At 68.8% G+C, this 111,863-nt stretch carries 108 protein-coding genes, 1 tRNA gene and 1 rRNA gene (1 of these 110 running past the window's edge); 66 read left to right on the forward strand and 44 right to left on the reverse strand.

Annotation, left to right across the window (positions count from 1 at the left end):
- From rrf to J2Y69_RS09870, 31 genes are all read left to right on the forward strand, one after another.
- Nucleotides 1–71 (forward strand): 5S ribosomal RNA (gene rrf, locus J2Y69_RS18115); the annotation flags it as partial.
- A gap of 147 nt (nucleotides 72–218) precedes the next feature.
- On the forward strand, nucleotides 219–1,115 hold the full coding sequence (locus J2Y69_RS09725; protein ID WP_310020075.1) for a hypothetical protein: 897 nt from the start codon (nucleotides 219–221) through the stop codon (nucleotides 1,113–1,115).
- A 47-nt stretch (nucleotides 1,116–1,162) separates the two neighbouring features.
- Nucleotides 1,163–1,900, forward strand: a complete 738-nt coding sequence (locus J2Y69_RS09730) for a hypothetical protein (RefSeq protein WP_310020077.1) — start codon at nucleotides 1,163–1,165, stop codon at nucleotides 1,898–1,900.
- Entirely contained in the window at nucleotides 1,897–2,940 is a 1,044-nt protein-coding gene (locus tag J2Y69_RS09735) for an HAD-IIA family hydrolase (protein WP_310020079.1), read from the forward strand. The genes J2Y69_RS09730 and J2Y69_RS09735 overlap by 4 nt, the downstream gene beginning before the upstream one ends.
- A 43-nt stretch (nucleotides 2,941–2,983) precedes the next feature.
- Nucleotides 2,984–3,151, forward strand: a complete 168-nt coding sequence (locus tag J2Y69_RS09740; protein WP_310020380.1) for a hypothetical protein — start codon at nucleotides 2,984–2,986, stop codon at nucleotides 3,149–3,151.
- Nucleotides 3,148–3,948 (forward strand): TlyA family RNA methyltransferase, encoded by an 801-nt coding sequence (locus J2Y69_RS09745; RefSeq protein ID WP_310020081.1) that lies wholly within the window; start codon nucleotides 3,148–3,150, stop codon nucleotides 3,946–3,948. Before J2Y69_RS09740 ends, J2Y69_RS09745 begins: the two co-directional genes overlap by 4 nt.
- Nucleotides 3,945–4,850, forward strand: coding sequence for an NAD kinase (locus tag J2Y69_RS09750; RefSeq protein ID WP_310020083.1), 906 nt, complete (start codon nucleotides 3,945–3,947; stop codon nucleotides 4,848–4,850). The genes J2Y69_RS09745 and J2Y69_RS09750 overlap by 4 nt, the downstream gene beginning before the upstream one ends.
- Nucleotides 4,847–6,529, forward strand: coding sequence for a DNA repair protein RecN (recN, locus tag J2Y69_RS09755; protein ID WP_310020367.1), 1,683 nt, complete (start codon nucleotides 4,847–4,849; stop codon nucleotides 6,527–6,529). The genes J2Y69_RS09750 and recN overlap by 4 nt, the downstream gene beginning before the upstream one ends.
- Nucleotides 6,530–6,580: 51 nt before the next feature.
- Nucleotides 6,581–7,495 carry a PfkB family carbohydrate kinase gene (locus J2Y69_RS09760; protein ID WP_310020085.1) on the forward strand — a complete coding sequence of 305 codons (915 nt, stop codon included), beginning with the start codon at nucleotides 6,581–6,583 and terminating at the stop codon, nucleotides 7,493–7,495.
- Between the two features lie 36 nt (nucleotides 7,496–7,531).
- A complete protein-coding gene (locus tag J2Y69_RS09765; RefSeq protein ID WP_310020369.1) occupies nucleotides 7,532–9,223 on the forward strand; it encodes a CTP synthase in 1,692 nt (563 codons plus the stop codon).
- Nucleotides 9,224–9,227: 4 nt separating this feature from the next.
- Nucleotides 9,228–9,839 carry an NUDIX hydrolase gene (locus J2Y69_RS09770; RefSeq protein ID WP_310020087.1) on the forward strand — a complete coding sequence of 204 codons (612 nt, stop codon included), beginning with the start codon at nucleotides 9,228–9,230 and terminating at the stop codon, nucleotides 9,837–9,839.
- A gap of 1 nt (nucleotide 9,840) precedes the next feature.
- Nucleotides 9,841–10,743, forward strand: a complete 903-nt coding sequence (gene xerD / locus J2Y69_RS09775) for a site-specific tyrosine recombinase XerD (RefSeq protein WP_310020088.1) — start codon at nucleotides 9,841–9,843, stop codon at nucleotides 10,741–10,743.
- Nucleotides 10,744–10,817: 74 nt separating this feature from the next.
- Nucleotides 10,818–11,876, forward strand: a complete 1,059-nt coding sequence (locus J2Y69_RS09780) for a hypothetical protein (RefSeq protein WP_310020091.1) — start codon at nucleotides 10,818–10,820, stop codon at nucleotides 11,874–11,876.
- 1 nt (nucleotide 11,877) lies between these two features.
- The gene (locus tag J2Y69_RS09785; protein ID WP_310020093.1) at nucleotides 11,878–13,629 is read left to right on the forward strand and encodes an efflux RND transporter periplasmic adaptor subunit; all 1,752 of its coding nucleotides are present in this window, start codon (nucleotides 11,878–11,880) and stop codon (nucleotides 13,627–13,629) included.
- Nucleotides 13,626–14,300, forward strand: coding sequence for an ABC transporter ATP-binding protein (locus J2Y69_RS09790; protein WP_310020095.1), 675 nt, complete (start codon nucleotides 13,626–13,628; stop codon nucleotides 14,298–14,300). The genes J2Y69_RS09785 and J2Y69_RS09790 overlap by 4 nt, the downstream gene beginning before the upstream one ends.
- Complete coding sequence (locus J2Y69_RS09795; RefSeq protein ID WP_310020097.1) at nucleotides 14,297–15,640, forward strand: ABC transporter permease; 1,344 nt, start codon at nucleotides 14,297–14,299, stop codon at nucleotides 15,638–15,640. The genes J2Y69_RS09790 and J2Y69_RS09795 overlap by 4 nt, the downstream gene beginning before the upstream one ends.
- Nucleotides 15,641–15,771: 131 nt before the next feature.
- Nucleotides 15,772–17,316: an amino acid permease gene (locus J2Y69_RS09800; RefSeq protein ID WP_310020099.1), complete on the forward strand. Its 1,545-nt coding sequence runs from the start codon at nucleotides 15,772–15,774 to the stop codon at nucleotides 17,314–17,316.
- Nucleotides 17,317–17,334: 18 nt separating this feature from the next.
- Entirely contained in the window at nucleotides 17,335–18,048 is a 714-nt protein-coding gene (locus J2Y69_RS09805; protein ID WP_310020100.1) for a FadR/GntR family transcriptional regulator, read from the forward strand.
- Complete coding sequence (locus J2Y69_RS09810) at nucleotides 18,045–19,442, forward strand: glutamine synthetase family protein (RefSeq protein WP_310020102.1); 1,398 nt, start codon at nucleotides 18,045–18,047, stop codon at nucleotides 19,440–19,442. The genes J2Y69_RS09805 and J2Y69_RS09810 overlap by 4 nt, the downstream gene beginning before the upstream one ends.
- Before the next feature lie 2 nt (nucleotides 19,443–19,444).
- Nucleotides 19,445–20,839, forward strand: a complete 1,395-nt coding sequence (locus J2Y69_RS09815; protein ID WP_310020104.1) for an aldehyde dehydrogenase family protein — start codon at nucleotides 19,445–19,447, stop codon at nucleotides 20,837–20,839.
- 51 nt (nucleotides 20,840–20,890) lie between these two features.
- Entirely contained in the window at nucleotides 20,891–21,670 is a 780-nt protein-coding gene (locus J2Y69_RS09820) for a 3-oxoacyl-ACP reductase (RefSeq protein ID WP_310020105.1), read from the forward strand.
- Nucleotides 21,663–22,385: a gamma-glutamyl-gamma-aminobutyrate hydrolase family protein gene (locus J2Y69_RS09825; RefSeq protein ID WP_310020108.1), complete on the forward strand. Its 723-nt coding sequence runs from the start codon at nucleotides 21,663–21,665 to the stop codon at nucleotides 22,383–22,385. Before J2Y69_RS09820 ends, J2Y69_RS09825 begins: the two co-directional genes overlap by 8 nt.
- Nucleotides 22,386–22,498: 113 nt before the next feature.
- A complete protein-coding gene (locus tag J2Y69_RS09830) occupies nucleotides 22,499–23,362 on the forward strand; it encodes a ParA family protein (RefSeq protein ID WP_310020110.1) in 864 nt (287 codons plus the stop codon).
- The gene (locus J2Y69_RS09835) at nucleotides 23,346–24,203 is read left to right on the forward strand and encodes a segregation and condensation protein A (RefSeq protein ID WP_396653075.1); all 858 of its coding nucleotides are present in this window, start codon (nucleotides 23,346–23,348) and stop codon (nucleotides 24,201–24,203) included. The genes J2Y69_RS09830 and J2Y69_RS09835 overlap by 17 nt, the downstream gene beginning before the upstream one ends.
- On the forward strand, nucleotides 24,193–24,780 hold the full coding sequence (gene scpB, locus J2Y69_RS09840) for an SMC-Scp complex subunit ScpB (RefSeq protein WP_310020112.1): 588 nt from the start codon (nucleotides 24,193–24,195) through the stop codon (nucleotides 24,778–24,780). Before J2Y69_RS09835 ends, scpB begins: the two co-directional genes overlap by 11 nt.
- Entirely contained in the window at nucleotides 24,777–25,589 is an 813-nt protein-coding gene (locus J2Y69_RS09845) for a pseudouridine synthase (protein ID WP_310020114.1), read from the forward strand. The genes scpB and J2Y69_RS09845 overlap by 4 nt, the downstream gene beginning before the upstream one ends.
- Complete coding sequence (locus J2Y69_RS09850) at nucleotides 25,586–26,707, forward strand: prephenate dehydrogenase (RefSeq protein ID WP_310020116.1); 1,122 nt, start codon at nucleotides 25,586–25,588, stop codon at nucleotides 26,705–26,707. Before J2Y69_RS09845 ends, J2Y69_RS09850 begins: the two co-directional genes overlap by 4 nt.
- Nucleotides 26,700–27,395 (forward strand): (d)CMP kinase, encoded by a 696-nt coding sequence (gene cmk, locus J2Y69_RS09855; RefSeq protein WP_310020118.1) that lies wholly within the window; start codon nucleotides 26,700–26,702, stop codon nucleotides 27,393–27,395. Before J2Y69_RS09850 ends, cmk begins: the two co-directional genes overlap by 8 nt.
- Nucleotides 27,388–28,908: a ribosome biogenesis GTPase Der gene (gene der / locus J2Y69_RS09860; RefSeq protein WP_310020120.1), complete on the forward strand. Its 1,521-nt coding sequence runs from the start codon at nucleotides 27,388–27,390 to the stop codon at nucleotides 28,906–28,908. The genes cmk and der overlap by 8 nt, the downstream gene beginning before the upstream one ends.
- A 229-nt stretch (nucleotides 28,909–29,137) precedes the next feature.
- Complete coding sequence (locus tag J2Y69_RS09865) at nucleotides 29,138–30,214, forward strand: Glu/Leu/Phe/Val dehydrogenase family protein (RefSeq protein ID WP_310020121.1); 1,077 nt, start codon at nucleotides 29,138–29,140, stop codon at nucleotides 30,212–30,214.
- Nucleotides 30,215–30,676: 462 nt separating this feature from the next.
- Nucleotides 30,677–31,684: an NUDIX domain-containing protein gene (locus J2Y69_RS09870; protein WP_310020123.1), complete on the forward strand. Its 1,008-nt coding sequence runs from the start codon at nucleotides 30,677–30,679 to the stop codon at nucleotides 31,682–31,684.
- A gap of 218 nt (nucleotides 31,685–31,902) precedes the next feature.
- Here J2Y69_RS09870 and J2Y69_RS09875 read toward each other — a convergent pair whose 3' ends face one another.
- The 4 genes from J2Y69_RS09875 to J2Y69_RS09890 all read right to left on the reverse strand — a co-directional run bounded on the left by J2Y69_RS09875 (nucleotide 31,903) and on the right by J2Y69_RS09890 (nucleotide 34,406).
- The gene (locus tag J2Y69_RS09875; RefSeq protein ID WP_310020125.1) at nucleotides 31,903–32,262 is read right to left on the reverse strand and encodes an RNA-binding S4 domain-containing protein; all 360 of its coding nucleotides are present in this window, start codon (nucleotides 32,260–32,262) and stop codon (nucleotides 31,903–31,905) included.
- A complete protein-coding gene (locus tag J2Y69_RS09880) occupies nucleotides 32,259–32,966 on the reverse strand; it encodes a lysoplasmalogenase (RefSeq protein ID WP_310020127.1) in 708 nt (235 codons plus the stop codon). The genes J2Y69_RS09875 and J2Y69_RS09880 overlap by 4 nt, the downstream gene beginning before the upstream one ends.
- A gap of 118 nt (nucleotides 32,967–33,084) precedes the next feature.
- Nucleotides 33,085–33,828 carry a pyridoxine/pyridoxamine 5'-phosphate oxidase gene (locus tag J2Y69_RS09885; protein ID WP_310020129.1) on the reverse strand — a complete coding sequence of 248 codons (744 nt, stop codon included), beginning with the start codon at nucleotides 33,826–33,828 and terminating at the stop codon, nucleotides 33,085–33,087.
- Entirely contained in the window at nucleotides 33,825–34,406 is a 582-nt protein-coding gene (locus J2Y69_RS09890) for a GNAT family N-acetyltransferase (RefSeq protein WP_310020131.1), read from the reverse strand. Before J2Y69_RS09890 ends, J2Y69_RS09885 begins: the two co-directional genes overlap by 4 nt.
- Nucleotides 34,407–34,535: 129 nt before the next feature.
- Between J2Y69_RS09890 and J2Y69_RS09895 the strand changes: the two genes are divergently transcribed.
- Nucleotides 34,536–34,612, forward strand: a tRNA-Pro gene (locus tag J2Y69_RS09895).
- Here the strand turns inward: J2Y69_RS09895 and J2Y69_RS09905 are convergent.
- A complete protein-coding gene (locus J2Y69_RS09905) occupies nucleotides 34,591–36,078 on the reverse strand; it encodes a recombinase family protein (protein ID WP_463675503.1) in 1,488 nt (495 codons plus the stop codon). The genes J2Y69_RS09895 and J2Y69_RS09905 overlap by 22 nt on opposite strands.
- Nucleotides 36,079–36,768: 690 nt before the next feature.
- Between J2Y69_RS09905 and J2Y69_RS09910 the strand changes: the two genes are divergently transcribed.
- Nucleotides 36,769–38,328 (forward strand): thymidylate synthase, encoded by a 1,560-nt coding sequence (locus J2Y69_RS09910; RefSeq protein ID WP_310020133.1) that lies wholly within the window; start codon nucleotides 36,769–36,771, stop codon nucleotides 38,326–38,328.
- Entirely contained in the window at nucleotides 38,325–39,479 is a 1,155-nt protein-coding gene (locus J2Y69_RS09915) for a nucleotide kinase domain-containing protein (protein ID WP_310020135.1), read from the forward strand. The genes J2Y69_RS09910 and J2Y69_RS09915 overlap by 4 nt, the downstream gene beginning before the upstream one ends.
- A 15-nt stretch (nucleotides 39,480–39,494) precedes the next feature.
- Here the strand turns inward: J2Y69_RS09915 and J2Y69_RS09920 are convergent, their stop codons facing one another.
- Together J2Y69_RS09920 and J2Y69_RS09925 are read right to left on the reverse strand one after the other, a co-directional pair.
- Nucleotides 39,495–40,124 (reverse strand): Nmad2 family putative nucleotide modification protein, encoded by a 630-nt coding sequence (locus J2Y69_RS09920; protein WP_310020136.1) that lies wholly within the window; start codon nucleotides 40,122–40,124, stop codon nucleotides 39,495–39,497.
- A gap of 14 nt (nucleotides 40,125–40,138) precedes the next feature.
- Entirely contained in the window at nucleotides 40,139–40,606 is a 468-nt protein-coding gene (locus tag J2Y69_RS09925; RefSeq protein ID WP_310020138.1) for a TIR domain-containing protein, read from the reverse strand.
- An 82-nt stretch (nucleotides 40,607–40,688) separates the two neighbouring features.
- Between J2Y69_RS09925 and J2Y69_RS09930 the strand changes: the two genes are divergently transcribed.
- From J2Y69_RS09930 to J2Y69_RS09940, 4 genes are all read left to right on the forward strand, one after another.
- A complete protein-coding gene (locus tag J2Y69_RS09930; RefSeq protein ID WP_310020141.1) occupies nucleotides 40,689–41,909 on the forward strand; it encodes a toll/interleukin-1 receptor domain-containing protein in 1,221 nt (406 codons plus the stop codon).
- Nucleotides 41,906–42,736, forward strand: coding sequence for a hypothetical protein (locus J2Y69_RS09935; RefSeq protein ID WP_310020144.1), 831 nt, complete (start codon nucleotides 41,906–41,908; stop codon nucleotides 42,734–42,736). The genes J2Y69_RS09930 and J2Y69_RS09935 overlap by 4 nt, the downstream gene beginning before the upstream one ends.
- Nucleotides 42,699–43,379 carry a restriction endonuclease gene (locus J2Y69_RS18065; RefSeq protein ID WP_396653077.1) on the forward strand — a complete coding sequence of 227 codons (681 nt, stop codon included), beginning with the start codon at nucleotides 42,699–42,701 and terminating at the stop codon, nucleotides 43,377–43,379. Before J2Y69_RS09935 ends, J2Y69_RS18065 begins: the two co-directional genes overlap by 38 nt.
- 257 nt (nucleotides 43,380–43,636) lie before the next feature.
- Nucleotides 43,637–44,920: a hypothetical protein gene (locus tag J2Y69_RS09940; protein ID WP_310020146.1), complete on the forward strand. Its 1,284-nt coding sequence runs from the start codon at nucleotides 43,637–43,639 to the stop codon at nucleotides 44,918–44,920.
- 664 nt (nucleotides 44,921–45,584) lie between these two features.
- Here J2Y69_RS09940 and J2Y69_RS09945 read toward each other — a convergent pair.
- Nucleotides 45,585–46,874 carry a CynX/NimT family MFS transporter gene (locus J2Y69_RS09945; protein ID WP_310020148.1) on the reverse strand — a complete coding sequence of 430 codons (1,290 nt, stop codon included), beginning with the start codon at nucleotides 46,872–46,874 and terminating at the stop codon, nucleotides 45,585–45,587.
- A gap of 53 nt (nucleotides 46,875–46,927) precedes the next feature.
- Between J2Y69_RS09945 and J2Y69_RS09950 the strand changes: the two genes are divergently transcribed.
- Nucleotides 46,928–47,812: an AraC family transcriptional regulator gene (locus J2Y69_RS09950; protein ID WP_310020149.1), complete on the forward strand. Its 885-nt coding sequence runs from the start codon at nucleotides 46,928–46,930 to the stop codon at nucleotides 47,810–47,812.
- A 100-nt stretch (nucleotides 47,813–47,912) separates the two neighbouring features.
- Here the strand turns inward: J2Y69_RS09950 and J2Y69_RS09955 are convergent, their stop codons facing one another.
- A complete protein-coding gene (locus J2Y69_RS09955; protein WP_310020151.1) occupies nucleotides 47,913–48,875 on the reverse strand; it encodes an alcohol dehydrogenase catalytic domain-containing protein in 963 nt (320 codons plus the stop codon).
- Between the two features lie 85 nt (nucleotides 48,876–48,960).
- Between J2Y69_RS09955 and J2Y69_RS09960 the strand changes: the two genes are divergently transcribed.
- Nucleotides 48,961–49,590, forward strand: coding sequence for a TetR/AcrR family transcriptional regulator (locus J2Y69_RS09960; RefSeq protein WP_310020152.1), 630 nt, complete (start codon nucleotides 48,961–48,963; stop codon nucleotides 49,588–49,590).
- Nucleotides 49,591–49,644: 54 nt separating this feature from the next.
- Here the strand turns inward: J2Y69_RS09960 and J2Y69_RS09965 are convergent, their stop codons facing one another.
- The 3 genes from J2Y69_RS09965 to J2Y69_RS09975 all read right to left on the reverse strand — a co-directional run bounded on the left by J2Y69_RS09965 (nucleotide 49,645) and on the right by J2Y69_RS09975 (nucleotide 52,320).
- Entirely contained in the window at nucleotides 49,645–50,577 is a 933-nt protein-coding gene (locus tag J2Y69_RS09965) for a zinc-binding dehydrogenase (protein ID WP_310020154.1), read from the reverse strand.
- A gap of 118 nt (nucleotides 50,578–50,695) precedes the next feature.
- Nucleotides 50,696–51,421, reverse strand: coding sequence for an ABC transporter permease (locus tag J2Y69_RS09970; RefSeq protein WP_310020156.1), 726 nt, complete (start codon nucleotides 51,419–51,421; stop codon nucleotides 50,696–50,698).
- Nucleotides 51,418–52,320, reverse strand: a complete 903-nt coding sequence (locus tag J2Y69_RS09975) for an ABC transporter ATP-binding protein (protein ID WP_310020159.1) — start codon at nucleotides 52,318–52,320, stop codon at nucleotides 51,418–51,420. Before J2Y69_RS09975 ends, J2Y69_RS09970 begins: the two co-directional genes overlap by 4 nt.
- Nucleotides 52,321–52,429: 109 nt before the next feature.
- Here J2Y69_RS09975 and J2Y69_RS09980 point away from each other — a divergent pair, with 109 nt between their 5' ends.
- From J2Y69_RS09980 to J2Y69_RS09990, 3 genes are all read left to right on the forward strand, one after another.
- Nucleotides 52,430–52,666, forward strand: a complete 237-nt coding sequence (locus tag J2Y69_RS09980; protein WP_310020161.1) for a hypothetical protein — start codon at nucleotides 52,430–52,432, stop codon at nucleotides 52,664–52,666.
- A gap of 126 nt (nucleotides 52,667–52,792) precedes the next feature.
- A complete protein-coding gene (locus J2Y69_RS09985) occupies nucleotides 52,793–53,830 on the forward strand; it encodes a sensor histidine kinase (protein WP_310020163.1) in 1,038 nt (345 codons plus the stop codon).
- Nucleotides 53,827–54,441 (forward strand): response regulator transcription factor, encoded by a 615-nt coding sequence (locus J2Y69_RS09990; RefSeq protein ID WP_310020165.1) that lies wholly within the window; start codon nucleotides 53,827–53,829, stop codon nucleotides 54,439–54,441. The genes J2Y69_RS09985 and J2Y69_RS09990 overlap by 4 nt, the downstream gene beginning before the upstream one ends.
- Nucleotides 54,442–54,513: 72 nt before the next feature.
- Here the strand turns inward: J2Y69_RS09990 and J2Y69_RS09995 are convergent, their stop codons facing one another.
- On the reverse strand, nucleotides 54,514–55,137 hold the full coding sequence (locus tag J2Y69_RS09995) for a TetR/AcrR family transcriptional regulator (protein ID WP_310020167.1): 624 nt from the start codon (nucleotides 55,135–55,137) through the stop codon (nucleotides 54,514–54,516).
- Nucleotides 55,138–55,173: 36 nt separating this feature from the next.
- Here J2Y69_RS09995 and J2Y69_RS10000 point away from each other — a divergent pair, with 36 nt between their 5' ends.
- Complete coding sequence (locus tag J2Y69_RS10000) at nucleotides 55,174–55,710, forward strand: GNAT family N-acetyltransferase (protein WP_310020169.1); 537 nt, start codon at nucleotides 55,174–55,176, stop codon at nucleotides 55,708–55,710.
- Nucleotides 55,711–55,779: 69 nt separating this feature from the next.
- A complete protein-coding gene (locus J2Y69_RS10005) occupies nucleotides 55,780–56,886 on the forward strand; it encodes a GNAT family N-acetyltransferase (RefSeq protein WP_310020171.1) in 1,107 nt (368 codons plus the stop codon).
- A 45-nt stretch (nucleotides 56,887–56,931) separates the two neighbouring features.
- On the opposite strand, the gene J2Y69_RS10010 is transcribed toward J2Y69_RS10005, so the two are convergent.
- Nucleotides 56,932–57,483 carry a TetR/AcrR family transcriptional regulator gene (locus tag J2Y69_RS10010; protein WP_310020173.1) on the reverse strand — a complete coding sequence of 184 codons (552 nt, stop codon included), beginning with the start codon at nucleotides 57,481–57,483 and terminating at the stop codon, nucleotides 56,932–56,934.
- A 2-nt stretch (nucleotides 57,484–57,485) separates the two neighbouring features.
- Nucleotides 57,486–58,001, reverse strand: a complete 516-nt coding sequence (locus J2Y69_RS10015) for an FBP domain-containing protein (RefSeq protein ID WP_310020175.1) — start codon at nucleotides 57,999–58,001, stop codon at nucleotides 57,486–57,488.
- Nucleotides 58,002–58,189: 188 nt separating this feature from the next.
- Between J2Y69_RS10015 and J2Y69_RS10020 the strand changes: the two genes are divergently transcribed.
- Complete coding sequence (locus J2Y69_RS10020; RefSeq protein WP_310020375.1) at nucleotides 58,190–58,663, forward strand: GNAT family N-acetyltransferase; 474 nt, start codon at nucleotides 58,190–58,192, stop codon at nucleotides 58,661–58,663.
- A 53-nt stretch (nucleotides 58,664–58,716) separates the two neighbouring features.
- On the opposite strand, the gene srmL is transcribed toward J2Y69_RS10020, so the two are convergent.
- The 3 genes from srmL to J2Y69_RS10035 all read right to left on the reverse strand — a co-directional run bounded on the left by srmL (nucleotide 58,717) and on the right by J2Y69_RS10035 (nucleotide 61,400).
- Nucleotides 58,717–59,835, reverse strand: coding sequence for a PheS-related mystery ligase SrmL (srmL, locus tag J2Y69_RS10025; RefSeq protein ID WP_310020177.1), 1,119 nt, complete (start codon nucleotides 59,833–59,835; stop codon nucleotides 58,717–58,719).
- A gap of 255 nt (nucleotides 59,836–60,090) precedes the next feature.
- Nucleotides 60,091–60,765 carry a class I SAM-dependent methyltransferase gene (locus J2Y69_RS10030; protein WP_310020178.1) on the reverse strand — a complete coding sequence of 225 codons (675 nt, stop codon included), beginning with the start codon at nucleotides 60,763–60,765 and terminating at the stop codon, nucleotides 60,091–60,093.
- Nucleotides 60,762–61,400, reverse strand: coding sequence for a TetR/AcrR family transcriptional regulator (locus tag J2Y69_RS10035; RefSeq protein WP_310020180.1), 639 nt, complete (start codon nucleotides 61,398–61,400; stop codon nucleotides 60,762–60,764). The genes J2Y69_RS10030 and J2Y69_RS10035 overlap by 4 nt, the downstream gene beginning before the upstream one ends.
- 78 nt (nucleotides 61,401–61,478) lie before the next feature.
- Here J2Y69_RS10035 and J2Y69_RS10040 point away from each other — a divergent pair, with 78 nt between their 5' ends.
- Nucleotides 61,479–62,957 carry an MDR family MFS transporter gene (locus tag J2Y69_RS10040; protein WP_310020184.1) on the forward strand — a complete coding sequence of 493 codons (1,479 nt, stop codon included), beginning with the start codon at nucleotides 61,479–61,481 and terminating at the stop codon, nucleotides 62,955–62,957.
- Nucleotides 62,954–63,586, forward strand: a complete 633-nt coding sequence (locus J2Y69_RS10045; RefSeq protein WP_310020186.1) for a DsbA family oxidoreductase — start codon at nucleotides 62,954–62,956, stop codon at nucleotides 63,584–63,586. Before J2Y69_RS10040 ends, J2Y69_RS10045 begins: the two co-directional genes overlap by 4 nt.
- A 93-nt stretch (nucleotides 63,587–63,679) precedes the next feature.
- Here the strand turns inward: J2Y69_RS10045 and J2Y69_RS10050 are convergent, their stop codons facing one another.
- The 6 genes from J2Y69_RS10050 to J2Y69_RS10075 all read right to left on the reverse strand — a co-directional run bounded on the left by J2Y69_RS10050 (nucleotide 63,680) and on the right by J2Y69_RS10075 (nucleotide 68,235).
- Nucleotides 63,680–63,841 carry a hypothetical protein gene (locus J2Y69_RS10050; RefSeq protein ID WP_310020187.1) on the reverse strand — a complete coding sequence of 54 codons (162 nt, stop codon included), beginning with the start codon at nucleotides 63,839–63,841 and terminating at the stop codon, nucleotides 63,680–63,682.
- A gap of 16 nt (nucleotides 63,842–63,857) precedes the next feature.
- On the reverse strand, nucleotides 63,858–64,616 hold the full coding sequence (locus J2Y69_RS10055; protein WP_310020189.1) for a hypothetical protein: 759 nt from the start codon (nucleotides 64,614–64,616) through the stop codon (nucleotides 63,858–63,860).
- A gap of 194 nt (nucleotides 64,617–64,810) precedes the next feature.
- Complete coding sequence (locus J2Y69_RS10060; protein ID WP_310020191.1) at nucleotides 64,811–65,215, reverse strand: hypothetical protein; 405 nt, start codon at nucleotides 65,213–65,215, stop codon at nucleotides 64,811–64,813.
- Between the two features lie 34 nt (nucleotides 65,216–65,249).
- Complete coding sequence (locus J2Y69_RS10065; RefSeq protein WP_310020193.1) at nucleotides 65,250–66,623, reverse strand: hypothetical protein; 1,374 nt, start codon at nucleotides 66,621–66,623, stop codon at nucleotides 65,250–65,252.
- Complete coding sequence (locus tag J2Y69_RS10070) at nucleotides 66,620–66,970, reverse strand: PadR family transcriptional regulator (RefSeq protein ID WP_310020195.1); 351 nt, start codon at nucleotides 66,968–66,970, stop codon at nucleotides 66,620–66,622. Before J2Y69_RS10070 ends, J2Y69_RS10065 begins: the two co-directional genes overlap by 4 nt.
- A gap of 275 nt (nucleotides 66,971–67,245) precedes the next feature.
- The gene (locus J2Y69_RS10075; protein WP_310020197.1) at nucleotides 67,246–68,235 is read right to left on the reverse strand and encodes a hypothetical protein; all 990 of its coding nucleotides are present in this window, start codon (nucleotides 68,233–68,235) and stop codon (nucleotides 67,246–67,248) included.
- A 117-nt stretch (nucleotides 68,236–68,352) separates the two neighbouring features.
- Between J2Y69_RS10075 and J2Y69_RS10080 the strand changes: the two genes are divergently transcribed.
- Entirely contained in the window at nucleotides 68,353–68,952 is a 600-nt protein-coding gene (locus tag J2Y69_RS10080) for a peptidoglycan-binding domain-containing protein (protein WP_310020199.1), read from the forward strand.
- Nucleotides 68,953–69,028: 76 nt separating this feature from the next.
- On the forward strand, nucleotides 69,029–70,345 hold the full coding sequence (locus J2Y69_RS10085) for a S8 family serine peptidase (RefSeq protein WP_310020201.1): 1,317 nt from the start codon (nucleotides 69,029–69,031) through the stop codon (nucleotides 70,343–70,345).
- Nucleotides 70,346–70,390: 45 nt separating this feature from the next.
- Here J2Y69_RS10085 and J2Y69_RS10090 read toward each other — a convergent pair whose 3' ends face one another.
- Nucleotides 70,391–71,623 (reverse strand): sensor histidine kinase, encoded by a 1,233-nt coding sequence (locus tag J2Y69_RS10090; RefSeq protein ID WP_310020203.1) that lies wholly within the window; start codon nucleotides 71,621–71,623, stop codon nucleotides 70,391–70,393.
- A gap of 260 nt (nucleotides 71,624–71,883) precedes the next feature.
- On the opposite strand from J2Y69_RS10090, the gene J2Y69_RS10095 reads away from it, so the two are divergent.
- A complete protein-coding gene (locus J2Y69_RS10095) occupies nucleotides 71,884–72,534 on the forward strand; it encodes a response regulator transcription factor (protein WP_310020205.1) in 651 nt (216 codons plus the stop codon).
- A gap of 21 nt (nucleotides 72,535–72,555) precedes the next feature.
- Here J2Y69_RS10095 and J2Y69_RS10100 read toward each other — a convergent pair whose 3' ends face one another.
- Both J2Y69_RS10100 and rhaI read right to left on the reverse strand, forming a co-directional pair.
- Nucleotides 72,556–73,929 (reverse strand): rhamnulokinase family protein, encoded by a 1,374-nt coding sequence (locus J2Y69_RS10100; RefSeq protein WP_396653081.1) that lies wholly within the window; start codon nucleotides 73,927–73,929, stop codon nucleotides 72,556–72,558.
- Nucleotides 73,930–74,036: 107 nt separating this feature from the next.
- Nucleotides 74,037–75,203 carry an L-rhamnose isomerase gene (rhaI, locus tag J2Y69_RS10105; RefSeq protein ID WP_310020207.1) on the reverse strand — a complete coding sequence of 389 codons (1,167 nt, stop codon included), beginning with the start codon at nucleotides 75,201–75,203 and terminating at the stop codon, nucleotides 74,037–74,039.
- A gap of 174 nt (nucleotides 75,204–75,377) precedes the next feature.
- Here rhaI and J2Y69_RS10110 point away from each other — a divergent pair, with 174 nt between their 5' ends.
- Entirely contained in the window at nucleotides 75,378–76,379 is a 1,002-nt protein-coding gene (locus J2Y69_RS10110) for a LacI family DNA-binding transcriptional regulator (RefSeq protein ID WP_310020209.1), read from the forward strand.
- An 89-nt stretch (nucleotides 76,380–76,468) separates the two neighbouring features.
- On the opposite strand, the gene J2Y69_RS10115 is transcribed toward J2Y69_RS10110, so the two are convergent.
- Nucleotides 76,469–76,723: a putative antibiotic biosynthesis monooxygenase gene (locus tag J2Y69_RS10115; protein ID WP_310020211.1), complete on the reverse strand. Its 255-nt coding sequence runs from the start codon at nucleotides 76,721–76,723 to the stop codon at nucleotides 76,469–76,471.
- Entirely contained in the window at nucleotides 76,720–77,679 is a 960-nt protein-coding gene (locus tag J2Y69_RS10120) for an NAD(P)/FAD-dependent oxidoreductase (protein ID WP_310020213.1), read from the reverse strand. Before J2Y69_RS10120 ends, J2Y69_RS10115 begins: the two co-directional genes overlap by 4 nt.
- 77 nt (nucleotides 77,680–77,756) lie before the next feature.
- Here J2Y69_RS10120 and J2Y69_RS10125 point away from each other — a divergent pair, with 77 nt between their 5' ends.
- A complete protein-coding gene (locus J2Y69_RS10125; RefSeq protein WP_310020214.1) occupies nucleotides 77,757–78,368 on the forward strand; it encodes a helix-turn-helix domain-containing protein in 612 nt (203 codons plus the stop codon).
- Nucleotides 78,369–78,498: 130 nt separating this feature from the next.
- Nucleotides 78,499–78,801 carry a hypothetical protein gene (locus J2Y69_RS10130; RefSeq protein ID WP_310020216.1) on the forward strand — a complete coding sequence of 101 codons (303 nt, stop codon included), beginning with the start codon at nucleotides 78,499–78,501 and terminating at the stop codon, nucleotides 78,799–78,801.
- A 138-nt stretch (nucleotides 78,802–78,939) separates the two neighbouring features.
- Here J2Y69_RS10130 and J2Y69_RS10135 read toward each other — a convergent pair whose 3' ends face one another.
- Entirely contained in the window at nucleotides 78,940–79,935 is a 996-nt protein-coding gene (locus J2Y69_RS10135) for a ketopantoate reductase family protein (protein WP_310020218.1), read from the reverse strand.
- 53 nt (nucleotides 79,936–79,988) lie between these two features.
- On the opposite strand from J2Y69_RS10135, the gene J2Y69_RS10140 reads away from it, so the two are divergent.
- Nucleotides 79,989–80,621: a TetR/AcrR family transcriptional regulator gene (locus tag J2Y69_RS10140; RefSeq protein WP_310020220.1), complete on the forward strand. Its 633-nt coding sequence runs from the start codon at nucleotides 79,989–79,991 to the stop codon at nucleotides 80,619–80,621.
- 29 nt (nucleotides 80,622–80,650) lie between these two features.
- Here the strand turns inward: J2Y69_RS10140 and J2Y69_RS10145 are convergent, their stop codons facing one another.
- The gene (locus J2Y69_RS10145; RefSeq protein ID WP_310020222.1) at nucleotides 80,651–81,886 is read right to left on the reverse strand and encodes a benzoate/H(+) symporter BenE family transporter; all 1,236 of its coding nucleotides are present in this window, start codon (nucleotides 81,884–81,886) and stop codon (nucleotides 80,651–80,653) included.
- Between the two features lie 87 nt (nucleotides 81,887–81,973).
- On the opposite strand from J2Y69_RS10145, the gene J2Y69_RS10150 reads away from it, so the two are divergent.
- Nucleotides 81,974–83,356 carry an aminotransferase-like domain-containing protein gene (locus J2Y69_RS10150; protein WP_310020224.1) on the forward strand — a complete coding sequence of 461 codons (1,383 nt, stop codon included), beginning with the start codon at nucleotides 81,974–81,976 and terminating at the stop codon, nucleotides 83,354–83,356.
- 112 nt (nucleotides 83,357–83,468) lie between these two features.
- Here J2Y69_RS10150 and J2Y69_RS10155 read toward each other — a convergent pair whose 3' ends face one another.
- From J2Y69_RS10155 to J2Y69_RS10165, 3 genes are all read right to left on the reverse strand, one after another.
- On the reverse strand, nucleotides 83,469–85,118 hold the full coding sequence (locus J2Y69_RS10155) for a SulP family inorganic anion transporter (RefSeq protein WP_310020226.1): 1,650 nt from the start codon (nucleotides 85,116–85,118) through the stop codon (nucleotides 83,469–83,471).
- Nucleotides 85,115–85,480, reverse strand: a complete 366-nt coding sequence (locus tag J2Y69_RS10160; protein ID WP_310020227.1) for an ArsR/SmtB family transcription factor — start codon at nucleotides 85,478–85,480, stop codon at nucleotides 85,115–85,117. The genes J2Y69_RS10155 and J2Y69_RS10160 overlap by 4 nt, the downstream gene beginning before the upstream one ends.
- Before the next feature lie 103 nt (nucleotides 85,481–85,583).
- Nucleotides 85,584–86,207, reverse strand: a complete 624-nt coding sequence (locus tag J2Y69_RS10165) for a TetR/AcrR family transcriptional regulator (RefSeq protein WP_310020229.1) — start codon at nucleotides 86,205–86,207, stop codon at nucleotides 85,584–85,586.
- A 173-nt stretch (nucleotides 86,208–86,380) separates the two neighbouring features.
- Here J2Y69_RS10165 and J2Y69_RS10170 point away from each other — a divergent pair, with 173 nt between their 5' ends.
- Complete coding sequence (locus J2Y69_RS10170; RefSeq protein ID WP_310020232.1) at nucleotides 86,381–87,475, forward strand: zinc-binding dehydrogenase; 1,095 nt, start codon at nucleotides 86,381–86,383, stop codon at nucleotides 87,473–87,475.
- Nucleotides 87,476–87,692: 217 nt separating this feature from the next.
- On the opposite strand, the gene J2Y69_RS10175 is transcribed toward J2Y69_RS10170, so the two are convergent.
- Nucleotides 87,693–88,193 carry a hypothetical protein gene (locus J2Y69_RS10175; protein WP_310020233.1) on the reverse strand — a complete coding sequence of 167 codons (501 nt, stop codon included), beginning with the start codon at nucleotides 88,191–88,193 and terminating at the stop codon, nucleotides 87,693–87,695.
- 317 nt (nucleotides 88,194–88,510) lie between these two features.
- Here J2Y69_RS10175 and J2Y69_RS10180 point away from each other — a divergent pair, with 317 nt between their 5' ends.
- Together J2Y69_RS10180 and J2Y69_RS10185 are read left to right on the forward strand one after the other, a co-directional pair.
- Nucleotides 88,511–89,779, forward strand: a complete 1,269-nt coding sequence (locus tag J2Y69_RS10180; protein WP_310020235.1) for a S8 family peptidase — start codon at nucleotides 88,511–88,513, stop codon at nucleotides 89,777–89,779.
- 38 nt (nucleotides 89,780–89,817) lie between these two features.
- Complete coding sequence (locus tag J2Y69_RS10185; protein WP_310020237.1) at nucleotides 89,818–90,558, forward strand: hypothetical protein; 741 nt, start codon at nucleotides 89,818–89,820, stop codon at nucleotides 90,556–90,558.
- 34 nt (nucleotides 90,559–90,592) lie between these two features.
- Here J2Y69_RS10185 and J2Y69_RS10190 read toward each other — a convergent pair whose 3' ends face one another.
- From J2Y69_RS10190 to J2Y69_RS10205, 4 genes are all read right to left on the reverse strand, one after another.
- A complete protein-coding gene (locus J2Y69_RS10190; protein WP_310020239.1) occupies nucleotides 90,593–91,669 on the reverse strand; it encodes a serine hydrolase domain-containing protein in 1,077 nt (358 codons plus the stop codon).
- A 118-nt stretch (nucleotides 91,670–91,787) separates the two neighbouring features.
- Nucleotides 91,788–92,294 carry a hypothetical protein gene (locus J2Y69_RS10195; protein WP_310020240.1) on the reverse strand — a complete coding sequence of 169 codons (507 nt, stop codon included), beginning with the start codon at nucleotides 92,292–92,294 and terminating at the stop codon, nucleotides 91,788–91,790.
- A 62-nt stretch (nucleotides 92,295–92,356) separates the two neighbouring features.
- Complete coding sequence (locus J2Y69_RS10200; protein WP_310020242.1) at nucleotides 92,357–94,462, reverse strand: MMPL family transporter; 2,106 nt, start codon at nucleotides 94,460–94,462, stop codon at nucleotides 92,357–92,359.
- A 147-nt stretch (nucleotides 94,463–94,609) separates the two neighbouring features.
- Complete coding sequence (locus J2Y69_RS10205; protein ID WP_310020244.1) at nucleotides 94,610–95,581, reverse strand: ketose-bisphosphate aldolase; 972 nt, start codon at nucleotides 95,579–95,581, stop codon at nucleotides 94,610–94,612.
- Between the two features lie 138 nt (nucleotides 95,582–95,719).
- Here J2Y69_RS10205 and J2Y69_RS10210 point away from each other — a divergent pair, with 138 nt between their 5' ends.
- From J2Y69_RS10210 to J2Y69_RS10230, 5 genes are all read left to right on the forward strand, one after another.
- Complete coding sequence (locus J2Y69_RS10210) at nucleotides 95,720–97,108, forward strand: FGGY family carbohydrate kinase (protein WP_310020247.1); 1,389 nt, start codon at nucleotides 95,720–95,722, stop codon at nucleotides 97,106–97,108.
- Between the two features lie 49 nt (nucleotides 97,109–97,157).
- The gene (locus J2Y69_RS10215; RefSeq protein WP_310020249.1) at nucleotides 97,158–98,216 is read left to right on the forward strand and encodes a LacI family DNA-binding transcriptional regulator; all 1,059 of its coding nucleotides are present in this window, start codon (nucleotides 97,158–97,160) and stop codon (nucleotides 98,214–98,216) included.
- A 117-nt stretch (nucleotides 98,217–98,333) separates the two neighbouring features.
- Nucleotides 98,334–99,374, forward strand: a complete 1,041-nt coding sequence (locus J2Y69_RS10220; RefSeq protein ID WP_310020251.1) for a substrate-binding domain-containing protein — start codon at nucleotides 98,334–98,336, stop codon at nucleotides 99,372–99,374.
- 25 nt (nucleotides 99,375–99,399) lie between these two features.
- Nucleotides 99,400–100,395 carry an ABC transporter permease gene (locus tag J2Y69_RS10225; RefSeq protein WP_310020253.1) on the forward strand — a complete coding sequence of 332 codons (996 nt, stop codon included), beginning with the start codon at nucleotides 99,400–99,402 and terminating at the stop codon, nucleotides 100,393–100,395.
- Nucleotides 100,392–101,159, forward strand: coding sequence for an ATP-binding cassette domain-containing protein (locus J2Y69_RS10230; RefSeq protein ID WP_310020255.1), 768 nt, complete (start codon nucleotides 100,392–100,394; stop codon nucleotides 101,157–101,159). Before J2Y69_RS10225 ends, J2Y69_RS10230 begins: the two co-directional genes overlap by 4 nt.
- A 102-nt stretch (nucleotides 101,160–101,261) precedes the next feature.
- Here J2Y69_RS10230 and J2Y69_RS10235 read toward each other — a convergent pair whose 3' ends face one another.
- The 5 genes from J2Y69_RS10235 to J2Y69_RS10255 form a co-directional block, all read right to left on the reverse strand.
- Nucleotides 101,262–103,511 (reverse strand): family 78 glycoside hydrolase catalytic domain, encoded by a 2,250-nt coding sequence (locus J2Y69_RS10235; protein WP_310020257.1) that lies wholly within the window; start codon nucleotides 103,509–103,511, stop codon nucleotides 101,262–101,264.
- A gap of 98 nt (nucleotides 103,512–103,609) precedes the next feature.
- On the reverse strand, nucleotides 103,610–105,670 hold the full coding sequence (locus tag J2Y69_RS10240) for a right-handed parallel beta-helix repeat-containing protein (protein ID WP_310020259.1): 2,061 nt from the start codon (nucleotides 105,668–105,670) through the stop codon (nucleotides 103,610–103,612).
- Between the two features lie 50 nt (nucleotides 105,671–105,720).
- A complete protein-coding gene (locus tag J2Y69_RS10245) occupies nucleotides 105,721–106,620 on the reverse strand; it encodes a carbohydrate ABC transporter permease (RefSeq protein WP_310020261.1) in 900 nt (299 codons plus the stop codon).
- Nucleotides 106,617–107,507, reverse strand: a complete 891-nt coding sequence (locus tag J2Y69_RS10250; protein WP_310020263.1) for a carbohydrate ABC transporter permease — start codon at nucleotides 107,505–107,507, stop codon at nucleotides 106,617–106,619. The genes J2Y69_RS10245 and J2Y69_RS10250 overlap by 4 nt, the downstream gene beginning before the upstream one ends.
- Nucleotides 107,508–107,568: 61 nt before the next feature.
- Complete coding sequence (locus J2Y69_RS10255) at nucleotides 107,569–108,948, reverse strand: ABC transporter substrate-binding protein (protein WP_310020265.1); 1,380 nt, start codon at nucleotides 108,946–108,948, stop codon at nucleotides 107,569–107,571.
- Nucleotides 108,949–109,110: 162 nt separating this feature from the next.
- Between J2Y69_RS10255 and J2Y69_RS10260 the strand changes: the two genes are divergently transcribed.
- Both J2Y69_RS10260 and J2Y69_RS10265 read left to right on the forward strand, forming a co-directional pair.
- Nucleotides 109,111–111,582 carry a glycoside hydrolase family 2 protein gene (locus J2Y69_RS10260; protein ID WP_310020268.1) on the forward strand — a complete coding sequence of 824 codons (2,472 nt, stop codon included), beginning with the start codon at nucleotides 109,111–109,113 and terminating at the stop codon, nucleotides 111,580–111,582.
- Nucleotides 111,579–111,863 carry the beginning of a GH92 family glycosyl hydrolase gene (locus J2Y69_RS10265; RefSeq protein ID WP_310020270.1) on the forward strand. It continues 2,877 nt past the right edge of the window, so the window shows 285 of its 3,162 coding nt (coding positions 1–285); the start codon lies at nucleotides 111,579–111,581; its stop codon lies beyond the right edge, outside the window. Before J2Y69_RS10260 ends, J2Y69_RS10265 begins: the two co-directional genes overlap by 4 nt.

Here is a 111,863-nt window from a genome sequence, read left to right on the forward strand (position 1 = left end):
CGGAAGCTAAGCCTCATAGCGCCGATGGTACTGCAGGGGGGACCCTGTGGGAGAGTAGGACACCGCCGGACTCCTTTTCACGGAAAGGCCACCCACTGATGGGTGGCCTTTCCGCGTTAACAGGGTCATCTGAGAGGATCTCTCCATGTCGGAAGAAGAGCAGCGCCGTAAGGACTCCCGCGAGGGTTCGGAGCGTCCGAAGCGACGGTTCGTCGACGGTGACCGGACATCGCCCGGCGCTCGCGTGCCGCGCCGCGATGATCGCGATCGTCCGCGGCAGGGTTCCGACGGGGGAGCACCTCGTCGAGATGGCCAGGATCGCACGTCTCGTGGCACCACGGGTGGCGATCGCCGCACCGGCGCGCCCTACGGCCGTTCCGGCGCGCCCCGTGGTGACGGAGAACGTCGTTCTGGCGCTTCGAACAGCGATCGTCGTTTCGGTGGGGCGGCCGGCGGCGACCGCCGTTCCGGCGGACCGCGCGACGGCGAGCGTCGCTATCAGAAGCCGGGCGATGCGCCGCGCCGGGACAGTGCACCGCGCGATGGTGCACCGCGTCGAGACAGCGCACCACGCGAAGGGGCACCGCGTGATGGTGCAGGACGTAGCGGTGCTGGCCGCGGGTCGTGGTCGAGGGACGGCGATCGTCGTCCGAGCGCACCGCGTGACGGCGACCGGCGATTCGGGCGTGATGACCGCGGAGACCGCGCGGGCGGAAGGCCCGCCGGCGAACGGCGTGAGTCGGGACAGCGTGCGTCGGGACAGGGCCGGTCTGGAGAGGGTCGGCCTGCGTTCCCGCGGGGGGATCGGCGTCCCGACGGGGCGCGGGATCCGCGCCGCGACGACCGTCCGCAGCGTCCGCAGTCCGGCGGCCGCCCCGATCGTGGTGGGCGCCCGGATCGCGGGGAGGGCTTCCGGCCCCGCCCGCAGGGTCGCTTCGGGGACCGCAGAGATGACCGCAGGGACGACCGCAGAGATGATGGGCGTCGTGGCGGCGACGGGGACCGTTCGGGTCGGCCGCGCCGGGACACCTTCGCGGCGGATCGCCCGGCGGACCCGATCCTCCCCGAGGAGATCACCCCGCGGGACCTCCATCCGTCGGCACGCAACGAGCTGAAGACGCTGAGCAAGGAGAATGCCGAGACGGTCGCCAGGCACCTCGCGATGGCGGCGAAGCTCATCGACGAGGAGCCGGCGCTCGCCCACGAGCACGCCCTCGCGGCCTCCCGCCGTGCGGGCCGTGTGGCCGTCGTCCGCGAGTCGGTGGGGATCACCGCCTACGCGGTCGGCGACTTCGCTCTGGCCCTGCGGGAGCTCCGCACCTACCGTCGCATCTCCGGCAACGACGACCAGATCGCCCTGATCGTCGACAGCGAGCGGGGGATGGGGCGTCCCGAGCGAGCCCTGGAGGAGGCGCGCGCGGTGGATCGTGCCGCGCTCCCGGTCAACGCCCGCGTCGCCCTGGCGATCGCGATGTCCGGCGCTCGACTCGACCGCGGCGAGACCGAGCTTGCGCTCGGCGAGCTGGAGATCCCGGAGCTCGATCCCGACCGCGCCTTCGAGTGGAGCCCCGCGCTGTTCGCAGCGCGTGCGGCGGTGCTCGATGACCTCGGGCGGGCCGACGAGGCCGCCTTCTGGCAGGAGCGGGCAGAGGTCGCCGCCGAGGCGCTCGGCCCCGACGCGGAGGACGACGAGATGGTGATCGAGGACGCCCAGATCGAGGACGACGAGTCCATCGATGCGGACACCGATGCCGGCCTCGAGACGCACACCGAGCCTGCACAACCTGAGCCCGCACCTGAGCCCGAGCAGGCTGAGGTTGTGCAGGCTGAAGAGTCCGCGGTGGCGGACGGCCCGACGGAGAAGGCCGAGGCCCCGGAGACGGCGGAGAAGAGAGAGTGAGCCTCTTCTCCCGAGCGCGACAGGCGGAGCCGCGGACGCCGTTGACCGATGTCGATCTGGTCCTCGCGGACCTCGACGGCGTGGTCTACGCGGGTCCGGGCCCCATCCCGCATGCGGTCGAGAGCCTCCTCGAGGTGGAGCGCACGCGGCGGCTCGGCTACATCACGAACAACGCCGCCCGCACCGACGCGACCGTGGCCGCGCACCTCACCGAGCTCGGCCTGCACGTCGCGCCAGACGAGGTGGTCACCAGCCCCCAGGCGGCCATGCGGCTCCTCGGGGGGCTCATCCCCTCGGGCTCGACCGTCCTGGTCATCGGAGGGGACGGTCTCGTCGTCGAGGCGGAGAAGGCCGGCTACCGCGTCACCCGCAGCGCCGACGATGCGCCGCAGGCGGTCGTGCAGGGCTTCGCCCCCGAGGTGGGCTGGCGAGAGCTCGCCGAGGCGGCCTTCGCGCTGAAGGTGCCCGAGGACGAGGGCGGCATCCCCTGGATCGCGACGAACACCGACTGGACGATCCCGCAGGCCCGCGGGCTCGCGCCGGGGAACGGCACGCTCGTCTCCGCCGTACACACGGCCGTCGGGCGTCTCGCGACCGTCGCGGGGAAGCCGGAGACGCCGATCTTCGAGGAGGCCGTCGCCCGCTTCGGTGCGCGTCGCCCGCTCTTCATCGGCGACCGGCTCGACACCGACATCCTGGGGGCGAACCGTGCGGGCATCGACTCCGTCCTGGTGCTCACGGGCGTCGATCGTCCGAAGCATGTGTTGGCTGCCCCCGAGGGCTCGCGTCCGACGTTCGTGGTCGGCGACCTCCGCGAGCTGCACGAGCCGTACCCGGAGATCGAGACCGCGGGCGACGTCGTCAGCGTCCGCGGGGCGTCCGTGCGCATCGACGGCCCCGACGTCGTCATCCTGTCCGAGGGGGAGCGTCCGATCGACCTGCTGCGGGCGGGAGCGGCGGCGATCTGGCGCACCGGGCGTCAGATCTACGGCTTCCGCGTCCCCGAGCGGCTCTACGCGGATCCCTTCCACCGTCCGTAGCGTGGGGCCAGGGCCCGAGGAGCCCTGGCCGTAGAGTGGACCCGTGAGCGAGGACATGCCGGAAGACCCGGCCGACGGCCTGTGGAGCCGGCTGCGACTCATCGAGGGGCAGCCGCTGGACGCACGCGCGGAGGCCTATGCGGCGCTCCGCGACGATCTCGCACGACGGCTCGAGAACGCCCCGCGCGATCCGCAGTCCGAGCGCGGATGACCGCCCGTCTCGACGCCGCACTCGCCGCGCGCGGCCTCGCCCGCTCGCGGACCCACGCGGCGACTCTCATCGCTGAGGGGGTGGTGAGCGTCAACGGCTCTCCGGTCGTGAAGCCCGCCACGCGCGTCGGCGACGAGGATCTGCTGGATGTCGCGGCGGAGGACCACTACGTCAGCCGCGGAGCGCACAAGCTCCTCGCCGCGCTGGACGGCTTCGGGATCCCCGTCGAGGGGCGGCTGGCCCTGGACATGGGCGCGTCGACGGGCGGGTTCACCCAGGTGCTGCGCGAGCGCGGAGCGCGGCGTGTTCTCGCGGTCGACGTCGGGCACGGGCAGCTGTCCCTGCGGATCGCCGCCGACCCGCAGGTCGTCGCGGTCGAGGGCTTCAACGTGCGTCACATGACGCCGCAGTCGCTGGCCGCGCAGACCGGCGAGGAGGAGGCCCCAAGCCTCGTCGTCGGCGATCTGTCCTTCATCTCCCTCGCGCTCGTCCTGCCGGCGGTCGCGGCGGTCGTCGCCCCCGATGCCGACGTCGTGCTCCTCGTGAAGCCGCAGTTCGAGGTGGGTCGCACGGCGGTCCGCGGCGGACTCGTGACGGATCCGGCGACGCGGGCCGACGCGCTCGCGCGAACCCTCTGGAGCGCCTGGGACGCGGGGCTCGGCACCAAGGGGATCCTGCCGTCGCCCGTCCTCGGCACGCACGGCAACGCCGAGTTCCTCGTCCATCTCGTGCCCGGCGGCGGGAGTGATCCGTCAGAATGGAGGAGCACGACCGACCGGATCGCAGGAGGACGATGAACGACCGCAACATCCTCGTCGTCGCACATGCGCGCAGGGAGGACACGGTGATCGCCGCACGTCGCGTGATCGCGGCGCTGCGCGAGGCTGGCGCCCGCCCCGTGCTCGCGCCCGAGGACCGGGAGGAGCTCGCCGGGGTCGATCCCGGGTTCGCCGGGGTGGACGTGCTCGGCGCGGCCCTCTCGGTCGAGGACCTCGAGCTCGCGATCGTCCTCGGCGGCGACGGGACGATCCTGCGCGCGGCCGAGCTCGTCCGCGGCGGCAGGGCGCCGGTGCTCGGGATCAACATGGGGCACGTCGGGTTCCTCGCCGAGATCGAGCGGGACGACATGGACGAGGCGGTGGCCCGGATCATCTCGCGGGACTACGAGGTCGAGGAGCGCCTGACCCTCTCCGTGCGGGTGAAGGACGCCGCGGGCGACGTCGTCTACGAGACGTGGGCGCTGAACGAGGCCACGGTGGAGAAGGCGAGCCGAGAGCGGATGATCGAGGTCGTCGTCGAGATCGACGGCCGCCCGCTGTCCACGTTCGGCTGCGACGGCATGGTCGTCTCCACGCCCACCGGCTCCACCGCGTACAACTTTTCCGCCGGGGGACCCGTCATCTGGCCCGGCGTCGAGGCGATGGCGGTGGTACCACTGTCGGCCCATGCGCTGTTCGCCCGGCCGCTGGTCGTGGCGGCGGACGCGCCCGTCGCGATCGAGCTGCTCGAACGCAACGACGGCACCGGGATCCTCTGGTGCGACGGCCGCCGCTCGCACGAGCTGCCTCGGGGTGCGCGGGTCATCGTCCGCCGCTCGTCGAGGTCGGTCCGGCTCGCCCGTCTGCATCCGAGCCCCTTCACCGACCGGCTGGTGCGCAAGTTCCAGCTCTCCGTCGAGGGATGGCGGGGCGCCCCGTGATCGAGGAGATGCGGCTGCGCGATCTGGGGGTGATCGCCGAGGCGATCCTGCCGATCGGTCCTGGATTCACCGCGATCACCGGGGAGACCGGCGCGGGCAAGACGATGGTGGTGACCGGGCTCGGCCTGCTGCTGGGCGCGCGGGCGGACTCCGGGGCGGTGAGGGCCGGCGCCGCACAGGCGTCGGTGGCCGGCGTCTGGATCGTGCCGACCAGCGGTCGCGTCGCCGACACCGTGGCGGAGGCGGGCGGCGAGCTGGAGCCCCTCGGCGACGGCAGGGGAGAGCTGTACGTCTCGCGCACGCTCAGCGCCGAAGGGCGCAGCCGTGCGAGCGTGGGCGGACGGGCGGCCCCGGCCGGGGTCCTCGCCGACCTCGCCGACGACCTCGTCGTCGTGCACGGGCAGTCCGAGCAGCTCCGCCTGAAGTCCGCGGTCGCGCAGCGGGACGCCCTGGACCGGTTCGGCGGCGCCGCGGTCTCCTCGGCGCGGACGGCCTATGCCGGGGCCTGGGACCGCTGGCGTGCGCTCGCCGCGGAGCTCGAGGACCTGACCGCCAACCGTGACCGTCGTCGATCCGAGGCCGAGCGGCTCCGGGAGGAGCTGGCGCTGATCGAGGCCACGGATCCGAAGCCCGGCGAGGACGACGCGCTCGCCGAGCGTGCGGAACGCCTCGCGAACGCCGAGGAGCTGCGACTGGCCGCCTCCGTCGCGCGGGCGGCGCTCTCGGACGAAGACGGCGAGAACGACATCTCCGCGCTCGCCGCCGAGGCGCGGCGCACGCTCGAACGCGCGGCGGACCCCGAGCTCTCGGCCCTCGCGGAGGGCATCGCCGACCTCGGCTATCGCGCCGCGGACATCGCCGGCCAGCTGTCGGCCTATCTCGCCGATCTGGACGAGTCCGGTCCGCACGAGCTCGCGGCGGTGGAGGAGCGGCGGGCGGCGCTCGGCGCGCTCGTCCGCGCCCACGGCACCCTGGACGCCGCGCTGGAGCTGTGGGAGAGCGGCTCCGCCCGCCTCGCGGACCTCGACGACGACGGAGAGCGCGTCGATCGGCTCGTCGCCGAGCGGGACGAGGCGCGGGACCGGCTCGACGAGGCGGCGACCGCCCTCACCGCGCTCCGCGTCGACGCCGCGGCACGCCTCGGGGCGGCCGTCACCGAGGAGCTGCACGCGCTGGCGATGCCGGACGCGCGCCTCGTCGTCGCGGTCGCGGAGGGCGCCGAGAGCGCCAACGGTCGGGACGACGTGGCGATCCTGCTCGCGCCACACCCCGGCGCCGAGCCGCGTGCGGTGTCCCGTGGGGCGTCCGGCGGCGAGCTGTCGCGGGTGATGCTGGCGATCGAGGTCGTCATCGCGGGCACGGATCCGGTGCCGACCTTCGTCTTCGACGAGGTGGACGCCGGGATCGGCGGTGCCGCGGCGATCGAGGTCGGTCGGCGTCTCGCCCGGCTCGCGCAGACGTCGCAGGTGATCGTGGTCACCCACCTGGCACAGGTCGCCGCCTTCGCCGGCAACCATCTCTCGGTCGTCAAGGCGAACGACGGGCAGGTCACGGCCTCCAGCGTCCGGCGGCTCGACGGCGCCGAGCGGGAGGCCGAGATGGCGCGGCTCCTCTCCGGGCTCGCCGACTCCGATGCCGCGCTCCAGCACGCGCGCGAGCTGCTGAGCCTCCCGGCCTGAATCGGCGGGAGCTGTATCGGCATGGGACGAGTGGAGAGGCGGGCAGCGCGGATGAGCGGACGGATCGGAGTGTTCGGCGAGTCGCTCGTCGACATCGTCGTGGGCGGGGAGGAGCACCCAGGGGGCTCCCCGATGAACGTCGCCGTGGGGCTCGCCCGTCTCGGCCACCCGACCGTGCTGCACTCCCGCGTCGGCTCGGACGTCCGCGGCGACCGGATCCGCGCGCACCTCGCCGAGGCCGGCGTCGAGACGGGGGAGCGGACGATGGCGGACGGAGCGTCGTGGACCGCGACCGCGACGCTCGACGACGAGGGCAGGGCGCAGTACGCGTTCGCGCTGCCCGGGGACATCGAGGTGCCCGACCTGTCGGGCCTCGCGCTCCTGCACACCGGGTCGATCGGCGCGCTCAGGGATCCCGGGTCCTCGGCGCTGCTCGCCGCCCTCCGCGCCGCGCCGGCCTCGATGCTGCGCTGCCTCGACCCGAACATCAGGGCCGAGGTGATCGGTCCCGCCGAGGCCGCCAGGGACCGCGTGCGCGAGCTTGCGCTCGAGTGCCACGTCGTCAAGCTCAGCGACGAGGACGCCGCCTGGCTCCTGCCGGGCAGGGACCCGGCCGACGCGCTCGCGCTGCTCGCCGACCTCGGAGTCCGCTTCGCCGTGATGACCATGGGGGACCAGGGCTGCCTCGCGGTCGTGGACGGACGGCGGATTGAGCGGCCGGCGATCCCGGTCGTGCTCGCGGACACGATCGGCGCGGGCGACGCCTTCATGTCCGGCCTCCTCGCGGCGCTCCTGCGCGACGGCACGGACCGGCTGCTCGCCGCGGGGGCGCCCGTTCCGGAGGCGGCGGCGATCGCTGCCCTGGACACCGCTCTCGCGAGCGCGGCGGTCGCCGTGTCCCGTGCCGGTGCGGAGCCGCCGTATCCGGCCGAGCTCGCGAGGATGCTCGAGACCCGGGGTCGGTGACGGGGACTGATCGGCCTGATAGGCTTGAAGCCCGTGATGGAGACTTCAGACGCGCGGGCATCGAACGGCACGACCAAGCACATTTTCGTGACAGGTGGTGTCGTTTCCTCGTTGGGGAAGGGGCTCACCGCCGCGAGCCTCGGGAACCTGCTCACCGCCCGCGGACTGCGTGTCGTGATGCAGAAGCTCGACCCCTATCTGAACGTCGATCCTGGGACCATGAACCCCTTCCAGCACGGTGAGGTCTTCGTCACCGACGACGGCGCCGAGACGGACCTCGACATCGGGCACTACGAGCGGTTCCTCGACATCGAGCTGAGCCAGGCCGCCAACGTCACCACCGGACAGATCTACTCGCAGGTGATCGCCAAGGAGCGCCGCGGCGAGTACCTCGGCGACACCGTCCAGGTCATCCCGCACATCACCGACGAGATCAAGCGCCGCATGCGGTTGCAGGCCGACGAGACGCCGAAGCCCGACGTGATCATCACCGAGATCGGCGGCACGGTCGGCGACATCGAGTCCCAGCCGTTCATCGAGTCCGCCCGCCAGATCCGTCACGAGCTCGGCCGCAAGAACGTCTTCTTCGTGCACGTGTCGCTCGTGCCGTTCATGGGCGCGTCGGGCGAGCAGAAGACGAAGCCGACGCAGCACTCCGTCGCGACGCTGCGCTCGATCGGCATCCAGCCCGACGCGCTCGTCCTCCGCAGCGACCGGCCGGTGACCGACGCCAACAAGCGGAAGATCGCGCTGATGTGCGACGTGGACGAGGACGCCGTCGTCAACGCGATCGACGTCCCCAGCATCTACGACATCCCCACGATGCTGAACGACCAGGGACTGGACGACTACATCGTCGACGCGCTGGGGATGGAGAAGGCGGGCGACGTCAACTGGTCGCGCTGGCAGAAGGTGCTCCAGGCGGTGCACAACCCGAAGCACGAGGTGACGATCGGGCTCGTCGGCAAGTACATCGACCTCCCCGATGCGTACCTCTCGGTGACCGAGGCGCTGAAGGCCGGCGGCTTCGCGCACGAGGTCGCGGTGAAGATCCGCTGGATCCCGTCGGACTCCTGTGAGACCCCGGAGGGCGCGGCGAAGGCGCTGGCCGACGTGGACGGCATCTGCGTTCCCGGCGGCTTCGGCATCCGCGGAATCGAGGGCAAGCTCGGCGCCCTGCGGTTCTCCCGTGAGCAGGGGATCCCCGCCCTCGGCTTGTGCCTGGGGCTGCAGTGCATGGTCATCGAGTACGCGCGCAACGTCGCCGGGATCGACGGCGCCTCCTCCAGCGAGTTCGATCCGGAGACGAGCGAGCCGGTCATCGCCACGATGGCGGAGCAGGTCGAGATCCTCGACGGCGGCGACCTCGGCGGAACCATGCGTCTCGGGCTGTACCGGGCAGCGCTCGCCGAGGGGTCGCTCGCGAGCGAGCTCTACGGCGCGACCGAGGCGTCGGAGCGTCACCGCCACCGCTACGAGGTCAACAACGCCTACCGGGGCCGGCTGGCGGATGCGGGGCTGGTGTTCTCCGGACTCAACCCCGAGCTCGACCTCGTCGAGTACGTCGAGCTGCCGCGCGACGTGCACCCGTTCTACGTCGCGACCCAGGCCCACCCCGAGCTGCGGTCGAGGCCGACCGACCCGCACCCGCTGTTCCGCGGTCTCGTCGGCGCCGCGATCGAGCGGCACCGGGCGAGCGAGCTGTTCGACGTGAGCGACGAGGACTGAGCGCATGACGGATGCGGCGGCGGGGCCCGAGAGCGCCGGGCTGCGCGATGAGCCCTTCTCGCCCGAGGTGGTCTCGAGCGAGAACGTCTACCGCGGGTACGTCTGGGGCGTGCGCGAGGATCGGATCCGCTACGGCGACGGCGAGATCGTGCGGCAGTACGTCGAGCACACCGGAGCGGTCGCCGTCGTCGCGATCGACGAGGACGACCGGGTGCTGCTGATCCAGCAGTACCGGCATCCGATCCGTCAGCGCGACTGGGAGCTCCCCGCCGGTCTGCTGGACGTGGCGGGCGAGGATCCGCTGGACGCCGCGCGACGGGAGCTCGCCGAGGAGGCGGACCTGATCGCCGCCACCTGGGAGCCGCTGGTGTCGACGTACACGACTCCGGGGGGCAACTCGGAGATCATCCACCTCTTCCTGGCGACGGATCTCGGCCCCGCGCCGCAGACGTTCTCCCGCGAGGACGAGGAGGCGGACATCCGGGTGGCCTGGGTGCCGCTCTCCGAGGCCGCGGACGCCGTGCTCGACGGACGCATGCGCAACGCGATCCTCGCGGTCGGGGTGCTCTCGGCCGAGCGGCGCCGTCGGCCGGCGGGGCGGCGCGCCGGAGCCTAGCGTGGACCTGGAGCGTGCGCTCGACGCCTACCTGCGGCATGTGACGATCGAGCGCGGCCTGGCCGCGCACACGCTCGCCGCCTATCGCCGGGACCTCGCGGCGTATGTGACATGGCTCACGGCGGACGGGATCGCCGACACCGATGCGATCGGACCGGACGCCGTAGGGCGCTTCATCGCCGATCGGGCGGGCGCCGTGCCCCCGCCCGCGGCGACGAGCCTCGCGCGGCTGCAGTCCTCCGTGCGCGGCTGGCACCGTTTCCTGGCCAGGGAGGGCATCGCGACGGAGGATCCGACCTCCCGCCTCCGCCCGCCGAAGCTCGGACGGAGACTGCCGAAGGCGCTCACGATCGATCAGGTCGAGCGCCTGCTGGCGGCACCGTCGGCGGAGGAGCCGCTGGGGATCCGGGATCGCGCGCTGCTGGAGCTCCTCTACGCCACCGGCGCCCGGGTGTCCGAGGCGACGGCGCTCGATGTCGACGACCTCGCCCATGGCGACGTGCTGCGCCTTCGGGGCAAAGGCTCGAAGGAACGCATCGTCCCCGTCGGCTCCTACGCCCGGACGGCGGTGGACGCCTACCTCACGCGGGTGCGCCCGACGCTCGCCGCGCGGGGGAAGGCCTCGGCGCGGCTGTTCCTCGGTGCGCGCGGCGCCCCGCTCTCGCGTCAGAGCGCGTGGCTGATCATCCGTTCCGCGGCGGAGCGCGCGCACCTGGACGTGGAAATCTCGCCGCACACGCTGCGGCACTCCTTCGCGACCCACCTGATGCAGGGCGGAGCCGATGTCCGTGTGGTCCAGGAGCTCCTCGGGCACGCGTCGGTGGCGACCACGCAGATCTACACGCACGTCTCGGCGGACGCGCTGCGCGACGTGTACGTCACCGCGCATCCACGGGCCCGCTGACCGGGGGATGACGCTTTCCGGCGATCTTCCGTAGTCTGAGGGGCAGGCGAAAGCCCTCGACGCAAGGAGCCACGATGCGAACCACCGGACCCCGACTGCCGATCGCGCTGACGACCCTCGTCCTCGCCGCAGGTGTTCTGACCGCCTGCGCCGGGGGTGCGGGCGGGCTCAAACCCGAGGACTCGCCCCTCGGGCAGTACCTCGCCGCAGCATCCGGAGGAGACCTGTCCGAGGAGGAGCAGAACCGGCGCTTCGAGGAGCAGAACAAGAAGCAGGAGGAGCTCGTCGCGCAGTGCATGGCGAAGGAGGGGTTCGAGTACAAGCCCTTCACCGGGAACACCGCGATCGCGGTCAGCGGGGACGGCGACTGGGACCCCGAGTCCCGTGGCTGGGTCGAGAAGTACGGCTACGGCGCCGTGAACAGCCCCTGGGCCGAGCGCCACCAGGATCCGGGGGAGGGGCCGGACGAGAGCATGAAGGACCCCAACCAGGAGTACCTCGAGACCCTCTCCGAGTCCGAGCAGGCCGCCTTCAACGAAGTCCTCCACGGCAAGATGCCCGATCCGGCTGAGATGGGGGAGGACGGCAGCTTCGAGTGGAAGTGGGAGGACGCCGGCTGTCAGGGGTGGGCGCAGCACGAGATCGGTGCCGGAGACCCGTGGCAGGCGGATGAGTTCTCAGGGCTCCGGGATCGGATGCAGAAGTTCTGGGAGGGCACGCAGGAGTCGGCACCGATGAAGGAGCTCGACGGCAAGTGGGCCTCCTGCATGGCGGATGCGGGCGAGCCCGGCTTCACGAAGCAGGGCGATGCCGCACAGACGATCTATGACGCGATGAACAAGATCTACGAGGCCGCCAATGGCAACGGATCGGTCGGCGGAGGCACGGGGGCGACGCCGCCGCCGTCGGAGGTCTCTGACCCCGCCGACGTGCCCGACCCGAGCAAGAGCCCGGAGATGAAGGAGCTCGGAGAGAAGGAGGTCGCGCTGGCGCTGAAAGACCTCGACTGCCGGGAGAAGACCGCCTACCGCGATACGCAGATCAAGAACCAGTTCGCGCTCGAAGAGGAGTTCATCGCCGCGAACAAGGCCGATCTCGAGGCCTTCAAGGCCGCGGCCGAGCAGAGCAAGTGACGTGAGCGAGGACAGGAACGCGACGAACGGCGTGCCCGCGGACGACGCTCCGGATAACGCGCTGGGCAAGGCTCCGGAGAATGCTCTGGACAATGCTCCGGAGAACGCTCCGGGCGAGGCTCTGGGCGAGGGGGCGGCGAGGCCGGACTCCTTCGAGCGGCTGATCGACGGGGCGGCGACGGAGCCGATCGAGGAGAGCGCCGGAGCCGTGCCCGCGTCCGAGGGCGCACCGGAGGACGAGGGTGCACCGGAGAGCGAGGGCGCGGACGGCGGGCCTTCCCGCGTGAGCGGCTGGGCGCGCGTCTTCCGCGGGAACAAAGGGCTGTGGATCGGCGCGGCGGCGGCGATCGTCGCCCTGGTCGGCGGACTCCTGGTCGGCACCTTCGTGCTGGCCCCCGCGGACGCCGCGGGGGACGCGCCGAAGCCGGGCCTGGTCACCGTCCCGGTCGAGTTCGGACCGCTGAGCAACGACGTGACCCTCCGGGCGGAGGTCGGCTACGCGGACGCGGTCGAGGTGACCATCGACACGAGCAGCGTGTCGGGCGCTGCCGTCGTCACCGGGCAGCTGCCCGCGGCCGGCGCCACGTTCTCGGCGCTCTCGATCGCGCTCGAGGTCACGGGGCGTCCCGTGATCGTCCTGCCCGGGGAGCTTCCCGCGTACCGCACGCTGCGGTACGGCGTCTCCGGCCCCGACGTCCTCCAGCTCAAGCAGGCCCTCGTCGCGGTCGGCATCGATGCCGGGGACGCCGCATCGAACGTGTTCGACGAGGCGACCGCGAACGGGATCGCCCAGCTCTACGCGCAGGTCGGCTACCCGGCACCGAGCCCCGCGAACGGGGCCGAGGACGCCTACCGGTCGGCGCAGGAGGGACTGCGCAGCGCCGAGAGCGCCGTCGCCTCGGCGGAGGCGCAGCTCTCCGCCGCGAACGCCGGTCCGACCGACCTCCAGGTGTGGGAGGCGGATGTCGCGATCAAGCAGGCCGAGCTCGCGGTGCAGGCCGCCCGCCAGTCGGGGCAGGGGGTGCAGGAGGCCGAGTGGGCGCTCCAGACCGCCCAGCTCCAGCGGCAGCAGCTCTTCGCCGGCCGCGACACCAGCGGTGAGCGAGGGGCGGTCGACGCGGCCTACGCGCAGGTCAACTCCGCGCGCGAGGCGCTGGAACGGGCGCGGCTGGAGGCGCTCCCGCACCTCCCCTCGAGCGAAGTGCTGTTCCTCACGGAGCTGCCACGCCGTGTCGACGAGGTGAAGGCCAAGCGGGGGACCGTCCTGCAGGGGGCGGCGATGACCGTGTCCGGGGCGACGGTCCGGCTGACCGGCAGCGCGGCGGAGGCCGACGCGCGCCTCCTCAAGGCGGGGGACGCCGGGACCTTCGAGCTGCCGGACGGCACCGCCCACAAGGCGACGATCACCGAGGCGGCGCCCGCCAAGGACGGCAAGGGGCGCTGGCAGGTGCTGTTCCAGCCGGATCCGCTGACCGCGGAGCAGGTGCAGCAGCTGCAGGGCTCCAACGTGCGCGTGCAGGTCGCGGTGGGCGCCACCGACGGCGACGTGCTCTCCGTTCCGGTCGCGGCGCTCACCGCCGGTCCCGGCGGGGAGTCCAGGGTCGAGATCGTCGAGGGCGACCCGCGCGAGGGCGAGGCCGCCAAGACCAGGATGGTGGTCGTGAAGACCGGGCTCGCCGCCCGCGGAGCCGTGGAGGTGACGCCGACCGAGGGGACCCTGGAGAAGGGCGACCTCGTGGTGGTGGGCCGGTGACCGCGCCCCTCGTCGAGCTCCGCGACGTCACGCGCTCCTTCCCCGGGCCGCCCGAGGTGCAGGCGCTCAAAGGGGTGTCGCTGACCGCCGAGGCCGGCGACTACATCTCGATCGTCGGCCCGAGCGGCTCGGGCAAGTCGACGATGCTGAACATCCTCGGCCTGCTGGACCGGCCGAGCGTCGGGGAGTACCGGCTGGCCGGCGGACTCACCGGCGACCTCAGCGAGGACGATCGGGCGGCGGTCCGCGCGCGCTTCATCGGCTTCGTCTTCCAGTCCTTCCACCTCATGCCCCGTCGCTCCGTGCTGGAGAACGTCCTCATGCCGATGCTCTACAGCGGGGTCCCCCGCGGTGAGCGGGAGAGCAGGGCGAGGGAGGCGCTCGAACGCGTCGGCCTCGGGCATCGGATCGACTTCCTCCCCGGCTCCCTCTCGGGGGGAGAGCGGCAGCGGGTGGCCGTGGCGCGCGCCGTGGTGAGCGGGCCGCGCCTCCTCCTCGCGGACGAGCCGACGGGGAACCTCGACCAGGGCACCACCGACGGGGTGATGAGGCTCTTCGAGGAGCTCAACGACGAGGGGCTCACGCTCATCGTCATCACCCACGACGTCGGGGTCGCGCGTCGCGCGCGCCGCTCGATCCGGATCCTCGACGGCAGGGTGAGCGAGCGATGACCCGCGAGCGCGAGCGCACACGGCGCCGGCTCTGGCCGTGGCGGAGGAGGCGGGCGGGAGAGGACGTCTCTGCCGAGGAGACCGTGGCCGACCCGAAGGCGGCGCTGGTCCCCGCCGTCCGCCACGCCGATCGCTTCACCTTCCAGGACCTCGTCGCCGAGGCCACGGCCGACATCGGCTCGCGGCCGGCCCGCCTGGTGATGACGATCCTCGGGACCGTGCTCGGCATCGGCTCGCTCGTGGCCACCGTGGGCTTCGCGCAGACCGCCGCCGCGCAGATCGCGAGCCAGTTCGACGGCGTCGCGGCGACCCAGGTGGTCGTCACCCCGGCACAGGCGCAGTCCGGGGCCAAGAAGGTCACGGCAGGCCGCATCCCCTGGGACGGCGTCGACCGGGTCCTGCGGCTGGCCGGCGTCGAGGACGCGGCGCTGCTCGCCTCCGTGCCGCTGGCGAAGGACGGGACGATCACCGCGGTGCCCGTGAACGACCCGGCCGCGCCGCCGGTCGCGTCCCCCGCCCTCTTCGCCTCCTCGGCGGAGCTCCTGGACGCCATGGACGGCGGAATCGCCACCGGGCGCTTCTTCGACGACGGGCACGACGAGCGCGCCGACCGCGTCGCGGTCCTCGGGGCCAAGGCCGCCGAGCGGCTCGGGATCAACCGCATCGACTCGCAGCCGTCGATCTTCGTGTCCGGCGTCGCATACGCTGTGATCGGGATCGCCGACGCGATGGATCGCCGCTCGGATCTGGGCGACGCCGTCATCATCCCGATGGGCGCGGCGCGCGCCGACTTCGCCCTCGTCGCGCCGTCGGAGCTCGCCATCCGCATCAGTGTCGGGGCAGGGCCCCAGGTGGCCAAGCAGGCCGTCATCGCTCTGCAGCCGGACGAGCCGGAGAGTCTGGAGGCGCGCTCGCCGTCCGCCTCCTCGGACCTGAGCCGCAACGTGCAGGCCGACGTCAACGTCGTCTTCCTGATCCTGGGGGCGATCGTGCTGCTCGCAGGCGGACTGGGGATCGCGAACGTGACGCTCCTGTCCGTGATGGAGCGGATCGGGGAGATCGGCCTCCGGCGAGCCCTGGGGGCGACGCGACGTCAGATCGGCGCCCAGTTCATGGTCGAGTCGATCGTGATCGGGATCGTCGGAGGGCTCATCGGATCCGCCCTCGGCGTGATCGGGGTCGTGGTGGTCGCGGCGGTCCAGGGATGGGCGCCGGTCGTGGATCCGCTCGTGGCGAGCGCGGGAGCCCTGCTCGGCGCGGTCGTGGGGTGGGCCTCCGGCTGGTATCCGGCGCGGCGGGCATCGCGCATCGAGCCGGTCGCGGCGCTCCGCGGGGGCTGAGCGCCGGCCGGCGCGCGGAGAGCGGGATTCGTCGATCGGAATAAGGTTTGAAGTCAGACCATTGACTTAACGTCGCCGAAGCCGCCAGAATCGCTCCAAAGGCTCCCTCCCCGAAAGCAGGCAGCACGCCCATGAGCGAATCGACAAAGACGCCGGACGCACATCCCCTCGACGACGACGCGGCCGCACTGGCCGAGCTCGGCTACAAACAGGAGCTCCACCGAGGCATGTCGGGGTTCTCCAACTTCGCGGTCTCGTTCTCGATCATCTCGATCCTGGCGGGCTGCATCACCTCCTTCAACATCGCGCTGAAGTCCGGCGGCCCGTCCGCCATCACCATCGGCTGGCCCCTGGTCGGGGTCTTCGTGCTCTGCGTCGCGTTGGCGATGGCGGAGGTCTGCTCGCGGTACCCGACCGCGGGCGGGCTCTACTTCTGGGCCGGACGCCTGGCCAAGAGGAACAAGCGGCAGTGGGCGTGGTTCGTCGGCTGGTACAACTTCCTCGGCGAGGTCGCCGTCACCGCGGCCATCGACTACGGCGCCGCCGCGACCATGATGGCCTTCGCGAACCTCATGTGGGGCGTCGAGGTCACCTCCCTCGGCACCTTCCTCCTCTTCGTCGTGCTGATCGTCATCCACGGCCTCCTCAACACCTTCGGCGTCAACATCGTCAGCCTGCTCTCGACCGTGTCCGCCTGGTGGCACATCGCGGGCGTCGTCGTCATCGTCGGCGTGCTCTGGATTCTCCCCGCCGAGCACCAGGACGCGGCGTGGACCTTCACGACCTGGCACAACGAGACCGGCTGGTCCTTCGGCCCGTACGTGTTCCTCATGGGCCTGCTGATGGCGCAGTACACCTACACCGGCTACGACGCCTCGGCGCACGTGGCGGAGGAGACCAAGAACGCCTCCCGTGCGGCGCCGAGGGGCATCGTGATGAGCGTGCTCATCTCGATCATCGGCGGCTGGATCCTGCTCTACACGATCGTCGCGTCGATCCAGGACGGCAGCGAGGAGGGGCTCTCCACGATCGTCAACACCGCCACCGGCTCCGGCCCCGCGCAGATCTTCCTCGATGCGCTCGACAACCCCGACGTGGCGAAGTTCCTGCTGTTCATCGTCTGCGGCGCCCAGTTCTTCTGCGGCATGGCGTCGGTGACGGCGAACTCGCGCATGAGCTACGCGTTCTCCCGCGACAACGCCATCCCGGGCTCCCGCCTGTGGGCGCAGGTGAACAAGCGCACCGGGACCCCGACGAACTCGATCTGGCTGTGCGTCGTGCTGTCGATCATCGTCACGGTGCCGGCGCTGTTCAACTACACCGCCTACGCCGCCGTCACCTCGATCGCGGTGATCGGGCTCTACATCGCCTACGTGACACCGGTCTTCCTGCGCCGGCGCAGCGAGGACTTCACCCCGGGACCGTGGAACCTCGGACGCTGGAGCGCGGTCATCGGCTGGATCGCCGTGGTCTGGGTGGTCTTCATCGTCATCCTGTTCATCCTCCCCCCGGTCTTCCCGGTCACGGTCGACACCTTCAACTACGCCCCGATCGCGGTCGTGGTCGTGGGAGTGCTGGCGATCGTGCTCTGGCACACCAACGGGAAGAAGAACTTCATGACCGAGGCGGAGGCGTCCCACCTCACCAAGTCCGCGACCACGCTCCTGGAGGAGTGAGGGCCGAAGATGGACGACATGATGGATTCCCCCCTGGTGGACGCCGCCCTGCATCCGGTCCGCGGGCACATGGCCTTCGAGTCCTGCGTGGAGCAGCTCGGCTCGGCCATCCAGCTCGGGATCTTCCGGGTCGGGACGAAGCTGCCCGGTGAGCGCGAGCTCGCCGAGAGGCTCAACGTCTCGCGCGCCACCCTGAGGGAGGCCATCAGCGCCCTCCGCGCCGCAGGTCTCGTCTCCACGACCCGCGGGCGCGGCGGGGGCACGGTCGTCGAGCCGCTCGTGGAGGCCTGGCCGTCGGGCCAGGCCGTCCCGCGCCGGGCGGAGATCGAGGACATCTCCGTCTTCCGCTCCGTGATCGAGCCCGGTGCCGCGTACCGCGCGGCGCGGACCGCGCTGGACGCGAGCCAGCGCGCGCTCCTGGAGACGAGCCTCGCCGACCTCGCCGCCGCGGAGACCCCGGCGGACTACCGGCAGGCGGACGCCCGCCTCCACCTCGCGATCAGCACGGTCTGCGGCTCCGACGAGCTCGCCAGGGCGTGCAGCGGGGTGCAGACGAAGATCCACCAGTTCCTGGCCGAGATCCCCTTCCTCAAGACGAACATCGAACACTCCGAAGAGGAGCACCGTGCGGTCGTCGCCGCGATCCTCGCGGGCGAGGCAGAGCGGGCACGCGACATCATGGCTGCCCACTGCGACGCGACGACCGCTCTCCTCAAGGGGCTACTGAAATGAGCACATCACCGATGAACACGCCCACACCCGTCCGCAACGACCGCATGCTCACCGCCGAGCAGCTGCGCGGTCTCGTCCTCGGCGACGAGATCGACACCGTCGTCCTCGCCTTCACCGACATGCAGGGGCGCCTGCAGGGGAAGCTCCTGCACGCGCGGTTCTTCCTCGACGAGGTGCTCGGCCACGGCACCGAGGGCTGCAACTACCTGCTGGCGGTGGACGTCGACATGAACACCGTCGACGGCTACGAGCACGCCAGCTGGGCCAGCGGCTACGGGGACATGGAGTTCATCCTCGACCTCGCCACGATCCGGCGCATGCCGCACCGGCCGGGGACGGTCATGATCCAGTGTGACCTGGCCTCCACGACCGGCGAGGCCGTCCGGGTCTCCCCGCGCGAGATGCTGCGGGTGCAGACCGAGCGCGCCGCCGGGCGCGGCTGGAAGGCGGTCGCCGGAACCGAGCTGGAGTTCGTGATCTACGACACGCCCTACGACCGCGCCTGGAACGACGGCTACCGTGGCCTCGTCCCGGCGAACCAGTACAACGTGGACTACTCGATCCTGGGGTCGACCCTGGTCGAGCCGCTGCTGCGCGAGATCCGCAACACCATGTACGCCTCGGGCCTCACCGTCGAATCGGCCAAGGGGGAATGCAACCTCGGCCAGCATGAGATCGCCTTCCGCTACGACGAGGTGATCACGACGGCCGACAACCACGCCTACTACAAGACGGCGTCGAAGGACATCGCCCGCCAGCACGGCAAGTCGATCACCTTCATGGCCAAGCCCGATCAGCGGGAGGGGAACTCCTGCCACGTGCACATGTCCCTGCGCGGCAAGGACGACGACGCCCTGGTGTTCTGGGACGAGGCGACGGGGACGCGCACGCCCGCCTACGACCACTTCATCGCCGGGGTCCTGGCGACGATGCGGGAGTTCACGCTGTTCTACGCGCCGAACATCAACTCCTACAAACGGTTCGTGAAGGGATCCTTCGCCCCGACGGCGGTTGCCTGGGGGATCGACAACCGCACCAGCGCCGTGCGTCTCGTCGGACGCGGCGCCGGCGCGCGGATGGAGAACCGTCTCCCCGGCGGGGACATGAACCCCTACCTCGGGCTCGCGGCGATGCTCGCCGGCGGCCTGTACGGGATCGAGCACGAGCTGCTCCTGGAGCCGGAGACCGTCGGCAACGCTTACGAGTCCGGCGCGCCGACCGTGCCGTCGACCATGCGCGAGGCAAGGGACGCGCTCGCCGGCTCCGCGATCGCGGCCGAGGTGTTCGGCGAGGACGTCGTGCGTCACTACGTGCACTACGCGGACGTGGAGATCGAGGCGTTCGACGCCGCGGTCACCGATTGGGAGCTCCGTCGCGGGTTCGAGAGGCTGTGAGCATGAGGATCCCCACTTCGCCGTTCGGCGCCGCCGGCGTCTTCACCGTTCTCGATCCCGCGACGGGCAGCCCCGTCGGAGACGTCGGTCTCGCAGACCTCGCCGAGACCGACGCCGCGATCGAGCGCGCCCATCGCGCCTTCCCCGCCTGGCGCGCGATCGCCCCGGGGGAGCGGGCGCGGCTGCTGCGCTCCTTCGCCTCCGCGGTCGAGGCCCACATCGACGAGCTCGCGGCCCTGGAGGTCGCAGGCTCCGGCCACACGATCGGCAACGCCCGCTGGGAGGCCGGCAACGTCCGAGACGTCCTGAACTACTACAGCGCAGCGCCCGAGCGGCACTTCGGGCGCCAGATCCCCGTCGCCGACGGCGTGGACATCACCTTCCACGAGCCGCTCGGGGTGGTCGGGATCATCGTCCCGTGGAACTTCCCGATGCCGATCGCCGGATGGGGCTTCGCCCCGGCGCTCGCCGCGGGCAACACCGTGGTCCTCAAGCCCGCCGAGCTGACCCCGCTCACCGCGCTCCGCCTCGGCGAGCTCGCCCTGGAGGCGGGTATCCCTGAGGGCGTCTTCACGGTGATCACGGGCAAGGGCAGCGTCGTCGGCGAGCGGTTCGTCACGAACCCCCTCGTGCGCAAGGTGTGCTTCACCGGCTCGACCGAGGTCGGCAAGGGGATCATGCGCGGGTGCGCGGATCAGGTGAAGCGGGTGACGCTGGAGCTCGGCGGCAAGAACGCGAACATCGTCTTCGCGGACGCGGACCTGGAGAAGGCGGCGGCATCGGCGCCGGGAGCGGGGCTGGACAACGCCGGCCAGGACTGCTGCGCCCGCTCCCGCATCCTCGTGCAGGCCGACGTCTACGACCGCTTCCTGGACCTGCTCCGCCCCGCGGTGGAGTCGTTCCGGGTGAAGGATCCCTCCGCGGAGGACGCCCAGATGGGCCCGCTCATCTCCGCCCGCCAGCGCGACGGCGTCGCGGCGCAGCTGTATGGCGCGGACGTCGCGTTCCGCGGACAGGGCGTCGAGGGCACCGGCGGCTTCTGGCTGCCGCCGACGGTCGTCCTCCCGCGCGGGGCCGATGACCCGGTCTGGACGCAGGAGCTCTTCGGGCCGGTGCTGGCGGTCATGCCGTTCACCGACGAGGAGGACGCGATCGCGAAGGCCAACGACACCGAGTACGGGCTGTCGGGATCGATCTACACGCGGGACCTCGCCAGGGCGCTGCGCGTCGCACGCGGCGTCGAGAGCGGGAACCTGTCCGTGAACTCCCACTCCTCGGTGCGCTACTGGACCCCGTTCGGCGGCTTCAAGCAGTCGGGGCTCGGGCGCGAGCTCGGCCCCGACGCGCCGGACTCCTTCTCCGAGGTGAAGAACGTCTTCATCTCGACCGACGGCTGAGACGCCGGACCACAGGACAAGACCACGATGAAAGGCAGACAGGAACACACGATGGGAAAGCTCGAAGGCAAGATCGGCGTCATCACCGGCGGGTGCAGCGGGATCGGACTGGCGACCGCGCGGAAGTTCGTCGCCGAGGGGGCGAAGGTCGTCATCGGCGACCTCGACACCGAGAACGGCCCCCGGATCGCCGAGGAGCTGGGAGGCCTGTTCGTACAGGTCGACGTGACGGACGCGGATCAGGTCGAGGCGCTGTTCGCGCAGGCGAAGGAGAAGTACGGGCGGATCGACATCGCGTTCAACAACGCCGGGATCTCGCCCGCGTCGGACGACTCGATCCTGAAGACCGGGATCGACGCGTGGAACCTCGTGCAGGACGTCAACCTCACCAGCGTCTACCTCTGCTGCAAGGCGGTGCTGCCGTACATGCTGGAGCAGGGGAGCGGGTCGATCATCAACACGGCGTCATTCGTGGCGATCATGGGGGCCGCGACCTCGCAGATCTCCTACACCGCCTCCAAGGGCGGCGTGCTGGCGATGACCCGCGAGCTCGGCGTGCAGTTCGCGCGGAAGGGGATCCGCGTGAACGCGCTGTGCCCCGGACCGGTGAACACGCCGCTGCTCCGGGAGCTGTTCGCGGCGGACCCCGAGCGCGCGGCGCGGCGTCTGGTGCACGTGCCCATGGGGCGGTTCGCGGAGCCGGAGGAGATCGCCAACGCGGTCGCCTTCCTCGGCAGCGACGAGTCGAGCTTCATCACGGCGATGGACTTCCTCGTGGACGGTGGTCTGTCCAACGCCTACGTCACGCCGCTGGAGGCCGACTTTGAGTGACCTCCCGGTCATCGGGATCACCACCTACCGGCAGCGCGCCAGCTGGGGCACCTGGACCGACGTGCCCGCCGACCTGCTGCCCAGCGACTACGCGCAGGCGGTGGAGCAGGCGGGCGGCGTCCCCGTGCTCCTCCCGCCCGTCGCGTCGGACGCCGCGGCCGCGGCGGTGCTGGACCGGCTGGACGGCCTGCTGATCGCCGGCGGGGCGGACATCAACCCGTCCCGCTACGGGCAGCAGCCGGATCCGCACGTGGTCACCTGGTACGACGACCGCGACGCCTGGGAGCTCTGGCTGCTCGGCGAAGCCGACCGGCTGCGGCTGCCGGTGCTCGGCATCTGCCGCGGGATGCAGATGATGGCGGTCTCGGCAGGCGGCGCGCTCGTGCAGCACCTCCCGGACGTCGTCGGCCACGACGAGCACGCCGGGGGAGCGTCGTCCTACCGCGGGACGGCGGTGCGGGTGGAGGGCGGGCGCCTCGGCGCGCTCGTCCCCCCGGAGACGACGGTGCCGAGCCATCATCACCAGGCCGTCGCCGAGCATCCCGGTTTCCGGGCCGTCGCCCACGATGACGACGGCGTCCTGCAGGCGATGGAGGCGGACGGCGACCGGTTCGCCGTCGGGGTGCAGTGGCATCCGGAGACCGCCGATGATCCAGGGGTCTTCGAGGGGCTGGTCGCGGCCGCCCGCGAACGGAGTGCCGCGCGCCGGCCCTGAGCGCGCGGATCAGGGGCGTGCGGGGCGTCGAACCGGCGGATCGCCGGGGCGTCCCCGCACGCTCCCGCGCGCCGGTCGCTACAATCGAGCGAGCACCGAGAAGCGGGAGAACTGTGGCTAAGAAGGCGAAGGACGACGTTCCGATCGGACCGACCGGGCGTCCGTATCAGGGATTCCCCATCCCCGCGCCTCTGACCGCGCACGGACCGGCGCGCATCATCGCGCTGTGCAACCAGAAGGGCGGCGTCGGCAAGACGACCACCTCGATCAACCTCGCCGCCTCGCTCGCCGAGTACGGGCGCAAGGTGCTGGCGGTCGACTTCGACCCGCAGGGAGCGCTGTCGGCGGGCCTCGGGATCCCGACCCACGACATCCCCACGATCTACGACCTGCTTCTGGACACCAAGCGCGACGTCCACGAGGCGATCGTGCACACCGGGGTGGAGGGGCTCGATCTCATCCCGGCGAACATCGACCTCTCCGCGGCCGAGGTGCACCTCGTGAACGAGGTCGCCCGCGAGACGATCCTCTCCCGGGTGCTCCGCCAGGTCGCCGGCGAGTACGACGTCGTCCTCATCGACTGCCAGCCCTCGCTGGGCCTCCTCACGGTCAACGCGCTCACCGCCGCCCACGGCGTCCTGATCCCGCTCGAATGCGAGTTCTTCGCGCTCCGTGGCGTCGCGCTCCTCATCGAGACCATCGACAAGGTGCGCGACCGGCTGAACCCCTCGATCACGCTCGACGGACTCCTCGCGACGATGTACGACGCGCGCACCCTCCACTCCCGCGAGGTGCTGGAGCGGGTCGTGGAGGCGTTCGGGGACGACGTCCTGGAGACCGTGATCGGCCGCACCGTGAAGTTCCCCGACGCCTCGGTGTCGGGGGTCCCGATCACCGAGTTCGCGCCGGAGCACCCCGCCGCACAGGCGTACCTGCGACTGGCCCGGGAGCTGGTCGCCCGTGGCGCCGTCGCCTGACGACGCCGCACCGTCGATCGCCGAGCCCGGCGGGATCGAGGACGGACCGGTCGGCGACCCCGCGGGCTTCCGCGTCTCCCTGTCCAACTTCGACGGCCCGTTCGACCTGTTGCTGAGCCTCGTCTCGAAGCATGAGATGGACATCACCGAGATCTCGCTCAGCCGGGTGACGGACGAGTTCATCGCGTACCTCCGCGAGCTCGGGCCGGACGAGGACCTCGACGAGGCGTCCGAGTTCCTCGTCGTCGCCGCGACCCTCCTGGACATGAAGGTCGCAGGGCTCCTGCCGCAGGGCGAGCTCGTGGATGCGGAGTCGGTGGCCCTCCTCGAGGCCAGGGATCTGCTCTTCGCGCGCCTGCTGCAGTACCGCGCGTTCAAGGAGGTCTCGGCCTGGTTCGCGCGCTGCCTGCAGTACGAGGACCGGCGCCATCCTCGTGCCGTCCGCCTGGACGAGAAGCATCGCGGGCGCACGCCGGAGCTGGTGTGGACGCTGAGCGTCGGGGACTTCGCCGCGCTCGCCCTCCTCGCCTTCACGCCGAAGGAGATCCCGCACGTCGGGCTCGACCACCTGCATGCGCCGCTCGTGAGCATCCGCGAGCAGGCCGCCGTGGTCGTCGCGCTGCTGCGCGGCACCGGGGCGCTGAGCTTCCGCGAGCTGGTCGCCGGGGTCTCGGAGCCCGGGATCGTCGTTGCCCGGTTCCTCTCGGTGCTCGAGCTCTACCGGCATGCGGCGCTGTCCTTCGAACAACAGGAGCCGCTCGGCGAGCTGACGCTGCGCTGGTCGGCCGAGACCTGGTCCGACGAGATGCTCGCGACCCTGGGAGCAGACTATGACCGATGAGCAGGACACCGCGAGGATCGATGCGCCGCTGACCGAGCGGCTGGAGGCGATCCTCCTCATCATCGACGAGCCGCACAGCCTCGTCTCCCTCGCCGCCGCCGTCGGTGCTCCCGTGCCCGCCGTCCGTCAGGCGATCCAGACCCTGGCGGACGACTACGACGGCAGGGGGCGCGGGCCGCGCCGCGGATTCGAGCTGCGCGAGGTCGGCGGCGGTTGGCGGCTGTACGTCCGCGAGGACTATGACGACCTGGTGGCCGACTTCGTGGGAGGGCAGGCGCCGGCGCGGCTCTCGCAGGCGGCGCTGGAGACGCTGGCGGTGATCGCCTACAAGCAGCCCGTGACCCGCGGGCAGGTGGCCTCGATCCGCGCGGTCAACGTCGACTCGGTGGTGCGCACGCTGCTCGCCCGCGGCCTCATCACTGAGCTGTTCCAGGACTCCGAGACCGGAGCGATCAACTACGGCACCACCGATGCGCTGCTGCAGAACCTGGGCATCAACTCGCTGGACGAGCTGCCCCCCATCTCGCCGCTGCTCGACGACGGTGCAGACGGCTTCGACGAGAGGACCCCCCGATGAACCCCGATGAGCCAGAAGGCGTCCGACTGCAGAAGGTGCTCGCGAACGCCGGCGTGGCGTCGCGTCGCGTGGTCGAGCAATACATCGTGGAGGGCCGGATCCGGGTGAACGGGATCGTGGTCTCCGAGCTCGGCCGGCGGATCGACCCCGAGCACGACCTCGTCGACGTCGACGGCACGGCCGTGCAGCTGGACACCAGCCGGCGCTACGTGATGCTGAACAAGCCCACGGGCGTCGTCAGCTCGATGAAGGACGAGAAGGGACGTGCGGACCTCCGCGGCTTCACCGCGGAATGGCCGGAGCGGCTCTACAACGTCGGGCGCCTGGACGCCGAGACCAGCGGGCTGCTGATCCTCACGAACGACGGCGATCTCGCCCACGTCCTGGCGCACCCGTCGTTCGGGGTGACCAAGGTGTACATCGCCAAGGTCGACGGCCGCGTGACGCCGCAGACGATCGCGCGCCTCACCAAGGGCATCGAGCTGGAGGACGGCCCGATCGCCGCGGACAAGGCGCGTCTCCTGGACGCCTCGGGATCCGTGCGCGACGGCGGATCCAGCCTCGTGGAGCTCACCCTGCACTCCGGGCGGAACCGGATCGTCCGCCGGATGCTGTCCGCGGTCGGCCACCCCGTCACCGAGCTCGTGCGCCGGCAGTTCGGCCCACTGCACCTGGGAACGCTCCCGGCGGGGAAGACCCGCGAACTGACTAAAATCGAACTCGGTGCGCTGTTGACCCTCGCGCGCCGGGATTCCCCTGCGGATGCATCGCCGGGCGGGGCGCAGACCGACACGCAGGAGAACGAGTGAGCGATACGAGCACAGCACAGGGCGGACGGGCCTCCCGTCTGTCCGGCACCGTGCGCATCGTCGGCGCCGGCCTGCTCGGCGCGAGCATCGGCCACGCCCTCTCCGCCAAGGGCGTGGACGTGGTGCTCTCCGACACGTCGCCGGGCCAGCTGCGGCTCGCCGTGGACTACGGCGCAGGACGGATCGAGCGCGCGGACGACGCCCCGTCGCTCGTCGTGGTCGCCGTCCCGCCGGACGTGACAGCCGACGTCGTCGAGGCGGAGCTCGCCCGCTTCCCCGAGGCCGTGGTCACCGACGTCGCGAGCGTCAAGCTCGAGCCGTACCTCGTGCTCCGCGGACGCGGCGTCGACCTCTCCCGCTACATCGGCTCCCATCCGCTGGCCGGCCGGGAGCGCGGGGGAGCGATCTCCGCGCGCGCCGACATCTTCATCGGCCGTCCCTGGGTGGTCTGCCGCGACGGGGAGACGCGGCCCGCCGACCTCGCGCTCGTCGAGGGACTGGCGCTCGAGCTCGGCGCGACGCCGCTGGAGATGACCCCCGAGGAGCACGACCGGTCGGTCGCGCTGACCTCGCACGTTCCTCAGGTCGTCGCGAGCCTGCTCGCCGCGCGCCTCGCCGACGCCGAGGACAGCGCGCTGCGCCTCGCCGGCCAGGGCGTCCGCGACACCACGCGCATCGCCGCATCGGCGCCGGAGCTGTGGGTGCAGATCCTCGGGGCCAACGCCGCGCCCGTGGTCGAGGTGCTCGACGCGCTCGCCGCCGATCTCGCCCGCGTCTCGGACGCGCTCAGGGATCCGGAGCGCGGCGGCGCGCGGCGCACGGTCGCCGAGGCCATCCGCCTCGGCAACGAGGGCGTGGAGCGGCTGCCGGGCAAGCACGGCCAGAACCGCCGGTTCGAGCAGCTCGTCGTCATGGTGGACGACACGCCGGGTCAGCTCGCGAGGCTGTTCGGCGAGCTGGGCGAGCTCGACGTGAATGTGGAGGACCTGCGGCTGGAGCATTCCCCCGGCGCGCAGTTCGGCCTCGCGGAGATCAGCGTCGCCCCGGCGTCGCTGCGCGGGGCGATCGAGGGACTGGAGGCCAGGGGATGGCGGATCGCGGGCACGACCAATGACTGATCCGTTCATCGTCGCCGTCGACGGTCCCGCCGGCTCCGGCAAGTCCAGCGTCGCCAAGGCCGTGGCCCGTCGGCTCGGCTACGGCTACCTCGACACGGGCGCCGCCTACCGCGCTCTCGCCTGGCACGTGCTCGACCGGGGCGCCGACACCGACGACGTCTCCGCCGTGCGCGCCGCGGCCGCCGACTTCGCACTCGGTCAGGGGCTGGACGCCGATGACCGTCGTGTGTTCGTCGGGGAGTCCGACGTGACCGACGCGATCCGGGAGCCCCGCGTGTCCGCGGCGGTGAGCGGTGTGGCGCGCGTCCCGGAGGTGCGCGTGCAGGTGAACGACCTGTTCCGCCGCATCGTCGCGGACTCTAGCTATCCTGCGGTGGTGGTGGAGGGTCGCGACATCACGACCGTCGTCGCCCCCGACGCCCCGGTGCGGATCCTTCTGACCGCGGCACCTGACGTGCGCGCGGCCCGCCGCGCGGGCGAGCTCGCCGGGGAGGACTCGGCCGTCGTGGCCGAGGCGCTCCACCGGCGCGACGCCTCCGACAGCGCCGTGGTGGACTTCCTCACGGCAGCACCCGGGGTGGAGGTCGTGGATTCCAGCGACCTCGACCTCGACCAGACCATCGACGCCGTGCTCGCGGTGATCGAAAGAAGAACGACACCCCCGCAGCAAGGAGCCGAGAATGGCTGACGACGAGTACGAAGGCGGCGACGACCGCCTCGCCGAGAAGCTGGACGCCCTGGACGAGGAGCTCGTCGAGTCGCGCGCCGCGACCCTGCGCGCGAGCCTGGAGGACTACGACCTGGACGACGAGGACGCTTCGCTCCTCGAGGGTCTGACGCGGGGTGAGGACGGGATCGAGTACCTCCCGGCCCTCCCCGTCGTCGCGATCGTCGGTCGCCCGAACGTGGGCAAGTCCGCGCTCGTGAACCGGATCCTCGGGCGCCGTGAGGCGGTCGTGGAGGACACCCCCGGCGTGACCCGCGACCGTGTGACGTACAAGGCCGAGTGGATGGACCGTCGGTTCTCGCTCGTCGACACGGGCGGCTGGGAGCCGGACGCCAAGGGCATCGATCGCTCGGTGGCGGCGCAGGCCGAGGTCGCGATCGATCTGTCCGACCTCGTGCTGTTCGTGGTCGACGCGAAGGTCGGGGCGACGTCGACCGACGAGCACGTCGTCCGCCTCCTTCGCAAGAGCGGTAAGCCGGTCTTCCTCATCGCGAACAAGATCGATGACGCCCGGCAGGAGCCGGAGGCGGCGGCGCTCTGGAACCTGGGGCTGGGGGAGCCGTACCCGGTCTCGGCCATCCACGGCCGCGGGGTCGCGGACGTGCTGGACGCCGTGATGGAGAAGCTGCCGGAGGTCTCGGCGGTCGCCAAGCACGAGATCGGCGGTCCGCGCCGCGTCGCTATCCTGGGTCGCCCGAACGTCGGCAAGTCCTCGCTGCTGAACAAGGCGGCGGGCGAGGAGCGGGTCGTGGTGAACGACCTCGCCGGCACCACGCGCGACCCGGTGGACGAGATCGTCGAGCTCGGCGGGAAGCTGTGGCGTTTCGTGGACACCGCGGGCATCCGCCGCCGGGTCCACCTGCAGCAGGGCGCCGACTTCTACGCGTCGCTGCGGACCTCGACCGCGCTGGAGAAGTCCGAGGTCGCGGTCGTCGTGCTGGACGTCAGCCAGCCGATCAGCGTGCAGGACCTCAACATCATCGACCTCGTGCTGGAGTCGGGTCGTGCGCTGGTGCTCGCCTTCAACAAGTGGGACCTGCTGAACACCCCGCAGTACGAGGACATCGAGCGTCGCCGGTACCTGGAGCGCGAGATCGAGCAGGACCTCGCGCACGTGGCCTGGGCGCCGCGGGTGAACATCTCCGCCCGGACCGGCCGTCATCTCGACAAGCTGGTCCCGGCGCTCGAGACCGCGCTGGAGAACTGGGACCGCCGGATCCCGACCGGCAAGTTCAACGCGTTCCTCACCGAGCTCGTCGCCGCGCACCCGCATCCGCTCCGTGGCGGGAAGCAGCCGCGCATCCTGTTCGGCACGCAGGCCTCCACCCGCCCGCCGACGTTCGTGCTGTTCACGACCGGGTTCCTCGACCCCGGCTACCGCCGCTTCATCCAGCGACGGCTGCGCGAGCTGTACGAGTTCGACGGCACCCCGATCGTCATCAACATGCGTGTCCGGGAGCGCCGCCAGCGCTGAGCGGGGCGTGCCTCGCGGTTTCTGCCCCGCCGTGGCAGTTCTTGTGGGTTGAGCGCCTCGTGAACCCGCAGATACTGCCACGTCGGGGCACATACGTGCGTCCGGAGCGCGGGTTTCGTCGATGTCGACAATGGCCTCCGCCCCGCAGCTGCGGCAAGATGGGAAGTGGATTCCGCAACGCCGCGGCGTCCATTGAGCACGCCCACAAGGCACGCCGAAAGAGGACGCGATGACGCACACCCTGCCCCTGCCCGATTTCACCCACGAGCGCGTGGAGGTGATCACCGGCCGGCGCAGCGGACTGTTCATCGCCGTGGCGCTGCACTCGTCGGTGCTCGGATCCGCTCTCGGCGGCGCGCGGCTGTGGACCTATCCGCACTGGAGCGATGCTCTGGGCGATGCCCTGCGGCTGTCCGCCGCGATGACGCTCAAGAACGCGACCGCGGGTCTCGACGCCGGTGGCGGGAAGTCGGTGATCGGCCTCGCGGAGGGGCAGGTCCTCGACGCCGAGCAGCGCAGGGCCGCATTCCTCGATCTCGGTGACGCGGTCGAGTCGCTCGGCGGGCTGTATCGCACGGCGGAGGACGTCGGCAGCACGACCGAGGACATGCTCGTCGTGAGCGAGCGCACCGCGCATGTCGTCGGCCTCCCTGACGCCGTCGGCGGATCGGGCGAACCGGCAGGGCCGACGAGCCTGGGCGTATTCTCTTCGCTGCGGGCGGTGCTGGAACACGTCGCCGGTTCGGGGCAGGTCGCCGGTCGGCGCATCACGATCTCGGGACTCGGTCAGGTCGGCGGACGTCTGGCCTCGCGCCTCGCACAGGAGGGCGCGGTGCTGACCGTCACCGATGTCTTCGCGGGCAAGCGCGCATTCGCCGAGAGCCTCGGGGCGACCTGGGTGGAGCCCGGCACCGAGCACCGGGTCCTCGCCGACGTCTTCGTGCCGGCCGGGATCGGCGGGCTGCTGACCGACGCGGTCATCGACGAGCTCGATGCCGCCGCGGTCTGCGGGCCGGCGAACAATCCGCTGGCCGAGCACTCCGGCGCCGAGCGTCTCGCTGCGCGCGGCGTGCTGTATGCGCCTGACTTCGTGGTGAACGCCGGGGGAGTGATCTACCTCGACCTCGAGGCGAAGCACCTCGGAACCCGCGAGGAGATCATGGATCGAGTGTCCGGGATCGGCGACACGGTCCGTCGGATCCTCGACGATGCGGCCACCCGCGGCATCACGCCGCTCGCTGCGGCTGAGGAACTCGCCGCCGCCCGCCTCCGTGCCGGCGCGGCCGGGGCTTCTGTCCGTCCCTGACGTCCCTGACGTCCCTAACGCACAGGGCACGTGTGGTCGGGTCTTGTCGTCCTGCCCCGGCCCTTGCTTGCCCCGCCGTGGCAGTTCTTGTGGGTTGAGCGACGCCTGAACCCACAGAAACTACCCCGGCGGGGCACCTGCTGTGGGTTGGGCGTCGTGAGGCTTGAGAGCAGGGGTTCCCGCCAGTGAGGAGCGCCGGGGCGCGCAGAAACTGCCCCGGCGTGGCAGGTTCTGCGGGTTGAAGAGGTACTGAACCCACAAGAAGTGCCACGCCGGGGCAGGAGCGGGCACGAAAGGGCAGGAGCGGGCAGGGTGGGCAGGGCCAACGGGCGGCCACGCTGCGCGGCGATCCAGCGGGCCTTCACCTGCATCACCCGATTACACCGATCACCTCGATCACCTCGATTACGCCCATCGGCACCAGGCCGTGCCCCGAAGCCCGGGCTGTGAAAGGCTGAAGGGGTGACGATCGTTCCTCCGAGCCCTGGCGAGCCACGACGCCCGGACGGTCCGCGAGATCCCGGCGATGCCTGGGTCGTCGCCGACACAGGCGAGCGCTACTGGGGGCGCTTCGGAGCGGCGGGACTCCTCGCCGTCGATGCTGAGCGCGGCGTCCTCCTGCAGCATCGAGTGTCCTGGAGCCATTTCGGCGGCACATGGGGGCTGCCCGGCGGTGCGCTGCACCAGGGGGAGAGCGCGCTGGACGGCGCCCTGCGCGAGTCCACCGAGGAGGCGGGGATCCCGCGAGGCGCCGTCCGCCCGCGTTTCGCGAGCATCCTCGACCTCGGCATCTGGTCGTACACGACGGTCGTCGCCGACGTCGTGGTCCCCTTCGAGCCCGTGATCAGCGATCCCGAGAGCGTCGCGCTCGAATGGGTGGCTCTCGACCGGGTGGACGAGCTGCCTCTTCACCCTGGATTCGCCGACGCGTGGCCGCGGCTCCGCGCACTCCTCGCGCAGCGACCGGCGATCGTCGTCGACGCTGCGAACGTCATGGGATCGGTGCCGGACGGCTGGTGGAAGGACCGTGCCGGAGCCGCTGATCGTCTGCGTGACCGGCTCACAGCCTGGCTGCACGGCGGCGTGCTCGCCGAGGACGGCTCCGAGACCGAGCTGACCGGGACCGAGCTGACCGGAGCCGCTGATCGGGCGCCCGAATCCGATGCACACGAGGATGCCCGAGAGCCGATCCAGACTGCGCCGACCGCTGATATCCGGTGGTATCCGACCGTGACGATGGTGGTGGAGGGTGAGGCTCGTTCTCTTGCCGACATCGATCATGGGCCGATCATCGTGCGACGGGCCGCCGGTCACGGGGACGATGAGATCGTCGAGGCCGCCCGCGAGCTGCAGTTCGCCGGGCATGCGACGACGGTCGTGACGAGCGACCGCGAGCTGCGAGCACGGATCGAGGCCCTCGGCGCGCGGACGGTCTCCGCGGGCTGGCTCCTCCCCCGTCTCCCGCGCTGACGGAGGGTTTGGCACAGTTGCCGCCCGCCCCGCGAGACGGCAACTGCGTTCCCAAACGGCGGGATTATCGCGCTGTCTCGTGGCGCAGTTGCAGTCTCGCGGACTCATACCGGCGTGAACCCGCCGGCCGCAGCCCACAACCGCAGCCCACGGGCCGCAGCTCGTAGCCGCAGCCCCAGGTCACGAAGCCCTCGATCGGCTCCCGGGCCACGACCGGATCAGCGGCCGCGCAGGCGGTCGATGTCGCGGCGCTCGCGTTTGGTGGGGCGCCCGGCACCGCGGTCGCGGAGGCCGGCCGCTGCCACGGGCTCGCGAGGCGGGGTGCGATCCTCGGCGGCGAGGGCGGCGAGCGGGGCGCCGATGCGCTTCGTGATCGTCTGGCGCACGACGAGGATCCGGTCGAACCCCGCGATCCGTACGCGCAGTTCGTCGCCGATCTTCACCGGCTGCGCGGCTTTCGCGCGATCGCCGTTGACGCGTACGTGTCCTGCGCGGCACGCGGTGGTGGCGGCGGAGCGGGTCTTGTAGACGCGGACGGCCCACAGCCAGCTGTCCACGCGGACCGATCCCGCGCTCATCCGAAGACCGAGCCCTCGGCTCGTACGGACGTCTGGGCCTCCGTCTTCCGCAGCGCGCGGAGGGCTCCGGCGATGATCAGCCCTTGGCCGAGCGTGTAGGTGAGCATGACGGCGGGGCTCGTCCATGCGGGCATCGCATCGGGGAGGAAGAGGCGGAAGGCGAGGATCGTGTCGCTGGCGAGGAAGAACGCGCCTCCCCAGGCGATGAGCGGCAGGCAGCGGGCGGAGCTGGCCGCGGTCCCGGCGAGGACGATCCCGTAGAGGGCGACGCCGATCAGGAGCGGGCCGGTGTGCGGTCCGAGCACGACCAGCATCAGGAGCCACCACAGGGCATAGGCGACCGTCCAGAACGGCAGTCGCCGAACGCGCAGTGTGCGCAGGAACAGCGCGATGTATGCGATGTGGGCGAGACCGAAGAACCCGAGCATGAGGGGCAGCTCGGGGAGCGCGGGGAAGAAAGCACCGGCTTCGTCGCCGAGCCAGGAGAACGCGAGGGCGACGATCATCAGCACCGCCGCGCTCCGCGGGCCGATCCGCCGCCAGGCCAGCACGACGGGAAGGGCGAGGAGCGGCATGAGCAGCATCTTCGTCGGGGGCGCGAGCGGACTGTCCACCGCGAGGGCGCCGACGTGCACGACCGAAACCAGGATGTACGGAAGGAACGGCCAGAGGGCGCCGAATCGGGAGGGGGTGCCGCGCTGCATCCCTCCATCGTAGGTGGGGCGTGGCGTCCTCCTCAGATCCGTCCGTCGTCTGGCTGCTGTCGGCTCACGGACCGCCTCGGCAGGGGTCTCGGATGCCAGGTGTTTTCGCATCAAGCGTTCAGGCCCAGAGCCGTTCGTGGTTCCATCGATCTCCGTCGCGGTGGTAGCGCAGACGCAGATGGCTGCGGTCGGGGGAGCCCTGCCAGAACTCGATCGTCTCGGGGCGGATCCGCCAGACAGTCCAGTCTCGCGAGATCATCTCGGGACGGTCTTGGACGCGGTCGAGCGAATCGGCGATCAGGGCGCGTGGATCCTCGTCGATGCCGATCGGGTCGCTCTGGCGGCCGAGAAGCGTGATGGCGCGGGCGTCGAGCGGGCGGGCGAGGAAATCGGCCGCTGCCTCATCGGCGGTGGCGGGGATCGCCGTGCCGCGGATCCGGATCGCTCGGGCGAGTGGGGTCCAGAAGAAGGAGAGCGCGCATGCGGGGTTCGAGCGGAGCTGGGCGGCCTTGGCGGACTCCCCGCCGGATGCGATCTCGAATGATCCGTCGGGCGTGATGTCTTTGAGGGCGAGGACGCGGGCGTCCGGTCGGCCCGAGGCGTCGACGGTCGAGAGCGTCGCGGCATGGGCTTCAGGGACACCGGCGCTGATCGCGGCATCGAGCCATTCGAGCACCAGTTCACGAGGAGATTCCGGTGCCAGCTGCGGATCGAACGGCGGCGGGGAGCCGACGATCGCGGGCAGGGCTCGGAGCCGTTCACGGAGCCGTTCGTGGAGCGTCGGCGTGGAGTCCACGTCGTCGAGCGCGGTCGGTCGCGATCCGCGCGGGCCTGACGTGGACGGAGGGGACGTCCCGCTCATCGGACGGCCAGGGTGACGAGGGGACGTCCGGTCTTGAGCTCACCGGTCGGCGTGAACCCCGCCGCAAGAAACGTCGAGAGAGCGCCGTGGAAGAGCTCGCTCGACGAGGTCTTCCGCACGCTCGTGTCGATCGGATAGCCCTCGATCACGCGGGCACCGGACTCCCGGGCGTAGGCGACAGCCGCATCAAGAAGGGCACGGTTCAAGCCCAGGCCACGGTGCTCGCGCCGGACGCTGAAACAGGTCACCGCCCAGACGGACTCGTCCTCGAAGGGCTCGGTCGTCGCCGCAGCGATCGCGCGGGTGCGGGCGAGGCGCGCCTGATTCGTCCGAGGTCCGACCCGGATCCACCCCGCAGCCTCCCCATCGACGTAGGCAACGATCCCGGGCGGGGGACCGGCCTCGATCTCGGACTCGAGCAGCCCTTGGCGCTGTTCCTTCGTCGTCGTGGTCCATTCCTTGTTGACGAGGACCGGCCAGACGCACTGACAGCTGCGGCCATCGCCGCCGCCGGTGAGGGTCTGCTGCACGTCCTCCCACTGCGCGATGGTCGCGGGCGTCGTGGTGATGGTGCTCATGTCGGCACGCTACGCCCGGCCACGGACATCGGCAACGAGAGCCCGCCACACCCGGCCTGGCCGGTTCGCGAGCACCCCGCCGGGTCGGCTAGGATGGGGGAGTTGCCCGCGCTCCGGCGCGGTCGTCCACGGGCTGTGGCGCAGCTTGGTAGCGCACTTGACTGGGGGTCAAGGGGTCGCAGGTTCAAATCCTGTCAGCCCGACCAGAAAGTCGCGGAAACTCACGGGTTTCCGCGGCTTTTTCGTTGGTGAGATTTGATCCAGTCATCACAAACCCATCTTTTTGACCCGTCTGCGACCCTCCCTGGCTGCTGTAATCCGGCAAAGTCGCGACTGCTCCGGTTGATCCCCGTCGTCGTGGGTGTGTGCTCCGCACCTGTTCGACATGAGCACCGAACACCGCACCGCAGACAACCCCTGGGGCTCGAGCCTTTGCTCGACGTCGGCGAGTTGGCCGCCTACCTGGGCGTGCCCGTCTCGACGGTCTACGACTGGCGCACCCGCGGCCTCGGACCTGCCAATGCAGCTCGATCTCCTTGCGCCGGTGAGTGGGGATCTGGATCCGTTCGTAGGCGTCCTCGACGCGACGCTCCACGTCGCTGATACGTAGCGCGCTCTGTGTGCAGCGCGGTGTGCCGTGCTGGCGGCCGGAGCAGACGAAATAGTCGTAGACGCGCCCGCTCTTCGACCGAGCGTTGTGGACCAGCAGCCGGCGTTGGCAGTTGAAGCAGCGGACCGTGCTCTTGAGGTAATGCGTGTGGATGCGGCTGCGTTCACCCTGACGCCGAGAGGCGAGGAGGCGTTGGACGGTATCCCAGGTCTTCGCCGGGATCAGCGGCTCGTGGCTTCCTGCATGCTGTGCACCGTTCAGCGTGACAACGCCTTTGTAGTACGGGTTCGCCAGGACACGATGAAGGCTCGCGACAGTCAGCGCTGCGGGGGAGCGGGAAGCAGTCGCCCGAGTTCGCAGTCCTCTGTCAGTGAGTGCTGAGGCGAGCTGAGCGACGCTCCACTCGCCGGTGGTATAGGTGTCGAATGACCAGGCGATGTGCGGCGCCCGTTCGTGGTCGAGTTGGATCGCTCGATACTCGCGTCCGTCCTCAGTCTGGTGGCGGACGTTGAGATAGCCGATCGGCGCCCGCCCCGGTGTTCCGCCCTGGATGGCCTTCTGCCGCATGCCCTTCATGACCTCTTGCGCGAGGTTGCGCGAGTAGAACTCCGCGATCGACGCCATGATCCCGTGTAGGAGCGTGCCGTTCGGCGTCGTGTCGATGCCCTCGGCACTTGATACGAGACGGGCGCCTGCAGCATGAACGGCCTGGGTGATCGCGATGTCGTCGGCTCGAGACCGAGCGAGGCGATCGAGCTTGTGAACGATGACGTAGTCGACGGGGTGCTCTCGGATGTAGGTGAGCATTCGTTGGAGCTCTGGGCGGTCGATGCTCCGTCCTGAGCGTCCGCGGTCGACGAACTCGGCTGCAACGAGGGCTCCCAGCCCATGCGCGTGCTTTCGGTTTGCGTCACGCTGGGCAGGGATGGAGAAGCCGTCTCGCTCGCCTCCACGGTCAGCTTGGAGAATCGTCGAGACACGGATGTACGATACGGCTGACTTCAGCGGAGATAGGTCAAGGACAGAAGCGGCAATTTGAGGGAGATCGGAGGCGTCGTTCACCCAGCTAACAGTGGCTGCGCGATATGAGATCGACACTGATGTTTGAGGAGTCGAGAAACAGCGGATGTATAGGGCTATTGGCAGCGCCACGCCGACGTGGAAGATAGCCCGCTCAAGTCGAGCCCCGATATCCTCGGTTCGGAACCTGCCACGTTCGACCGCGCCACTCCGGACTGAGCGGCAAGCGTCCGCGCACATGCGGGTTTTTGCGGCGCGTTCACCGACCTCGTGCTCTGCGAACTGGACGCGTCGGGGACTGCGTTGGGGTACCCCGCGATGCTCCTTGTCGTGCCGCACCAACCTCACCGCCACCTGGTGTATCGCTGACCATCGAGGATGGTGATTGAGAATGGTCCACCCCGAGTTTGTGTCCCTGCTGGAGGAGAATGGTGCAGTTCTTCGTCGACGGGCCGACGGCGGTACTGCCCGTTCTTCACACCTGGAGTCACGAGGCCGCGATTCGGCACCGATCTCGTCGTGTTGACCAAACTGCGTCGTACAGGGAAGCTTTGCGCAAAGACACTGACACGGCCGAACTAGTGGTTGAGCGAACTGATACGACCGTCCACGAGGATCTGATCTGGCAGTCTCTCATCTACGACACGGCTAGGTTGCGGTCCTCGATCGCCGGATTTGTCCGAGCACACGGAATACTCGATCTCAAGATCTAAGCGGCTCGGGAGGGTATGCATGCTCTATCGCAACGCTGCGCGGGCCTTCATCGCCGAGCTTGCCGAGATTCGTTCGAGTGGGCGACCGGTGACAGTTCGCGGACTGCCGACTCACGAGCGCCTCGCACGTGCTGTGACTTTGGCGCGGCCAACAGAACGATTCATCACGATACCGGGTCGTCGTAACGATGTGTTCGCGACCATCGCCGAGACGATGTGGGTGCTCGCTGGGCGCAATGACATGGAGTATCTAGCCCGCTATCTCGGCCGCGCGCTGCAGTTCTCGGACGACCAGGTGACGTGGCGGGGAGGCTATGGGCCACGGTTGCGCGACTGGAAAGGAGTCGATCAACTGGATGAGATCCGCAAGCTCCTCCGTTCGGACCCTCAGTCCCGCCGGGCGGTCGCTGTCTTGTTCGATCCGGCGCGCGACTTCGCGGATACGCTCGATGTGCCCTGCAATAACTGGCTGCACTTCCTCATCAGGGATGGCAGAGTCCACCTCAACGTGACCGTGCGTTCCAACGACATCCTATGGGGGTTCTCCGGCATCAACACGTTCGAGTGGAGCGTGCTGCACGAGATGATGGCCTTCTGGCTCGGTGCGCGAGTCGGTCACGTGTCGTTCTTCATCTCATCCCTACATCTCTACGACGAGCGAAACGGGCAAGCTGACCGCGCGCTCGCCGGGTTTGGCGGCGCCACCGGCTACGAGGAGGCATGGGCGGGCGCTCAGTTTGGGACTCGATGGGAGGACTTCGCGGGCGTGCTCGATCGCTGGTTCGATATCGAAGCTCGGCTGGCGTCCGGGGAGGACTGTTACGAGGAGATCGCTGGCTTCCCCGACCCGCTACTGCGTCAGTTCCTTCAAGCGATCGCGATCAAATGGGCGATCGTCGCAGGTGCTGACGGCGCCCGGCAGCGTGAACTCGTCGACGATCTTGGCCACAGCGATATAGCGTTCGCGCTTCATGAACAACTGTTTCGAGACGCTGCTCAGCTACTATCCCAGCCCGTCTCCACCGTGGAGTGGGTCGACCTGCGCGAGTCGGTCATCGCCTTGCATCGTTCGAAGGACGCCGCCTACGGCAACTCGTGGAAGAAGCGAGGAGAGCTGATCAGCATTGCCGCCAACCTCGCCCGCAAAATCGATCGCATCGATCAGGTGGTGGGTGGTGCGGCAGCCGGGAGAGAAACCCTTCTGGATACTGCGGTCGATCTCCTTGTGTACGCGGTCAAATATGAGACCTTCCTCGCGGACCAGTCGGCCGACGTCGCTGATCATCTCTTCACGAGCGGCGGTGAGCGGTTTAGCGACGGCCCGAATGGTTTCGAGGAGCTCATGCGGGCGCGTGACGTCGACGGAGAGGTTAGGACCGCCCGTGCAGAGGCCGCAGGGGCCTCGACGGCGTTCAATGAGCTGGATGCCTTCCTCCAACTCCACCCGCAGGGCGAGTGGATGGAGAAGCTTGCACTGGCCGAGCGCCTGACGGCGACCGCGTTACGCCTCGTGCTTGCAGTCGCGCGGTCCGACCCGGATGGAGTCGACACGCTACGCCGCGATGCGGTGCGGTCATGACGGCGGTTCTGGTCGGCAGCGACGCATCCGGGGGAGATGATGGAGCGAACCATTGGACAACGGGTCGGACTTGCATCTCCCACGAGAAGCGAATCACCGTAGGCAGCGCAGAACGGAGACGGGCACGGGTTATGCGAGCACCAACTCCCCGGGACGGGGTCTACGAGATCTATTGGAAGTTCGCTGCTGAGCGCCAGCACGTGTTTGAGGCGCGCATCGCTGGGGCTCCCGGGCCGTGGACGCAGGACCGGATTCTCCAGGAGTACAAGTTCTGCAACGTCTATCGGGCTGCTGACCGTGTCAGCCAGTACCTCATCCGTGACGTCGCTTACCGTGATGACGACTCAAGCCCTGCCGATCGTCTGTTCCAGATCGTCGCGTTCCGAAACTTCAGCAATGTCAGTACGTGGGAGACCGTCGTCGAGATACTTGGCCGGTCGCCTCGGATTGCCGATCTAGACTCGGGTTTGTTCGAGGCTACGCTCACCGAGGCGAAGAACCGCAACGGAGGCCTCTACACAGGGGCCTTCATCCTCTGTGCCACAGACGCTTACGGTCGAAAGACCAAGCATCTGAACCATGTAGAGCTGTTCCGGGATATGTTCGTGCGGTCGCGCCTTGCCGAGCAGGTTCTTGAGGCGGAGTCGCTGGAAGAGGTCTACGACCTCCTCCACACTTTCCCTTTGATGGGGGATTTCATGTCCTATCAGATGGCGATTGACCTGAACTATTCGGAGCACGTGAACTTTTCTGAGAACGACTTCACGAAGCCTGGTCCGGGCGCTTTGCGCGGCATTAAGAAGGTGTTCTCCGACCTGGGCGGTTTTACGCCGCAAGAGGTGATCATGTGGATGGTCGACAATCAGGAGGCCGAGTTCGCCCGTCTGGAACTTGACTTCAGCGGCCTCTGGGGCCGGCCGATACAGGCGATCGACGCTCAGAATCTCTTTTGCGAGACGGACAAGTACTGCCGTGAGGCGGTTCCGGAGCTTGCTAGCGCGAGAAGCCGGATCAAATCGCGGTACGTCTCCACGCCCGAGCCGATGACGCTCTTCTTCCCGCCCAAGTGGGGGATCAACGGCCACCTTCCTCAAAACGAGGTGCTGGGCGATGAGCTCGTGCGTGCGCGCGTCCTCGAGCCCATGTTCTAGATGAGAGCGTGGGGCTCACGCGGCTGCTGTTGCGGGCTGGCGACGCCGTGGCCAGTCGTGCGGGCGTCCCTGCACTCCCGGTTCGAGTGATCGCACCCACTCGATGATTGCAGCGACGTGCTCGTCGGTGAAGTTGCTGCGGTATGCAGGTGCCGTGTGCACGAGGTCGAAGCCGTAGTCGTTGCGCAGCGATTCGGGGATGACCGGGCCGTCTCCGCCGAAGTACACGAACTCGTCTCCGAGCATCACTCGTTCGTTCTTCGTGTCGCGCAGCATGTGTCGCGTCTCTAGTGAGCCGTCGGCTTTGCTGTGGCGGGAGTTCTCTTGTATCCATTCACCGTCTGGATCCCGGTGGTAGATGTTGTCACCGAAGTGCTGCATGCGGCTGCCCCGAAGGTTTGGCCGTTTCTCGGCGAAGCGCTCATCATCCCAATATTCCTGGAAGCTCACAATCTCTGCGACGCGCATCGCGTAGACGAGGTTGCCTGCTTTGCCGTTCGGCCGGGAGCCGGTGCCGACTATCCAGTCGTCGACCTGGGCGACCTTGCGGATGTCCTGCTTGCAGGTGGCAAGAGAGCAGACACCGTGAAAGGGATTTGGCGCGAACCCGACGTCGTAGCGCACGATGTAGCTGAACACCTTCACGCTCGACATCCCCGTCAGCAGGCAGCCCGCGGGATGGACTGTACAGGCGCGGGCGCACCGCTGGGCTCTGTCCAGTTGTCCTTGCCCTCAAGCGCGTCGATGATCGCCTGGGCATCCCAGTTGACGATCGCGTTCGCGTAGTCTTCAAGCGGTTCGGGCATGTCGTCGTGCGTTGTACCTGGTGCCCAGACTCCGACGATCCGCTTGTCGGGGAACTTGCGGGCGTACTCGATCTCCCAGTCAACCCACTCGTGGTTCTTCGTGTCGGGGGAGATGATGACGATGATCTTTCCCGCCCATCGGATCTGGTCCGCCAGGAGCTTCCTGATGTAGTCGGGGCTCTTCGCGTTGTTCGGGGTCTCGCTCGTGATCGAAGAGTCTCGAATCTCGGCTCCGCTGCCGGCGAGCATCTTCTTGAGATCTCCGACCAGCGCGTCGTCCTCGTGACGATGGCTGATGAAGATATTGTGTTTGTCGCTCATGTCGGGCTCCTCCCTTCCAGGGATAGTCTACTTTTAGCCACCGACATCGCCCCGATGAGGCGGCGTTTCGAGAGGAGAGCACGTGCCGATCCCGCCGATCCTTGACGTGTTCGTCGTCTGGCACCCTGACGACGTGATCGGCGCCGAGCGATTCGCGGAGCTCCACGAGCACTTCCATAGCCCGGCCTTTTCGGGACTGGCCGGCGGCGCCGTCGAGGTGTACGGGCGCAGCGATCCCTGGGAGGACGGAGCGTCGCCACGGCCCTTCGGCATTGCAACGCCACTCGGCGAGGGGCTTCCGCCCGCGCAGTTCAACGCGATCGTCCCGATCATCGACACGAACTTGCTCCGCGCAGCGGCCGAGGTGGCTAATCCGTGGGGCGCATATCTTCGCGAGATTGCCGAGCTGAATCGGAGGTCTGGCGTAGGCGTCTACCCGGTCGTGGCCACAGACTTGCAATGGGGTACCAGCATCGTCAATCAGATCCTCGGCGGTATCCAGACCCTGCCTGCTGGCGTCAACACGGATGGTGGCCTGTTCGGGCGCGAACTGGCGCAGGCGATCACCCAACAGATCCAGCGGGAGGCGAACCTCCCCGCACGGTTGACGGTGTTCGTGAGCCACACGAAACACCGTTCTTCCGAGGAAGTTTCCCGTTCCGGCCCCGCAATGTTCGAGCGTGTACGTGACCACATCCAAAAGTCTCACCTGTCGGCGTTCTTCGACGCGCAAGACATCCAACCCGGTGGCGATTGGGAGAAGACGCTTGAGGGCGCCGCTGGTAACAGCGCGCTGCTGATGATCCGCACCGACGTGTACGCCGCACGAGAATGGACGCAACGTGAGGTCCACGCCGCGAAGCACAGCGGCATGCCAGTCGTCTGCATGTACGCGCTCACGGCCGGGGAGGAGCGGGGGTCCTTCCTGATGGACCACGTCCCGTCGGTGGTCTGTGACCTCGCCGATCCGGATCCGGGCGTCGCCCTTGCGCTCAACAGGCTTGTCGACGAGACGCTCAAGAACACTCTTTGGCAAGCGCAGACGTCCTATCTCTCGGAGGACGGGTTCGATTGGCTTCCTGCGCAGTCGCCTGAGCCAACCACACTCGCCCCCTGGCTTGCTTCACATCAAGAGACGCAGCCAGATGATAAGCACCTTTGGGTTATTCACCCTGACCCGCCGCTTGGGCCCGCGGAGCGAGAGGTGCTGCTGCAGTTGTGCGCGGTGGCCGGCTATGACGTCGACGTCGACATCTTGACGCCCAGGACGTTCGCCGCGCGCGGTGGAGCACTCAAATCATGAGCGAGCCCTCCCTTATCTCGCGAGATGCTCTTTCGGGCCATAAAGTCGCTTTGTCGGTCTCTGAGAGCGCCGATCTCGCCCGCCTTGGTCTCACTGAGCAACACTGCCGGCTGGTGGTCGCCGAAGTAGGCAGAGCGATCATGCTCGCGGGAGGGACCGTCGTGTACGGTGGTCACCTCAATCCAGGTGGCTACACCGAGATCCTGATCGAAGAGGCCCAACGTTTCAGCAGCGGACGATCCGTGCTTGAGATCACGCTTGCCGAATCCGAGTACCGGAAGCTCACGGCGGACGAGCTGGTGGCGGCAGACCGGAATCTCGGTGACGTCGGCAGACTGACGTTGGTTTCCGAGTCGTGTATGGCGGTGCCGATCGCACGCGCCCTGGACGGCTCCTGGACTCAGGACGCTGGCAACGCGTTGATCGCGATGCGCGAGCATGTCGCGAGAGCAACAACAGCCCGCCTGATTGTCGGGGGACGCCTCGCGGGCTACGTTGGCGCGGAACCCGGCGTCATCGAAGAGGCGCGTCTGACGATTCAGTCCGGGGGTCTTCTCCTCGTCGCCGGAGGGTATGGTGGTGCGGCGGCGGCAGTCGCGCAGCGTCTATATCCGCAGTACTTCGAAGGCTGGGTGCCTGGCGCATATCCGGCTCATGCTCATGATGCAGAGGTCACAGTTGCGCTTGATAACTTGCATGATGCATACATGAGTGCAGCCCCCGAACCTGACATCGACGAAGAGCTACTACAAATCCTCACCATCAGCCATAGACCAGCCGATATAGCGCGTGCCACCGTGCGCCTGCTCTCCGAGGCGGCAAACTAGGTTGGCTCGTTGGCGTGAGTATCAAGAGCAGGCAGCGGGGCTCTTTCGGGAACTTGGATTTAACGTTCACACTGACCTGCGGGTAACAGGAGCGCGTGGCAGCCACGACGTCGATGTCTACGCGAGCTTCGAACGGGCTGGTCTGGTTGTGAACTGGATCATCGAGTGTAAGCATTGGAAGCGCCCAGTCGACAAGTCCCACGTACTAACCCTGAGGTCGATCGTGGAGGATGTTGGTGCAGATCGCGGGATCCTGCTCTCAGAATCCGGAGCTCAAAGCGGCGCAGTTGCAGTCACACACAAGAGCAATGTGCACGTCACGTCGATCGTCAATCTCAAGACTATGGCAGCTGATGAGATCGTTCTGGAACAAGTTCGTGCTCTGCCCAGAAGAGTCGCAATGGCGCACGCTCGATACTGGGCGCTCTCCAAGTCGCATCGCGAAGAGTATGGACTTCGGCCTGAGGGTGCAGCGGGCGGCTATAGCGGCGCTGTTGTCCTGATGCAGATCAAGGACGTTCTCTTCAGCGCACTGGCGGAGCAGTACCCCCCCCGCGGGGAGACGTATTGCCCAACCTTGGCCTCCACAGCCCAGACGAAGCGCTCGCATGGGTGTACCCGCAGCTGGCGGACCTCGAGCTGAAACTCGAAATGGCAGAGAAGGCTCTAGCCACCTGACCAACTCGCCGGCCGCGGTGGCCGTTGATGGATGACGGGGCGGTTGTTGGTCGCTGGGGCGCATCCGGGCACGATCAACTGTCTTTGCTTCACGCGCTTGATCTCCAACTGTGTAGGCGTGTTCACCCGAGGCTCTCAGTCCAGCGTGGAGGTGCCGTCCGTCCCGGACCCTCGGGAGCACACATCGTGCAGCTCCCTCGCCTCAGGTTCTATCGTTTCCTCATGGCAATACCCGATGCCCAGGCATGCCCTTGCGCCAGTGCGCATCGGCGACTCATGGACCTCCATGAGGATATTCATCGAGCCATCGAGAACTATCTCGACGAGAACGAGTTCCGACGGTGGCTCAACTCAGCCATCCAGAACTCGCGCGGCGTGACCTTCCTCCTGCAGAAGCAGAAGGTCAAGTGGGCCGACTTCGATACCTGGTACGGTGACTGGCAGAGTAGGGCGCGCGAGAACCCGGTTCTTGGCTGGGGCGTGACTGCCAGAAACCGGATCGTCAAGGAAGAGGATCTCGCTACGCTAAGCCAGGCGGTAGTGGGTGTTTACGACACCCATCGCCGCGGATACGAAGACGTGTTCGTGGTGCCGCCATCTACGTCGCCGGAGACGATCATCGCGTCATTCGTCAAGCTGGCGGAGCAGGACGGCAAGAAGCGAAAGGGGTGGATCCGCATCGAGCGACGCTGGATCGACGACCAGCTCCCCAATTATGAGCTGGTCGCTGCGCTTCGTGAGATGTACCGGGCAGTAGGGAAGGCGGTCGAGCTTGCTCACAAGGCCAGTGGCGTGGACGCATGCCTCGCCCCGTCATTCGCTCGGGAGTGTGTTACGAGCAGAATCGATCTTGATCTTCACTGTCTCGGATCGGGGAACCCTGTGCCCACGATGATGCTCGATCTTGAGTCCGGAGAAGTCGCAACGGTTGGCTTCCGTGGCCTCGAGCGCGACGATTCTGAGGATTTCGCAGAGTTCGGTCGCCAACACTACGGCGAGCCGCCGCGGTTCACTACTGACCCCATCGCGCATGTTGACGAAAGGATGGAACTCTCCAAGCAGTTTCTCAAGGCGGATGGCTACGCGGGTCCGATTCTGATGCTGTTTGGCAACGGCGGGGGACGGTTGTTCCCTATTGCGTTCGGCGATGACGAGCCTCGCGAAATGAAGATCGCAGCCGTGCTCGAGACGGTAGGTGCATGGCAGTTCACTGGCGCGGTGTTTTCGTCGGAGACGTGGATCGGTCTTCCTGGCTCGAAGGGCGAGCTCGTGGGTGTGCCCAAAAGTCGTTTGCTACCAAGCAACCGAGAGTTCTTCAGCGAAGACTCGAAGGGAGGTGCTCGCGACGAAGGCCTAATCGTGGTCGGCCTTTCGGCGGATGGACGGCAGCGGGTACTCACCCAGCCGTTCGGTCGGGTCCTCGGGGGTTATGTATTCGGGCAGCTGCTGGAGAACGAGATGTCCGTGCCTACGTTCCTACGTCCACTATGGGAGCGGTGGCGCTGATGGAGCGATCGGAGAATCGAAGTGCTATTCCAGCGCCGCTACTGATGGGACCGACGGGGAGTGGGGCCTTGGCCTCGGGGAGCGGGCCAGTCAGGTGACCAACAGCCGGCACGTCGTTCGGCGGCTCGACGACGCCGAGAACTTTTTGACCAGATTGGTGACCAGAAACCCCCAGAATGGCCGGCATCAGTCGTTGACTGCCGGTGGTGTTGTTGCCATGAGAACCGCGGAATTTCCTGGAATCTCGTCCGATCGGCACTCAGGCACGACGGGCTCAGAGCCCGTCAGTTGTTCTTGGCGCGAGTCCGAAGCCAGACCCATCAGAAACCCATCTGAATCAGCCGCCAAGACCCGCCACCAACCGGCTACACTCGGACCAAGCGAACCGCCTGGTTCCCTGTAAACACAAGGGAATCCGCGAGTTCCCGAGACGATCGGCGGAGACCGTAAATCGACCGGATTCTCCAAGGGGCCGCAGGTTCAATTCCTATCAGCCCGACCGGCTTCTGCATTCCCCGAACAGCCAACCTTTCCAAAAACTCCTCCGGTTGTTTACAAGCAACGTCGTCGCATCGCGGTGCACCGGCTGACTTCGTACCGCGCGATCTTGACCATCGACCGAGCGCGAGACTTGGCTCTGCCACGGCGGCGAACTCGCTAACCCTCACCGACGGCTGAGGACGTGACGTTCCCGGCTCGCGGCGATGCCGGTCATGACCTGCGGGATGAGGATCGCGATCAACGCGATGATCGGTATGACCCAGTTGTCCGTGAGCGAGTGCAGCGCGCCGAGCGCGAGGGGCCCGAATCCGGCCACCACGTAGCCGATGCCCTGCGCCATCGTCGAGACGTGCGCCGTGTGTTGCGCATCAGGGGACCGCAGGACGATGTATGTCAGCGACAGCGAGATCGCAGCCCCCTGCCCGAGACCGAGCGCGGTCATCCAGATCCACGGGAGTCCGCCCCAGGGTGCGACGATCAGTCCGGCGAGCGCGGCCGCGCAGAGCGCGGTGGAAAGGGCGACCGGCAACCAGTGCGGTCGCATCCGGCTGATCGCGAGAGGCACGGTCAGCGCGGCGACGATCCCGGGAAGGCTGGAATAGGCGAGCAGGAGGCCGGCATCCTGCACGGTCGTCCCGGCGTCGTGCAGCATGGAGGGGATCCACGTCAAAGCGGCATAGTAGCTGAGACTCTGCAGGCCCATGAAGCCGGTGACCGCCCACGCGACCGGGTCTCGAAACAGGCGAGCGAAGCGCGGCTCGTCGCGCGGCTCAATGATCGCGTCGCCCTCGCCCTCGGGGCCGATGCGAGCCGCAGGCCCGCGCGCGGGCTTTCTGAGGGCGTGGGGGGTCCAGACCACGAGCGCCACGACAGCGGGGACGAGCCAGAAACCCAGCGCCTCGCGCCACGACCAGGCGAACGCGGAGATCATAGGCGCCGTGAGTCCCGAGGCGACAGCGGCGCCGATGAACAGCGACGTGGAGTACAGGCCCATCATGAGCCCCACTCGATGCCCGAAATCCTGTTTGATCGCGGCCGGGATGCACACGTTGGCCACCGCGATGGCAGCACCCACGAGAACCGTCCCGCCGAAGAGCGCGATCGGCGAGGCGATCAGCCGAAGACCGATACCGAGCGCCACCAGCGCCATCGAGACCCCGAGGAGTCGGTGCAGCCCGATGCGGCGGGTGAGCGCCGGCGTGAGAAATGCGAATGCGCCGAAGGCGAAGACCGGGATGCTCGTGAGCAGACTCGCCATCGAAGCGGAGATGTCCAAGCCGCTCTGGATGGATGAGAGGACCGGCCCGACTGAGGCGACCCCGATCCGCAGATTGAAGGCGATCAGCAGCAGGCCCAGTGCGAGGTAGGCGCTGAAGAAGCCGGCGCCGCGGCGTGCGTCTCTCCTCGGGATGCTCGTTGAGCCGGTGTCCGGCAACTCACTGATCGTCGTCATTCCGCCAGTTCAGCAGGCGCATCACGTTGGCAAAACACGTAAACTCCCGTCTTATGTCGGTTTCTCGCCAATCGCTGAACCTCGACGACCTCCGTCTCGAGACCCAGGACGGTGGACTCGTGAGGGAGGGGGCCTACCTCGTCGCGCACACCGACACCTCGCCACGGCATTCCCACTCGCTGGGCCATCTCGTGCACGCCGCATCTGGCGTGCTGTCGCTCTTGACCGACGACGGAACATGGATCGCGCCGTCGAACCGCTTCGCGTGGGTCCCTGCGGGGGTGGAGCACTCCCACCGTGCCCACGGCCGAACCGACATGCGTGTCGTCTACCTCGAAGGCCAGCTTGCCCGCGCGCTGCCGAGCACGCCTGCGGTTCTGATCGCGTCGTCTCTGGCGCGAGAAGCCGTCCTTGCCCTCACCTCAGGCGAACCGCGCTCGGCTCCGGCGCTTGACCGCCTCCGACGTGTTGTCGTCGACGAGGCGACGACCGCACCTGAGCAGCCACTGCATTTGCCCGAACCGCGAGATCTGCGATTGCGTAAGGTCGCTCGCGAGGTCGAACGGGATCTCGCCTCGCCGCAGTCGCTGACGCAGATCGCGCAGCGCATCGGAGTGGGGGCGCGCTCGCTCAGCCGGCTCTTCCGCGAGGAGACAGGCATGGGCTACCGGCAGTGGCGACTCCAGCTCCGCGTGCATCGCGCCCTCGTGCTCCTGGCGGAAGGCACCACGGTCACCGACACCGCGGCGGCCTGCGGGTGGTCGACGACGAGTCAGTTCATCGCCCAGTTCTCCCCGCTGGTCGGGATGACACCGGGCCAATACCGCGCGCGGCCGGGACCTGTCCGGAACCTCGTGCACGCGATCCCTGCAATGCATGACGTGCAGACCGACCTCCCGCGGACCCGACCGATCCGGAGGGCCACGGAGAACTGCTGATCCGGCAACCTGGAGGTCAACAACCTGGGGGTCAACGACCTGGGGATCAAGGGCCGCAGTCGGGACGCCTCCTTCTCGGTCTCGGACGGTGAGAGCCCGCTCAGGGCACGAGCACGATGCGCCCGAACACCTCACCGGCATCCATGAGCCGATGCGCCTCGGCGGCGGCGCTCAGCGGGAGGGTGCCGTGAACCATAGGGGAGAGGATGCCGCGAACGGCGTCGTCGAACATCTCGTGGCGTACCCGGGCGAGCTCGTCGCGCGGCACGGTGTCGAGGCTGAGAGTTCCGAAGGTGATCGATCGGCGGAAACCGACCAGAAGCGCCGTGCCGAAGTCGGCGGGCGGGAATCCGCCGACCACGCCCACGGCGATCAGGCGACCATTGGGCGCGAGCCGCTCGATGAACCGAGGAAGATCGGCGCCGCCGACGATGTCGAGGATGACGTCGAACTCGGCCGGGGCCCCCGGATCGCCCGCGCCTGCGCGGTCGAGCACGTGCGTGGCGCCGAACGCCCGCAGTCGCTCGCCGCGCTCGGGAGACGACGCGGTGACGGCCACGGACGCCGCGCCGCGCCGAGCAGCCAGCTCAACGCCGGCCAGCCCGATGCTCCCAGCGGCGCCCCGCACGAGCACGGACTCGCCCTCGACAAGGCGGGCGCGTTCGAGAGCGAAATGCGCGACCGGCGCCGCGCCGCCGATGGTCACGGCCTGGACGGACGAGAGATCGGAAGGCAGCGGGACGATCTCGTCGGCGCGAGCGATCACGTACTCGGCATACCCGCCGGAGATTCCCGTGAACGCCCAGATGCGTCGGCCGACCCACGTGGGATCGACGTCGGCTCCCGTCGCGGCCACGACCCCGGCAGCCTCGCTTCCCGGGATCATCCCGGCCTCGCGGGTCGCTTTGGCGATCCCGCCACGCCGGATCACGACGTCGACCCCGCCGACGCCGATCGCCTCCGTTCGAACGAGGACCTCGCCGGCTCCGGGCGTCGGGACAGGAAGGTCCGTCACCTCCATCCCGCTCGGGTCGCCGAAGGCCCGGATGATCACTGCGCGCATGGTGCACTCCGTTTCGTGGCGAGAGGTTGGACCCGCCTTCCGAAACGTAACGGACGCCTGCGTCCACTTGGCTAAAGTGAGACACATGTCCACGATGCTGCCTCAGGATCTCCGTTCCGACGCGAAGGAGAACCGCGATCGGGTGCTCGCCGCGGCTCGTGAGCTGTTCGCGACCGACGGGCTCGACGTGACGATGCGAGAGATAGCCCGATCTGCCGGCGTGGGGCCGGCCACCCTCTACCGGCGGTTCCCCACGAAAGCCGATCTCGTCCGTGCCGCCTTCGTGAACGAGCTCGACGACTGCCGCTCGATCGTGGTCGACGCCCTTGCCGACACCGATCCGTGGCGCGGTTTCCGCGGCATCATCGAGCGGGTCCTGGTGCTCAACGCCCGGAACCAGGGCTTCACGGATGCGTTCCTCTCCGCCTACCCCGACGCCGTCGACCTCCGGGCACAGCGGGAGGAGGCCGTGCGGGCGATCGCCACCGTGGCTCGTCGTGCCATCGACGTCGGTGCGCTGCGCGCCGACTTCGTCGTGGACGACTTCCTGATCGTCCTGCTCGCGGCGCGTGGACTCTCGAGTACGACGGAAGCAGAGCGTACGCGTACCGCGCGGCGCTACGCGGCGCTCGTGATCGACGGACTGCGTGCGTCCGGCCAGCACCGACCGCTGCCGCCCTCGCCGCGACTCGTCCCGAGTGTCATCTCGGGGTAGAAGAGGGCCTCTCCGGCGCGGAACGAGGAAGGGGCCGAGGAGTCACCTCGAGGATCAGCCCGGAAACTCGGCGTGGTCCACGCGGAAGACGACCCTTCCTGACGGGCGAGGGGCTCCTCGTCGGACCCAGGTCGCGAGCTCGGTCCAGGGGCGCGTGTCGACATCGCCGACCTGGAGCTGCCTGTCTGCCGCGAGGTATGCCATCTCGTCGGCGAGACCGGATTCCGCTCCGAGGAAGAAGCTCGTGATCGAGCGGTCGGCGGTCGTGGGGTCGGCGATGAAGGCGCCGTAGGGGAAGCGCTCCTCGGCGCCGGCGGAGTGACCGAGTGCGATGACGGTTGCGCCGGGTTCGAGGAGGGCGTACGCGTCGACGAGGTGCTGACCGCCGATCATGTCGATGGCGCCGTGGACGCGAGACGTCAACGAGGAGAGGGCGGTGTGCGTCTCGTGGGCACCGAGGCGTCGGAGATCGGCGTGCTGGCCCTCATCGCGCGCGACGGCGACGACGTGCGCGCCGGAGCGGGCCGCGAGCTGCACGGCGATCCTTCCCACCGCGCTCGTGGCTCCCACGATCAGGATGCGTCGCCCCAGGACCGAGCCGAGCTTCCGCAGAGCGCGCAGGGCGCTGGTCGCCGGGACGGGGAGCGTCGCCAGGTGCCCCCACGCCGCGTCGGGCGGGGCGGCGGCGGTGGACGCGTACGGCACTGCACGGCGCTGCGCCCAGCCGCGGGCACCGAGCCCGAGGAAGACCACACGATCTCCGGCCTGCGGTCCTGCGCCGTCGGCGGCGGCCTCGAGCACGATGCCCGCACCGTCCCAGCCGGGTATCGACCCGGGGGGAGCTCCGGGGATGGCCGCGATGTCACCGGGATTCGGGGCGAACGCCTCGACACGCACCAGCAGCTCGTGCGGAAGCGGGGAAGGCTCCGCCACCTCGCTCAGGGTCACGCCGCCGGGTGTGCCCGGTGTCGTCGTCCATGCCAGCATCTCGGACCTTTCTCACGCCGGACGTCGTCGTCGCCTGCAACCTGTCGCGGTCGGCCTCTATTCCGCCCGGGTGCCCCGGGTGAGGTTGGGCCAGGAGCCCCCGGCCGATGCGACGGGCTCAACGCCGCGGTTCCCAGCGGAAGGTGATCTTCGCCATGATCAGTGCTGCGGCGATCCAGCCGAGGGTCGGCAGCATCAGCAGGAGGTTCTCCCCGAGCGCGGTGCCGCCGTTCCACGCGTTGATGCTGAGCTGCGTCGTCGCACCGGACGGGAGGAGCGCCTTGACGATCGGTGCGGAGTCTGCGCTTGTCAGCCCGATCCACATCGCCAGCCCGATCGGCCCAAGGGTCAGCGGCAGCGTGGTGACCTGTGCGTGCTCCGGGGATCGGGTCACTCCGGCCGTCGCGAGGGCGAGGGCGAGCATGAGGGCGATCAGGAGCAGGCCCGAGACCACGAGCAGAAGCGGGTCGGCCGGGCCCTCGGTGACGGACGCCAGCACACCGAGCACGATGACCAGTTGGAGTGCGCTGATCACCACGGGCGGGGCGACGAGTCCGGCGAGGATGCTCGCATCGCCCGCCGCCGTCGACCGCAGCCTCTTGAGGAAGAGCGTCTGACGCCTCGCCGCCAGCGTCGTGACCGCGGTCACGTAGAGCCCGAGAACCGAGATCGACGCCATCATCGAGCCGACCGCGAAACCGATGCCGGCGGGGAAGTCCCGAAAGGCGTCGCGTGCGAAGATCAGCAGCGCGCTCGTCCCGAGGGGGATCAGGGTCGCGCTGATCAGCACCGACCTGTTCCGGATGATCTGCTTCAGCTCGCTGGCCGCGATCGTGAAGGTCATCGTCCCTCCTCCTGTCGGCTGTTCTCTTCTTCGGCGATCGAGCGGAGCACGTCGTCCAGCCGGGGCGATCCGGCTTCCAGGGCGTGCAGCTCCACCCCCTCGCGGGATGCCCAGTCGAGCAGGGCATGCAGCGTGGTCTGCAGCTGCGTGGTCCGGATGACGAAGCTGCCGTCGGGGAGCTGCTCCGCCTCCGACGGCGCCGTGGCGCCGGCGGCGAGGGCGAACGAGATGCGCGCGGGAAGCGTGCTCGTGATGTCGTGGACGGTTCCCTCCGACCGCAGCCGTCCGCCATGCATCAGGCCGATGCGGTCGGCGTGCTGCTGCGCCTCTTCGAGGTAGTGGGTGGTCAGCAGGAACGTCGTCCCGTCCGACCGCAGCGAGTCCACCACCGACCAGAGATCGTCGCGAGCGTTCACGTCGAGCCCGGTGGTCGGCTCGTCGAGGATGATCAGCTCCGGTCCTCCCCAGATGGCGGTGGCGAAGTCGAGACGCCGCTGTTCGCCGCCGGAGAGCTGAGCGACCTGCGTCTGTGCGCGGTGGTCGAGGCCTACGACGTCGAGGACGCGGGAGGCGTCGTCCTTCCGGCCGGAGAGGGCGCCGAAGAGCTCGACGGACTCTCGTGCGCTCAGTTCCGGAGAGAACCCGCCGTTCTGCAGCATGATCCCCATGCGCGGGCGCACTGTACGGCGCTGGCGCGGGTCCTCCCCGAAGACGCGGACGGACCCGTCCGTGGCGGGACGATGCCCCTCGATCGACTCCAGCGTCGAGGTCTTGCCCGCCCCGTTCGTGCCCAGCAGCGCATAGAGCTCGCCCTCCGCGACGGTCAAGGACAGCTCTTGCACGGCCCAGAAGCCTCCGTAGCGTACGGAGAGCCGATCGATCTCGATGAGAGGATGCATGCCATCCATCCCATATGCGTGTGCGGCCCTGCGACAGTGCCGTCATGTCATCGGAACAGATGACACAGCGTCACTACCGGCGGCGCCGAACGCCGGAGAGGCTCGAAGCATGAAACTGCTCAGAGGTATCCTCATCGCGATCGTCGTCGTCGGTGTCCCCAGCGCGTTCGTCCTGCTTCTCAGCCGGAGCAACCCCGACATCATCGGGTTCCTCCCGGACGACTGGGAGGTGTTCATCATCGAGAACGACTGGATCGGCTTCCTCGTCCTCGGCATCGAGGTGGCGGCCGCGCTCGGTGCCACCGGGCTCGGGTCCCTCATCAAGAAGCGTGAGAACGCCGCCTAAAATGGGGGGATCGAACCATTCGCGAAGGCGGGCCGTCCGCTGACGGGTTCTGGGACCCGTCAGCGGATCCGGCACGCGACGATTCTCACGGTCACGGTCGCGGTCGTCCCCATCGGGATCCTGGCCGTGGCCGTGACCTCCACCTCGTGGTGGGACGGAGTCCTCGTTGCGGCGGGCCTTCTCGCGCCGCTGCTCCTACTCCGGCAGTGGGCTCCCGACGGGCTCCCGAGCGGCAGCGTCCTGGTCCTGGTGCTGTCCGCCGCGAGCTGGGCGCTCAGCGCGGCGCTCGGCGGAAGCCCGCTGGGCGTGTTCGCCCTCTCCTTGGCCGGCGCGATGATCCTGACCCGGCTGCCTCGTCATCGCTTCATCGCCATACTCGGATTCAGTGCGGCCTCGGCGGCGATCGGCGCCATGGCCTTCATCACACAGCCGTTCACCCTTCTCACCGCAGCGCACTACCTCCTCATACCGGCCGGCACGACGCTGTTCGTCTGCATCGTCATGACCATGGTCGAACGCTACTCAGACATCCTCCTCACCCTGGAACGCGCGAAACAGGCCGAGGCCGAGCTCGCCGTCGCGCGGGAGCGCATCCGCTTCGCGAGCGATCTGCACGACATCCAGGGGCACACGCTCCACGTGATCAAGCTCAAGACGGCGCTTGCCAAGCAGATCACCGACTCCGACCCGTTCGCCGCGAAGCACGAGCTCGACGAAGTGCAGCACCTCATCGCCGACACCATCGCCCGCACGCAGGACCTCGTCCATGCGCAGCGCCGCCTCAACGTCGCCGTGGAGACGGAGAACGCCAAGAACCTCCTCGAGGCCGCCGGAATCGCCGTGACGGTCACCACGACAGGCCCGGCGGGAGGCTCCGAGGGAGCCCTGCTCGCGCAGGTGCTGCGCGAGACGACGACGAACATCCTGCGTCACTCGGACAGCACGCGCACGACGATCACGATCGACGCCCGGCGCATCGAGATCGTCAACGACGGCGCCGGCGCAGGACCGCTGCCCCCGCTCGGCGGTCTGAGCACTCTCCGCAGCCGACTGGAGGAGATCGGGGGAACGCTCGACGTCGCCCGCGAATCCGGTCGTTTCCGAACGACGGCCACGGTCCCTGCGGCGGAGCCGGTCGCACCGACGAGCGAGGATGACAGATGAACGCCCCTCCCGTGACCGTCCTCCTCGCCGACGACGAACAGCTCATCCGCTCCGCGCTCGCCGCTCTGCTGCCGCTCAACGGAAACATCGAGGTCATCGCCGAAGCCGCCGACGGCGTCGAAGCGGTCAGGCTGACACGGGAGCACCGGCCCGACGTCGTCGTCATGGACCTCGACATGCCCACCATGGACGGGCTCCACGCCGTCGCGGAGATCCGCGATGACGACCCGGACCAGATCATCGTCCTCCTCACCCGCCACGCCCGACCCGGCGTGCTGCGAAGAGCGTTGAAGGCCGGAGTGCTCGGCTTCCTCAGCAAGGCGGCCGATCCTGAGCTCATCGCCGAGGTCATCCACACCGTCGCAAGACGACAACGATGGATCGACCCAGGCATCGCCGCGCTCGCCATGACCGACGACTGCCCGCTCACCGAACGAGAGCTCGACGTGCTCCGCGAGACGAGCGAAGGCTATGCCGTCACCGACATCGCACGACGGCTGCACCTCGCGCACGGCACGGTCCGCAACTACCTCTCCAACGCCATGCAGAAGACCCAGACCGCGACCCGTCACGAGGCCGCACGCTACGCCCGCGAACACGACTGGCTCTGACCCGTCGCCTCGGCTCGTGCATGAGGACTCCGGCAGCCGGGCGACCGGCGGAGGATGTGCTGGCTGTACTGACTAGAGTCCGCCCTCGGTTTCGTGCTCACTGGCCAGCAACGCCGTCAAGCCGGCGGTCAGAATCGACTCGGGCGACAGCTCATGGCGATGGTGTAGCCGGGCATAGACGGGGGCGATGTCGGCGTCGACGGGCGCGACCCGCTCATCACTTGCGACAGCAACGGTGGCCGCGCTGCCGACGACGTAGTTCGACACGGAGTATGCCGTGCTGAGAGGGTCAGGCTCCCCGGCCTCTTCGAGGAGAACGCACATGCGCTCCGACAAGCGGAGGTAGTGAGGGCCGCGGGGCGCTCGCATCGAGATCACCTGACATGCCCAGGGGTTGCGCAGCAGGTGCCGGTAGTAGGCGACCATCAGGTCGTGAATCCCGGCATGGATGAGGGCGTCGCCGACGTCGTGGTCGGTGCCGAGAGCGTGGTCGAGCGCAAGATCGAAGAGATCATGGACCGACTGCACCCGCGAGTACAGGCTCGGCGGCGCGACGCCGATTCGTGCGGCGACAGCGCGAACGGTGAGGGCGCGCAGCCCCCCGCTCTGGAGAAGGGCGACGGATGCCTGAGCGATGGCGTCGACCTCCACGGCGCGGGCTCTGAGGATGGGTTTGCGGTGCGACCAGTAGCTCACCCATCCATCCTATCCGAACTATGTTAGGTTAACGAGATGCTTGATGCGTCCCTACTCCCACTGCATGACGGCCGCGCGCGGCTGCGTCCGCTGCATGCCGCCGATGCTGTCGCTTTCGCCGAAGGCACCGCCGACGCCGAGGTGCAGGCTTTCGGGCACCTGCCCGAAAGTGACTACACCCCGGACTCCGTGCTGACGATGATGGAGGAGCAGGCGTGGCCAGGTCTGGAACGCGGAGACGTGGCTGTGCTCGCCATCGCGACGGAACCGACCGATGAGTTCGCTGGCAGCCTGGTGCTGTTCGACGTCTCTGAGGACTCGGTGGAGGTGGGCTTCTGGCTCCACCCTGAACGGCGAGGCTCGGGCCTTGCCTCGGCGGCGTTGGAGCTCGCGGCGCAGTTCGCCGCTCGTAGCAGCCTCGTCCGGTTGACGGCCCGCACCGAGATCCGGAACTCATCTTCCCAACGCGTTCTGGAGCGGGCGGGGTTCACGCTCGAGGGAAGCATGACGGACACGGCCCCTTCGGGGAAAGAGGTCGAGGTCTGTCTCTACTCGCGATCCATCCGTGGGTAGGTTGCGCGGCGGGGCGAGATCTCCTACGCCGTCCGGCGGCCGGCACGACGCTACAGAAGGGAAGACGATATGACATCACAAAGCGAGCCGTCCGTCGGGGGCGGCGAGGAATCCGGTCTCCCGAGTGCGGACTCGGTCGGGCTGCGTCCGCTCTCCGAGCGCGTGCGCGCTCCAAGGGTGCTGGCGCTCCCTGGAGCGCAGCAGGGGCTCAGCTGGCGTGGCGCGCGCAAGAGCGACCTCACAGCTCTTCTGGAGCTCGAACGCGCCGTGAACATCGCCGACCGCCCTGAAGCGACGGCGGACCTCGACGACCTGGAGGAGCGCTTCGACACTCCAGGCTTCGACGCGGCCGTCGACAGCATCGTCGCTCTCGATGGCAATGGGGTGGCAGTGGCCTACGGTGAGGCCTATCTGGAGGCCAGTGGCGAAGCGGTCGTGACCGTGCACATCAACGGACATGTGCACCCGGGATGGAGACGGAGAGGCATCGGCACGGCGCTGCTGCGGTGGCAGGAGGGGCGAGGAGCCCAGCACCTCGCGGCGTCCGACCTGCGGCTGCCGGGCATGCTGAGCACCCTGGTCGGCGAGCATGCCGCAGGGCAGCGTGCGCTGTTCGACGCCGAAGGCTTCGTGCCCACTCGGTGGTGGCTGGAGATGGAGCGCGATCTCGGGCAACGAATCCCGGAGATCGAGCTCGGCGCCGGCCTGAGAATCGACGCGTACGGATCGAGGTGGTCGGAGCCGGCGCGCGCGGCCATCAACGCCGCGTTCCGCGACCATTGGGGCAGCCAGCCGACATCGCGGGAGGAGTGGGAATCGTCCCAGCGTTCCGAGGAGTTCCAGGCGGAATGGAGTGCAGTGGCCCTGGCCACGCTTCCGGACGGCACCGAGGACGTCGTCGGCGCCATCACCGTCGAGGCCGATGAAGACGAGTGGGAGTCCTACGGCTATCGCTTCGGGGACGTCGACGAACTCGGCGTAGTGCGCGCTTGGCGGGGTCGCGGAATCGCCCGTGCTCTTCTTGCATGGTCGATGCGAAGAATGCGCGATGCGGGCATGACGCGGGCGACCCTCGACGTCGACGGCGACAGCCCGACGGGGGCCCGCGCTCTCTACGAGGGGATCGGATTCGAAGAGACGGAGCGCTCCATCACCTACACGAAGAGGTACCACTGAACGGTTCGTCGCGGTCATCGTCGCTCATCGGGACCGCGGTCTTGCTCAGAGCGATATCGCGTCGGCGATCGCCGAGGACATGACAGTCGCCCCCGAGAACTTGAGCTTCTCGGGGGCGCCCGGCGGTAGCCCGGCGAACCCCAAGGCCATCGTGAGCAGGCCTGCTGCGGTGTCACGGGACGTGTGACCGAGGCAACCCTCGAGCACCTCGATCAGGATCTCGAGGGTTTCGATGAAAGCGGGCGCGAATCCGGCCCTGATGCGGGCCTGTGTCGAGGCCTCCGCCCACCTCGCGAGTGATGTGCCGCCCCGCGGATCGTCGAGGACGTCGGCGAAGAACTCCCGCAGCGCGTCCTCGCGGTCCATTCGTGCCACGTGAGTGCGGAAGTCGCGGACCTCGTTCTTGGCGTAGCGCTTCCACGCTTCGGAGATCAACTGGTCGATCGAGGCGAAGTGGTGGTGGATCTGACCGGGGGAGCCCCCGAGGACCCCGGAGACCGTGCGACTGTTGACGGCGGAGATCCCATCCGAGGCGATGACCCGCGCGGCCGCATCGATGATCGATCGACGGCGCTCCTCGCGAGGCAGATACGACATGTCTAGAGTCTCCCACTCCCTGTGGTCGCCCGTGTCGAGCGGATGAAGGCCGCCACCCGGGACTGGAGCCCCGCCCGCCGCGCGGCGATGACGTCGGCGATCGGGGGATCGTATGGTCCTTGCGGCGGCGCGGTGTGGACGTTCGCTGCGCAGTCGAGATCCGTGCAAAGCATCGTCCCCACCGCGTTCAGCTGCTTCTGGCGCGAGGCCGACGGGTTCCGCGTGACGAACATCGATACTTCATGGAAGCGTCGGGAGAAGTGGCACAGGTTGCACATGACCGCTCGCCCGTGCGTCAGCTGGGGCGGCGCCACCCGCTCAAGGCGGAGCCCCTCGAGCCTCCCGTCGACGACGGCGAGCAGGTAGGAGCGGAGCGGGGATCGTGGGTCCTTCCAGCCGAGATAGTCGAGCATGCCCCAGTTCAGGTCGTCGAAATCAGCGGGCAGGTGGATTCGTCGACCTGTGGTGACAGTGTGCTCGAGTGCTCCTCGCACGTCGGCACGGCTCAACCTCTGCATTGTCCTCTCCTAAAATTGTACGTAGTCACAAGTTGTGATTGCATACAAGTCTAGGACACGTGCCGACCCGGGCGCGGTCCGATCGCCGCCGAGGGAGTCGCATCATCGACCGTCAGATCGACCCGAGTATTCGTATCCGTCGCGCGAGCGCGGCGGACGTCCCTGCCGTCCTCTCGATCTTCGATGACGTGATCCGGTGGTTCAGGGAGATCGGAAACACGGGCCAGTGGGGGGATCAGCCGTGGTCGACCCAGAGTCGTCAGAGAGCGAGAGTCACCGAAGCGTGCGAATTGCCCGAGGCATGGGTCGCGGTTCATCACGACGTCGGCGTCTGCGGTGCGCTCGTTCTCGGGGAGGCCATGCCGTACGTCCCGCAGGCTGACCGGCCCGAGCTGTATGTACGACTGCTGATCTCCTCTCGGGACTCGCGGGCGCGAGGCGTGGGGAGGAGGCTCCTCCGGTTCGCCGACTCTCGCGCTCGTTCTGCGGGGATCGGTCGTCTGCGCCTGGACTGCTACGCGGGCGGCACCGGAGCGCTCGTCCGCTTCTACGAGTCGTGCGGGTACGTTCGCTCCGAGGCGTTCGACGAGGAAGGGTGGCCGGGACAGGTCCTCACCCGCTCGCTCCCGTCGCCTCCCTCGGAGGAGGGCGAGGCGTCATGAGGTCGCTCGTCGGATGAGGGCCTTCGGAACCCGAAGACCCTCATCCGATGTGCTCAGATCAGCTCCAGCACGGCGCCTTCGTGCACCGCGCGGTAGACCGCGTTCCGGATCTCATTGGCCTCGTCGGAGCCGAGTGTGCGGTCGATCGGGCGGATCGAGAGACGCAACAGGACATTGACCTGCCCGGGCGTGGTCCCCATCCTGGCTCTGGCGGCTGCGGGAAGCCTCTCATGCGGCGTGCGAGCGAGAACCTCGACGGACTCGATCACATCCGCATCCTCACCCAGGGCGGCTCGAACACGGTCGCCGAGCGTCTCCTCGTCCTCCTCGGCTCCGAGGACGATCGAGATGTCACGCCGGGTCATCGGGAGCCGGGACACCTGCCGCCACGGATCGAGCGTGAGCATCTGCATCGCGATGCGGGGATCCTGCGCGCGGATGTATCGAATGTCGGGAATGCCCTTGCAAAGCATGAGCGCGCGCTCCAGGCCCATGCCCAGCGCGAGCCCGGACCACCTCTCGGGATCCAGCCCCGACCCGCGGAGCACATCGGGGTGAATCCTCCCGCATTCGGCGAGCTCCAGCCATCTCCCGTCGTGGAGGACATCGACCTGGCGTCCGCCCACGGTGTAGGAATGCAAGGACTCCGTGGCGCGCCACTCCGCTCCGGGAAGAACGGTCTCGACCAGCCGCTCGATCATCTTCAGCAGGTCGTCGTCGCTCGTGAGCGGGGTGCTCCGAATGCGCCAGAGGTCTACCTGATGCGGCTCTCCCACATGCGTTCGATCGACCACGTCACGTCGATAGACGAGGCCGGGGGCGACGAGCAGCTCGTCCACGGACTCGGCGTCCGCGTACTCCTCCAGAGCGGCGGGGAGATCCGCGCTCATGTGGCTTCGGAGCATCACCGTGGAGCTGAGGTAACGGGTGTATCGCCTCGCGCGAGTGACGTCTGTCGTGCTGTAACCGAGGCGGTCGTAGTTGTCGCGCACGGGGACGATTGCGGTGCCTCGCACGGTCCGGACGGTGGAGCCCCATTCGGACTGCAGTGCGGACACCACATCATCCAAGAGGCACTGCATGGCGTGTTCGCCGTGAGCCGGATCGGTGAGGTCGCGAAGGGTGATCGCGCGACAGATCTGTTGAGCGGACAGGTAGTCAGAGGTTGACATGGGTGAGGAACTCCGTGCGTGTCGTGGGCGGTGAAGAAACAGCACTTCCCCCGGCCGCGGCGACGAAGATCCTGGTCGCTATGTACGCGTCCCAATCACCCCGCGGCCAACATCCGGCCGGGGGTGGAGAAATCGCATCTGCCAACGCACGTGTCCAGGGTATCTGAAACTGCCCTGTCCACTTCTGGCATCAGGGACTGCACCATAGAGGTCGCCAGGAGTCGTTGACGCCTCGACACTCTGTCGCGTGCCCGCCTATCCCCGTCTGCGAGCGCGGACGATGACATCCTGCAGGCGCATGCCGTGACCGACGGTTCGCGGTCGCACCTCTGCGGTCTCGACGTCCCAGGCCGCGGGGTCGAGCAGGTCTCGCACGAGCTCCGGGCCGGTGGTGGCGTTCTCGGGGTGCCCGTGCCCGTGCTCACGAGGGGCTCCGTGCTCGTGGTGGTGGCCGACGATGAGGAGTGTGCCGGCGGGCGCGACCCACCGGGAGAGGCGCTGGTAGAGCGCGTGCTGCGGGATGTCGGCGTGTGCGTAGAACGTGGTGACGAGGTCGAATCGTTCCTCGGGCTCCCACGTGGTGAGATCCGCCGCGATCCGCGTGATCCGCGTGATCGGGAGGTTCGCGTCCGCCGTTCGCGCAGCGGCGCGGCGGAGTGCCTCGGGGGAGATGTCCACCGACGTCACGGTCCACCCCTGGGCCGCGAGCCAGCCGGTCTCGGCGCCTTCGCCGCTTCCTGCATCGAGCGCCGTCCCCGGCGCGAGTCCGGCGATCTCGGTCTCGAGCGCGGGGTGGGGAGGCAGCGCTCCTTCGGGGCTCGCATCGTGCCAGTGCTGCTCCCAGTAGCCCTGGTCGAACGGCCCGTTCATCGAACGCCCGTTCATCGAGTGCTCGTTCTCCGGATGTCCGTTCTCCGTGCGCCCGCTCACAGTGTGCTCGTCTCGCCCGCGCGGAGGAGCGCCTCGCGCACCTGGCGATAGATGACGTTCAGGGGCGGCTGCACGTCCGGTGCCTGATCGACGCGACGGACCCACTCGTCGAAGGCGAGTCGTATCCCGAGGGCGAAGGTCTCGGCGACGGCGCGGGCGTCCAGCGCGGAGAGCCCAGGACCGTCGGCGAGAGCGTCCGTGAGCTGGGTCGCGAGCAGGGCATCGCGCTCCAACCCTGCCGCATGCAGAGCCGGCACATCGCGCATGAGCCTGCGCACGCGCAGGAAGCGGTCGTGGCCGACGTGGTCCTCGTCGAAGAGGGCGGCCATCGATTCCCAGGCCGTCTCGAGATCGTGCAGTGGACGTTCGGGCGATGCGGTCGCCGCGATCGCGATGAGCTCCGTCTCGAGTCCGCCGTCGTCGACCAGCACCGTCGCCTCCTTGGTGGCGCAGTGCCTGAAGAACGTCGTGCGCGAGATGCCCGCCTCGGCGGCGATCTCGTCGATCGTCGTCGCCTGGAACCCGTTCCGCTCGAACAGGTCCACCGCAGCGTTCGCGATCGTGCGCACCATCTCTCGTCGCCTGCGCTCACGCAGATCGAGTCGAGGTGCGGGGATCGGGGAATGGGATTCCATATGACGATGTTAGCATCAAGTACCCGAACGGTACTCAGTACCATGTATGGATCAAGTGTCATCATGTCAGGAGCTCGTATGACCACCACCTCGTCCGCCTCACCGCACCTCACGCCGCCGGCCCTGTCCCGGCCGGGGCCGGCGATCGCGCTTCTGCTCGTCTCGGCGTTCGTCGTCGTGCTCAACGAGACCGCCATGGGCGTCGCGATCCCGCACATCATGACCGGCTTCGGGGTGTCCGCCGCACAGGCGCAATGGCTCACGACCGCCTTCATGCTGACGATGGCGGTCGTCATCCCCGTGACGGGCGTGCTGCTGCAGCGGTTCCCGCTGCGACGCAGCTTCTTCACCGCGATGGGCCTGTTCACCGCGGGGACGGCGATCGCCGCCTTCGCGCCGACGTTCGAGATCCTGCTGGTCGCCCGGGTCGTGCAGGCGCTCGGCACCTCGATCATGCTGCCGCTGCTGTTCACCACCGTCATGCAGCTGGTCGTCCCGGAGCGCCGCGGTCGCACCATGGGACTCGTCACCATCGTGACCGCGGCGGCCCCCGCGCTGGGTCCGACGGTGTCGGGCGTGATCGTGTCCGTCCTCGGCTGGCAGTGGGTGTTCCTCCTCGTGCTCCCGGTCGCGGTTCTCGCGATCGTCGCCGGCGCGGTGTGGCTGCGGAACGTGACGCCCACGATGCCGGCGCGCTTCGACGTGCTGTCGGTGCTGCTCTCCGCCGTCGGGTTCTCCGGCGTGATCTACGGCCTCGCGAGCATCGGCGAGCAGGCGGGCCGTGACGGCGGCCTGCCGATCTGGATCCCGCTGACGGTCGGCGTCGCCGCGCTGGCCGCGCTGGTGGGCCGCCAGCTCGTGCTGCGTGACACCGACCGGGTGCTGCTGGACGTGCGCGTCTTCGCCGAGCGCCGGTTCACCGTGTCGACGGCGATGATCGTGACCGTCTCCGTCTCCCTGTTCGGATCGCTGATCCTGCTGCCGCTCTACGTGCAGCAGGTGCTCGGCCAGCCCGCGCACGTCGCCGGCCTCATGCTGCTGCCGGGCGGCATCCTCTCCGGCCTGCTCGCGCCCTTCGTCGGCATGGCGTACGACAAGGTCGGCCCGCGCACCCTGATCCTCCCCGGTGCGGTCATCGCCACGGCCGCGATGTTCGCGTTCTCGACCCTCGGTGCCGGCACTCCCGTATGGCTTGTGATCGGGATGCACCTGCTGCTCAGCATCGGCACCTCGCTCATGATGACCCCGCTCATGACCACCGCCCTCGGTGCGGTCGCCCCGACGCTCTACCCGCACGCCAGCGCGATCGTGAACACGCTGCAGCAGGTCGCAGGAGCTGCGGGCACCGCTCTGTTCATCACCCTCTTCACGATCTCCTCCACCGCCTCCCTCAGCGCCACGACGACCGGTGCCGCACCGCTCGACATGCTCGCGGGCGGCGTCGCGACGGCGTTCCGCGTCGGGGCGTTCATCAGCGTGGCCGGGATCGTCCTCGCCGTGTTCCTCCGCAAGCCCGCCGCCGTGCCGTCGAACGTGAAGAGCGAGGTCGTCGAATGAGCGCCGCGCCGGTTCGCGTGGACGTCTGGTCCGATGTGCAGTGCATCTGGTGCTATATCTCCAGTGCCAGGCTCCGCACCGCCATCGAGCGCTTCGATGGCCCGATCGACGTCGTCCACCACTCCTTCCAGCTCACGCCCGATGCGCCCGTGGAGATCGACCGTGACCAGCACATCCGGGCGCAGAACGTGGACCCTGCCCGGATGGCGCAGATCATGGCTCAGCTGCGGCAGCTCACCACCGCCGAGGGGCTCGCCTACGATCCCGACCGCACTCGCCCGACCAACTCCCGGGCGGCGCTCGAACTCCTCCACCACGCCGGGACGGTCGGGAAGCGAGGCGTGCTCACCGAACGCCTCTTCACCGCCTACTTCGCCGAAGGCCGCCACATCGGACGCGCCGAGGAGCTCCTCGCTCTCGCGGCCGATACGGGGCTCGACGTGGACGACGCACGACTTGCGCTCACCGAACGCCGCCACGCGGTGGCGGTGACTGCCGACATCGCCCGTGCGCACGCGCTCGGAGCCCGCGGCGTCCCGTTCTACGCCATCAATGACACCTGGGGGCTCTCCGGTGCGCAGGCCGTCGAGCAGTTCCTCGCCGTGTTCGAAAGGGCGCGCCGGTCATGACGGGCGGTGAGATCAGCCATCGCAGGGCGGCGTAGGCATCGTAGATCGGGGATGCGGGCACAATGAAAAATGTGTCCGCATCCCGCCGGGGAGCTACTTTGCTGCTGAGTGGCTTCGGTGGCGGAGCTTTCTGACGATCATCACGGCGACCGATGCCGCTGCGGCGATCAGGAGCCCTGTCATTGTCAGCAGGAGCGGAACATTGAGGGCGATCTCCCCAGTCACGTGGACGGGGTCGAATGAGCTATTGCTCATCGTGTCCTCCTTCCTATTACGGCATGGTCCAGATCGGCGTTGCGTGGTCTTCACCGACCTCGATGCTCAGGTAGGTCGTCTGCGACGAGAGCGGCGTGCTTGCTGTTCCAGTGTATGTGGCGCCCGCGTTCGTCCAGGTCGTCTCCTGACCAACGAACTGCGAGCGAGACGGAGTGGTGCAACTGTACGGATAGATGCAGGTCTGCCCTGGGTTCTTGGTGTTGCGGAGCTGATCGTTGTTCGCACCCTGGACGAGGGTGTAGCTCGCGTAGAAGAAATTGGTCACCAGCCCGCCGCCGCCTCGGACAAGGCAGTTGTCGGCGTTTGAGTATCCGGATCCGCTGCTCACAGAGCATGCAGTGATATCGGTCATGATCGTCACGTCGTCCGCGGATGTGGGGGCCGCCTCGGTGCTGGTGATGTCTGTGGGATCTGCGACGACGCCAGGCTCTACCTGGAGGTCGGCGATCCGGATGGACCCGTCGGCGAAGGTCTCTGTCGTCCGCTCGAAAAGACCGACCCTCTCGGTCGCTGTATCCACCGGCTCCGATCCCCGCTGAAGGCTGAGGGGTACGATCCCATTCTGAATGTTAGCCACAAGAATGCTCTGGTCGCTGGCGGAGACGCCGCCGGCGCCCCAGAAGCTCACGAGAGAATCGACGACGCTCTCCGAGAATGCCTGGTCGTTGGTATCCGCATATGCGGGAATGGCCGTGCTCGCGGCGAGCAGCGCAACGCCGACGATTCCGCCGAAATAGCCAATCTTCTTCTTCATTGAAACTCCTTGATCCTCCGCGAAACCCGGCATCGTCCGGGTGCATGCCATCCACGCTGTTGCCTTCCTCGCCGCATATCAAGTACGTGTGGCTTTCTGTGACCGTGGGGCTACAGATATGACATGAAGGCCCTCAGAGATATCCGCGACCCGGGGCTCCACCGGGTTCAGAGTGAATGTGCGCTCCCGCTTGTCTACTCAGAGCATGCGATGTCGGAGTAGACCTCGATGACTCGGCGGGTGTCGGGATATCCGGCGGCTTCCAGGGCGGCCCGGACATCCGCCCGCACAGCTTCGAGGTACGCGCGACCCTGCAAGCGACCCTCCGAAGTCCAGTCGATGTCCGGGTCCGAGTCGAGGATCGTGCGCCACTCGTCCCAGTGGCTCTGGCTGACCTCTGCATCTGCGAGACGTTGCTCGGCGATCTGCCAGGCATCGTCGGGGACGTCATCGGAGAGAGGGGTCAGCCACCAGGAGAGCTCGCACTCGCCGCCGGCAACGGGAATCGTCTCCGCCCTGTCCGGCTCGCCTGACGGCGAGGGAACTCCTCTGCACCCCGCGACGCTCAACGCCACGACAGCTGCCGCGACGGCGCTCACCAACCAGCGTCTCCTGACCGGTGATTGCCTATGTTCAGGCCTGCGGAACGGTCCCATAACCAGCGCCTCCTCCTTGCGTGACGACTCGGGTACGACTGCCACCGTCGCGCGGCATCCAGATGGCGAAGGCAGCTGCGACCAACGGCAAGGCAAAGGACCACAGGGGAGCGAGGAACATGCCCTGGAGCGCGCCAAATCCGATGCCTATGGCAGCGGCGATCGGGATGCGGGCTGCGGGCCGGCCGCGCAGGTGGGTTGCAGCCCACCAGGCGATCGCCGCGCCGCCGAGGGCAGAGCCGACAGCGAATCCAGATGCCATCTGGTCCCAGGTGGGCGCGCTGACGTAGCCGAGAGCGACCGAGAGGAAAGACAGGGAGAGCAGGAGCAGCGGCCCCCAGGTGTGGGTGGGCGGCTTTCGCGATCGGGCGGTGAGCACGATGCCGACGCCGGCCAGTAGCGGCAGCGAGGACACCAGCGAGAGCGTAATGCCCTGTCCCATCGCAATCGTCGCACCTGTTGCACCGGCCGACCAGTGGGTGCCGGTGAAGGCGTAGACGACTCCGCACGCGCTCCCGGCAGCGGCAAGCCATGGAAGGGCACGTGGCGAACGCCAAGGGCGTGGCGCTCCTCCGCGCGCCGAGGCGCGGATTGGCGTTGGAGTGCTGACAATCTGCGACCGCAGCGGTCGGAGCGACAGGACTGCGAGGCCGACAGAAGCGGCCGCGGTCGAGTACGGGGTGAGCAGACTTACTCCGATGATGGGTGCAGCGACTGTGCCAGCGACTACCGAGAGGCTGATCGCCATCGTGGCAGGTAGGCGGGACCGGGCGAGGAACGCGCTGAACAACACCGACACCGATGCGGCACCCGCCAACCAACCTGCGGGGACGAACACCGCCCAGGCGCCTGCGAACCAGGCCTCGAGGCTGTCTCGGTCTACTGCGTCGAAACCGACCGACCACGACACCACGGCCAATGCTGTAAGCATGAGACTCGGCAAGGCCAGAATCAGGACGATCAGCGCACGCGGCTCCGACAGCCAGCCTCGATGCCTGGCCAGGGCGACGGCCCCGATTGCGACGAGGGCTGGGCACACCCCCGTGCTCACCGTCAACACCGCCCAGCGCACTGACCCATCGGCCAGGGCCGGAGCCGACAGGCCGATGCTGGCCAACGCCACCATCAGCAGCGCAGCGACCGCGCACACCGACGCAAGTCTCGCATTCAGCCTGGCGCCCAGGCCGTAGATGCCGGCCAACCATTGCTCAGCGAGGGTTGGCCTGTCCCGGCCCTGCCGGGCGGCCTCGTCGAGCATCGCACTAAGCAGTACTTCGCCGCTGTGCATTCGCCAGCTCTTCGGGTACCAGCGCAGCAGCCGAGCGAAACGCGCCTGAACCGCGTCCATCATGCCTCTGCCAGTGCCGTGGTCGGCGTCGCGGTTCGCGTCGCTAACCGCGCACGCGCTGTGCGGGCCGACCGTTCCAGCACCTCGACCTCGTGGGTCAGTCGACCTGAGCCCGCATCAGTGATCCGATAGTAGCGGCGAGCCCGCCCGTTGACGACCTCCTCACCGTCGGCAGCGAGGAGTCCCTCGCGCTCCAAGCGTTCCAAAGCTGCATAGAGGGTGGTGACCTTCAGCTCAACCTGGCCCTCGGACGCTGCCGATGCCTCCCGCATGATGTCATAGCCGTGTCGCCGACCGGTGGTCAGCACCGTCAGGATCCAGAACGAGGGTTGTAGCCACTTTGCCGTCACGCGATCCACTATATGCCCAAATTTGAAATATGACCGTATCTGAAGCAAGGACAGCGAATGTTCGCTGCAGCCGGGTGGCTCCCTGTGATGCTGAGCCCTCGCGTACGAAGCGCGACATCCTCGGGGTGGCCCGGAGGCGACGGGCTGCAATCGGCTGTGCACCTCAAGCGCCCACCGGTCTCCCTCGCCGGTCTCCCTCGCCGGTGTCCAGCGCCGTTGAGTGGCATCGACGTCTTCTGTGGCGACCGTGAGGTGATGTGGGGTATCCACTGAGATCAGTAGCTTTGGCACTTGGAGGGAACTTGATCCTCCCAGCGAATATGAGGCTTCCAGCTCTCCAGGTCATAGTCGGGATTTGCACTGACGGGCCAGCCAGCGATGTGACAGTAAAGCTGTTCTTGAAGACTCAATGTCCAATTGCCTGGGCTTGTCATCTTGTTCTTCACTTCGTCCGCGTGGGCCCACCACATGGCAACATTTTGAACGCCCGAGTACAATGCTCCCCATTCAGTGGGCCTCGTAGTTACGATGAATCCTTCAGAAACGTATGTGGTTGCCACTCCGCCGTACAGTTCGGCGCCCAGCCACGGATCAGCCACGATAGGGTACGCGAAACCCTCATCGTGGCTAACGATCTGCGTTAGATGGGTGCCATCAACCTCATAGTGTGTAGAAACTGTATTTCCTTCCGCGTCAACGGCCCAAGGTGTGTGGATGCCGGCGAGGAAGCTTCCGTCTGTGCCCAGAATTGCCACGGATCCGTCGTCGTTCACAGTTACTTCGGATTCTGGTGGCAGCGAGAGCTCATAAGTAAACTCGGTAGGCGCGGACGACGATTCTATGGCCGTCAGGATCTGAATGGAGCCATCAGATTTACGCTGAGCTATCGTGGATGTCTCATCATCGTGAGAAACAGCCTCCCGCCCATCGCCGAGGTTGAGGGCGATGCCCGCTTTCGCTGCTGCCGAGACGGTGATTCCGATGTCCGAGTGAACGCCGGGCAGACGCATGGCCTCGCCGGAGCGTACTTCTTCATCGAGGGTGTCGGCATTTCCGGCATCAACGGAGTATCTGCTCGGCACCCTTTCCAGGGCGGTGATCAGTTCCTCGGCTTCCCATGTTCCTGTTTCGGAAGCGGCGCCGACGAGAAGTGGTGTGGCTGTAATTGCGGCCAAGACGGATAGGCCGAGTACGGCAGTTTTCTGGACGAGCGGGCTTTGTCTACGCATGGCTTGAACGTCGCACGGAAGATCGCTTTGCGTCAAGAGGGAGACTCCGCATCCATAGCCCTAGGGCTACAAATTGGGTAGATTCCTTGAGCGGCCGACGTGGGGCTGCCAGTGTGGTGAGATATTCATTTCTGTTCGACTGAAGGGTGCGAGATGGTGATCCAGAAGACTTGGCAGCGTGTAGGAATTGCGCTTTGGGTTGGTGCGGTGGTGCTCGGCGCTTCTGCGGTTCCGGCGGCTGCCTCTGAAGGTTCTTCTGAAATTTCCTCGAGTGGGTCGTCTGCCTCCGTCCCGACGCCGGAAGGCGTGTCTGTTTCGGAATGGTCTCTGACTTTCGAGGAAGCGCAGTCGGTATTCGGTGAGGGTGATCGAGCATATCTCGAGGCGTTGAAATCCATTTCGCCAAAAATGGTCGATTACTGCCATCAGCGGACCGTATGGAATGTGGTGCCTCCGGGCCTGTATCACATTCCCACATCCTCCAGCGCTTCGCCGGAGTACAACTGCGTGATGGAGTCGGGGCTCTCAAGTAATGCTGCAGTCGAGGTGCTGCAAACCGCGCTAAACCACTGCTATGGCGCTTCTCTTGCTGTTGACGGGAGCTTTGGCTCCGGGACCTATACCGCTCTCATGTCGGCTCAGGCGTCGCATGGCGTTGGAATGGACGGAGTATACGGTCCCACGACTCGAAGCGTGCTCCGCTTCCCGGGCAGTAGCGGATGCCTGACTATCGCGCAGATTCAGTCGTTCTAGGGGGCGCTGATCGCAGTACAACCGGCTCTGATCGGTTGTACTGCGATCCGATCCATGTACCGAGAAGGCCCGGAGGATGACAAAGCTCACGACAACGGTAGGGTCAACGGCTCTCGCGCTGTCGTTGACGATCAACGCAGTCGGTTCGGCAACGATTACGCGGGAGCCGACGCCTTCGCCGATGCCAGTCATCGACACGGTTCGGGCGGCGGAATACTGGCTGGAGAGTACGCATGTGCGTGACGCATGGCAGGTGACGAAGGGGGCTGGGCAGCTGATCGCCGTTCTGGACACGGGGATCGGCCGAGGCCCTGCCTTTGATGGGGTGGTAGCCGGAACCGATGTGTCTGGGATCGGAGCCCCTGATGGACGTACCCCCGTGGGCGTGAAGGATCGTGAACACGGGACCTTGGTCGCTTCCGTCGCCGCAGGCAGACCCGGACCCGATGACACGGGGATGATCGGGGTCGCCCCGGACGCCGAGTTGCTCGCCATCTCGGTGGACTTCCCGGGGACCACGTCACCTGTGCCCTTTACGCAGCAGGTCGCCGATGGCATCGTGTGGGCCGTGGACAATGGTGCGGACGTGATCAACCTTTCGTTCACGACCAACACCCGCGACTGGGACCCTCTTTGGGATGACGCGTTCCTGTACGCATATGAGCACGACGTCGTCGTGGTCACAGCCGCAGGCAACCGTGGCGGCGGTACGAATGTCGTAGGGGCTCCTGCAACGATTCCCGGTGTTCTTGCTGTGGCGGGCGTTGATCGAAACGGGGCGGCGAGCAGGGAAGCGTCCACCCAAGGCATCACTATCGGTGTCTCCGCACCGAGCGAGCACCTCATCGGCATCACCTCAGGCGGATCTGTGGAAGATTGGAACGGTACAAGTGGGGCTGCGCCGATCGTGAGCGGCATCGTCGCGCTTGTGCGAGCAGCTCACCCAGAACTCGACGCAGGTCAAGTCATCGACCGTGTGCTGAGCACCGCTGACCCGGTCGGAACGGGAGGGGAACTCGACCCGATCTACGGCCGTGGCATCGTCAACGCTTACAACGCGGTGACGGCAGATATTCCTGCTGCAAGTACGAATCCGGCCGATCAGCTTGAGGAGTGGATTCGCCTCCATCGTCGCGCCCGCGTAGATCCGGTGCCGCTCCCGACAGATACTCCTGTCGCGATCCCGCCCCTTCCTCGGCCGGACCGCGTCGCAGAGACGTCACCGCTTCTCCCGGACCGGGACACATTGCTGTATGGCACGCTCCCGCTCATCGCCTTTACTATGCCTGCGATCATGATCGGTCTTGGCGTCACCGCGGCAACGAGGCGTATCCGCCTCGGACGAGAGCAGCATAGGCAGACTCGCGACGGCCGCAAGGATGCACTCGGTTGACAGGTGTTGTGGGAGATAGCAGGGCATTCAATGGGGACCCGTCGCTCAAGGACCCTTTGTTCCCTCCACGGGAACCGTCGCCAGGAGGGTCCAACCGTCGGAGGCCTGTCCCGCCTCCAGAATCCCGCCTTGTTGAGCAAGACGCTGTCTGGCGCGTTTCAAACCTCGCCCACCTGTGGCACCTTCGCCGCTGGTGGGGTTTGCTGTGGCGGTGTTTCTCACGATCAGTCCAATGTTGTCGGGGTGCCCACGAACTTCGATGCTCGCCGATTGCGACTTCGGAGCGTGCTTGATGATGTTGGTCACGGCTTCGATGGCTGATTCAGTGAGGACGCGTTCGGCAACGGGTGCAACGTTGAGCGGGATATTCGGCGTCGACACGACCGTAGGGATTCCGGCGTCTTTGAGCAGCGATCCCAGCGAGGAAACCACGTCGAGGATGTTCCCGTCGTATCGGGCCGAGTGAGTGCGGAGCCCTTCGGGCGTCGTGTCCCGCATTAGCGACAACAGGGATTGAATGCTCTGAAGAGCCCGCTCGGCAGATCCCTCGATCGTCGTGAGAGACACCTGCCGAGCTGCGTCGTCAGGCTGCCGCGGCAGAGCGCGAGCGTGGAACAGGATGAGGGTCAGGTCATGTGCGATCCCGTCGTGCAGCTCATCGGCGATCCGCTCCTGATCCTCCTTCGCTATTGCTTCGAGGACCTTCGTCACGCGTGCTCGCTCGGCGACAAGGACCGTCTCGCGTGCTGCGACCAGGCGGAACGCGACTCCAGCCAGGAAAGCGATCGCTGCGATGCCTGCGATGCCGTACACACCACCCTCGGCCAGCGTCGGTCCGCTGACGACGAGATATGTCGTAAGCAGCCCAAGAAGTGTGACGTAGGCGATGATCACCGACGGTCCGCACGTCGCCGCCACCAGGCTGACCGCGACCGCGAGTTCGAGGAGATCACCGCCGCTACCAGCGAAGACAACCCCCACACTGCTGATGAGCATCACCATGAACGCTGCAGTCATCGGGTGCCAAGCGAACGCTGCGAGTCCAAGGTAGAACGTGACGGCGAGCAGATCGTGCCGGGTGAACTTCCCGCTGGCTACGATGAAGCCGATGGCTATGGCTAGCAGCACCGCCACGACCAAGATCAGGAAAAGGCGTGCGACGGGGTGAGGCGAGCGTTGCCTCCAGAACGCACGAGAACGCAGCATCTTCCCGATGGAGGTCCGCGCGGCCAACACCTGCTCTTGCCCGCCGATGGTGCCCCGGAGGCGTTCAGGCACAGATGCCCAGCACCTTGCAGAGCCAATCTCCGAAGTCCAGGTTGGTTCCCACAGCCCACTGGGCGACGTTTCCAATGCCGTACATGCTGACTAGTCCCACGCTGGTCTCCTCTGCTCGAGATGCTCATCAAGGCGGTCCTCGAATCGTCATCGATCGGTCCCTTGGCTGCTCCATCACTCTACGAGCCGTGGTTCTCAGAGCGATGAAACATGGTCCCAGGGCCAGAGATGGAGGCGCATCCCCGCGATACCGTACAAGAATGAGTGAAGTTGTCCGCGTTCTCGTCGTAGACGACGATGCTCTGGTGCGGCACGCGCTCCGTGCCTTCATCGCGGGTGATTCTCGCGTCTTGCTTGTGGGTGAGGCGACGGACGGCTCGGAAGTCGTCGAGACCTGTAAGTCCACGAACCCGGACGTCGTGCTCATGGATATCAAGATGCGTGAGGTCAGCGGTGTCGAAGCGACCCGGCGCCTGCATGAGTGGAACCCCCGCTGCCGAGTTCTGGTGTTGACGACGTTCACCACCGAGTGGCGGGCGCTTGAAGCTCTGCGGGCGGGAGCGTGCGGGTACCTGGTGAAACACTCCACCCCGGAACAGATCGTCGAGGCCATCGTCGCAGCGCATGCCGGGGATCGTGTGGTCTCGTCCGAAGTGCAGGAGAGATTCGTGCGGGCCGCCGTCGAGGCGGGCGATGTCCGGGTCTTGGAGGCGCCGGCGCTCAGCGACCGTGAACGGCAGATCATCGAGCTGATCGCCAAGGGGTTCTCCAACGCTGAGATTGCCGAAGCCCTGCATTACGCCGAGGGAACCGTCAAAGCCGACATCCGCCGCATCAACCACCAGTGGAACGTCGAGAACCGCCTCCAGATCGTCCTTCGCGCCACCGAACTGGGCATCATCTCGCTCTGATCTGCATGCCGCCGGCACGCCTCAGCGCGGATCGAAGCGGACGGGTGCGGAGGTGGCGGACACCAGAGCCCGGAGATCTTCCAACGTCGCGTCCGACTCGTCGAGGGCGCGCGCCTGGACGAGGACGTTGCCGAGTGCTGTCGCCTCGACAGGTCCGGCCAGCAGCGGAATGCCGGATCGATCCGCCGTGGCCTGGCACAGCAGCGCGTTCAGCGCGCCGCCGCCGACGAGATGGACCGTGTCGATCGCCCGCCCGGTGAGCGACTCGATCGTCGCGAGGGTGTGTGCGAAGGCCGCCGCGATGCTCTCCACGATGCTGCGGACGAACGTGGCGCGGTCGACGGGGGGCTCTGCGCCCTGCGCGCGCAGCACGGCGGCGATCCGTGCGGGCATGTCTCCGGGGGCGCCGAGCGAGGGGGCGCTCGCGTCGAAGACGGGGAAGGGGCCGGTGATCGCGGCCGCGTCCGCCAGCAGGGCGGGCAGGTCGATCGTCCCGCCGTCCTCCTCCCAGGCCCGCACGGTCTCGCTGAGCAGCCAGAGGCCGGTGACGTTGTGCAGGAAGCGGATCCGGCCGTCGACGCCGAGCTCGTGCGTCATGTTCGCCTCGCGGGCGGGATCGGTGAGCATCGGCGCGTCGATCTCGACGCCCACCAGCCCCCACGTCCCGCACGAGATGTATGCGGCGGCCGGGGACGCGAGCGGGGCCGCGACGACGGCGGAGGCCGTGTCGTGCGAGCCGACCGCGATCACCGGGAGGTCCGCGCCGATCCGCTCGGCCAAGTCCGGGAGGAGTCGGCCGAGCACGGTCCCGGGGTCGACGAGCGGCGGCAGCACCGAGAGGCGGATGCCGAGAAGCCGGGCGAGCTCCTCGTCCCACTCCCGCGTCCGCACGTCGAGGAGGCCCGTCGTGGAGGCGTTCGTGCGCTCCACGAAGACCGCCCCGGTGAGCCGGTGCGCCAGGAGGTCGGGGATGAGCAGCACCATGTCCGCTTCCGGGCCTGTGCCTGTGCGCGTTTCCGCCAGGCGCTCGTCGGCGCCGAACTGGTAGAGCGTGGTGAAGGGGAGGAACTGCAGACCGTTCCGGGCGTACAGCTCGGGGAAGGGGATCAGGTCGTGCACGGCCTCGACGCCTCGCGCGGTGCGGGCATCCCGGTAGTGGAACGGCTCGCCGAGCAGGACGCCGTCGCGGAGCAGCCCGTAGTCCACGGCCCAGGAGTCGATGCCGATGCTCTCGATCTCCGGCGCCCGGCGGACGGCCTCGGCGAGCCCGTCGATCACATGCCCGAAGAGGGCATCGATGTCCCAGTGCCATCCGTCCGCCCGTTCCACCGCGCCGTTCGGGAAGCGCGTGACGAGCTCCAGCTCCAGCCGGTCAGGACCTATGCGGCCGATCATCACCCGTCCGCTCGTGGCGCCGAGGTCCACCGCAGCGACGGTCCGCACTCCGGGCGTGCTCGCGGGAGGGAGGCGACCGCGTTCTCGGCGCGCGGCGGCGGGGTTCGTCACGCGCCCCATCCGGCCTGGACGCCGCCGGCGCGATCGGCGGCGATCCTCTGCGGATAGCCGGACGCCGCGTACGCCGCCATCGGGTCGCCGTCGAGGCCGCGGGACTCGCGCCACTCCGCGAGAGCCGGGCGGACGTCGGTGTAGAACGCGTCCATGAACACGGCGTTGGCCGCGAGCACGTCCCCGGACCTCTGGGCCGCACCGAGGGCATCCCTGTCGACGAGCAGCGCGCGGGCCGTCATCTCTTGCACGTTCAGCACCGAGCGGATCTGCCCGGGGATCTTGTCCTCGACGTTGTGGCACTGGTCGAGCATGAACGCCACGTCGGGGCTGCCCAGACCGCCGCCGCGGATCACCTCGAAGAGGATCCGGAACAGCTGGAACGGATCGGCGGCGCCGACGATGAGGTCGTCGTCCGCGTAGAAGCGGGAGTTGAAGTCGAACGAGCCGAGCCTGCCGAGGCGCAGCAGCTGCATGACGATGAACTCGATGTTCGTGCCCGGGGCGTGATGGCCGGTGTCCAGGCACACCATCGCCCTGTCGCCGAGCGCGCTCACCTGGGCGTAGGACGTGCCCCAGTCCGGGACGTCGGTGTGGTAGAAAGCGGGCTCGAAGAACTTGTACTCCAGCACCAGGCGCTGGTCGTCGCCGAGGCGCGCATAGATCTCCTGCAGCGAATCCTGCAGCCGATCCTGGCGCCCGCGGAGATCGGCCTGCCCGGGGTAGTTCGACCCCTCGGCGAGCCAGATCTTCAGGTCGCGACTGCCGGTCGCATCCATCACGTCGATGCAGGCGAGGTGATGGTCGATCGCCTTCCGGCGGATCGAGGCGTCCTCGTGGGTCAGAGCGCCGAACTTGTAGTCGTCGTCCTGGAACGTGTTGGAGTTGACCGTGCCCAGCCGTACTCCGTGATCCTCGGCATGCCGGCGAAGGTCCGCGAACGAGTCCACGAGGTCCCACGGGATGTGCAAGGCGACCGTCGGGGCGAGCGCGGTGTGCGCATGCACCTGCGCGGCGTCGGCGATCTTCTCATAGGGATCGCGGGGCGTGCCCGGCGTGCCGAACACCTTGAAGCGCGTCCCGGAGTTGCCGAACGCCCACGAGGGGAGCTCGATCTCCTGTTGCGCGAGGATGGCGAGGACGTCGGGGGAGAGCGTGGTCATGATGCGTGCCGTGCTTTCGTCGGTGCCGATGCCGGAGGCTCAGGGTGTGTCCTGAGCGAGAGAATGAATCGATTCAATTCTCTTGGAGACTACGGTAGGAGACGAGCGGAAGAGCTGTCAAGACACCGCGCGAACCGGTCCGCCGGGTCGGATCGATGATGGGGATGGAGGGGCATGGCTGCCAGCGTGCGGGATGTGGCGGAGGCCGCGGGCGTGTCCGTCGGCACCGTCTCGAACGTGCTGAACCGCCCGGAGAAGGTCTCGCCGGAGACCGTCGCCCTCGTGCAGGCGACGATCGCACGCCTCGGCTTCGTGCGGAACGACGCCGCCAGACAGCTCAGGGCCGGACGCAGCCGAACCATCGGACTGGTCGTGCTCGACATCGGGAACCCGTTCTTCGCCGACGTCGCCCGCGGCGCCGAGGAGTGCGCCGAGGGGCACGGCCTCTCCGTCCTGATCGCGAACAGCGACGACGGGCGGGAGCGGGAGGCGAGGCACCTCGATCTGTTCGAGGAGCAACGGGTCGCCGGTGTGCTGGTGACCCCGGTGGGCGAGTCGTCGCCCCGGTTGGAGCGGATGCAGGAGCGGGGGACGCCCGTGGTGCTCGTCGACCGGGAGTCGCGGGACGGGCGCTTCGCATCCGTGTCGGTCGACGACGTCGAGGGCGGGCGCATCGCGATGAGACACCTGCTCTCCCTCGGGCGTCGTCGGGTCGCCTTCGTCGGTGGCCCGCTCTCGCTCCGTCAGGTGTCCGATCGTCTGCGCGGGGCACAGGAGGAGGTCGCCCAGGCCGGGGGCGGGCTCGAGACCATCCCGACGGGGGCGCTCACCGTGGAGGAGGGGCGGCGTGCAGCGCAGCAGATCCTCGAGCGTCCGGTGCGGGATCGGCCGGATGCGATCTTCGCGGCGAACGACATGCTTGCGCTCGGGATCCTGCAGCGCCTCGTGATGGCGCACGGCATCCGCGTTCCCGAGGACATCGCGCTGATCGGCTATGACGACATCGACTTCGCCGCGGCCGCCGTGGTGCCGCTGAGCTCTGTTCGCCAGCCCGCCGCGCTCATCGGATCCAGCGCCGTGGATCTGCTCGTGCACGACCAGGGCGGCCTGCCGGAGCGTGAGCACCGGCGCTTCCGGCCTCAGCTCGTGGTGAGGGCGTCCACCCTCGACGCCTGACTTCTCCAGTGCGCCGTTGGCGGAGCGGGCGCGACCCCTCCGCCAACGGCTCTTGCCGCGAGCGGGCGGCTATGAGGAACGGATGGCCATCACGAGCGGGCGGCGCGTCGGGCGTGGATCCTCCGGCGGAGCCTGTGCAGGAGCGGCATGAGGCCGTAGACCACGATCGGGACGGCGATCGTGACCATGATCAGGGTGCGGGGCACGACCTGCACGTCGGCGAGCAGCGGTCCGAGGACGATGTTGATGATCAGCAGGGTGGGGGCCACAGCGAGCCAGATCATGAGGGCGAGCTCGTGCTGGCTGGGCGGCTTCATGCCGGTGGGGCGGGTGTCATTGCTCACGGATGTGTCCTTCGGTCGTCTTCGTCATGGGTGGGCAGGGTAAGCAGGGCGGCACGGACGTCCTCGTCGACGAGGTCGGCGTTGACGTCCATGGCGACGGCGTTGGCGTGTCCGGCCGCGGTGATGACCTGGGCGCGGGGGTCGACGAGGTTCCCGGTGACCCAGACGCCGGGAACCCGGGTGCGGCCGGTGGGATCGATGTGTGCCATCCCGTCAGGATCCGGTGTGCCGCCGAGCGCTGCGATCAGGTCGGTGCGCGGTCGTGCCACCGGGCGGATGAACACGGCCTCGGCGGAGACGGTGGTCCCGTCGTCGAGGCGGACGCCGTCGAAGCGGTCGCCGTCGACGAGGAGGGCGACGATCCTCCCGTCGCGGACGCGTATCCCGCGGGCGAGGAGTCTGCGCGACTCCTCCTCCGTGAGGGTCGAGCCGTTGGTGAGGTAGGTCAGCTCAGAGGACCATTGGCGGATCAGGAGTGCCTGCGCGACCGCGCCGGGCACCCCGCCGAAGACCGCGAGCGGCCGATCTCGGACCTCGTGGCCGTGGCAGTACGGGCAGTGGAGCAGGAAGCGCCCCCATGCTTCGCGGGCACCGGGAACCGTGGGGAGCCGGTCCTCGACGCCGGTGGCGAGGATGATCCTGCGGGCAGCGATCTGGGTGCCGTCGCCGACCGTGATCGTGAACCCGTCCTCCGCATTCCCGCGGGCCGTCGTGGCCGTCTCGGGGAGGAGCCGGGCGCCGTACGCGGCGACCTCTTCTCTGCCGAGGCGCAGCAGATCGGCGGGGGAGAAGCCGTCGCGGGACAGGAAGCCGTGCATGTGCGAGGCGGGGCCGTTGCGCGGCGCGCCCGCATCGATCACGACGACCGACCGGCGGGATCGACCGAGGACCAAGGCGGCGCTCAGGCCGGCGGCGCCTCCGCCGATGATCGCGACATCGAACTGTTCAGGAGTCATGTGCACCAGCCTCCTCAGTCGGGTTCCGGTCTGCAAGCTGGTTTGCGGTTATCGCAAACTCGTGCTGGGCTGGAGGCATGGACACGACGTCAGAGCTCGCGACGGCACTGGATGGGATCGGAGCGCGACTGCAGCAGATCCGGTCCCGCCGTGGTCTCACCCTCGCGGAGGTCGCGGAGATGGTGGGCACGTCCGCGAGCACGATCTCGCGTCTGGAGAGCGGGCAGCGTCGTCCCAGCCTTGAACTGCTCTTTCCGCTGGCGCGCGCGTACCGGCTCAGTCTGGACGATCTGGTGGGCGCACCGGAGTTCGGGGATCCGCGCGTGCAGTTGCGGCCGCGAAGCCGCAACGGCCGCATCGTGATCCCGCTGACCCGCAGCGCCGGCGGCGTGCAGGCGTGGAAGATCGTCATGCCCGTTGAGGAGGGCCTCGGCGAGATGCGCGTGCACGACGGCTCGGAGTGGATGTACGTGCTCACCGGGAGCGTCCGCCTGATCGTCGGCAAACGCGATCTCGTCCTCGGGTCCGGTGAGGTCGCCGAGTTCGACACCCGCGTCCCGCACTGGTTCGGGGCGACAGGGGGTGGCCCCGCGGAGGTCCTCAGCCTGTTCGACCGCACCGGGACGCGCATCCACATCCAGGAGGACCCCTCCGCCTCCGCCCCGGACCCCGCACCGCCCGCCGAGTAGTGCGTCCCCCTTTCTGTTGTTCAGATCCGCGGGAGCGACCGAAAGTGGGACACGGGTCCCGGAAATGGGGACACAGGCCACGGAAAAGGGGACACGGGGGTGCGGCGCCGGGCCGACTACGATCGTCTCGATGAAGAGGACCGCGGTCGAGCTGGGGATTCCCTACACGGGGTGGCCTGTTCGGGCCGGGGGAGACTACGAGTTCGGGCTGGACAGACTGGACTCGGTGCTGGTCGAGGAGATCCTGGCCTGGGCGAGGGAGTTCAATCGCGAGTTCGACGAGGAGTTCGGGTGGTCGTCCCCTGATGTGCGCGAGGCCCACCTGCTCGAGGGTGAGCGGCTGCGGCGCCGAGTCCAGGAGGCGCTCGGTGATGCGTACACCGTCATGCTGGACCCGCTCGGATCCGGCCGGATCCCGCCCGAGGACGACTGACGGCCGTCTCCGACACAGGATGGACCCGGGACCGCGCGACGGCCGGCCTCCTTCGGTTCAGACCTGACGGCCGAACCCCTGACGAGTCAGGCCCGGACGGGGTCCGACGCGATCTCCTCGGCGAAGTGGCAGGCGACCTCATACGCGGCCCTGAGGCCGGTCGGGCCGACCGTCTGCCCCGCTCCCCGCGGAGGCGAAGAGCGGTGCCGCCGCCTCCAGTCGCGGCGCGGCGATGCCGAGGCGCTGCGCCTCGGCGAGCGCGTCCCGGCAGACGGCGCGCGGTTCCTCCGCGCGGGGGTCGTCGTGCGCGCTGAGCGAGCGGGCGGCGAGAGGAACGTACGCGGTCGCGCCGGCGAGGGCGGCGGACGTCAGTGATGCGGGGGCACGGAAGAGCAGGGTGCTCCGGCGGTGCAGACGGAGGTCGACGCCGCGTGCCTCCAGCAGCGGCAGAAGCTCGCGGGTGGTGAGCAGCGCCTCGCGGAAGCGGCGGGGCGAGCCGACCATTCCAGACAACGATCCGGCCTTCAGCCCTTGAGAGTGCATGCCCGCATCGGCGGCGAAGTGGATCCAGAGCCACTCGCGGAGGTCGGGCTGTTCCCGCAGCGCGAATCCGGCCTCGCCGAACATCCGCCGCACGTCCTCTTCGCGTCCGACGGCCGGCCCGCCCATGGTGCCGAACAGGACGGAGGGCAGCAGCATCCCGCGGAGCGATCCGTCCGCGCCGAAGCCGCCACCGGCCTGGGGGAAGCCCCAGGCGAGCCGGTCGGCGGGGAGAGGGCGGACCGCGTCCAGGGGCTCCGACCACACGTTGCCGAACACGAGGACGGTGGCGTCGCCGATGCGCGGGGCGAGGAACTCGGCGGCCTCCGTGAGGCGGTGGTGGCCCACGCTGAGGACGATCAGGTCGAAGTCGTGATCGTCCTCCAGCGACTCGCGGTACCGCACCGGCCACTCCTCGCGGACCTGCTGCCCCCGGATCCTCCGCCGCGCGTCGATGACGTCGAGGTCGACCGTCTCGCCGTAGTCCGCCGCGCGACCGGGGCGGACGTAGAACTCGACATGGTGGCCCGCCCGCTCGAGAGCCCAGCCGTAAAGGGTCGCGATCACGCCGCGGCCGAACATCAGGACTCTCATAGGGCTCCGTTCCTCGGATTGAATCGTACGAAACGGTATCGTACACTTAACATATGTCGAACAACCCTCCGTCCCGTTCGAGGATGTCGTCCGAGCGCCTGGCCGAGGTGTTCGGCATCGTCCATGAGCTGCTCCTGGAGGTGGGGTACGAACGGCTCACCCTGGATGCGGTGGCGGCCCGCGCCCGGACGAGCAAGGCCACGCTCTATCGGCAGTGGGGCGGCAAGCCGGGTCTGGTGATGGCGGCTCTGACGACCGGTGACGCCCGGCATCCGCCCCTGTTCGAGGATGTCGAGACGGTGTCGCTCGACGAGGCGTTCGCGCGGCTGGCCCGGACTGATCTCCTGTCGGATCGCGACGTGCGCATGGGCTTCATGCTGATGCACGCGGCGTCGGCCGATCCCGAGTTCGGTGCCGCCCTGCGTGACGAGATCATCGCGCCGTTCGTGGACCAGCTGTCCTCCGTGTTCCACGCGGCGGCCGACCGCGGCGAGATCGTGCGGGACCCGGCGCTGTTCCACCGCCTGGCGTCCGTGATCCTCACGGATCTCGCCTTCTTCCCCCTGGTCAACGGCCGTGAGGCGGACCGGGCGGACCGGGCGGAGCTGTTCCGGACCGTCATCCGTCCCGCACTCGATCGCCCGGACCGCGCCGGCTCCTCACCTGCGCCCGACACGGCGGCATGATCCGTGCCGGCCTCCGCGCAGGCTCGTGCTCATCCTCGCTTCGCGGCGAGGGGCACCTGGCCTCCGGCGGCCCCTCGTGGAGCGGAGGCGCGGCGTGGGGTGAGCATCAGGAAAGCGGCCGCACCGGTGAGGAGACCCCAGAACGCAGCGCCGACGCCGAGGATCACGACACCGGACATGGTCACCGCGAGGGTGATGAGGGCGGCGACCCCGCTGCGGGCGTCACCGCTCATCGCGCCCGAGAGCGCGGTGAGCGACGAGCCCAGGAGCGCCACGGCGGCGACCACTGAGACGGTCTCGGCCGGGATCGCCTGGAAGCCGGCGACGAGCGCGCCGCCGAACGAGCCGACCATCAGATAGGTCGCGCCGCCCGAGAGGCCGGCGACATAGCGTCTCGTCCGATCCGGGTGCGACTCGGGGCCGATCGCGATCGCCGCGGTGATCGCTCCCAGGTTGATGCCGTGGGCTCCGAACGGCGCGAGTAGCGCCGACACCGTGGAGATGGTGCCCACCAGGAGCCGGTCGTTCGGCCGGTACCCCTGGGACTGCAGGAGCGCCAGCCCCGGTGCGTTCTGCGAAGCCATCGTGACGATGAACAGGGGCAGCGCGATGCTCACGAGCGCCGCCGGGGTCAGCGTCGGCATGGTGAACACGGGACCGCCCAGGGTGAGGGAGGGGGCGATCTCGCGGAACGAGCCGGTCGCCCAGGTCGCGAACAAGCCCGCGATCAGCGCGGCGAGGACCGCGAAGCGATCGAAGAAGCGCTTGCCGAGGAAGAAGGCGATGACGATGGCCCCCGCGATCAGAGGGGCGCTGGCGAAAGCTCCCGCCGCCGTCACGATGAACGGCAGCAGGATCCCGGCGAGCAGGGCCTGCAGGACGGGGGCGGGGACCTTGGAGAGCAGCCACCCGAACCATCCCGTGTAGCCGACCACCGCCGCGGCGGCCGATGCGACAAGGAACGCCCCGACCGCCTCGGCGAACGAGAACCCGCCGAGCGATGCGATCAGCAGCGCCGCTCCCGGGGTCGACCATGCCACGATCACCGGGATGCGGGTCACGAGGCTCAGCACGATGCTGCATACGCCGTTCCCGATCGACAGCGCCCATACCCAGGACGCCGTCTGCGCCTCGTTCAGACCGGCCGCCCGGGTCGCTTCGAGGACGATCAGGAACGGTCCCGCGAAGTTGATGACCGCCGAGAGGAATCCCGCGACGATGGCGGAGGCGGACACATCCCGGAGCGCGATGAGCCCCCGGCTCATGTCCACGCCACCGAACGGATCGGCTCCCCGCCGAGGCGGGTGCGTAACGGGCTTGCCAAATCGACAATAACGTTATCTACTAGTTTCATGTCCGATGATAACAGAGCGGCTGAGATCGCAGCACGCCTGCAGCGGCGGATCCGGACCCTGCCGGTGGGGACGAGGCTGCCCGGTGTGCGGGAGACGTCCGCGGAGTTCCATGCGAGCGCCGCCACCGTCTCGGCCGCGCTCGCAGAGCTGAGCGCCCTGGGCCTGGTCCGCGCGGAACCCGGTCGCGGCACGTTCGTCGCTCGCCGTGAGAACACACCTGAACCGGACTTCGCCTGGCAGTCACAGGCGCTCGGTCCCTCCCGTGTCGACGTCGACAGGGCCTCACGCCTCGGGGGCTATGGCACGGCCGAGCACATCCCTCTGTCGTGGGGCTACCTCGCGCCGGAGCTGCTGCCGAGCGAGGAGCTGCATCGCATCGGCGCGCGCGCCGCGAAGAGCAGCCGGGCGTGGATGATGACCCCGCCGGCGGGGTCGCCTGAGCTCCGGCGCGTCCTGGCGTCGGAGTACCGGGTCGATCCGAGCGACGTGCTCGTCGTCTCCGGAGGGCAACAGGGTCTCGTCTTCGCGATGCGCACCCTCGCCGAACCCGGCTCGACGGTGATCACCGAGAGCCCGAGCTACCCGGGGGCGATCGTCGCCGCGCAGAGCGCCGGTCTCACGCTCGCGTCCGTGCCCGCCGACAGGGACGGGATCATGGTGGACCGTCTCGCCGATGAGCTCGAGCGAACGCGTGCCCGCATCGTCTATCTCCAGCCGAGCTACGCGAACCCCACCGGGGCGGTGCTGAGCGCAGAACGGCGGGCACAGGTCCTGGAGCTCGCGGCTCGGCACGGCGCCTTCATCATCGAGGACGACTGGGCCAGGCATCTCGGTGTCGACGGGGCCGTGCCGCCTCCGCTCATCACGGAGGACCCGCACGGACACGTCGTCACCGTCGCCACCCTGTCGAAACCCGCCTCTCCCGGGCTCAGGGTCGGCGCGATCATCGCGCGCGGCCCGGCGGGCGAACGGCTTCGAGGCTCCCGCACCGCCGACGACCTCTGCGTCGCCCCGATGGTGCAGGAGATCGCGCACAGCCTCCTCACGTCCCCCGTCTGGCCGCGGCACCTCAGGCGACTGCGCACCGAGCTCGCGACGCGGCGCGACGCCCTGGTCTCCGCGATCACGGCCATGCTCCCCGGCGTCCACGTCCCCGCAACGCCCCGTGGTGGCATCCACCTCTGGGCGCGGCTGCCCCTGGACGCTGACACCCGCGAGGTCTGCGCGGCCGCGTACGACGTGGGAGTCCTCATCGGGGACGGGCGTCACTTCTTCGTCAACGAGCCGCCGGCGCCGTTCCTCCGCTTCTCCTACGGTGCGGCCGCCCCGGCTCAGATCGCCGAGGGGGTCCGGCGGATCGCCGGCGTCCTCGCCGCCTGAGCCCTCACCGCCTGAGCGCTCGCCCGGAACGACGACGCCCTTACCCGGAACGACGCCGGGCGGCCGACGCGGATCGGCGGGCCACCGCGGGGAGGGCGGCCGTCGCCGGTGCTCACCCTCTGGCCGCGGCCGTCCGGCTGATGTGGGATCGGGCGTGCGCGATGGCCGGTGCGAGCTCGTCGAAGAGGTGATGGGGGTGCCGGAGGGACTCGATCACGCCGAGCCGCTCCACGATGGGGAGGTGCTCCGGCCTGATGCCCTTGATGAGGACCGTGACTCCGCGCCGTTCCAGCGTCGTCACGAGTTCGGTGAGGGTGTGCGCTCCGGTGGCGTCGATGAGGTGCAGCTGCGACAGACGGAGGATCACCGCCTCGATGCCCTCGTGCGTGTCGATGCGGTCGAGGATCCGCTCGGCGGCGCCGAAGAACAGCGACCCGTCGATCCGGAAGAGGGCGATCCTCTCGTCGCCGGGCACGGGCGGGCCGGGCAGCTCCTCCCGATGCACGCCGCTCGCGGCGCTGAGGGCGCGCAGCGCGAAGAACGCCGCGACCGCGATGCCGATCCCGACGGCGATGATGAGGTCGAAGCTCACGGTGATGATCGCGGTGACCACGAACACGATCGCATCGGAGCGGGAGGACCGCAGCACCTGCCCGACGACGGCGGGGGAGACCATCCTGGTCGCCGTGACCATGAGGACTCCGGAGAGCGCGGCCAGCGGGATCACCGAGACGACGTTCGCGGCCAGGTAGACGACGGCGAGAAGCGCGAGCGAGTGCACGATCGCGGACGCTCGCGTCCTTGCGCCGGATCGCACGTTGACCGCGGTCCGAGCGATCGCGCCGGTGGCGGGCATTCCTCCGAAGAGCCCCGACGCCACCGAAGCGAGTCCCTGACCGAGCAGCTCACGGTCGGCGTCGACCGGCCCGGTGTCCGACATCGACGCCGCGACCCTGGCCGAGAGCAGGGACTCGATCGCGGCCAATGCCGCGACGGCGAACGCCGGTCCGATCAGGCTCGGCAGGGTGTCGACGGCGATCGCGGGGAACGCGGGGAGCGGCAGCGAATGGGGCAGCTCCCCGATCCTGTCCAGCGGCAGGCTCAGAAGAGAGGCGCCGACCGTCGCGACGGCGATCGCGAGGAAGGACGCCGGCAGCCGGCCGCTGATCCGACCCAGAGCCAGCATGACGACGGCGACGAGGGCCACGACCGCGAGGGGGATGAGTGCTGAGGGCCAGGTCGCCGCCGTCACGGACTCGATGGCTGCGATGACGGCGTTGGTGCTGTGCCCGGCCCCGCCGACCCCCACGGCGGCGGGCACCTGCTGGAGGAAGATGATCACGCCGATCCCGACCGTGAACCCCTCGATCACCGGCCAGGGGATGGCGCTCACCGTGCGCCCGAGACGCAGTACGCCGGCGATGAGGACGATGAGGCCCGCGATGATGCTGATGACCACGACGGAGCCGACGCCGTGGCTGACCACGATCGGGGCGAGCACCACTGCCATCGCGCCGGTGGGTCCCGAGACCTGGACGTTCGAGCCGCCGAAGACGGCGGCGACGAGGCCGGCGACGATCGCGGTGATGAGGCCGGCCTCGGCTCCGACGCCGGAGCTCACCCCGAACGCCAGGGCCAGGGGAAGCGCGACGATCCCGACCGTGACGCCGGAGACCACGTCACGGCGCCAGCTGCGGCGAAGCCCCCTGTAGTCGGCGGAGCGGGGCAGCAGCGATCGCAGTGACCATGACGCGGCGCTCATCGCTCGGACGCGATCGCGGGGAGGGTCAGGGCTGAGGCATGATGCCTCTGCGAGTCCTGCAGCAGCTCCGCGAGGAGCTGGCGCGCCACCCGCAACAGGTCGGCGACCTGCGGGAAGGCCAAGCGGTAGTAGACGACGCTCGCCCGCCGCTCGGAGACGACCAGCCCGTAGCGGCGCAGCACGGACAGGTGCTGGGAGAGATGCGACGCCTCGAGGCCGGTCTCCGTGATCAGGTCGGAGACGGGCGTCTCCCGACCGCCGGCGAGGATCTCGAGCACACGGATCCGATACGGATGGGCGAGGCCTTTGAACAGGTTCGCCTTGATCTCGTACAGCGGTCGCTCGTCCTCTCCCAAGCCCATGCGGAACCCCTCAGCCGTCGTCGATGCGTCACCGAGAATGGTGACTTGATGAATCCATCATACTGAGGCATCAGGATCACCGGAGTCCGTGCCTCGCGGGCAGCTACGCGAGGAACCAGCTCGGCGAGAGCTCCCGTATGGAGCTGAGGAGCTCGGCACGGTCGGCGGCGGTGATCTCGGGGGCGTCGCGGCCGCCGTGCCCCTCCATCCAGCGGGCGATCGCGTAGACGAAGCCGGCGGCGATGTAGTCGCCGGCGATGTCGAGGAAGCTCTCCGAGGCGTCGCCGCGCTCGGCGCGGATCGTGTCGCGGAGGTCCTTCGTGAGCCGGGTGAGGAGCCGCCCGGTCGTCTGGGACGTCTCGCCGAACGCCCAGAGGAAGATCTCCCGCTTGCCCATGACCGCGTCGACGAGGGCGGCGAGTCCGATGTCGTAGATCTCCGCCCGCGTCAGCGCTCCCGCGCGTCGCCGGGTCACGTCCAGCGCGAAGAGGGTGTCGAAGATCTCGCCGAGGAGGCTCTCGGCGAGATCGTCGAGCGAGGCGAAGTGCGTGTAGAAGGTGCTGCGCGCGACGCGCGCGCGTTCGCAGACGAGCCCGACCGACGGGTCGTCCGTCTCCTGGAGGGCGGCGGTCAGGCCCGCCTCGAGGCGACTGCGCGTCCGCTCCGACCTCGCGTCCCGCGACACCCGGCTGGCGTCGCGTCTGGCGGGGGCGCTCGAAGGGGTCATGCCCTCGATTCTCTCCTACGAATTTTCTAGACATCTGTCTATTAATGGCTAGGCTGGGCGCAGGCCAACCGCTCACGGTCATGATGAGGGCGCGACGATCCGCGTTCGACGGGCGCACGGCCTGCGGGGCGGGTCGTCCGCCGCGCAGCGTAATGAGAGCAAAGGTGCTGATCATGCGAGCAGCTGTCGCCACGGGCGTCGGGCAGGGCTTCACGACCAAGGACGTCGAGATCGACGTCCCGATCGGACGGGAGGTCCTGATCGACGTCAAGGCATCGGGACTGTGCCATTCCGATCTCCACATCGTCGAGAACGACTTCGGCTTCCGCCTCCCGTCCGTCCTCGGGCACGAGATCGCGGGGATCGTGACGGCGATCGGCCCCGATGTGAGCGCGATCGCCGTCGGTGATCACGTCGTCGGCTGTCTCATCCAGTTCTGCGGCGCCTGCACCTCATGCCTCTCCGGGCGCACGTATGAGTGCCCCAACCCCACCGCGACGCTCCGTGGCGAGGGGGAGGGCTCACGCCTCCGCAACGCGGACGGCAGCGACCTGGGTCAGTCGTTCGGACTCGGCGGGTTCGCGGAGCAGGCGCTCGTGCACGAGAACCAGCTCGCCGTGGTGCGCAAGGACATCCCGTTCGCGCAGGCCGCGATCATCGGCTGCGCCGTCGCCACAGGCGCGGGGGCCGCCATCAACTCCGCGGGCGTCCGCGTCGGCGACACCGTGGCCGTCGTCGGCACCGGGGGAGTGGGCCTCAACGCGATCTCCGGAGCGTTGATCGCGGGCGCGTCGCGGGTCATCGCCATCGACATCGAGGACGGCAAGCTCGAGGCCGCCAAGAGCTTCGGTGCGACGGACGTCATCAACTCCCGCCGGGTGGACCCGGTCGCCGAGGTGCTCCGCCTCACGGACGGCGGGGTGGACCACGCCTTCGAGGTCATCGGACTCGCCGCGACGCAGGAGCAGGTCGTCGCCATGCCCCGGCCAGGCGGACACTCCTACTTCATCGGGATGGCCAAGCCCGGCACGACCGTCACGCTCGACAGCTCGGTCCCCGCGCTCACCCGCCACTCGAGCGTGGAGGGCGTCGTCATGGGCTCGACGAACCTCAAGCGCGACATCCCGATGTATGCCGACCTCTACATGCAGGGCAGGCTGAACCTCGACGGTCTCGTCAGCCAGGAGATCTCGATCGATCAGATCGACGAGGCGTACGAGGCGCTGAAGCGCGGCGAGGTCATCCGCTCGGTCATCACCCGGTTCTAGGCTCTGGCCGACCCGGCGGTCGGGCCGCCCGCGTCTCCGCTGAGGAGTCCCCGCCTCGGCTCTCTCATCCTTCTCGGATGAGAGAGCCGAGAATCACCCGATACGTGACCGTCGATGTCGTCATCTCTCGTCCGCCTCTCAGCGAGCGGGCCCGACTGCCCGGATGGCCCGCAGGTCGGCGACGGTATCGGGTCGGCGGCACGAGGGCAGTTGCCGATCAGCCCTTGTTGCAGACGTCCTGCAGGTTCTTGCTCTGTTCCATGAGCTTGGTGCTGGCGCCCTGAGCCTCGGTCGAGATCTTCTCGGCCTTGTCCTGGGCCTCCTTGAGCTTGTCCATCGCGGCCGGGTCGGTCGCGTCGAGGTTCTTCAGGTCGGGCATCTCGAAGCCGTCGAAGACCTTGACGAAGCCGTTGAACTCGGTCGCGAAGGCCGTGAGCGGTGCCTTCACCGACTCGTTGGTGACCTTCTTGCCGGCCTCGTCGAGACCCTTCTGCACGGGGGCGAAGATGGCGGCGAAGTCGACCTTCTCGCCCTCGGTGGCCTTCTGGATGGCCGAGTTGACGTCGCTCGAGATGCTCGAGGTGGCCTTGTTCATCTCCGTGTTGGCGATCTCGCACGCGTCGGCCACGCTCTGGCCGCCCGCGCAGGCGGTCATGGTGGCAGTGAGGGCGATCGCTGCGGCGAGGCCGCCGATGCGGGTCAGGGTTGCCTTGTTCAAGGTGAGCTCTCCGGTCTCTGCATGGATGGATATGGCTGCCGGTCGCGACAGACATGGTTGCCTTCCACCCTATTCCGAGCTGATGCATAGCTTCGACCGGGTCAGCGGATCGGCGTGGTCGTGACCGCACTGCGGCGACTGCCTCGAAGCCGGCGCCGCAGGCAGGATCGTCGGGACTCACGCGTACACGCGGCGACTGACAGAATGCCCCTGCGGCATGGGCGGACGGAGCGGAACCGGGTCGGTCGGGCTCTTATATGCTGCCATCGACAAGAGACTCAGCGTGCTGACAGATTGACTTTTCGAGAGGCTCCTTCATGATCAAGCGAACAGCCCGTCTGGCCGCAGTCGCTCTCACGGGCATCGCGTTGATCCTCACAGCGGTGTCTCCGGTGCAGGCTGCCGAGGAGGATCCCAATTGGTGGTACAGCGGCATGCACGTCGATGAGGCGCGCGCCGAGGGCCTCACGGGGGCGGGGGTGAAGATCGCCGTGGTCGACACGGCGATCAACCCCGACCTCGGACCGTTCCAGGGCGCGAACCTCACGGTGAGCCCGGAAACGAGCTGTGTGACCGGCGGGAGCCCCGTGTCCGCGGTGTCGACGGCACCTGCCCGCCACGGCACCAACATGACGGCCCTGCTCGTCGCGCGACCGGTCGGAGAGTATCCGATGCAGGGCATCGCTCCGGATGCCGACGTCACCTTCTACTCGGCCGGTCCGGAGAAGTGCGTCGACGGTCCGGAAGGGCGCACCAGCATCATGGACGCCGTGCTGCGGGCCGTCCGCGACGGCAACCGGATCGTATCGGTGTCGATGGGACAGAGTGAAGCCCCGGAAGCCGATGCCGCCGTCATGGCGGAGGCCCTCGCGAAGGGCGTGGTCATCGTCACCTCGTCCCCCAACCACAACGTGGAGACGCACCTCGTGTCGCCGCACACCTACAACGGCGTCGTCTCGACGGCGGCGGTCGGTCGTGACGGAGCGCAGCAGACGGATCCGGACGGGGTCACCCCGGTGATCGTTCCGAGTGTCACGGTGGTGGCTCCCGGAATCGGCTTCCTGGGCATCGGCAACCCCAACGACTGGGATGGCTATTCGATGACGACGGGCTCGTCGAACTCCACGCCGCTGGTGGCGGGTTCGCTGGCGCTGCTCGCCCAGAAGTATCCGGCAGCGACAGGCAACCAGCTGATCCAGGCGCTGATCTCCTCCACCGCGCAGGCCAAGCTCGGTGAGCCACGCGATGAGACCGGCGGATACGGGTACGGCGCGGTGTCGCTGCGGAACCTGTTGGCGACCGATCCGACAACCCTGCCGGATGAGAACCCGTTGATGGACAAACCCTTGGGCGTCCCGACCGCCGCAGAGGTCGCCGCTGCTGCCGCTGGTGGAGAGACTCCGCCGCCAGAGACGACACCTGCACCCGAACCGACCACGAACGAGACCGCCGACTCCGGTGTTTCACTACAGGCCGTCATTCCCTGGCTCGTCGGCGGAGGCATCGGCCTGCTCGTCATCATCGTCGCTGCCGTCATCGTGATCGTCATCGTCACCCGCCGGTCACGTCGATCGACACAGCCGTAGAACAACAACCCGTCCACTCTCTGACCTCGGTGGGAACCATGTCGCAGTCTGATGACGTACGACCGGATCATCGAGCGAATGCGATCCAGGTCGACATGTGGTTCGCGGTGGCCACGGTCGCGGTTACTCTGCTTCTCGGCGTCGGCGTGCTCACGTATTCGGACACCTTCGCCTGGACGATTCTGGCGACGCAGGTGATTCTCGGAGCTTTCAACGTCCGATACGGATTCGGCCTTTGGCGTATCGGCTCCGTTATCGCTTTTCCGCGGTATCTGCTTCTCGTCCCGCTCGCCTCAACGATCCTCGGCGTCTGGTGGATCGCACCGGCACTTTCCGATGACGAGGTGTCCCCGGCTCTCGCCGTGCTCTTGTGGCTCCTCATCTCGTACGCCGCCTCGATCGGATCGGTTCTCGTCGCGCTGTTCGTCCTGGTGCCTCTCGAGCTCATCGGACGCTCACTGCTTCTGATGGTGCGCGGTCGGTTCCGCGACGCGGCGAACCTGATCATCATCGGGTCCTACCTCCTGCTCGTATCCGTCTTCGGCATCGTCGGCGCGATGGCGGTGTCCGGATTGCCGCCCGGCCCCGTCGGCAGCTTTGCCGCTCTGTCCGCGCTTCTCGGACTCGATGGGCGATACGTCGTGGAAAGCACGGCCGCCCTCTGGTGCGCCCGTGTGATCTTGGTGGTGCTGCTGCTCCCGCTCCTGACGCTGCTGCGATCGCGCACCAGGATCGACGTTGCCGAGAACGAGGCGACGCGGGAGCACCCCGCGAGGTAGCGAGGCCGAGACGGTCTCTGGCGTGGCGGATGGATCAGGCGAGAGCGGCGAAGAGGCCCATGACCTCGGGACCCATCTCGACCTGGGTCATCACCACGCGGTACGAGCCGTCGGGATCGACGAACAGGTCGGTGCCGAGACCGCCGGACCACCCGTACCGTCCGCGGTGCGGCCCGGCGGTCTGCACGGCCACCCCGTAGCCCCAGCCCGTGCCGTCCCAGAAACCGGGGAAGAAGCTGTCCGGCGTCTTGACCGCCGCGGGGATCCGGTCGGTGCGCAGCTGCTCCAGCAGGTCGGCGCGAAGAATGGCCTCCCCGCCATGCGTCCCGCCGTTCGCGAGCATGCGGGCGAAGGCCGCGTAGTCGGCGGCTGTCGAGACGAGCTCGCCGTGGCTGAGATCGAACGGCGGGGGAGCTACCGAGAGGCCCGCCCCCGCGGGCTCGACCTCGATCAGTCCGCCCGCTCCGTCGTGACGGAGGGCGGCGGGGAGCCGGTGCGTCTGTTCCTGCGGGACGGAGTACCCGGTGTCGATCATCCCCAGCGGGCCGAACAGGTCGGCGACGAGGTGGTCCTGCAGCGGCCTGTCCACGACGCGGGCGAGGAGGATCCCGAGGATCCCGAAGGAGTGGTGGTAACGCCACCCCGTGCCGGGCTCGAACATCAGCGGCAGTGAGGCGAGCGCGTCCAGCCACTCCTGGGCGCCGAGCGCGAGGGGGTCCTGGCTCGCCTGGGTGAGGTTGCCGATCATCGCCTCCTGCAGCGGGCACGGAACGGTGGTCATCCCGTACCCCGAGGTGTTGGTGAGCAGATGCCGCACGGTGATCGGGGAGTCCGCGGGGACGACGTCGTCCAGGGGCGACCCGGGTGTGCGCAGGACGCGGCGGTCGCTCAGCTCCGGGAGCCACTCCTGGACCGGGGCATCGAGGTCGAGGATGCCGTTCTGCACGAGGCGCAGCGTTGCGACGGCGAGCACGGGCTTGGTCATCGACTGGATGCGCACGATGGCGTCGGGCCGGAGATCACCGGCGGACAGGATCTCCAGCCGACCAGCCGCATCGCCGTCCGCGACCACGATGCCGGGGGCCGTTCCCTGCGCGACGTGCTGGTCCATGATCCTCTGCAACGCCGACATCGTTCCCGCTTCCTCTGAAGGTGACAACGGGTACACCCTACGTCGGCGTGGAGGAGCGAGGCCATCCCCGGCTCCTCCGCGCCGTCGCGGCCGGTCTCTATCTCCCCGATGATCCGGGGCGGATGTCGCCCAGGGCGACGGCCCCGCGACAGGGCAGCGCGAGGAGATCGCCCGGGCGGAGGTCGGCGGGCAGCGTCGGCGCGTCCAGTGCGACGCGGTCGCCGTTCGCGTCGCGGACGACCCAGACGCGATCGGGCGCGTGGGAGATCCGGCCGATCATCCGCAGCTCGCCGCCGTCGTGCGGCACGGCGGCGAGCGATGCGTCGATGGTGAGCGTCCGGACGCCGTCGTCGGTCGCCGCGACGACGGACACGACAACGGCGCTGGTCCACTCGGTCGAGGAGGGGATGCCGCCGGAGAGGGGGATCACTGCCGGCCCCGTCGTGACGCACGGGGTCGCGCAGAGCTCCACGAAGCGCAGCAGCGAGACGCCGGTGATCGTGACGTCGTGCGTGCTCGCGACGGCGCCCACGGGCCAGAGGCCGCTGCGGAAGGGGCTGGGGATCGACTCGCGGAGGGTGGGGAGGAGGGACGTGAGTGTCATGCCTTCAGATCTACGCCCGGCGGGGGAGCCGGCGACGGGCTCCTCACGCAAGGCATACGCGATCATCGCCGACTCTCACGGAACTCCGCCCTCTTCGCTGCGCTCTCCGCCGTCCTCCTCGCCGCCGGCAGCGAGCCCGGCCACCAGATCCGGTCGCCCACGAGTGCGAAGATCGCAGGCACGATCACGGTCCGCACCACGAGCGCGTCCACGATCACCCCGACGCCGACGATCAGGCCGAGCTGTCCCAGCGTCACCAGCGGGAGCACGCCGAGCGCGGCGAACACGGCGGCGAGCACGATGCCGGCGCTCGTGATGACGCTGCCGGTGTGGGCGACGGCCTCGACCATTCGCGCTCGTGTGCCGTGGTCCGCTGCCTCCGAGCGCGCGCGGTGCACGAGGAAGATCGTGTAGTCGACGCCGAGCGCCACGAGGAACAGGAACGCGAGGAGGGGCACCTGCAGGTCCAGCGCGTGCTGTCCGAACAGCACCCGGCTCAGCCACGCGCCGGCACCGATCGCGGCGACGGCGCTCGTGAGGTTCACCAGCAGCAGGAGCACGGGGGCGACGATCGAGCGCAGCAGCACGAGGAGGACGAGGAAGCTGACGGCGAGCACCAGCGGGGCGATCAGCAGGAGATCGCGCTGATTGCCGTCGCGCGCGTCAAGGTCGGTCGCGACCGCTCCGCCGACGACCGCGTCCGCGTCAGGGACCGCGTGGACGGCGTCGCGCAGCTCGGCGATCTGGTGCAGGCTCTGCGCGGTGCTCGGCGCGTACTCGCCGGTCACCATGATCTTCGTCAGCGACCCGTCGTCGGTGGTTCCGATCGGCTGCACCCGGACGACGCCCTCGACGTCCTCCGCCGCGGTGACGACGGCGTCCGCCTCCGCGCTGTCGGCGACGATGAAGACCGGCTGCGCCTCTCCCGGCGGGAAGTGGGCGGAGAGGACCTCCAGGCCCGCCGCCGACTCGGACTGCACCCGGAACCTCTCGCTCTGATCGAGCCCGATCGACGTTCCGAACAGCCCGGCGGCCATCACGGCCAGCAGCGCGGCTCCCGCGAGCAGGCTCACGGCGGGGCGCCTCACGACGCGCGACGCGATCGAGCGCCATGCGCGCCCCTGCTCCCGTGCGTCTCCCGGGCGCGGCACGAAGGGCCAGAACACGGCGCGGCCGCACACCGCGAGGAACGGGGGCAGCACGAACAGCACCGCCGCCAGCGCGATCAGCAGGCCGATCGCCGAGGAGACCCCGAGCCCGTGCGTGCCGGGGATCACGGCGAGCACCAGAGTGAGCAGGGCCAGCACCACGGTCACGTTGGACGCGAGGATCGCCGGAGCCGTCCTGCGCCAGGCCGTGCTCAACGCCTGCCGGTGGTCCTCGACGACGAGCAGCTCCTCCCGGTAGCGGGAGATCAGCAGCAGCGCGTAGTTCGTCCCGGCGCCGAAGACCAGGACGCTGATGATCCCCGCGTCGAACTGCAGGCCCCACAGGGAGCCCGCCGCGGCAGTCATGCGCCCCGCGAGCCCGTCCGCCAGGGCGACGACGGTTAGCGGGACCAGCCACAGCACCGGCGACCGATAGGTGAGGATCAGCAGCAGGGCCACGATCAGGATCGTCACCAGCAGCAGGGTGAAGTCGGCGCCCTCGAACGATGACGCCACGTCCGCGCCGAACGCCGGGCCGCCGGTGACCTGCAGCGTCAGAGCGTCGGGCGCGTGCGCGGCGATGTCGGAGCGCAGCGCGGCGATGGCCTCCGCCGTGTCCGTGTTGCTCTCGCCCACCTCGATCGGTGTGACGAGCATCGCGGCCTTCCCGTCGTCGCTCACCAGGGGGCCGGACGACGGGGCGTCCGCACGGGAGTCCAGGACGGGCAGGAGCCCCTTCAGCTCCTCGATCTGCGCGTTCGAGAGGGCGTCGCCGTCGTCCCGCGACGCGACCACCAGCACCGACTGGCGATCCGCGTTCGGGAACTGCTCCATCAGCGCGCTCGTCTGCATCGACTCCGAGCCCGCCGGCGCCTGTGCGTTCCGTGCCGGTGCCTTCGCGGAGCCGAAGGCACCGAAGAGCGCCACCATGACGAGGAGGGCGACGCCGAGCGAGATCCACGCGCCGCCGCGCGAGGTCAGCCGGTCGGGGAAGGGTCTGCGGGCGCGAGGATCTGCCATGTCATCGACTCCATCAGGAACGGCCCCGCGGGCCATCGCGAATTCGATGGAGCCGGATGTCAACCCTTTGGACGATGTCCGCTCGCCGACGGCGTGCTGTCCCTCGGCCGTGACGGTGTCCCTCCCCGCGGGGAGGGACACCGGCTCTCAGCTCCGGTGCCGATAGGCCTGTCCGGCCTGGCCGAACACCTGCATGCGGTCGGCGACGATCTCCTGCATGGCTACCCGGCCACGGGAGCCGTAGAGGGCGGGGTCCACTCCGATGCCGTCTTCGTCGAGGTACGTGCGCACCGCCGCGCTGTACGCCATGTGCGAGTCCATGCCCTGGTTGATCTTGCGGATGCCGAGCGTGGTCGAACGAGCCTTCTCCGCCTCGGGGACGCCCCAGGACTCCGGAAGCCTACCGCCGTGCGCGTTGATCGTCTCACGCAGCGCGGCGGGCAGGGAGGAGGAGCCGTGCATGACGAGGTGGGTGTGGGGGATCCGTTCTGCGATCTCGGAGATGAGGTCCATCCGCAGGACCGTCCCGTCGGGCGGGCTGGTGAACTTGTAGGCGCCGTGGGAGGTGCCGATCGCCACGGCGAGCGCGTCCACCCCGGTCTCGGCGACGAACCGTTCGGCGTCGTCCGGGTCGGCGAGAACGATCTTCTTGATGCTGGCGCCTCCGTCCTCCGAACCGCCGATCGTTCCGAGCTCGCCCTCGACTGAGACGCCTCGCTCATGGGCGTACTGCACGACCCGGCGCGTCACCGCGACGTTCTCCTCGAAGGTGGCTGGTGTGACATGGTCGGATCGCATGCTCCCGTCGATCATCACGCTTGTGAAGCCCGCGCCGATCGCCCGGACGCAGTCGTCGAAGCTCGCTCCGTGATCGAGGTGGAGCACGACGGGGACATCCGCGTACTCGGCGACGAGGCCGACGAGCGCCTTCCAATACAGCTCGTCCCTTCCGTGGGCGGAGGATCCCGCGATCGTCTGGACGATGACCGGGGAATCGGTCTCCGCGGCGGCGTCCAGCACCGCCTCGGCTTGCGCGAGGTCCGTGACGTTGAACGCGCCGACGCCGTAACCGCCTGAGCGGGCGGCATCGAGAGCCTCAGTGAGAGTGATGAGTGCCAAGGGGACGTCCTCCATTCGATCGGCCCACCGTTCCCGGGGGCGATATCTGACAACGGTAGACAGACTAGGGTGGAGGATGTTACTTTGTCCATCGATGGACAGAATTGTTCACAGGAGAACGTCGAAGGAGACGAGCGGATGCGAGACGAACTGCTGCTGGGCATCGACCTCGGCACCTCCTCGATCAAGGCGAACGCGATCGACCGTCATGGACGGTCGATCGGACTGGGGGTGGCTCCGACGCCGTTCGCCCGGGGCGCGCACGGCGTCGACATGACGTCGGAGGCGCTGTTCGACGCGGTCAGGGCAGCCGTCGCCGATCTCGGAGTGATCACCTCGCGGATCGCGGGCGTGGGCATCGCGAGCATGGGGGAAACGGGGACGATCATTCGTGCGGACGGTCCCAGCGACCTCCCTCTCGTCGCCTGGCACGATGAACGGGGCTCGGAGATCGTCGCGGAGCTGCTCGACAGGTTCGGCGCCGAGGACATTCGTCGTCGGACCGGACGGGCGGGGCGCAACGTCACCAGCATCGCGAAGCTGGGCTGGCTGTTGCGGCACGGCTACCGCACAGGCGGGACCTGGACGGGAGTCGCAGGCCTCACGCTCTGGCGTCTGACCGGTGTCCTGGCACAGGAGCAGTCGCTGGCGGCCACGAGCGGAGCCTTCGATCCGGTGACGGGTGAGTACGATCGTGAGATCCTCGCCGCCCTCGGATTGGACTCGCTCGTCTGGGCGCCTGCGCGGAAGGCAGGGACCCTGCTCGGACGCATCTCGTCCGGAGGTGCCGCCTGGAGCGGGCTGCGGCAGGGCATCCCCGTAACGATCGCAGGGCACGATCATCCGGTCGGCGTCATCGGCTCCGGAGGCGACCGCACCGAGGTCATCGACTCGATGGGCACGGGCGAACCGCTCGTCGTCTCCTGGGACGCGCGGCATCAGCCGAACGGCGCGCACCCCGGCTGGCCGGACCAGTCGGGAGATCTGACCGTCACCGCGTGGCCGGGGACGGATCGGCACATGCTGCTCTGGGAGACCCTGCGGCCGGGGCTCGCGCTACGTAACTTGCAGCGCGCGCTGCGCGTCGACCGCGACGACATCGAGTTCTCGGCGATTCGTGTCGATGCCGACCCGCTCGACCTCTCGACCCTTCTTCGGATGCAGGACGGGGAGGTCCCTGCCTGGCTGCTCGATCGTCCCGCGGAGGAGTCGTGGGCGTCGACGCTCGAAGGATATGCGGCGGCATCGGTGGACGCCGAGACGCGACTGCGAGGGCTGTCCGGCGTCATCGGTCCGACACTGCTCATCGGAGGCGGTCTGCGGAGTCGAAGGTGGGTCGAGGCGAAGCAGCGTCGCAGCCTGCATCCACTCGCGATGGCGTCGGAGCGAGAGGCGGTGTCGCGCGGTGCGGGGCTGCTGGCCGGAGTCGCGGCAGGATGGTGGGCGCCGGAACAGTACCCGCCGGCTGACACGATCCCGCTGTCGGAGATCCCGACGCTTCTGGACAGCACCGCTCGCCGTGGGTGAGAGAGGAATACCGCTCCATGCGTACATCATCGTCTTCTGGACGGCTGTCGTGACCGAGACGCGACCCGGGCTCCGACGCCCTGCGCGACTCGTGGACATCGCCGAGCTCGCGGGAGTGTCGACCAAGAGCGTGTCGCGCGTCCTCAACGAGGAGGCATACGTCGCCCCCGCGATGCGTGATCGGGTTCTGGCGGCCGTGAAGGAGCTCTCGTACGTCGGGGACGCGGCGGCGACAGGCCTGCGCACCCGTCGATCGGGTCTCATCGGGCTGATCATCCCGGATGTGCGCAACGGGTACTTCGCGTTGTTGACCCGTGCGATCGAGGAACGCCTCGCCTCGACGTCGCCGACGTTGCTCCTCGGCGATTCGGACGAGGAGGCCATCCAGGAGGAGCGGTATCTGCGGACGTTCCGTCAACAGCACGTCGACGGGCTCATCGTCCTTCCGAGTGGCGCGGCCAGTCTCCCCGACGCCGTCTCCGAGATACCCACGGTCATCGTCGACCGCACCGTCCCTTCGGTCCGGAAGATCGCGGACCACGTCCTCGCGGGAAACCGGCGAGCCGCTGAACGCCTCGTGGGGCACTTGGTCAAGCACCACGGGTTGAGCCAGGTCGCCCTCGTCGCCGGCCGCACGACCGTGTCCAACGTGCGCGATCGTCGGTCCGGATACAACCGCGCGATCAGCGCGGGCGGCCTCGACCCGTACATCACCGTCGGGCACGCGACACCCGACGACGCGGCAGCGGGAGCGTTTGAGCTCTTCCGCACGATGACCCCGCCGTTCGGGGTGTTCGCGACGAACAACCGGATGTTCTGGGGGGCGATGGCAGCGATCGCGCGGCTGGGACTGCACGTCCCGCGAGACGTGCTCGTCACCACGATCGACTCGATCGGCGAGGCCACCGTCACGGGGCTCAAGCCCACTCAGGGTGTGATCCCCGTTCAGTCCGTGGCGGCGAAGGCCATGCGTCTCCTCGCTGAAAGGGCCGATGACCCGACGTTGCCGCCAAGGCACGAGTCCGTCGACATCGACATCGAATACGGCACCACCTGCGGATGCATTCCGCTGACCACCCCACTGATGATGGGGCCGGTCAGCGTCTAGGACCCGTCGGCGACAGACGGACAGAGAAGGGGCCGGCCGCAGGAAAGCCGCAAGCGATCTGCGACCAGCCCCGATGTCGCACCGAGAAAACCCGAAGCACCACTCGAAGGAGAGAAGATGTTGAGAACTCATCGGATCCGTACCACCCTTACGGCGGCCGTGACAGCGACCATCCTAGCCGCGGCGGTCTCCGGCTGCAGCGGACAGGGTGCGCCCGATGCGACGGGAACAGCCGGATCGGCTTCGACAGACCGTATCGCGCTCGTGATCAAGCCGCTGGACAACACCTACTTCGGCGCGATGGCGGACGGTGCTCAGGACGCCGCCGAGGAGGCTGGTGTGGAACTGACCGTCGTCGCCGCCGAGAACGTCACGGACGACTCCGGTCAGGCGACGAAGCTGAACTCGCTCGTCACCGCTGGGTACGGCTGTTACATCGTCAACCCCACCAGCCAGACGAATCTGCTCACCGGCCTCGTGCCGGTGTCGCAGGAGGGCACGCCCATCGTGAATCTCGATCTGCCCATCGACCTCGAGGCTGCAGAGCGGTCCGGTGTGGAGGTGACCACGTACGTGGGCACCGACAATGAGACCGCGGGGGCGACCGGCGGCGAGGCCATGCTGTCGCTGGTGGACGCGGGATCCTCGGTCGCCCTTATCGGCGGCCTTGTCGCGGATCCGGGCAACATCGCCCGGCTCGCGGGGTTCGAGAAGGCCGTCGAGGGAAAGCTCGAGATCGTGCAGACCGTGGCCGCGGACTTCGACAAGGCGAAGGCGAAGAGCGCCGCCTCGACGATCCTCATCGCGAACCCGGACATCAAGGGCTTCTTCACGCCGTCGGGAGACATGGCCATGGGGATCCAGCAGGCCGTTCAGGAGGCGGGAAAGACCGGGCAGGTCGCCGTCGTCGGTATCGATGGGACGGAGGATCAGCTCAAGGACATCGTCGCGGGAGGACAGCCGGCGGCGATCGAGCAGTTTCCCTACCTGATGGGCGTGCAGTCCGTTCAAGCCTGTGTCGCGGCGATGGGGGGCACGGACATCCCCGACAAGGTCGAGACGCCGGTGCTCATCGTAGACAAGAAGAACGCGCAGGCCGCGCTCGACTCCTTCCCTGCGCCGCCGGCCGGTTTCGACGTGCCGAACCCGTTCAAGTAACCGCGAGAGACGGGGATCCTCACCCATGACTACCACCCTCACCACACCGCCGACCATGACCGGCGCGAACGGCATCGGGCATGCGGCGCGTCGGGCGCTGAGCTCGGAAGAGACCTGGATGAAGCTTGCCGCGCCTGTCGCGCTGGTCGTGCTGGCGGTCGTGTTCGGCCTGCTCAATCCGCGCTTCCTGTCCTGGCCGAGCATCACGACGATGCTCGCGGACTCATCCATCCCGATCGTGCTCGCCCTTGGCGCGACCTTCGCCGTGTCCCTCGCAGGGATCGATCTCTCGCTGGCTGCGACGGTCGCCCTGGGGAGCGTGACGATGGCGACCGCCTACCAGTCGGGCATGCCCTTGGTCGTCTGCTGCGGGATCGCGCTGGTGACCGGTCTCGCGGTCGGGGCGATCAACGGTACGTTCATCGGCTGGGTGAGGATCCCCGACTTCATCGTGACGCTGGGAAGCCTCAGCATCGTGATGGGGCTGAGCCTCATCGTTTCGCAGGGCAAGCCGGTGCAGATCCCGGAACAGGGGCTGACGATGCTCAGCACCCTCAGCATCGGCGGAATACGTCTCAACTTCCTCATCGCCATCGCCCTGGCCGTCGTTCTGCACGTCGTCCTCTTCCGCACGCGGTTCGGGACGCATCTGCTGGCGGTAGGGGACAGCCCGGACGCGTCGAAGGCCATGGGCCTCACCGTGCCCCGCATCAAGCTCGCGGGCTACATGATCTGCGGGGCGATGGCGGGGGTGGGGGCGATCCTCCTCACCTCCTACATCGGTTCCAGTCAACCGGCCACCAATACCGACTACCTGCTGAAGGCGATCGCTGCGGTCGTGCTCGGCGGCGTGAGCCTGTTCGGAGGGCGGGCCACCATCTACGGTCCCGTGATCGGCGCGATTCTGCTCACGTTCCTTCAGTCCGGTCTCACGCTTCTCGGCGTGAGCGCCTTCTACTCGCCGCTGGTGATCGGCATCGTCGTCATCGCGGCCGCCACTCTGATGAGAGGACGCAAATGACCGCCATCCGCGCGTCGGACGACAAGATCGTCGTCGACGACATCCACAAGTCCTTCGGCAACGTACACGCTCTGCGCGGTGCGTCGCTCACGATCAAGACCGGCGAGATCACGGCGATCGTCGGCGACAACGGCGCGGGGAAGTCGACGCTGGTGAAATGCCTCACCGGGCTCTACACGCCCGATCGCGGCGAGATCCGGATCGACGGGACGCCCGTTCGCTTCTCGTCTCCCCGCGACGCCAGGGAGAAGGGCATCGAGACGGTGTATCAGGACCTCGCTCTCTGCGATCAGCTGAGCGTGTGGCAGAACATGTATATGGATCGCGAGCTGGTGGCCGGGCCGCCAGGGGTGAAGCTCCTCCGGAGGCGCGAGATGCGTAGCCGTGCGTCCGAGCTCATCGCGGAGCTCGCCGTGAACGTCCCTGGGGTGACGCGGAGCGTGAAGAGGCTGTCCGGCGGTCAACGACAAGCCGTCGCGATCGCGCGGGGGGTGATGTGGGCGGAGAACATGATCATCCTGGACGAGCCCACCGCCGCGCTCGGCTTGAATGAGACGGCCCAGGTGGAGGACCTCATCCGCCGGGTCGTCCGGGGAGGGAAGACCGTGCTGGTCGTCTCCCACAACTTCGAGCAGGTGAAGCGGCTCTCGCAGCAGGTCTGGGTCATGCGCGGCGGCAGGGTCGTCGGCGGCACCAGGACCGAGGACGTCAGCGGAGAGCAGCTCGTCGGCATGGTGACCGGCGCGTTGCCGACCATCGGGTAGGCGGGGGAGGGGGGAGGGCGGAGCACCTCCCTCTCCGGTCTCCGATGCCGCCCTGACACCGCCTGCATCCGGCGCTGAGCTGCTGATTCCGGGAAGCGCGCCTCAGTTCTTCACAGCGCGAGCAGGATTCCGCAGCGCGGCTCGGACAGGAGCAGGGGGTCCGGGGAGCCGGACGGCATGGTCGACGATGCCCTCGCCGAGCTCGATCTCCACCCCGTCCGGAGCCCAGTACTCGACCCGCAGCTCCGGTTCCGCGGTCCAGGCCACGCCGACCGGCCCGTGGGGGGTGTCGATGACCGTCCGGGCCCAGGACAGTCCTCCGCCCGGACGCGGATCGATGCGCACGCGGGCGTAGCCCGGCTCCACGGTCTCGATGCCGCCGATGACGCGGTGCATCCAGTCCGCGACGGCGCCCAGCGCGTAGTGGTTGAAGCTGGTCATCTCGCCGGGGTTGACGTGCCCGTCGTCCTGCAGCGAGTCCCATCGCTCCCACACGGTGGTCGCACCGAGCTCGACCGGTCGCAGCCAGGAGGGGTGCGTCCGGTTCATCAGCAGGGCGTAGGCATCCGCGATGTTCCCCGTCCTCGTGAGGGCCTCGCAGAGATACGGAGCGCCCGCGAATCCCGCGTTGATCGTGTGCCCGGACGCCCGCACGAGCCCGGCGAGCCGCGCACCGGCACGGTCACGGGCCTCGTCGTCGAGCAGGTCGAACGCGATCGCCAGCGCGTAGACCGCGGGGGCGTCGCTCCGGAGGGTGCCGTCGGGCAGGAGATAGACCGCGGCGAACGCGGCACGCGCCCGCTCGGCGCGCTCGCCGAGCGCCACGGCCTCGTCCTCGCACCCCAGGACGCGCGCGGTGCGCGCGGTCAGCTCCAGGCTCCGGCAGTACGCGGCCGTCGCGATGACGTCGGGATCGGCGACGGCGGCGAAGGGATCGTCGGGAGGGGCGGTGGGATCGAGCCAGTCGCCGAACTGGAAGTCCCCCTCCCAGACCCCTCGTGCGGAGAGACGTCCCGCCACCCGGTCCACGTGGGCGCGCATGCTGTCGTAGGACTCCTCGAGCACCGCTCGCTCGCCGCTCGCCTCCCAGATCGCCCACGGGACCCACACGGCAGCGTCGCTCCACACCCCCACGGACTCCGGATCCTCGCCCTCGCGCACCGCCCATCCCTTCAGGGCGTCGGGGATGACGTAGGGCACCCGCCCGCCGGCCGCGGACTGCTCGGCGCGGAGGTCGGCGAGCCAGTCGCGCAGGAACCCGGTCATGTCGAAGAGGAAGCAGGCGGTGGGCGCGAAGACGGCGATGTCCCCGGTCCAGCCCAGCCGTTCATCGCGCTGTGGACAGTCGGTCGGCAGCGCGACGGTGTTGCCGCGCAGGCTCCACACCACGTTCTCGTGGAAGCGGCTCAGCAGGGCGTCCGAACACGAGAAGTGCCCGATCCGCCGGAGGTCGCTCCCCACGACGACCGCCTCGACCGTTCCCACGACCTCCGTCTCGTCCCAGCCGTCGATCTCGGCGTAGCGGAATCCGTGGAAGGTGAGCGAGGGCTCGAAGGCGTCCTCGCCCCCGCTGAGGACGAACCGGTCCGTCGCCTGCGCGGTGCGCAGCGGTCGTGTCGCGAGCTCGCCGTCCTCGATGACCTCGGCATGGCGGATCGTCAGCGCCCTGCCGCGCGGGCCGCGGGCGGCGATGCGAAGCCAGCCCACCAGGTTCTGACCGAAGTCGAGGAGAAGGGTGCCTCGGGGCGACCGCCATCGCCGGACCGGGGCGACGCGCTCGTGACGGACGACGAGGGGCCCGTGGTAGGCGACGAGGCGGGAGGGGTCGAGCGCCTCGACGGCGACCGGGTTGCGGTCCGTGCTCTCGTGCCGTGCATCGATGATCTGGCCGTCGTAGAGGTCGTCGGCGAGGACTCCGCTGCTCGAGGCCGTCCACTCGGCGTCCGTTCCGAGAGCCCATTCGGAGCCGTCGGCGAAGCGCACGCGAAGGACGGCGCTCGCCGCGGGGCGGTCGCCGTATACGCCTTCGGCGCCCATCCAGCCGAGCCGCCCCGAGTACCACCCGCGGCCGAGGAGGAGCGCGAGCTCGTGAGTCCCTGCGCGGAGGAGCTCGGTCAGGTCGTGCTCGACGACGCGCAGCCTGGTCTCGTACGCCGACCAGCCGGGACTCAGGACGTCTCGTCCGATGCGCGAGCCGTCGAGCGACGGCTCGACGATGCCCTGGGCGGTGACGAGGAGGCGGGCGGAGGTCACGGCTCCGCGATCGGCGGGCACCTCGAACCGTCGGCGCAGGATCGGGGCTCCCTCCACGTCGGGGGCGCTGATCAGGGCGGCCGTCCAGGGCGGGATCACGTGTTCTCCTTCGATCTTTCGATGCGCGATGGATGATGCGCGGTGCGGGCGGGGCGCTCGGTGGGCGGCGCGTCGGACCGCCCACCGAGCGCGTTCGCTCAGCCGATCGTCACGTGGCCGAGCTGGACGCCCCATGCGGTGACGGCGCCGATCCGCACCTCGACGTCGACGGTCGAGGCGGGCAGCGCGACGCTGGTGATGGTGTGCTGCACCCAGCCGTTGGTCGTCGCCGACGCGGGCGTCGCGGTCGCGGCGACGGTCGTCGGGGTTCCGGAGGCGTCGCGGGCGACGATGCTGACGGCCGTCGGGGACTGCCCGAACAGGTAGGCCGTCAGCGTCAGGACGTCGCCGCCGTCCGCACCCCACCGCACCCATCCCGCGGCGTCGGTGGAGCGCTTGAAACGGGACGTGTCGCCGGCCATGTTGGACAGCGGACCGGTGGTGTCCAGAGCCATGTTCGACGAGCGGGCGATGCTGACGGTCCAGTCATCGGCCGGATCGACGAGGAGCGGCGTGCCGGTGGGCGGAGCGGCCTCGTGGAATCCGCGGCTCGGGGCCGCCGACGTCGAGACGGCGCCGCCGAAGAAGTCGCGCAGCCCGTTCGCCGGCACGAGCTGGCCGGTGCCGACCGCCGGAGAGCCGGCGGTGAGGCGGAAGCCCTCGGCCACGGCGAACCCGTCTCCCGAGGCGTTCGGATCCGCGAAGCCCGGCGCTGCCGTGATCTTGCCCGGGTCGGCGGGCTCGCTCGCGGGGTGGTTCCCGGCGAAGACGTTCGAGGCGAACGTCGCCGTGGTGCCGAGTCCCGGATAGGTGTAGCTACCCGATCCGCGGTTGTCGACGATGTTGTTCGTGAACGACCATGCTCCCGGCGTCGACGAGGCGCAGGCGCCGGCGTCGCCGTCGCAGAAGATCGGGTTCGCCGGGGAGCCGGCGGGGATCACGATCGTGTTGTTGTAGATGCGCACCGGTGCGGGCACGCCCCAGGAGAACGTGATCACGCCCTTCTCCCCGCCCCAGCCGTCGTTGACCGAGAGGTTGTAGCGCACGGTCACGTCGCTCGAGTAGCCGCCCATGAGAAGGAGGAACCCGCCCTCGTTGTCGTGCGAGTAGTTGTACTGCACGCGGGTGTTGGTGCTGCCGAGGTCGACGTCGAATCCCTGTCCGTCCGTGCCGTGCAGGAGCGTTCCCGAGACCTCGTTGAACTGCACGAGGGTGTTCATGGCGCGCGTCGGCCAGAGACCTGCGGATGCCGACATCGACGATCCCGGGATGGTGCGCTGTCCCGCGCCGCGCACCACGTTGTGCTCCAGGAGCGCGCCGTCGGTGCCGAACGCCAGGATGCCGTCGCTGTCCGGATCGATCACGCTGTTGCCGCGGACGATGACGCCGGTGGAGAGGGCGGACTGCACGACCTGCGTCTGCGAGGTGGTGAAGTAGCTCGCATCCCATACGACGATCCCCGTCCGGCCGACGTTCTGGACGACGTTGTCCTGGATGAGGACGCCGGAGAAGCTCGCGCCGAGCGCGGTCGTGTCCGCGACGATGCCGCCGTTGACATGCGCGTCGATCCCCGTGCAGTGGAAGCAGCCGTTCACGTCGGAGACCGTGTTGCCGCGGATGACGATGCCGGAGACGGTGGAGTTGCCGACCGTGTTGCGCACCTGGATGCCGCTGCGCGGGGTGCCGTCCGTGGTGAGCGTGCCGAAGTTGTCGAGGCCGGAGTCGTTGACGATGTCGAGGTTCTCGATCACCCAGTGGCTCTGGTTCTGCAGGCTCACGACGGCGCCGCCCGGCAGGCTCGCGCCGTCCAGCCGTGGCGCGGAGCCGGTGCCGAAGGAGGAGATCGTGATGGGCGCTGCGGCCGTGCCCTGACCGCGGGGCGCGAGTTGGCCCTCCCAGGTCCCTCCGCGAGCGAGGAGGATGCGATCGCCGGGGGCGAAGGTGCGGCTGTTCGCGGCGGCGAGTGTCTTCCAGGCGCTGCCCGCGGACGTGCCGCTCGCGCTGTCGCTGCCCGTCGCGGCATCGATGTAGTAGTCGGTGGATGCGGCCATCGCGGGCGGCGCGGCGACCAGTCCCGTGAACGCGATGGCGCCCGCGGCGATCAGGCTCAGAAGCGCGCGTCTCGCGCGCGTGCCCCGGCGTGGTGTTGAGGAGGACATGGCTCTTCCTTCTTTCTGGGTGTCCCGACGGCATCGTCGCCGCCGGGTGCTCAGTCCTTCATGCCGGTCGACAGGCTGGCGCTGGCCAGGAGCGAACGCTGGAACACGAGGAACAGGGCGATCGGGACGAGCGAGGCGACGACCAGCACGGCGAAGAACGTCGACAGGTCCGTCGTCTTCTCGATGAGGGGGAGCGCGACCGAGAGCGGGCGCAGGGAGGGGTCGGTGAGCACGAGCGACGGCCAGAGGTAGTCCTTCCACGCGCCGATCGCGGCGAGCAGGGCGACGACCCCGAAGATCGGTCGGGAGAGCGGGAGCACGATGCTCCACATCACGCGCCACGGCCCGGCGCCGTCGACGTTCGCCGCCTCGATCAGCTCCCGGGGAAGACCGCGGAGATAGCTGGTGACCAGGAGGACGCTGAACGCGTTGGCCCCGGCGGGCAGCCACACCGCCCAGAAGCTGTTCTGCAGGGACAGGCCGGTGCCGAACAGGTCCACCACCGTGAGGTAGAGCGGCACGAGGGAGACCACGGCGGGGAGGAAGATCGTCGCCAGGACGCCGGCGCTCAGCAGAGGAGCCCAGCGTGGACGCATGATCGCGATCACATAGCCCGCGCTCAGTGAGACGAGCACCGTCGCGATGGCGGAGCCGCCGGCGGCGAGGACCGTGTTGAGCAGGAGCCGGCCCGCGTCGACGCCCTGGAAGGCGTTGACGTAGTTCTCCCAATGGCCCATAGCGCCGAAGACGCCGAGCGGGTCGCGGATGATGTCCTGGCTGGTGCCGAGCGAGGCGGCGACGAGCCAGGCGAGGGGGCCGAGGCCGGCGGCGACCAGCCCCAGCAGCACGAGCCCCTGCACGATCCGGGCGGGGACGGCCGTACGCCGATGCCCCCACTCCCGTGCGCTGATGAGGCCGGACTCGGCGATCGCCGGGGTGCGAGCGGTCATGATCCCCACCTCCGGGTGAGTCGCAGATAGAGGAACGAGAGCAGGGCGAGCACGATCGCGAGCAGCACGCCGAGGGCGGTCGCGGCACCGTAGTCGGCCGAGCCGCCGAAGGCGTAGCGGTACATGAGCAGGAGGACCGTCGTCGTGGCGTTCTGCGGACCTCCGCCGGTCATCAGGAAGGGCTCGGTGAACACCTGGGCGGCGCCGATGAGCTGGAGGAGCAGCATCACCAGGACGATTCCGCGGATCTGGGGGAGCGTCACCGTCCAGACCCGCCGCCAGATCCCCGCGCCGTCGAGCATCGCGGCCTCATAGAGCTCGGGGCGCACGGCGGTAAGAGCCGCGAGGTAGATCAGCACGCTCGTCCCCGCCCCCGCCCAGGTGGCCTGCAGGACGATCGACGGCATCGCCAGCGAGGCCGAGTTCAGCCAGGGCAGCGGACCGATCCCGAGCCCGGAGAGCATCGCGTTGAACAGACCGGTGGCCCCGGGGTCGTAGGCGAACTTCCAGAGCAGGATCGCGACGACGGGCGGCACGATCACCGGAAGGTAGGCGAGCCCGGCATAGAGGCCTCGCCGTCGCGCGGAGACCGTGGAGATGACCACGGCGAGCGCGAGCGGAAGGGGGAAGCCGAAGAGGATCGCCAGGAGCGCGAAGAGCAGCGTGTTGAGCACCGCGGCTCCCAGGAGCGGATCGCCCAGCACGTAGGCGAAGTTGCTCCAGCCGACCCACTCGGCGGGGCCGACGAAGTTGGTCTTCTGCACGCTCATCACGAGACCGCGCAGGATCGGCCACCAGGAGAACACGGCGAACACCAGGAGCGCCGGGAGGGCGACGAGGAGCGCGGTCAGGCTGCCGCGGCGACGGGTGCGGTGGAGTTGGCTCACGGTGCGGGACTCCTTGGTAGGGGGAGGGGCACGGAGGGGCGGGTGCCCGCCCCTCCGTGGCTCAGCGGCCCAGGACGGACTGGACGCGCGCGTTCGCGTCGGCGAGCAGCGCCTTGATGTCGGCGTTCTGGTCGGTGATGACGGCCTGGACGACCGGGTCGAGCACCGCGTAGATGTCCTGACCGCTCGTCGGCGGCTCGGAACGGACCTCCTGCTCGGCGACCCGGTCGAGGTAGGGACGGAAGTTCGCCACCGGCACGTTGTTGATCTCGGAGATCCAGCCCAGGTACCTCTCGTAGATCTCGGCGGTCACGACGGGCAGGCCGGGGATCGCGACCGCGGTGCCCTGGTCCGCGAGGACCTGGGCGGCGGCGCGCGCGGTGTCCTCGTTCTCGAACTTGCCGAAGTGGTGGAAGCGGATCCATTCGAGCGCCGCGCGCTTCTGCGGCTCGGTCGCGTCAGGGCTCACGATGTCGATGTTGCCGCCGGAGAGCGTGACGGGTGCCTCGCCCGCCTTCACCGTCGGCATGGCCGCGAAGCCGAAGTCCGCCGGAGGGAACCCGAGCAGCTCGGTGAGGGGCTGATAGGCGTCCGACTGCAGGACGAACATGCCGACCTGGCCGGCGCCGAACGCCTGGGCGAGGTCCTGTGCACCCATCAGGCCATTGGGGGAGAGGGACTCATCGGTCCAGCGCATGTCCTTCAGAAGCGTGAGCGCGTCGGCGCCGGCCGGAGAGTCGAACGTGGCCTTCTTCCCGTCGTCGTCGACGAGGCTCCCGCCGCGGGAGGCGATCTGCGCGCCGAGCACCCAGCCGCCCTGGTTGTCCTTGGTCACCTGGGCGAAGCCGTAGCGTCCCGTGGTCTTCGCGATGGTCGCGGACGCCGTGCGCACCTCGTCCCAGGTGGTCGGAGGCTGAGCGGGGTCGAGGCCGGCGGCGGTGAAGAGCGCCCGGTTGTAGACGAGGCCCATCGCGTACGCGGAGGTCGGCACGCCGTAGAGCTTGTCGTCCGGGCCGGTGACCATCGAGGCGAGCTGCGGGTTGAGCAGGTCGGTGAGCCCTGCCTGCTTCGCGGCGTCGCCGACCTCCGCGACCTGTCCGCGCGCGATGAGGCCGCGGATCTCGGTGAAGGGGACGCCCACCACCGTCGGCAGGTCGCCCGCGGCGAGGCGGGCGGAGAAGGTCTGGGGATCCCAGCCGTCCTCGGTGACGGTGACCGTGATGTCGGGGTGCTCGGCGGTGAACGCCTTGACCTCCTGATCGAAGTAGTCCCGGCGCGCCTGTTCCGTGGCCGCGGGGCGGTTGCCGATCAGGATCTCGACGGGGCCGTCCGATGGTGCGTCGCCCGAGCCCTGTGGAGCGCAGGCCGCGAGCGCCGTGATGACGAGCGCGGACGAGACGACGGTGCCGATCGCGGTCCGTACCGCGTGTGGTTTCTTCACTGAAACTCTCCTTCTGGGTACCTGATTGCCGGTAGCCGATGTCGGGTGCTAGCTTGGGCGAATCGAGATGCCAAAGCGCTTTTGCAACATAGCCCTCCCGAGGGTCGAGATGCAAGCCCACCATCAGACGAACGCCCCGACGGGCAGATACGAGGACCACCCGTGCTCACTCGCACACTCCTGGAATCCCCCTGGCGCCTCCGCGCCATCGCCGGGCCGATCCCGCACGACATCGCCGGGATGGACATCGCAGCGCCCGTGCCGGGGGACGTGCACATGGCGCTGCGCGCGGCGGAGGCGATCCCCGATCCCGCGGACGGGGACAACGAGCACGACCTCGCCTGGATCGGGAGCACGGACTGGGAGTACCGCACGCGCCTGCCGCGGCTGACCGACGCCGAGCGGGTGGACCTGGTCTTCCACGGCGTGGACACGATCGCCGAGCTCTTCATCGACGGCGAGAGCCGTGCGCGCAGTCGCAACATGCACCGCACCTGGCGCGTCCCCCTCCCGGAGCTCACCCGGGGGACCGCGGAGGCGCGACTGCTGCTCTCCGCGCCGGTGCCGGCCGCGGAGGAGGAGCGGAGACGGCTCGGCGCGCTCCCCAGCGCGTTCAGCCCGCTGGCGCCGTACCTGCGGAAGAAGGCCTGCGACTTCGGATGGGACTGGGGGCCGGCCTTGCCCGGCGCCGGCATCTGGCGCCGGGTGGAGATCGAGACCTGGAGCGTCGCGCGCCTCGCCGCCGTGCGCCCGACAGCACGACTGCGGGGTGCGGACGGCGCGGTCGAGCTCGACATCGAGATCGACCGCGCGCCCAGCGGGCAGGGAAGGGAGCTCGGCATCGCCGTCGAGCTGGGAGGAGCGAGCCTCTCGCTCGTCGTCCCCGCCGAGGAGAGCCGGGTGCGGGGCGTGCTCCATGTCCCGAAGCCGGAGCCGTGGTGGCCGGCGGGCCTCGGCGCGCAGACGCTGCACGAGCTCCGCGTCGAGCTGCGCCATTCGGACGAGCTGCTCGACCGGTCGGCGCAGGCGATCGGCTTCCGCGAGCTGGTGGTGGACCAGATCCCGGACGGCGACGGGGACGGGTGCGGCTTCGGGATCTCGGTCAACGGCGTGCCCCTGTTCATCCGCGGTTTCAACTGGATCCCGGAGGACACCTCCATCGCCTCCGTGACCCGGGACGACTACCGACGGCGCATCGACGACGCCCGCGATCTCGGGGCGAACCTCCTCCGGGTCTGGGGCGGCGGCGTCTTCGAAGACGACGAGTTCTATCGCGCGTGCGACGAGAAGGGCATGCTGGTCTGGCAGGACTTCCTCTTCGCCTGCGCGGCCTACCCCGAGGACGACCGGTCGGTCGCCGAGGTGCGCGCGGAGGCCAGGGACAACATCACGCGGATCATGCCGCATCCGAGCCTTGCCCTCTGGAACGGCAACAACGAGAACCTCTGGTTCTGGTTCCTGCACGGCTGGGACGAGCTGCTCGGAGGAGCCGCCTGGGGCGAGCGGTACTACGTCGACGTGCTTCCGGAGGCCGTCGCGGACCTCGACCCCTCCCGCAGCTATCTCCTGGGCAGCCCGTCATCCGGGGAACGATGGCGTGAGCCCAACGATCCCACGCGGGGGGTCGTGCACTGGTGGCTCCCCGGGGATTACCGCGACTACGACCTCGTGCGCCCTCGATTCGTCTCGGAGTTCGGGTTCCAGGGGCCGCCCGCGAGACCCACCTTCGATCGGGTGGTGCACGACGCGGAGCCCGCGCCGTTCAGCCCCGGCACGATCCAGCGGCAGAAGGCGGTCGGCGGCACCGAGCGGATCAACGACGTGCTCGATGTCCATCTGGGCGTGCCCGCGGACTTCGACGAGTGGTACTGGCTCGCGCAGCTCGACCAGGCGCGCGCCGTGCGCTACGGGGTCGAGCGGTTCCGAACGCTCGAGCCCTACTGCCGCGGCACGATCGTCTGGCAGCTGAACGACTGCTGGCCGTCGCTGTCCTGGTCGATGATCGACGTCGACGATCGCTGGAAGCCGGCGGCCTACGCCGTGCGTGCCGCCTACGCCGATCGGATCCTGGTGCTGAGGATGGAGGACGGGCTCCCCGCGCTGTTCGCCTGCAACAGCGCGGCGGAGGAGTGGCGTGCCTCGGCGACGGTGGAGCGCTGGACGGGGCAGGAGCGCGGTGCCAGGGCGGAGCTGGAGGTGATCGTGCCGGCCGGAACGGCGCTGCGCGTGCCCCTCGGCGGCCTCGCCGACGGGCTGGGCGGTGCCGAGCTGCTGGTCGCGAGCGCCGAGGGATCCCGCACCGTGCTGCTCGGCGGGACGGATCGGGACTTCCCCGACGTCCCGGCGGCGTACGGTGTCGAGGTGACCATCGGCGACCACGGCATCGAGATCACCCTCACCGCGCGCTCGATCCTCCGCGACACGGTGATCGCCGTCGAGGAGATCGATCCGGGTGCGCACAGCGAGGAGAACCTCCTCACCGTGCTCCCCGGAGAGACCGCGACCTGGACCGTTCGCACACGGCACCCCGAGCGCTTCACGCGCGAGGCGGTGCGCGGCGTGCTCCGGACCGCCCGGGCTGCCCTCGTCCGCGACGAGCGCTTCCGCGGTCTCTCCGCCCTGGAGGCCCCGTGACCGATCTGCGCGTCGAGGGCCACCCCGGTCCTTCCGCGGCTCCGGCGGCGGCCCCGGGAACCGGGCTGCGCACGAGCGCCTGCCTGCGCTACGCCTGGGAGGGCGAGGCCGACGCGCCGCTCGTCCACGCGCTTCCGCGCTTCTGGGCGGACAGGGCGATCGGCGACGACGACGAGTTGAGCTGGCTGCTCTTCCCCGCGTTCGACGAGCGGGCATCCGATGTGCGGGACGGCTACCGTCCTGCGGCGGTCGCCATCGATCTCGAGTTCGACGACGGTCGC

This window comes from Microbacterium resistens (assembly GCF_031456305.1).
GTDB classification, from domain to species: Bacteria; Actinomycetota; Actinomycetes; order Actinomycetales; family Microbacteriaceae; genus Microbacterium; species Microbacterium resistens_A.

What these genes read in the sequence shown, in the direction of transcription:
- J2Y69_RS09730 (WP_310020077.1), top strand. Translation starts at nt 1,163, where the DNA reads ATGGCGGCGAAGCTCATCGACGAGGAGCCGGCGCTCGCCCACGAGCAC.
- J2Y69_RS09745 (WP_310020081.1), top strand. Translation starts at nt 3,148, where the DNA reads ATGACCGCCCGTCTCGACGCCGCACTCGCCGCGCGCGGCCTCGCCCGC.
- J2Y69_RS09750 (WP_310020083.1), top strand. Translation starts at nt 3,945, where the DNA reads ATGAACGACCGCAACATCCTCGTCGTCGCACATGCGCGCAGGGAGGAC.
- J2Y69_RS09760 (WP_310020085.1), top strand. Translation starts at nt 6,581, where the DNA reads ATGAGCGGACGGATCGGAGTGTTCGGCGAGTCGCTCGTCGACATCGTC.
- J2Y69_RS09765 (WP_310020369.1), top strand. Translation starts at nt 7,532, where the DNA reads ATGGAGACTTCAGACGCGCGGGCATCGAACGGCACGACCAAGCACATT.
- J2Y69_RS09770 (WP_310020087.1), top strand. Translation starts at nt 9,228, where the DNA reads ATGACGGATGCGGCGGCGGGGCCCGAGAGCGCCGGGCTGCGCGATGAG.
- J2Y69_RS09780 (WP_310020091.1), top strand. Translation starts at nt 10,818, where the DNA reads ATGCGAACCACCGGACCCCGACTGCCGATCGCGCTGACGACCCTCGTC.
- J2Y69_RS09795 (WP_310020097.1), top strand. Translation starts at nt 14,297, where the DNA reads ATGACCCGCGAGCGCGAGCGCACACGGCGCCGGCTCTGGCCGTGGCGG.
- J2Y69_RS09800 (WP_310020099.1), top strand. Translation starts at nt 15,772, where the DNA reads ATGAGCGAATCGACAAAGACGCCGGACGCACATCCCCTCGACGACGAC.
- J2Y69_RS09805 (WP_310020100.1), top strand. Translation starts at nt 17,335, where the DNA reads ATGATGGATTCCCCCCTGGTGGACGCCGCCCTGCATCCGGTCCGCGGG.
- J2Y69_RS09810 (WP_310020102.1), top strand. Translation starts at nt 18,045, where the DNA reads ATGAGCACATCACCGATGAACACGCCCACACCCGTCCGCAACGACCGC.
- J2Y69_RS09815 (WP_310020104.1), top strand. Translation starts at nt 19,445, where the DNA reads ATGAGGATCCCCACTTCGCCGTTCGGCGCCGCCGGCGTCTTCACCGTT.
- J2Y69_RS09820 (WP_310020105.1), top strand. Translation starts at nt 20,891, where the DNA reads ATGGGAAAGCTCGAAGGCAAGATCGGCGTCATCACCGGCGGGTGCAGC.
- scpB (WP_310020112.1), top strand. Translation starts at nt 24,193, where the DNA reads ATGACCGATGAGCAGGACACCGCGAGGATCGATGCGCCGCTGACCGAG.
- J2Y69_RS09845 (WP_310020114.1), top strand. Translation starts at nt 24,777, where the DNA reads ATGAACCCCGATGAGCCAGAAGGCGTCCGACTGCAGAAGGTGCTCGCG.
- cmk (WP_310020118.1), top strand. Translation starts at nt 26,700, where the DNA reads ATGACTGATCCGTTCATCGTCGCCGTCGACGGTCCCGCCGGCTCCGGC.
- der (WP_310020120.1), top strand. Translation starts at nt 27,388, where the DNA reads ATGGCTGACGACGAGTACGAAGGCGGCGACGACCGCCTCGCCGAGAAG.
- J2Y69_RS09865 (WP_310020121.1), top strand. Translation starts at nt 29,138, where the DNA reads ATGACGCACACCCTGCCCCTGCCCGATTTCACCCACGAGCGCGTGGAG.
- J2Y69_RS09875 (WP_310020125.1), bottom strand. Translation starts at nt 32,262, where the DNA reads ATGAGCGCGGGATCGGTCCGCGTGGACAGCTGGCTGTGGGCCGTCCGC.
- J2Y69_RS09880 (WP_310020127.1), bottom strand. Translation starts at nt 32,966, where the DNA reads ATGCAGCGCGGCACCCCCTCCCGATTCGGCGCCCTCTGGCCGTTCCTT.
- J2Y69_RS09885 (WP_310020129.1), bottom strand. Translation starts at nt 33,828, where the DNA reads ATGAGCGGGACGTCCCCTCCGTCCACGTCAGGCCCGCGCGGATCGCGA.
- J2Y69_RS09890 (WP_310020131.1), bottom strand. Translation starts at nt 34,406, where the DNA reads ATGAGCACCATCACCACGACGCCCGCGACCATCGCGCAGTGGGAGGAC.
- J2Y69_RS09910 (WP_310020133.1), top strand. Translation starts at nt 36,769, where the DNA reads ATGCTCTATCGCAACGCTGCGCGGGCCTTCATCGCCGAGCTTGCCGAG.
- J2Y69_RS09915 (WP_310020135.1), top strand. Translation starts at nt 38,325, where the DNA reads ATGACGGCGGTTCTGGTCGGCAGCGACGCATCCGGGGGAGATGATGGA.
- J2Y69_RS09925 (WP_310020138.1), bottom strand. Translation starts at nt 40,606, where the DNA reads ATGAGCGACAAACACAATATCTTCATCAGCCATCGTCACGAGGACGAC.
- J2Y69_RS09935 (WP_310020144.1), top strand. Translation starts at nt 41,906, where the DNA reads ATGAGCGAGCCCTCCCTTATCTCGCGAGATGCTCTTTCGGGCCATAAA.
- J2Y69_RS09940 (WP_310020146.1), top strand. Translation starts at nt 43,637, where the DNA reads ATGGCAATACCCGATGCCCAGGCATGCCCTTGCGCCAGTGCGCATCGG.
- J2Y69_RS09945 (WP_310020148.1), bottom strand. Translation starts at nt 46,874, where the DNA reads ATGACGACGATCAGTGAGTTGCCGGACACCGGCTCAACGAGCATCCCG.
- J2Y69_RS09950 (WP_310020149.1), top strand. Translation starts at nt 46,928, where the DNA reads ATGTCGGTTTCTCGCCAATCGCTGAACCTCGACGACCTCCGTCTCGAG.
- J2Y69_RS09955 (WP_310020151.1), bottom strand. Translation starts at nt 48,875, where the DNA reads ATGCGCGCAGTGATCATCCGGGCCTTCGGCGACCCGAGCGGGATGGAG.
- J2Y69_RS09960 (WP_310020152.1), top strand. Translation starts at nt 48,961, where the DNA reads ATGTCCACGATGCTGCCTCAGGATCTCCGTTCCGACGCGAAGGAGAAC.
- J2Y69_RS09965 (WP_310020154.1), bottom strand. Translation starts at nt 50,577, where the DNA reads ATGCTGGCATGGACGACGACACCGGGCACACCCGGCGGCGTGACCCTG.
- J2Y69_RS09970 (WP_310020156.1), bottom strand. Translation starts at nt 51,421, where the DNA reads ATGACCTTCACGATCGCGGCCAGCGAGCTGAAGCAGATCATCCGGAAC.
- J2Y69_RS09975 (WP_310020159.1), bottom strand. Translation starts at nt 52,320, where the DNA reads ATGCATCCTCTCATCGAGATCGATCGGCTCTCCGTACGCTACGGAGGC.
- J2Y69_RS09980 (WP_310020161.1), top strand. Translation starts at nt 52,430, where the DNA reads ATGAAACTGCTCAGAGGTATCCTCATCGCGATCGTCGTCGTCGGTGTC.
- J2Y69_RS09990 (WP_310020165.1), top strand. Translation starts at nt 53,827, where the DNA reads ATGAACGCCCCTCCCGTGACCGTCCTCCTCGCCGACGACGAACAGCTC.
- J2Y69_RS10000 (WP_310020169.1), top strand. Translation starts at nt 55,174, where the DNA reads ATGCTTGATGCGTCCCTACTCCCACTGCATGACGGCCGCGCGCGGCTG.
- J2Y69_RS10005 (WP_310020171.1), top strand. Translation starts at nt 55,780, where the DNA reads ATGACATCACAAAGCGAGCCGTCCGTCGGGGGCGGCGAGGAATCCGGT.
- J2Y69_RS10010 (WP_310020173.1), bottom strand. Translation starts at nt 57,483, where the DNA reads ATGTCGTATCTGCCTCGCGAGGAGCGCCGTCGATCGATCATCGATGCG.
- J2Y69_RS10015 (WP_310020175.1), bottom strand. Translation starts at nt 58,001, where the DNA reads ATGCAGAGGTTGAGCCGTGCCGACGTGCGAGGAGCACTCGAGCACACT.
- srmL (WP_310020177.1), bottom strand. Translation starts at nt 59,835, where the DNA reads ATGTCAACCTCTGACTACCTGTCCGCTCAACAGATCTGTCGCGCGATC.
- J2Y69_RS10035 (WP_310020180.1), bottom strand. Translation starts at nt 61,400, where the DNA reads ATGGAATCCCATTCCCCGATCCCCGCACCTCGACTCGATCTGCGTGAG.
- J2Y69_RS10040 (WP_310020184.1), top strand. Translation starts at nt 61,479, where the DNA reads ATGACCACCACCTCGTCCGCCTCACCGCACCTCACGCCGCCGGCCCTG.
- J2Y69_RS10045 (WP_310020186.1), top strand. Translation starts at nt 62,954, where the DNA reads ATGAGCGCCGCGCCGGTTCGCGTGGACGTCTGGTCCGATGTGCAGTGC.
- J2Y69_RS10050 (WP_310020187.1), bottom strand. Translation starts at nt 63,841, where the DNA reads ATGAGCAATAGCTCATTCGACCCCGTCCACGTGACTGGGGAGATCGCC.
- J2Y69_RS10055 (WP_310020189.1), bottom strand. Translation starts at nt 64,616, where the DNA reads ATGAAGAAGAAGATTGGCTATTTCGGCGGAATCGTCGGCGTTGCGCTG.
- J2Y69_RS10065 (WP_310020193.1), bottom strand. Translation starts at nt 66,623, where the DNA reads ATGATGGACGCGGTTCAGGCGCGTTTCGCTCGGCTGCTGCGCTGGTAC.
- J2Y69_RS10080 (WP_310020199.1), top strand. Translation starts at nt 68,353, where the DNA reads ATGGTGATCCAGAAGACTTGGCAGCGTGTAGGAATTGCGCTTTGGGTT.
- J2Y69_RS10085 (WP_310020201.1), top strand. Translation starts at nt 69,029, where the DNA reads ATGACAAAGCTCACGACAACGGTAGGGTCAACGGCTCTCGCGCTGTCG.
- J2Y69_RS10095 (WP_310020205.1), top strand. Translation starts at nt 71,884, where the DNA reads ATGAGTGAAGTTGTCCGCGTTCTCGTCGTAGACGACGATGCTCTGGTG.
- J2Y69_RS10100 (WP_396653081.1), bottom strand. Translation starts at nt 73,929, where the DNA reads ATGATCGGCCGCATAGGTCCTGACCGGCTGGAGCTGGAGCTCGTCACG.
- rhaI (WP_310020207.1), bottom strand. Translation starts at nt 75,203, where the DNA reads ATGACCACGCTCTCCCCCGACGTCCTCGCCATCCTCGCGCAACAGGAG.
- J2Y69_RS10110 (WP_310020209.1), top strand. Translation starts at nt 75,378, where the DNA reads ATGGCTGCCAGCGTGCGGGATGTGGCGGAGGCCGCGGGCGTGTCCGTC.
- J2Y69_RS10120 (WP_310020213.1), bottom strand. Translation starts at nt 77,679, where the DNA reads ATGACTCCTGAACAGTTCGATGTCGCGATCATCGGCGGAGGCGCCGCC.
- J2Y69_RS10125 (WP_310020214.1), top strand. Translation starts at nt 77,757, where the DNA reads ATGGACACGACGTCAGAGCTCGCGACGGCACTGGATGGGATCGGAGCG.
- J2Y69_RS10130 (WP_310020216.1), top strand. Translation starts at nt 78,499, where the DNA reads ATGAAGAGGACCGCGGTCGAGCTGGGGATTCCCTACACGGGGTGGCCT.
- J2Y69_RS10135 (WP_310020218.1), bottom strand. Translation starts at nt 79,935, where the DNA reads ATGAGAGTCCTGATGTTCGGCCGCGGCGTGATCGCGACCCTTTACGGC.
- J2Y69_RS10140 (WP_310020220.1), top strand. Translation starts at nt 79,989, where the DNA reads ATGTCGAACAACCCTCCGTCCCGTTCGAGGATGTCGTCCGAGCGCCTG.
- J2Y69_RS10145 (WP_310020222.1), bottom strand. Translation starts at nt 81,886, where the DNA reads ATGAGCCGGGGGCTCATCGCGCTCCGGGATGTGTCCGCCTCCGCCATC.
- J2Y69_RS10150 (WP_310020224.1), top strand. Translation starts at nt 81,974, where the DNA reads ATGTCCGATGATAACAGAGCGGCTGAGATCGCAGCACGCCTGCAGCGG.
- J2Y69_RS10155 (WP_310020226.1), bottom strand. Translation starts at nt 85,118, where the DNA reads ATGAGCGCCGCGTCATGGTCACTGCGATCGCTGCTGCCCCGCTCCGCC.
- J2Y69_RS10160 (WP_310020227.1), bottom strand. Translation starts at nt 85,480, where the DNA reads ATGGGCTTGGGAGAGGACGAGCGACCGCTGTACGAGATCAAGGCGAAC.
- J2Y69_RS10165 (WP_310020229.1), bottom strand. Translation starts at nt 86,207, where the DNA reads ATGACCCCTTCGAGCGCCCCCGCCAGACGCGACGCCAGCCGGGTGTCG.
- J2Y69_RS10170 (WP_310020232.1), top strand. Translation starts at nt 86,381, where the DNA reads ATGCGAGCAGCTGTCGCCACGGGCGTCGGGCAGGGCTTCACGACCAAG.
- J2Y69_RS10180 (WP_310020235.1), top strand. Translation starts at nt 88,511, where the DNA reads ATGATCAAGCGAACAGCCCGTCTGGCCGCAGTCGCTCTCACGGGCATC.
- J2Y69_RS10185 (WP_310020237.1), top strand. Translation starts at nt 89,818, where the DNA reads ATGTCGCAGTCTGATGACGTACGACCGGATCATCGAGCGAATGCGATC.
- J2Y69_RS10190 (WP_310020239.1), bottom strand. Translation starts at nt 91,669, where the DNA reads ATGGACCAGCACGTCGCGCAGGGAACGGCCCCCGGCATCGTGGTCGCG.
- J2Y69_RS10195 (WP_310020240.1), bottom strand. Translation starts at nt 92,294, where the DNA reads ATGACACTCACGTCCCTCCTCCCCACCCTCCGCGAGTCGATCCCCAGC.
- J2Y69_RS10200 (WP_310020242.1), bottom strand. Translation starts at nt 94,462, where the DNA reads ATGGCAGATCCTCGCGCCCGCAGACCCTTCCCCGACCGGCTGACCTCG.
- J2Y69_RS10210 (WP_310020247.1), top strand. Translation starts at nt 95,720, where the DNA reads ATGCGAGACGAACTGCTGCTGGGCATCGACCTCGGCACCTCCTCGATC.
- J2Y69_RS10220 (WP_310020251.1), top strand. Translation starts at nt 98,334, where the DNA reads ATGTTGAGAACTCATCGGATCCGTACCACCCTTACGGCGGCCGTGACA.
- J2Y69_RS10225 (WP_310020253.1), top strand. Translation starts at nt 99,400, where the DNA reads ATGACTACCACCCTCACCACACCGCCGACCATGACCGGCGCGAACGGC.
- J2Y69_RS10230 (WP_310020255.1), top strand. Translation starts at nt 100,392, where the DNA reads ATGACCGCCATCCGCGCGTCGGACGACAAGATCGTCGTCGACGACATC.
- J2Y69_RS10240 (WP_310020259.1), bottom strand. Translation starts at nt 105,670, where the DNA reads ATGTCCTCCTCAACACCACGCCGGGGCACGCGCGCGAGACGCGCGCTT.
- J2Y69_RS10245 (WP_310020261.1), bottom strand. Translation starts at nt 106,620, where the DNA reads ATGACCGCTCGCACCCCGGCGATCGCCGAGTCCGGCCTCATCAGCGCA.